This window comes from Microcoleus sp. Pol11C2 (assembly GCF_036701505.1).
Lineage (GTDB): Bacteria > Cyanobacteriota > Cyanobacteriia > Cyanobacteriales > Microcoleaceae > Microcoleus.
This window is the reverse complement of the sequence record NZ_JAUBQX010000028.1, coordinates 1-87,000: the sequence shown is the minus strand read 5'-3', so window position 1 is coordinate 87,000 and position 87,000 is coordinate 1. Positions and strand designations below refer to the sequence as shown.

The 87,000-nt window shown below is 45.5% G+C and carries 65 protein-coding genes, 1 tRNA gene and 2 pseudogenes; 27 read left to right on the top strand and 41 right to left on the bottom strand.

Annotated elements, in window-relative coordinates; all coding sequences use genetic code 11:
- From QUA42_RS17160 to QUA42_RS17145, 4 genes are all read right to left on the bottom strand, one after another.
- A partial coding sequence (locus QUA42_RS17160) for an Hpt domain-containing protein (RefSeq protein ID WP_333138499.1) occupies positions 1-819 on the bottom strand: 819 nt, incomplete at its 3' end.
- Positions 820-1,019: 200 nt separating this feature from the next.
- Complete coding sequence (locus QUA42_RS17155) at positions 1,020-6,812, bottom strand: PAS domain S-box protein (protein WP_333138497.1); 5,793 nt, start codon at positions 6,810-6,812, stop codon at positions 1,020-1,022.
- A gap of 90 nt (positions 6,813-6,902) precedes the next feature.
- Positions 6,903-7,406, bottom strand: a complete 504-nt coding sequence (locus QUA42_RS17150; protein ID WP_333138495.1) for a chemotaxis protein CheW — start codon at positions 7,404-7,406, stop codon at positions 6,903-6,905.
- A gap of 254 nt (positions 7,407-7,660) precedes the next feature.
- Positions 7,661-8,026, bottom strand: a complete 366-nt coding sequence (locus tag QUA42_RS17145; protein WP_333138493.1) for a response regulator — start codon at positions 8,024-8,026, stop codon at positions 7,661-7,663.
- Positions 8,027-8,960: 934 nt separating this feature from the next.
- Here QUA42_RS17145 and QUA42_RS17140 point away from each other — a divergent pair.
- Both QUA42_RS17140 and QUA42_RS17135 read left to right on the top strand, forming a co-directional pair.
- Entirely contained in the window at positions 8,961-9,695 is a 735-nt protein-coding gene (locus QUA42_RS17140; RefSeq protein ID WP_333138492.1) for a phosphoadenylyl-sulfate reductase, read from the top strand.
- A 293-nt stretch (positions 9,696-9,988) separates the two neighbouring features.
- Positions 9,989-10,966 (top strand): class II fructose-bisphosphate aldolase, encoded by a 978-nt coding sequence (locus tag QUA42_RS17135; protein ID WP_333138490.1) that lies wholly within the window; start codon positions 9,989-9,991, stop codon positions 10,964-10,966.
- A 54-nt stretch (positions 10,967-11,020) separates the two neighbouring features.
- On the opposite strand, the gene QUA42_RS17130 is transcribed toward QUA42_RS17135, so the two are convergent.
- Together QUA42_RS17130 and QUA42_RS17125 are read right to left on the bottom strand one after the other, a co-directional pair.
- Positions 11,021-11,467, bottom strand: coding sequence for a Uma2 family endonuclease (locus tag QUA42_RS17130; RefSeq protein ID WP_333138488.1), 447 nt, complete (start codon positions 11,465-11,467; stop codon positions 11,021-11,023).
- A gap of 36 nt (positions 11,468-11,503) precedes the next feature.
- Entirely contained in the window at positions 11,504-11,881 is a 378-nt protein-coding gene (locus QUA42_RS17125; RefSeq protein WP_333138486.1) for a Uma2 family endonuclease, read from the bottom strand.
- A 162-nt stretch (positions 11,882-12,043) separates the two neighbouring features.
- Between QUA42_RS17125 and QUA42_RS17120 the strand changes: the two genes are divergently transcribed.
- Positions 12,044-14,254 carry a Tex family protein gene (locus QUA42_RS17120; protein WP_333138484.1) on the top strand — a complete coding sequence of 737 codons (2,211 nt, stop codon included), beginning with the start codon at positions 12,044-12,046 and terminating at the stop codon, positions 14,252-14,254.
- 527 nt (positions 14,255-14,781) lie between these two features.
- On the opposite strand, the gene QUA42_RS17115 is transcribed toward QUA42_RS17120, so the two are convergent.
- On the bottom strand, positions 14,782-16,260 hold the full coding sequence (locus tag QUA42_RS17115; RefSeq protein ID WP_333138482.1) for an amidase: 1,479 nt from the start codon (positions 16,258-16,260) through the stop codon (positions 14,782-14,784).
- A 346-nt stretch (positions 16,261-16,606) separates the two neighbouring features.
- Here QUA42_RS17115 and QUA42_RS17110 point away from each other — a divergent pair, with 346 nt between their 5' ends.
- Entirely contained in the window at positions 16,607-17,860 is a 1,254-nt protein-coding gene (locus tag QUA42_RS17110; protein ID WP_333138480.1) for an S-layer homology domain-containing protein, read from the top strand.
- A 128-nt stretch (positions 17,861-17,988) separates the two neighbouring features.
- Here the strand turns inward: QUA42_RS17110 and QUA42_RS17105 are convergent, their stop codons facing one another.
- From QUA42_RS17105 to QUA42_RS17075, 7 genes are all read right to left on the bottom strand, one after another.
- Entirely contained in the window at positions 17,989-18,498 is a 510-nt protein-coding gene (locus QUA42_RS17105) for a pentapeptide repeat-containing protein (RefSeq protein WP_333138478.1), read from the bottom strand.
- Between the two features lie 78 nt (positions 18,499-18,576).
- On the bottom strand, positions 18,577-19,839 hold the full coding sequence (locus tag QUA42_RS17100) for an LCP family protein (RefSeq protein WP_333138476.1): 1,263 nt from the start codon (positions 19,837-19,839) through the stop codon (positions 18,577-18,579).
- Between the two features lie 101 nt (positions 19,840-19,940).
- A complete protein-coding gene (locus QUA42_RS17095) occupies positions 19,941-20,288 on the bottom strand; it encodes a DUF6717 family protein (RefSeq protein WP_015175132.1) in 348 nt (115 codons plus the stop codon).
- Between the two features lie 429 nt (positions 20,289-20,717).
- The gene (locus QUA42_RS17090) at positions 20,718-21,893 is read right to left on the bottom strand and encodes an aminotransferase class V-fold PLP-dependent enzyme (protein WP_333138475.1); all 1,176 of its coding nucleotides are present in this window, start codon (positions 21,891-21,893) and stop codon (positions 20,718-20,720) included.
- A 45-nt stretch (positions 21,894-21,938) separates the two neighbouring features.
- Positions 21,939-22,544, bottom strand: a complete 606-nt coding sequence (locus tag QUA42_RS17085) for a molybdenum cofactor guanylyltransferase (protein ID WP_333138473.1) — start codon at positions 22,542-22,544, stop codon at positions 21,939-21,941.
- Between the two features lie 138 nt (positions 22,545-22,682).
- Positions 22,683-23,747, bottom strand: coding sequence for an anthranilate phosphoribosyltransferase family protein (locus QUA42_RS17080; RefSeq protein WP_333138471.1), 1,065 nt, complete (start codon positions 23,745-23,747; stop codon positions 22,683-22,685).
- A 129-nt stretch (positions 23,748-23,876) separates the two neighbouring features.
- On the bottom strand, positions 23,877-24,851 hold the full coding sequence (locus QUA42_RS17075) for a LysR family transcriptional regulator (RefSeq protein ID WP_333138469.1): 975 nt from the start codon (positions 24,849-24,851) through the stop codon (positions 23,877-23,879).
- Positions 24,852-25,442: 591 nt separating this feature from the next.
- On the opposite strand from QUA42_RS17075, the gene QUA42_RS17070 reads away from it, so the two are divergent.
- On the top strand, positions 25,443-28,856 hold the full coding sequence (locus QUA42_RS17070) for a PAS domain S-box protein (RefSeq protein ID WP_333138467.1): 3,414 nt from the start codon (positions 25,443-25,445) through the stop codon (positions 28,854-28,856).
- Positions 28,857-28,891: 35 nt separating this feature from the next.
- Here the strand turns inward: QUA42_RS17070 and QUA42_RS17065 are convergent, their stop codons facing one another.
- Complete coding sequence (locus tag QUA42_RS17065) at positions 28,892-31,105, bottom strand: polysaccharide biosynthesis tyrosine autokinase (protein WP_333138465.1); 2,214 nt, start codon at positions 31,103-31,105, stop codon at positions 28,892-28,894.
- 433 nt (positions 31,106-31,538) lie between these two features.
- On the opposite strand from QUA42_RS17065, the gene QUA42_RS17060 reads away from it, so the two are divergent.
- The 14 genes from QUA42_RS17060 (at position 31,539) to QUA42_RS16995 (ending at position 47,255) form a co-directional block, all read left to right on the top strand.
- Positions 31,539-34,316 carry a polysaccharide biosynthesis protein gene (locus tag QUA42_RS17060; protein WP_333138463.1) on the top strand — a complete coding sequence of 926 codons (2,778 nt, stop codon included), beginning with the start codon at positions 31,539-31,541 and terminating at the stop codon, positions 34,314-34,316.
- An 80-nt stretch (positions 34,317-34,396) separates the two neighbouring features.
- Positions 34,397-35,731, top strand: coding sequence for a hypothetical protein (locus QUA42_RS17055; RefSeq protein ID WP_333138461.1), 1,335 nt, complete (start codon positions 34,397-34,399; stop codon positions 35,729-35,731).
- Positions 35,679-36,875 carry a glycosyltransferase family 1 protein gene (locus tag QUA42_RS17050; protein ID WP_333138459.1) on the top strand — a complete coding sequence of 399 codons (1,197 nt, stop codon included), beginning with the start codon at positions 35,679-35,681 and terminating at the stop codon, positions 36,873-36,875. The genes QUA42_RS17055 and QUA42_RS17050 overlap by 53 nt, the downstream gene beginning before the upstream one ends.
- Before the next feature lie 45 nt (positions 36,876-36,920).
- Positions 36,921-38,105: an O-antigen ligase family protein gene (locus QUA42_RS17045; protein WP_333138458.1), complete on the top strand. Its 1,185-nt coding sequence runs from the start codon at positions 36,921-36,923 to the stop codon at positions 38,103-38,105.
- Positions 38,106-38,188: 83 nt separating this feature from the next.
- On the top strand, positions 38,189-39,412 hold the full coding sequence (locus QUA42_RS17040) for a hypothetical protein (protein ID WP_333138456.1): 1,224 nt from the start codon (positions 38,189-38,191) through the stop codon (positions 39,410-39,412).
- A gap of 113 nt (positions 39,413-39,525) precedes the next feature.
- A complete protein-coding gene (locus QUA42_RS17035) occupies positions 39,526-40,722 on the top strand; it encodes a glycosyltransferase family 4 protein (RefSeq protein WP_333138454.1) in 1,197 nt (398 codons plus the stop codon).
- A gap of 80 nt (positions 40,723-40,802) precedes the next feature.
- Positions 40,803-41,963 (top strand): glycosyltransferase, encoded by a 1,161-nt coding sequence (locus QUA42_RS17030; RefSeq protein WP_333138452.1) that lies wholly within the window; start codon positions 40,803-40,805, stop codon positions 41,961-41,963.
- 62 nt (positions 41,964-42,025) lie between these two features.
- Complete coding sequence (locus QUA42_RS17025; RefSeq protein ID WP_333138450.1) at positions 42,026-43,012, top strand: ATP-grasp domain-containing protein; 987 nt, start codon at positions 42,026-42,028, stop codon at positions 43,010-43,012.
- 451 nt (positions 43,013-43,463) lie between these two features.
- Positions 43,464-43,655 carry a hypothetical protein gene (locus QUA42_RS17020; protein ID WP_333138448.1) on the top strand — a complete coding sequence of 64 codons (192 nt, stop codon included), beginning with the start codon at positions 43,464-43,466 and terminating at the stop codon, positions 43,653-43,655.
- Between the two features lie 165 nt (positions 43,656-43,820).
- Complete coding sequence (locus QUA42_RS17015) at positions 43,821-44,492, top strand: sugar transferase (RefSeq protein WP_333138446.1); 672 nt, start codon at positions 43,821-43,823, stop codon at positions 44,490-44,492.
- A 173-nt stretch (positions 44,493-44,665) separates the two neighbouring features.
- Entirely contained in the window at positions 44,666-44,911 is a 246-nt protein-coding gene (locus tag QUA42_RS17010) for a hypothetical protein (protein WP_333138444.1), read from the top strand.
- A gap of 100 nt (positions 44,912-45,011) precedes the next feature.
- The gene (locus QUA42_RS17005) at positions 45,012-45,314 is read left to right on the top strand and encodes a sugar transferase (protein WP_333138441.1); all 303 of its coding nucleotides are present in this window, start codon (positions 45,012-45,014) and stop codon (positions 45,312-45,314) included.
- A gap of 12 nt (positions 45,315-45,326) precedes the next feature.
- On the top strand, positions 45,327-45,965 hold the full coding sequence (locus QUA42_RS17000) for an acetyltransferase (protein WP_333138439.1): 639 nt from the start codon (positions 45,327-45,329) through the stop codon (positions 45,963-45,965).
- A 153-nt stretch (positions 45,966-46,118) separates the two neighbouring features.
- The gene (locus QUA42_RS16995; protein WP_333138437.1) at positions 46,119-47,255 is read left to right on the top strand and encodes a DegT/DnrJ/EryC1/StrS family aminotransferase; all 1,137 of its coding nucleotides are present in this window, start codon (positions 46,119-46,121) and stop codon (positions 47,253-47,255) included.
- 130 nt (positions 47,256-47,385) lie between these two features.
- On the opposite strand, the gene QUA42_RS16990 is transcribed toward QUA42_RS16995, so the two are convergent.
- Positions 47,386-48,684 (bottom strand): HEAT repeat domain-containing protein, encoded by a 1,299-nt coding sequence (locus tag QUA42_RS16990; RefSeq protein ID WP_333138435.1) that lies wholly within the window; start codon positions 48,682-48,684, stop codon positions 47,386-47,388.
- A gap of 228 nt (positions 48,685-48,912) precedes the next feature.
- On the opposite strand from QUA42_RS16990, the gene QUA42_RS16985 reads away from it, so the two are divergent.
- Entirely contained in the window at positions 48,913-49,782 is an 870-nt protein-coding gene (locus QUA42_RS16985; RefSeq protein ID WP_333138434.1) for a lipid kinase, read from the top strand.
- 91 nt (positions 49,783-49,873) lie between these two features.
- Here the strand turns inward: QUA42_RS16985 and QUA42_RS16980 are convergent, their stop codons facing one another.
- The 4 genes from QUA42_RS16980 to hemW all read right to left on the bottom strand — a co-directional run bounded on the left by QUA42_RS16980 (position 49,874) and on the right by hemW (position 53,943).
- Complete coding sequence (locus QUA42_RS16980) at positions 49,874-51,439, bottom strand: FAD-dependent oxidoreductase (RefSeq protein ID WP_333138432.1); 1,566 nt, start codon at positions 51,437-51,439, stop codon at positions 49,874-49,876.
- 263 nt (positions 51,440-51,702) lie between these two features.
- Positions 51,703-51,975: a DUF1830 domain-containing protein gene (locus QUA42_RS16975; RefSeq protein WP_333070296.1), complete on the bottom strand. Its 273-nt coding sequence runs from the start codon at positions 51,973-51,975 to the stop codon at positions 51,703-51,705.
- Between the two features lie 155 nt (positions 51,976-52,130).
- Positions 52,131-52,349 carry a hypothetical protein gene (locus QUA42_RS16970; RefSeq protein WP_333138430.1) on the bottom strand — a complete coding sequence of 73 codons (219 nt, stop codon included), beginning with the start codon at positions 52,347-52,349 and terminating at the stop codon, positions 52,131-52,133.
- A gap of 226 nt (positions 52,350-52,575) precedes the next feature.
- Complete coding sequence (gene hemW / locus QUA42_RS16965; protein ID WP_333138427.1) at positions 52,576-53,943, bottom strand: radical SAM family heme chaperone HemW; 1,368 nt, start codon at positions 53,941-53,943, stop codon at positions 52,576-52,578.
- 375 nt (positions 53,944-54,318) lie between these two features.
- Between hemW and QUA42_RS16960 the strand changes: the two genes are divergently transcribed.
- Positions 54,319-55,398 carry a PIN/TRAM domain-containing protein gene (locus QUA42_RS16960; RefSeq protein WP_333138425.1) on the top strand — a complete coding sequence of 360 codons (1,080 nt, stop codon included), beginning with the start codon at positions 54,319-54,321 and terminating at the stop codon, positions 55,396-55,398.
- Between the two features lie 1,238 nt (positions 55,399-56,636).
- On the opposite strand, the pseudogene tnpC reads toward QUA42_RS16960, so the two are convergent.
- Both tnpC and QUA42_RS16950 read right to left on the bottom strand, forming a co-directional pair.
- A pseudogene (tnpC, locus tag QUA42_RS16955) lies at positions 56,637-58,087 on the bottom strand (IS66 family transposase).
- Positions 58,088-58,143: 56 nt separating this feature from the next.
- On the bottom strand, positions 58,144-58,836 hold the full coding sequence (locus QUA42_RS16950) for a GDSL-type esterase/lipase family protein (RefSeq protein ID WP_333138423.1): 693 nt from the start codon (positions 58,834-58,836) through the stop codon (positions 58,144-58,146).
- Between the two features lie 80 nt (positions 58,837-58,916).
- On the opposite strand from QUA42_RS16950, the gene QUA42_RS16945 reads away from it, so the two are divergent.
- The 4 genes from QUA42_RS16945 (at position 58,917) to QUA42_RS16930 (ending at position 60,901) form a co-directional block, all read left to right on the top strand.
- On the top strand, positions 58,917-59,147 hold the full coding sequence (locus QUA42_RS16945; protein ID WP_015175138.1) for a DNA-directed RNA polymerase subunit omega: 231 nt from the start codon (positions 58,917-58,919) through the stop codon (positions 59,145-59,147).
- Positions 59,148-59,401: 254 nt separating this feature from the next.
- On the top strand, positions 59,402-60,049 hold the full coding sequence (locus tag QUA42_RS16940; protein ID WP_333138421.1) for a hypothetical protein: 648 nt from the start codon (positions 59,402-59,404) through the stop codon (positions 60,047-60,049).
- A 372-nt stretch (positions 60,050-60,421) separates the two neighbouring features.
- Complete coding sequence (locus QUA42_RS16935) at positions 60,422-60,790, top strand: DUF1818 family protein (RefSeq protein WP_333138501.1); 369 nt, start codon at positions 60,422-60,424, stop codon at positions 60,788-60,790.
- A 37-nt stretch (positions 60,791-60,827) separates the two neighbouring features.
- Positions 60,828-60,901 (top strand) — tRNA-Pro (locus QUA42_RS16930).
- A gap of 285 nt (positions 60,902-61,186) precedes the next feature.
- Here the strand turns inward: QUA42_RS16930 and QUA42_RS27835 are convergent.
- The 11 genes and pseudogenes from QUA42_RS27835 to QUA42_RS16880 form a co-directional block, all read right to left on the bottom strand.
- Positions 61,187-61,372, bottom strand: a complete 186-nt coding sequence (locus tag QUA42_RS27835) for an HNH endonuclease (protein WP_445301328.1) — start codon at positions 61,370-61,372, stop codon at positions 61,187-61,189.
- Positions 61,373-61,777, bottom strand: coding sequence for a group II intron maturase-specific domain-containing protein (locus tag QUA42_RS27830; RefSeq protein WP_445301329.1), 405 nt, complete (start codon positions 61,775-61,777; stop codon positions 61,373-61,375). It lies immediately after the preceding gene.
- A gap of 22 nt (positions 61,778-61,799) precedes the next feature.
- Positions 61,800-62,195 (bottom strand): annotated as a pseudogene (locus tag QUA42_RS16920) (IS1 family transposase).
- 17 nt (positions 62,196-62,212) lie between these two features.
- Complete coding sequence (locus tag QUA42_RS16915) at positions 62,213-62,509, bottom strand: IS1/IS1595 family N-terminal zinc-binding domain-containing protein (protein WP_333138420.1); 297 nt, start codon at positions 62,507-62,509, stop codon at positions 62,213-62,215.
- A 425-nt stretch (positions 62,510-62,934) separates the two neighbouring features.
- Positions 62,935-63,168 (bottom strand): hypothetical protein, encoded by a 234-nt coding sequence (locus tag QUA42_RS16910; RefSeq protein WP_333138418.1) that lies wholly within the window; start codon positions 63,166-63,168, stop codon positions 62,935-62,937.
- A gap of 581 nt (positions 63,169-63,749) precedes the next feature.
- The gene (locus QUA42_RS16905) at positions 63,750-65,249 is read right to left on the bottom strand and encodes a response regulator (RefSeq protein ID WP_333138416.1); all 1,500 of its coding nucleotides are present in this window, start codon (positions 65,247-65,249) and stop codon (positions 63,750-63,752) included.
- A 9-nt stretch (positions 65,250-65,258) separates the two neighbouring features.
- A complete protein-coding gene (locus QUA42_RS16900) occupies positions 65,259-71,303 on the bottom strand; it encodes an AAA family ATPase (RefSeq protein ID WP_333138414.1) in 6,045 nt (2,014 codons plus the stop codon).
- 567 nt (positions 71,304-71,870) lie between these two features.
- Positions 71,871-72,113, bottom strand: coding sequence for a hypothetical protein (locus QUA42_RS16895; protein WP_333138412.1), 243 nt, complete (start codon positions 72,111-72,113; stop codon positions 71,871-71,873).
- Between the two features lie 20 nt (positions 72,114-72,133).
- Positions 72,134-72,526 carry a transposase gene (locus QUA42_RS16890; RefSeq protein WP_333138410.1) on the bottom strand — a complete coding sequence of 131 codons (393 nt, stop codon included), beginning with the start codon at positions 72,524-72,526 and terminating at the stop codon, positions 72,134-72,136.
- Between the two features lie 111 nt (positions 72,527-72,637).
- The gene (locus QUA42_RS16885) at positions 72,638-74,314 is read right to left on the bottom strand and encodes a mechanosensitive ion channel (protein ID WP_333138408.1); all 1,677 of its coding nucleotides are present in this window, start codon (positions 74,312-74,314) and stop codon (positions 72,638-72,640) included.
- 272 nt (positions 74,315-74,586) lie between these two features.
- A complete protein-coding gene (locus QUA42_RS16880; RefSeq protein WP_333138406.1) occupies positions 74,587-75,615 on the bottom strand; it encodes a transposase in 1,029 nt (342 codons plus the stop codon).
- Between the two features lie 147 nt (positions 75,616-75,762).
- Here QUA42_RS16880 and QUA42_RS16875 point away from each other — a divergent pair, with 147 nt between their 5' ends.
- Positions 75,763-76,227 (top strand): SRPBCC family protein, encoded by a 465-nt coding sequence (locus QUA42_RS16875; RefSeq protein WP_333138404.1) that lies wholly within the window; start codon positions 75,763-75,765, stop codon positions 76,225-76,227.
- A gap of 153 nt (positions 76,228-76,380) precedes the next feature.
- Here QUA42_RS16875 and QUA42_RS16870 read toward each other — a convergent pair whose 3' ends face one another.
- From QUA42_RS16870 to QUA42_RS16835, 8 genes are all read right to left on the bottom strand, one after another.
- On the bottom strand, positions 76,381-77,067 hold the full coding sequence (locus QUA42_RS16870; RefSeq protein WP_333138402.1) for an alpha/beta hydrolase: 687 nt from the start codon (positions 77,065-77,067) through the stop codon (positions 76,381-76,383).
- A gap of 307 nt (positions 77,068-77,374) precedes the next feature.
- Complete coding sequence (locus QUA42_RS16865; RefSeq protein WP_333138400.1) at positions 77,375-78,199, bottom strand: SirB1 family protein; 825 nt, start codon at positions 78,197-78,199, stop codon at positions 77,375-77,377.
- A gap of 321 nt (positions 78,200-78,520) precedes the next feature.
- Complete coding sequence (mutL, locus tag QUA42_RS16860) at positions 78,521-80,398, bottom strand: DNA mismatch repair endonuclease MutL (RefSeq protein WP_333138398.1); 1,878 nt, start codon at positions 80,396-80,398, stop codon at positions 78,521-78,523.
- Between the two features lie 182 nt (positions 80,399-80,580).
- Positions 80,581-81,690 carry an ATP-binding protein gene (locus tag QUA42_RS16855; protein ID WP_333138396.1) on the bottom strand — a complete coding sequence of 370 codons (1,110 nt, stop codon included), beginning with the start codon at positions 81,688-81,690 and terminating at the stop codon, positions 80,581-80,583.
- Positions 81,691-82,026: 336 nt separating this feature from the next.
- Positions 82,027-83,298, bottom strand: a complete 1,272-nt coding sequence (locus tag QUA42_RS16850; protein ID WP_333138394.1) for a beta-ketoacyl synthase N-terminal-like domain-containing protein — start codon at positions 83,296-83,298, stop codon at positions 82,027-82,029.
- Between the two features lie 218 nt (positions 83,299-83,516).
- The gene (locus tag QUA42_RS16845; protein ID WP_333138393.1) at positions 83,517-84,302 is read right to left on the bottom strand and encodes a peptidylprolyl isomerase; all 786 of its coding nucleotides are present in this window, start codon (positions 84,300-84,302) and stop codon (positions 83,517-83,519) included.
- 309 nt (positions 84,303-84,611) lie between these two features.
- A complete protein-coding gene (locus QUA42_RS16840) occupies positions 84,612-85,178 on the bottom strand; it encodes a photosystem I assembly protein Ycf4 (protein ID WP_333138391.1) in 567 nt (188 codons plus the stop codon).
- A gap of 122 nt (positions 85,179-85,300) precedes the next feature.
- Positions 85,301-86,626: a transposase gene (locus QUA42_RS16835; protein WP_333138389.1), complete on the bottom strand. Its 1,326-nt coding sequence runs from the start codon at positions 86,624-86,626 to the stop codon at positions 85,301-85,303.
- Positions 86,627-86,670: 44 nt separating this feature from the next.
- On the opposite strand from QUA42_RS16835, the gene QUA42_RS16830 reads away from it, so the two are divergent.
- The gene (locus QUA42_RS16830; RefSeq protein WP_190274341.1) at positions 86,671-86,838 is read left to right on the top strand and encodes a hypothetical protein; all 168 of its coding nucleotides are present in this window, start codon (positions 86,671-86,673) and stop codon (positions 86,836-86,838) included.
- Positions 86,839-87,000: the final 162 nt, after the last annotated feature.

Genomic DNA, 87,000 nt, shown 5'->3' with positions numbered 1-87,000 from the left:
TCGGGGGGAGTCGGGGGGAGTCGGGGAGGGGGAGATTTCGGGGATGTCGATCGCCCTTCCTTCCAATATTTGTTGGCGTGCGGTTTGCAAGTTTTGGGCGATCGCCCAACCCTCGGATTGCAACCGTTGTAGAGTCAAGTCGGGAGAGTCTATCAAAGCGCTGAGGGCTGCGGCGATTTTCCCAAAATCCGGCAATAGCAGCATTCCAGCCAAACCGGAGAGTTGGTAGTAAACCTGGTTGAGGGCGGTGACGCTTTTTGCCAAATCTCCCTCGGAAGCTTGGGAAAGCTCGGTTTCTAGGCGATTGAAGAGTGCCGGCACTTGGTGTTCAAAAATCAGTTTCAGAGTGTCGGGGGCGGGCGATTGGCTGGCTGCGGGGACTGGCGGCTGTTCTGACTTGCCGTACTTGGCCTGGAACTGGGCGAAAATTTGGGCGATCGCCTCCAAGTTTTCCGTTTGATCCGGAGTTGTGACATCGGAGTGTTGAACTGATTCGATCGTAATCTTTTTGAGAGCATCCACCCCCTGCAGCAAAACACTCACAGTAGTCGGTTCCAGAGCCGACAAGTCTGTGCGATCGCGCAAAATGACAAAACAGTCCTCCAGCGTGTGAGCCGCCGCCGATACGTTTTGAAAGCCCAACATCGAACCCGCACCTTTAATCGAGTGAGCCGCCCGAAACATTTCTTTAACTGCCACTTGTCGCTCTTTCAAACCCGCAGCTTCCATCGCCAGCAGATTCGTCTCCATTGACTGGAGAAACTCTTCGCATTCTGCGGTAAAAGCATCTATTAATTCGTTTAAATCGTCATCATTCATATTAGTCTGTTGTCTGTTGACTGTTAACTGTTGGCAGTTTTTTATATATGATGTCGTTATTTAACTGTAATTGTTGTCGGGGGGGTTCACGATTATCTATAACTTCGCATTAAGGATATTTGTCAACCCGCCCCGACAACAACGAGAGTTATTAGTGATTCGTATAACAGTCAACTGTCAACTGTCAACTGTCAACTGAACTAACTGCGGAAATTCGCCACAGACTTTTGCAATTGGCCCAAAGAACCAGACAGCTCGTCCAAAGATGCTTTGACATCCGCACCTTTTTGTGCAGTCGTATTCGCTATCTCGTTGACTTGCTGCATACTGTTAGCAATTCCCTCAGCCGAAACAGTTTGCTTGGCAGATGCGCTAGTAATATTCTGTACCAAAGCATTCATTTCTCGACTAACTTCGATGATGGCATTGAGGTGAGTTTTAGCTTCGCTTGCCAGCTTAGTGCCTTCCACTACCTCCAGCGTCCCGGATTCCATTGCCTTCATGACCCGGCTGATTTCTTCTTGAATTGTACCGACAATTTCGGAGATTTCCTCCGTAGCGCCGGCGGATCTTTCTGCTAATTTCCGCACTTCTTCGGCAACAACTGCAAAGCCTAAACCTTGTTCGCCGGCTCGCGCCGCCTCAATAGTAGCATTCAGAGCTAATAAATTAGTTTGCGAAGCAAGTTGAGAAATCGAAGTCACAATTTTGCCAATTTGCTGCGAAGATTCGCCCAAACGCTTCATCATTTTCGAGGTAGAGGCGATCGTCAACCGGAGCCCGTTAATGCCTTCGACAGCTCGATCGACCGCCATACCGCCGACTTCAGCCGTTTGAGAAGACTGCTGGGCCACTGTTTCTGCCCGCACCGAAACATCTCGCACGTCGCGGATCGAATTCACAATCCGCTCGATTTCGCGCATGATGGCAGATATTTTTGCTGCTTGAATTTCCGCCTGTTGGGTGAGTTGACTGGTATTGTTAATTGACTCGTCGGTGGCAGATGTTACCTGTTCGGCTAAAGTTTGAATTCCCGTTACCACTTTCCGCAGAGAACCGATTAAGAAGTTGAAAGAGTCGGCGACAGCACCTAAAACATCGTTAGTCACTTCCGCCCTGACTGTCAAGTCGCCTTGAGCCGCGCCTTTAATTTCTCCCAACAATTTAAGGACTTGCTGCGTCAGAGAATCAGCTTCAGCTTTACGTTCTGCTGCCAATTTTTCTAGTCGTTCTTCTGCTTCTTTGCGCTCGGTGATGTCAAAGCGAATGGCGATATATTTGACTATTGTGCCGCTGGTATCAAAAATGGGGGATATCGTCGAATATACCCAGTAAAACGAGCCATTTTTGCGTCGGTTTTTGATTTCCCCTTGCCATACCAAACCGCGAGAAATTGTCACCCACATTTCTTCAAAAAATGATTTGGGATGGTAGCCAGAATTGACGAGGCGGTGGTTGCGGTGCAGGAGTTCTCCTATGGTGTAACCGGAGATTTCAATGAATCTGTCGTTGACGTAGGTAATCATGCCTTGGACATCAGTTTCGCTGACGATCGCAGATTCGTCTAGAGCATTTTGCCGAGTTTTGAGTTCTTGCAGCAAGCGTTCCTGTGCCTGGGCCAACTGCTGCATCTGCTGCTGGGATGCTCTTTGTTCGGTGACGTTGCGGCAAACGACTACGCCGCCTTTAAGCGCCCCCGTTTCGTCTTTGAGCGGCCGGCCGTTAACTTTCACCCACAGACCGTCAGGCTTGCCTGCGTGGCGAGTGAAAACGTCTGCGTCGTCAAAGGCTTCTCCTCGAACCGTGCGCGCTAAAGGTATTTCGGCTGGGGGAAAGGGAGTTACGGTATCGGGCAAGAATAAACCGTATCTTGCCGACCACTCGTCGGGAACAGTATCTGTCGAACCCGTGCCAAAGATATCTTGGGCGGCGGGGTTGAACAACACAAAATTGTTATTTTCGTCGGCAGCAATTATGCCGTCGCCAATGCTATTTATTAGCAGTTGCAAGAGATTGGTTTGCTGCCGAAATTGCTCTTCGGAATGGGCTAATTGGGCTGTTGTTTTTTCCAGTTGCACCATCGCCTGTTTGGTGTCGCTAACGTCGCGAGCGACTGCATACATGAGCTTTAGTTCGGTTACAGGTCGCACTTTCCACGACAGCCACTTGTAGGAACCGTCTTTGCAGCGGTAGCGATTTTCATAAGACTTTAATTCGGCGCCACTGGCTACTTTTTCCGATTGTTCTATGGTTGATTTGCGATCGTCTGGATGGACTAAATCGATATATTCTTGGCCTTCGAGTTCAAGCGGCGGGTAGCCGAGCGTGTCTTCCCAAGCGGGATTGACGCGATTGAATTTGCCTTCAAAATCTATAATACAAACCAAGTCTAGGGAAAGGGTAAAAAATCGATCGCGCTCTACTTCTGCTTTTTTGCGATCGGAAATTTCGATCGCCACACCGCCGATACCCATCGGTTTGCCGTCCTCTCCGGCCAAAGGAAAGTAAGAAGCCAGCCAATCTCGGATAACGCCCGGTTGGTTGAGAGTTGTTCCCGACACCTCAACGTTTAAAAATGGTTTGTTGGTGGCGAGAACCTGCTGCAATATCGGCTCTAGGGTATCAACCATTTCGGGTATAACTTCCCTTACAGTCTTCCCGAGGTGTTCGGCAACTGATGGGCCGGTAGTTTGCGCGAATTTCTCGTTGACTTGCACGTAGCGCAACTGGTCGTCAAAGATAAACATGCAGGCCGGGGCGGCTGCAAAAAATGCGTCAAAGCGGGATTCACGCAAAACTAATTCTCGTTCTAGGGCTTTGCGATCGCTGATGTCGCGAGCTTCTGGAATCAGCAGCACGACTTTGCCACTATCGTCTACGATCGGCTTGAGCGAGAAGTCCACTGTCATCACAGCACCCCCAGCAACGAGCACGTCGGCTTCGTAGCGGACTACCTCGCCGGCGGCAGCTTTTGCGAGCGCAGCTTGCACTTTTTGCTTGGCTTCTGGGGAAATTTCCCACCACAAATTATCTACAAACTGTGTGCCTAGGAAGTCTTCGCGCTCCAGTCCGGCGACGGCGAGAGCTGTTTGGTTGACTTCCAAAACGGTTCCGTCTGGTTTGAGCAGCCCTATTAATTGGAACGATTGGTCAAAAATGGCTCGGAACAGTCTTTCGCGATCGCGCAGCATCTCTTCTGCGCGTTTGCGATCGCTGATGTCGCGAGTAACTGTTGCCAACCCAATAGGCTCGCCGGTTTCTGGGTTTTTGACGGTAAATATGGTGAAGTCAACCGGAAGGTTTTCGCCGGTTTGAAAGTTCCTCAAGCGGAATTCACCCTGCCAAAAACCGTCTCGCACAGTAGGCGGCAGGATTTCTTCTTGGAAAAACTTAACATCTTCTGCACAGAAGAACTCATAAACACTTTTATTTTTGACTTCTTCAAGATTTGGCAATCCTACTAATTTCATTCCAGCGGGATTCAGGTATGTTGCCTCTCCCTCCATCGTTGCCGTGCCGATAAAATCCGAGCTGCTTTCTACGATCGAAATCAATCTTTCCTTTTCGATTTCGGCTTGCTTGCGCTCCGTGATATCGTTGTTAGTTTCTAAAATTGCTTTGGGTTTTCCCTGTTCGTCTCGCTGCAAATTCCAGCGGCTGAACACGGTAATTTTGGTGTTAGAATTGGTGGTGTGAATTATTTCTCCTTCCCAATAATCCTGCTCTTCTAACTGTGCCGAGATAGCTGCTAAAGGCTGGGAAAAAATGCTGTGCAATAGAGTATGGGTGAGTTTCCCCAAGGCTTCTTTTTTTGTCCAGCCATACATCCGTTCGGCTCCCTGACTCCAATAATTAATCGTGCCGTCAATATCCCGAACGATCAAGGCGTCGCTGGCGAGGTCGAGCATTTGCAAGTTCTGCTGCAAGGCTTCTTCTGTGCGCTTGCTTTCTGTAATGTTGCGGGCGATAGTTGACAGAAATTCAATTTCTCCCTTCTCGGATTTGTGAGCAATAATTACTTGAGAAACTGGTATTTCTTTGCCGTCTAAAGTTCGCCACATCGCCTCGCCGCTCCACGCCCCCTCCCGGCAAGCTGCGGGGATGCCGACGTTGATAAGAGTGTCGATACTTTTGGGCGATGTCAGGTCGGAAATGCTGAATCCAGCTAAATCTGCGTGCTCGCCAACTCTTAACATTTCTCTGGCTGCGCGGTTGAGATAAATGGTGCGCTGTTGGGAGTCGGCGATGCCTACCCAGTCTGTTGTGGTTTCTAAAATTGCTTTGAACCGCAATAGTTCTTGTTCCGATTTGCGGCGCTGTGTGATGTCGCGTGCCAAGCCGAGCATTCCTAAAATGTTGCCTTCTGCGTCTTTGAGGGGCAATTTCAGGGTGTCAAAGCTGTGTACTTTGCCGTCGGCTAAGGTGGCGGAGTCGTTGGAGTTCGGGGCGAGATGGTTATCTGCCCGGAAGTTTTGGATTTGGTTCTGGGAGTCGGTTTGGGCATGGAAGCTGCCAAAGATTCGATCGACCGATATGCCTATTTCTGCGTCGTCTTTGCCGATAATTTCTGCTTGAGTTTTGCCCAAGGCGGTGGCGAAACCTGCATTGACTAGGGTATAGCGCGAGTTTCTATCTTTGACAAATATGCAGTCTGGCGTAGCGTCAATGACTGTCCGCAGCAAGTTTTGGGAGCTTTCTGCTTCTGCGAGTGTGTGCCGCAGTTGTTCTTCCATTTGCACGCGCTGGGTGATATCTCTAATCGCGCAAACGAGAAATTGTCTGGCGTCGGCATCTACAAAGGTAGATTTTTTTGCGGACACAAAGCGGGTGTTTCCTGCTGGGTCTGTGATAGTTTTTTGGATTTCGGTGCTGGTATTTGTCAAGAAAACTAATTCGTCTTTTTCTCGATATGTCTTTGCTTCCTCTTTGGGCAAAAACTGGTAGTAGGATTTGCCAATTAGTTCTTCTCTGCTATGACCTATGTATTGACAAAAGGCATCATTTAATATGATCCAACGGTGCTGTTGGTCTTTGACATAAATCGGGTCGGGGATGCTGTTGAGGATGTTGTTTAAGAATTGTTCTGAGGCTTTCAATTGCTCTTGGGCTGCGGTGCGATCGCGAATTTCCTGTTCCATTTGTGCGTTAGTTTGCAGGAGCTGCTCGGTTCTTTCATTCACTCGCTGCTCTAGTTCAGCAGTTAGCTGCTGCAATGCGGCTTCTGTCTGTTTGCGCTTGGTAATGTCGCGGCCTTCGGCGAGGATTTGAAATACTTCTCCTGTGGCATTTAACAGCGGCTTAAACGACATATCCATTACTGTCACATCGTTGTTGTGTCCGGTGATTTCGTATTCTTCTCGGACTAAATTGCCGATCGAGACTTGTTTAATGTTCGTTTTTAGGCGCTGCTGGTTGGCTGGAGATGATGCCCAACAAGGTGTCAGCCAAAATTTTATCCCCAGCACTTCTGATGCTTGCAAATCGTGCAATTTTAGCGCTGCCTGATTTGCTTCGATCAGAGTACCGTCTGGCTCCAATAATGCAAACATTTGAAAAGCTTGGTCGAAGATTGCGTGAAATCGCTGGTTAGTTTCGCTCAGTGCTTGTTCTGTTTCTTTTTTAGAGCTAAGGATTTGCTTGGAACCTACTAAGAATCCGTAGCGGTTGGACAAACTCAAAAAAACGAGCGCCGCCATTACAGTTATCCAATCCCACACTGTTTGTGCCACCGGAGAGTGCGGCAGCCCTAGGTATTCGGCGGCGTGGCCGCTGTGGCCCAAAGCGCAGCTCCAAAATATGGCTGCTGTGGCTGTGGCGAAGATGTCGAACCCGAATTGACGGTTTCGCCACAAACCTAAGCTGATTATCCAGGCTATGGCAAAATAACACACACAAATGATGCAATTAGCAGCTCCAGCTAGCACCGATTGGGACAAGTCAGGCAACGTCAGGGTTAAAGTCGTTGCGATCAAGGTATAGAGAATTTTGATCATAAAATTAAGGATGGGCAAATCGGATGCGGGCGCTCGTTAGTTAAAATTATTGATGGAAAGCAGTTGTAGACTTACCTGTATGGTTGCTTTTTACCAGCGTTCGGAATGGGCGATCGCTTCTACATCGACAATCATTAGCAAACGTCCTTCGGAATTGTACAGACCTTTTAAGAATGGAGCTAGGTCGGGACTCACATCTAGTGCTGAGACAATGCGATCGGGATTGAGAGGTAAAACTCCTTCGACGCGGGAGACGGCTAATCCCAGGCGCATTTTCGACAACAATCTCACGTCTCGTGGATCAGGCGCTTCTACCACTAAGATGCGGCTGTTTGGGTGGTAGGTGTCAACAGACTCAATACCGACAAACAGTCCGAAGTCTGCTGCTGCTAAGATTTCGCCCCGCAAGTTGGTTAATCCCAGCAAAAATGGCTGGGTATTGGGAACCAGGGAAATTGGTTGTTCCTTGAGGGAAAGGACTTCCCGCACAGCCTCTAATTCTATGCCGAACAGACTGCCTCCTTGACCGAACAGGAGAAATTGCTTTGTTGCACTTGTCTGATGCGCCCCAGCGGGGGGAGCCGTTATTTTCATGGCTTATTTTTAGTTTCTAGTGTAGCTTACCAATTAGAGTTTTGCGACCCTAAAGCCGATCGGCGATCGAGTTTTTCACCATCACTTTGGGTACCTCAAATGTTTCCGTTAAATAAATCGCGGCTGGGCAAATAAGCAGGTTTCTAGGATTAAACATAAATTTTTATGGAATTCAAAAACCCAGTAAATTTTAAAAAAACGGGGTTTGTCGGTATAATGTTTTTTGGGAAGTGGCCGATCACTTTATATTCGGTTTACGCTGAAAGCAAGCGCTGCACTATGTGAACGAGTTGCTGAGGTTCAAAGGGTTTGCTGACGTAAGCGTCTGCCCCTAAATCAGTTCCCCAAGCTTTATCGATCTCGGTGTTTTTATGAGTACAAAATACTACGGGCAATTTGGCAGTTGTGCGATCGCCCCGCAATTCTCTGATCACTTCAAACCCGTTCATTCGTGGCATCACTACATCTAAAACGACCAAAGCCGGAGGGGTTTTGCGGATCATGGCGATCGCTTCTTCGCCGTCGCCTGCCCGGATCACATCGAGTCCGGCATCTTGAAGAATGCGGCAGATGATTTCTAGTTCGGTCTTAACGTCGTCCACTACTAAAATTTTTGACATAATTCCACACTTCCTTGCTGTTGTTGACAGCGGACTACGTTTATTCAGAAGCTGGCGCGACCGGCGGCGATGGGACTATACCGCTTTGCGGACAAATTAATGTACTTCCAAATACAATATAGCCGATCGCATGGCTGAAGGTTAGCTGTCAGTGATTAAAAGCGATAAAAATTTACTTTGCTAACGGAATCGGTCTGAATAAATTAATCGGTAAGTGGTAATTGATTATTGGTAATTCGCTGTGTTGAAAGCAACAGTTCTTATGAGAAAGAGCGACTGGGGTACCAAAGCGATATTTTCTACGTATTTTTTTGATATTTGTTCCCTATTTTCTAGTTCACTGCATTGCCTAAGTCGTGCTGGCTAAGTTATTTCATTAGTCCAAATAACAGCCATTGAAAAATAGCTAGGTCGCAGTTAACACTGGTAATGATATCAAATTTTAACTAACTTAATATACAGCACTATATTGCTGATTTGTCGCTATTATTGAATTAATAATTAATGCCCAAATTGATGATAGTAACAAGGACATTTAAAGAATTTTATTGTCTGTAATTTATAATTTTGGGGGAAAATAAACTGACCGCGCGGGAGTCCCATTTTACCCAGTAGAGAAGTGTGGGTTTCACTAAAACTACTACCAGGAGGCGACCGCCATCCTTGAGCTTGATTGTGGGTTCAGCCGAAAAGACTGCTGCAAGATGCGGTCAATCGATTTTAGATTTTAGATTTTAGATTTTAGAATTGAAGAAGCGCTCCCACTGATCAATCCGGCGGCTGGTGATGAGCAGTCGGATATTTTTTTTCGCTTCACGGATGAATCCGGGGACCCCGGACGACATTGCTTGATTGTCAAATTAGTCGGTGAGAGAGACACGGCGATCGGCTATAATAAAGGGCTAGAGGAAAAGAACACCGAAAACCCGAAAATATGGTTGCCATCCAAAGAAATCTCAACATTGCCGCGCTAGAAGCAGAATACAGTCAAAAAACACCGCGAGACATTCTCAAATTTGCCCTAGAAAATTTTGACAATATCTCAATTTCTTTCAGCGGGGCTGAAGATGTAGTTCTGATCGATCTTGCCTCAAAAATCACCAAAAATTTCCGCGTTTTCACCCTAGATACCGGACGATTGCACTCGGAAACTTATCAGTTTTTGGATCAAGTCAGAAAACATTACGGCATTAAATTAGAAGTAATGTTTCCCGATGCAGCAGAAGTACAAGCCCTAGTAGAAGAAAAGGGATTGTTTAGTTTTTATCAAGACGGTCACAAAGAATGCTGTGGCGTGCGAAAAGTCAAGCCGCTGCGCCGCAAACTGAATACTCTCGATGCTTGGATTACTGGTCAGCGGAAAGACCAAAGTCCCAGTACCCGCAATGGTATTCCGGTCATTGAAGTTGACACTGCATTCTCAACTCCTGACCATGAATTAATTAAATTTAACCCCTTAGCAAACTGGTCTTCAGCAGAGGTTTGGGAATACATTCGCGCTTTGGATGTGCCTTACAACAAGTTGCACGAACGGGGTTTTGTAAGTATTGGTTGCGAACCTTGTACGAAGCCGGTATTACCGAACCAACACGAACGCGAAGGTCGCTGGTGGTGGGAAGAAGCGACCGTAAAAGAATGCGGTTTGCACGCTGGTAACGCACAAGCATAGTAAATCAGTTAGTTGTAAGGTGCGCTAGGCTCACCAAACAAATAGTAGGGTGCGCTAGGCGCACCTTACCCAAGAATAAATGCACTTCACATAAATCGTAGCCGAAGAATTCGCAATTAAAATAAACACAAATTAAGCTGAGCTTGCCCTTAAACTTTGATATAATGATCGACATTCAGAATAAATGCTAGCCGAAAAATTCGCAATTAAAATAAACACAAATTAAGCTGAGCTTGCCCTTGAAATTTGATAGAATGATCAACATTCAGAAAAGTTTTTAAAGCAGGTACTATATGCTCGCCTCAACTAGCGAATTGCTGAACACGGCCTTGAGAAATGGTTATGCGATCGGCGCTTTTAACGTCTACAACCTCGAAGGAGTAAAAGCCGTCATCAATGCGGCCGAAGCGCTGCACAGCCCTGCTATACTGCAACTTCACCCCAGCGCCCTCCAATACGGACAATCGCCTTTAGTCGCGCTGTGCATCAAAGCGGCCCGCAAATCTTTAGTACCGATCGCAGTACACTTAGATCACAGCACCTCAGAAAAAGACATTCACCTCGCCCTAGCCGCTGGCATCAAATCAACTATGGCAGACGGTTCTTTTTTGCCATACGAACAAAACTTAATATTTAGCCGGGAAATGACTAAATTATGCCACGCTAACGGTGCGACAGTTGAAGCAGAAATCGGCAGAATTAGTGGCAGGGAAGAAGGTTTGACAATCGATGAGAAAGCCGCAAGGATGACCGATCCCGTAGCAGCAGTAGAGTTTATCAAAGAAACTAAGGTGGATTTTTTGGCCGTAACAATTGGTAACGTTCACGGCAAATATCTAAGCGAACCGAAACTCGATTTTCCGCGTCTGGCAAAAATCCGGGCTGCTGTTTCAGTGCCGTTAGTGATGCACGGTGCTAGCGGTTTACCGGACTCAATGATTCATCAATGTATTAAATTCGGAGTATCTAAATTTAATGTGAATACGGAAGTTCGCGAAGCTTATATGGAGGTGTTAAAAAGTAGCATTTCTGAGGCACATCCGGATTTGTTGGAAATAATGGAAAAAGCTATCGATGCCATGCGATGGGTGATTTCTGACAAACTGCAACTTTTCGGTTCTGTCGGTAAAGCTTATTTGCATCATTCTCCCTACAGGGATGACTTGACCCCAAACAGTACAAGCAACAAACAAACAAGCGACAACCAATCACTTTTTGATCAAATGTTACAGCCTGTGTATAGTGAGGCCTTGAGTCTGATGTTGAAGTAAAACCAACTATAGTCCTGACTGCGAACCAGTTTTTAGTCAGGACTTCAGTCCTCTCTAACCCTTTAAAAATTGATCGGGATCGATGCCAGATTCCCGCAGCCGCAGAATTAAAGACTGCAATTGAGCTTCCGTTTGTTGAGCCCTACATTCTGCTGACTCGGCCCGCTGCCGTTGCTGTTCCGCTTCAGTCAGAATCCAATTGCCATCAACATCATACCAGCGCAACCACACTCGATCGATTCCCTGAAACTCCCCTTGCCACAAACCCAAGCCCAAACTTAGGTCAGGAATCCACACTCGCGAGTCGGGCAGTTCTAATTCTTGATAGTGTCCGCCCTTCAATTCAAACACTCGCAACCTGTTAGTATAGCGACTGAAAACTGCATAAATAGGAACCAGCAAAATTTGCTTGTAAACCTCCCATTTTCTGGGCCTTTCCTCCTTCGTATCGGCCTCCAAAACTTGCCCGTTACCTGCAGTGTTTCCCGACTGAAGTGGCAACTTTTCTTCATCGGTATTGTCGCCTAAATCTTCTTTTTATGTCCCCGGCGAAAGCAGTTCTACAATTACAAAAGGATTCACCCCTTCCTGCCAAGTAACATAACTCATCCCCAGTTCGGATTGATCGTAAAGTCGGGGAACTCCCACAACTCCAAACCAAGCCGGCCGCTTGTGCCACAGAGTGTGATGCACGTAATAATAAAGGTTCATGTCGGTGCCGCTAAATATCTCAGAAGCCGGATAATTCCGAGGTCGAAACGTCAGGCTCAACAACTGCGGCTGCAAATCGTGAAATTCGTCAGGCCAACCAGGTTCCTCCGGGTCTTCGCTGGGTAAATCATACATTGTCGGCAGCGTTTCTCTGGGCGATCGCGGCGGATCGGTTTGCGGCACAGGATATTTAAAAGGCAACATATAATATTGAGAAATGACTGCATTTATGCTAACATCATTTTAATACTTGCAGGACGAGCGCCAACACCCTGTAAAACGCTTATTTCAAAGTTTTCTTCCTCTATTTGGTGAAGTAAATCTTACCTCTCAAATCTCAAATCGACTGATCTGAAATTCTGCACTATGATCGACATTCCTCAACTGATTGCTCAAGAACTTTCCATTAATCTGTCTCAAGTCAATAATGCTCTGGAACTTTTCGCCGAGGGAGCAACTATTCCGTTTATTGCCCGCTACCGCAAAGAACGCACGGATTTGCTGAATGAAATTCAGTTGCGGGACATCTCCGATCGCTTCACCTATCTGACGGAAATTGAAGAGCGCAAAAAGTCGATTTTAGATACGATTAGCTCTCAGGGGAAACTCACTGAAGAACTGCAAGCTAAAATCGAATCGTGTTTGCAAAAAAACGAACTAGAAGACCTTTATCTGCCTTACAAACCCAAGCGGCGGACGCGAGCGACAATTGCTAGGGAAAAAGGTTTGGAACCGCTGGCAAATTTTATCAAAAGTCTGAACTTTCCGACGGCTAAACCAGCAGACTTTGAGGCGGAAGCAGCTAAATACATTTCGGAAGAAAAGGGAGTGAAGACAGCAGAAGAAGCTCTAAAAGGTGCTGCGGATATTTTGGCGGAAGCGGTTTCGGAAAAAGCCGAATTGCGCGCTTATTTACGGGACTTTTTGATGAAAACAGGAGTTTTTGTCTCGAAAATTAAAGATGATTTCCCTGAAGGAAGCACTAAATTTGAAATGTACCGCAATTACCAAGTTGCAGCGAGAAGCGTTCAATCGCACAATATGTTAGCGCTGTTTCGGGGGGAAACGGAAGGGGTTTTAGATTTGGAACTGGCTTTTGATGAATCCGCAGTGATGGCTTATTTGGAAGCTCAGGAAATTAGAACTAGGATACCGGAAGTTAAAGAGTTTTATCGATCGACTTTGAAGGATGCCTTTAACCGACTGATGAAGACTTCGTTAATTACAGAAGTACGATCGCACAACAAAGCCGTCGCTGATATCGAGTCCATTGCCACTTTTGAAACCAACCTCCGCGAGTTGCTGCTGTCGGCGCCGGCGGGCATGAAACCGACACTGGCGATCGATCCGGGATTTCGCACGGGGTGTAAAGTTTCCGCCCTCGATGAAACCGGGCAATTTTTAGAATATCAAGCAATTTTCCCCCACCAAGCGGCCGCTCAGCGACAGCAAGCTGGTAAAATTGTCAAGCATTTAATTGAAAAGTATAAAATTGAATTAATCGCGATCGGCAACGGTACAGCTTCCCGGGAAACAGACGAATTTGTTTCGGAAGTTTTGGCAGAAATGGACAGGAAACCGATTAAAGTCATGGTGAATGAATCCGGTGCATCTATTTATTCCGCAAGCGAGGTGGCGATCGCCGAATTTCCCGACCTCGACATCACCGTCCGCGGCGCAGTCAGCATCGGACGGCGCTTGCAAGACCCCCTCGCCGAACTCGTGAAAATCGACCCGAAATCAATAGGAGTCGGTCAATACCAGCACGACGTTGACCAAAAATTGCTCAAAAAGAAACTCGACGAAACAGTCGAAAGCTGCGTTAATTATGTCGGAGTTGACTTAAACACAGCTTCCAAAGAACTGCTGACATTTGTGTCAGGAATGACGGCAACAGTTGCCAAAAATATCGTCCATTACCGCAACGAAAACGGCGCCTTTAAAAATCGCCGTCAACTCCTGAAAGTTCCCAAACTCGGGCCAAAAGCTTTTGAACAAGCAGCCGGGTTTCTCCGCATTCGCGGCGGCGAAAACCCCCTGGACAATACAGCAGTTCATCCCGAAAGTTATCCTGTCGTGCAAGCGATCGCCAAGGATTTAGACTTGCCGCTGACAGGAATAACACAAATATCGGAAAAAATCAAGACTGTAAATATTAAGAAATATGTCACTGAAAAAGTGGGTGAACCAACACTTCGAGACATTATTTCCGAACTAGAAAAACCGGGAAGAGACCCGCGCGCCGAGTTTAAATATGCCACTTTCCAAGCAGGAATCAAAGAAATCTCCGACTTGCAAGTTGGGATGGAATTAGAAGGCATAATCACGAATGTAGCTAACTTTGGAGCCTTTGTTGATGTGGGAGTGCACCAAGATGGTTTGGTTCACGTTTCTCAATTAGCCGATCGCTTTGTAGATGACCCCAAACAGATTGTTAAAGTCGGACAAGTTGTGAAAGTGCGGGTTTTGGAGGTGAATGAGAAGTTAAAGCGGGTTAGTTTGACAATGAAGCTGCAAGAAAAACCGCAACCGCAAAATGGCAATAGCGCGAGGCTTCCGGCCCCGCGCCGACGTTGAAACTTTGGGGGAAAGGTGAAAAAGGACGATCGAACCGCGAAGACGCGTTCGGCGAAGCCGTTCCCGTAGGGTAGGACGCGAAGGAAGAGAACAGAAGAAGAAGCTGGTAATTGCTATTTTTTCTTGCTGGTTTTCCAAGTGCCGCCGTAGAAGTACAAAGGATTGTTTGCACTTACCGATTCCCAACATTTAAGAGATAAAAATACGAACTTGCTCAAAATGTTGGGTGCGATCGATCTCTCTAGGTAAAGTCAAGTTAAAAAAACAGAGACAGTTCTTCTCAAACCGCTTTGTCCGTAAATCCTGTTAATGGCAGATACAAGGTAGTCATTACACATCAGTAACAATCAATTAGGGTGCGTCAGCTAGGATTATTTTGATTACCAACTAATAATCTAAAAACTGACGCACGCCCGCAAAAAACTGTGCGTTAAATTCATACTTTAGGTGCAAATTAAAAATCTCAAACCTGACCCACACTACCACAAGAGTAAACATTGACCATCAAGTGAAACTTGATAAAATGCTCAGTAACCAGGTGGGTGTTGCAAGCTACCAACCACTTTGTCAATCTCCGTCGCGATCGCCAACAACTCCATTTCACGCCACCGCTTACCAACAATTTGCATTCCAATCGGTAAACCATTTTGAGTTTGTCCAATTGGAATTACCACCGCAGGATGTCCACTAAGATTAGAAGGCATGGTGTAAGCCCCGTTTGCCACTGAATGAGGATAGGATCTACCATTAACCTCAACGGCACTCCAAGCGGGACGGTGAGTAAACGCAGCGGTTGCCGCAACTGGACAAAGCCATACATCCCACGGTTCTAATGCCTCATCTATCTGGGCAGTGAAGCGATCGCGCTGTGTGAGTGCCTCGAAATATCCTTTCAAACTTGGATTCAATATCTCAGGTAGGAATCTGCTGAAATCTCCCAATTTTCTGAGTTCCTTGTCGCCTTGCGTTGCGGTGCGGAAGATTAACTCTAAACTACGACGCACATTATATCTATCCTGCGGTTGAGCGTAGATAGTAAGGTACATTGACATCCGTCCGTAGAGATTCAATATTTTGGAAAGGTCAAAGTCTTTGGGAAGCCAGCGTTCGATTTGCACCCCTGCGTGAGAGAGTGTCTGCACGATCGACTCCATAGCTGCTCGAATTTCAGAAGCAACGGGAACTTCGGCCCATTCAGCGCTCCAAGCGATTTTGAGATGCTGCAAAGGCTTGCCAGAGGGTGTATCGAGCGGGATCGGCGGGACATCAGGGCGTCGCAGATCCGCGCCTGCAATTAACGAAAAACACAGCCGGATATCTTCCAGCGATCGGGCAAAACACCCAACAGTCATCATTTGCCGAATAGACAGTGGCATTCCCGGCACTTCAGGAATCTGCCCTGCCGTAGAAATACGGCGATCTGTCGGCTTTAAACCATATATGCCGCAGAAATGAGCGGGTTGACGCACCGAACCTCCGAAATCGTTGCCCAAATCTAAGGGTGAAAGTCCGGCGGCGACAGCAGCGGCACTGCCCCCGGAACTGCCCCCAGGTGTGTAGTGAAGATGCCAAGGATTATTCACCCGTGGAAACAGAGAATTTGTGCTTTGATAATCGGCAGCCAGTTCCGCCATGTTGGTTTTTCCCATGATGACAGCACCTGCTGCCCGCAATCTCGCAACAGCAGTTGCATCCTGTTGAGGCACATAATCTTTGAGGGGAATATAGCCTGCTGTGGTGCGGAGTCCGGCTGTTTCAAAAATATCTTTAATCGTGATGGGAACCCCATGTAAAGCACCCCAGTTTTCTCCTCTGGCTAGGGCTTCATCCGCAACTTTTGCTCTAGTACGGGCATTGTCTTCATCCAGCGTACAAATGGCGTTTAATTGCGAGTTGTGTTTGGCGATTTGAGTAAGGTAAGCGTCGAGAACTTCGACTGCAGAGACTTCGCGATCGCGAATCATTCGCGCTAGCTGATGGGCAGAGGCAAACGTCAGGCTACTCATAAGCAACAAACAGGTATTTCTCTATCGAGTCAATTATATTCACTTTTAGTTAATATAATTGACTAATATCAAACGGCTTTGTCCCTAAATCCTGTTAATTGCCGACACAAGGTAGATAAGGGAGATAAGCAACATAAGGATGTTAAGGAATTTAAGCATTTTAAAATTCCACAGTCCGAATAAAAATATTTATTTTAAAAGACCGTATCTTCCCCGCAAGAAAAATAAAAAAATTCAACAATGATTATATAAGTGAGGGAAAGAGCAAGTTCGGGCAGAATCAATCAGCCTATTAAAAGCTTAGTTCTCCTCAATAAAAAAATTGTGTAAATTGGAGAATCAAAAAATGTCTGTATTACATCGCATCAAATCCGGTACATCTGTTTTATTAACATTGGGAACAGTTGCCGGAACCGCAGCGCCGATGCTAGCTCCCGCGCCTTCTTTTGCTCAGACAGCTTTTTCGGATGTTAATAATAACTACTGGGCAAAAGATTTTATTCAAGATTTGTCAGAAAGAGGAATTATCAAAGGATTTCCCGATGGCAGTTTTCGCCCGGATGCACTGGTAACGCGGGCTGAATTCGCGGCAATGATCCGTTCTGTGAAAAAGGCAAAAACCCGCGCTGCTGTTAGGTTTGCCGATGTTCCGTCTAATTTTTGGGCAAGCGGGGCGATCGCAGAAGCTTACGAAATGGGATGGATGTCTGGCTATCCCGGCAATGTTTTCAGGCCGGCACAGCAGATTCCTCGCGTTCAAGTTGTAGTCGCTTTAAATAACGGCATGGGCTATGAGCCTACCTGCGATTTTCAAGATGTTCTCAGTTACTATAGCGATGCGGGTGAGATTCAAAGTTATGCTGTCAAAAGCGTTGCTGCTGCTACTGAAAAACAGTTGGTTGTCAGCTATCCCAATCCTAAATCTCTCAAACCGAACAAGTCAGCAACGCGAGCTGAAGTAGCTGCTTTTATCTATCAAACATTAGTGAGTACCAATCAAGCAAGAGCAATTAATTCTCCTTACATTGCTAAGATTGATGTTAGCGAATCTGTTGCTGTGAAAATTCCCAGTGGGGTGACTATCCCCATTGAGTACACAAAAGGCAAGATTTTGCTCGGCCCCAATGACAAGTCTCCGATTACGCTGACTGTAGCTTCGGATATCACGGGCGATAATGGCCAAGTGCTGATACCCGAAGGCTCGAAAATTAGCGGCGAATTGCGATCGACTGCTTCGGGCGTTCAGTTTGTGGCTCAAGAATTAAGTATACTCAACGGCAGCAGAGTGCCTCTCAATGCCACTTCCCAACTGATTACTAGGAAAGAAACTGTTACCAAGGGCGTTAATGTTGGCAATCTGGTTAAGAATACGGCGTTGGGTGCAGCAGCAGCGGCGGCGATTGCAGGTGTTACGGGCGATCGGGCGATCGCGACTGAAGAGGTGCTCGGCGGTGCCGGAATCGGGACTTTGATCGGGGTGTTTTTGGGTAGAGATAAAGTCGATTTGTATGCGGTTAATCCTGACACCGATTTAGATTTGCTTTTGAATTCCGATTTGGTAGTTGGTACTGCCAGCACAGACATTTGTAGCGCTCGATAAAGCCGATACTTGGAAATTTCCTCAAACCCCTCGCCTTGCAGGAGAGGGGCTTTAATTTGTGTATTTTACCTCGCTAAAGGTGCATCTAATCAAATAATTAGCCAGGGATTTTCTTTAAGTGTGAATTCCTACGGACATCCCAAACTTTCGCGGGTAGAAACTCCCGTCACGGGATTGACACCATCTGCTTTCTCACACAGGATACTCACTTGATAAGCGTCGATAATCGCGTCAGTAAAATCTGCGCCGGAAATTGCAGCATCAAAAAACCGAGTTCGAGTCATAATTGCCTCGGAAAAATTAGCATTCATCAAATTAGCGCCGTCGAATGTAACTCTATCTGCCAAAGCACCGGAGAGGTTGGCACCTGACAAGTTGGCATTCAGCAAAACTCCCTTAGTCAAAATCGCATTAGTTAAATCAGCACCTTGAAAATTTGTTCCCCGCATTTCGGCTGCGACAAATGTTCCCCCCGCTAAATCCGAGTTGGAAAAATCGCGATCGGACAAATTAATATTTGTGTAATTAATATTTGTTTTCGGCAGGGCAAATGCCGGAGTAGCACTCAGCAGCACCCACGCACAAGCCAACACTAAACTTAAAACCAGGCTCAGAACAATTCGGAAAACACTTTTCATGATGAGGGGAATGGGGGATTGGACATAGTTGAGTGTTGACTGTTAACTGTTGACGGTTAACTGCTGACTAATGACTAATTAAAATCGCTTTACCCAATCTTCGCCGACGCGAAGCGTCAAGTCAGAATTGATTTCACCCGTAGAAGATGCTTCAATTTTACCGCCGCCTAACTCTTTTTGCAGTAGATTCGCTGCCTCTAAATCGCCTTGCTGAACAATAATTTGACTTTGCCGCTGCTTCTCTGGCGAATCCTGCACTACAGATACATTAAAAAAGCCCTTTTTTGTGAGAAAGTCAGCAACATTTTTTGCGGTGGTCGGTTTGTTAGAAGCGTTTTGGACAGCTATTTTGAGGTTTCTGGGCAAAACAGACTCGGTTGGGTTGCGAAATCGTCCTTGGGCAAAATCCGGCACGCCCGGGTTTAAATATTGTGTCATAATGCGATCGAGACCGATCGCATCTACAATCCAATAACTCCTCAAATCGGTTTGTTCTGAACTAGAACTTCCGGGCAACATTACCATTTTAAAATTCTCTCGCTCCAATTGCAAACCAAAATTTGCCAGCGTCAATATTTCCTCATAATTTAGGTTTGTATCTACATATTTTTGCATCAATCGCACAATTTGTGGCAAGCGCACCAATACTGATGGACTTGCGAGGCGGTTCCGAATAGCTTGAATTAAAGATTGCTGCCGCTGAATGCGACCAATATCTCCTAAACCATCGTTGCGAAATCTAGCAAATTGTTCTGCTTGTTCTCCGTTGAGAGTTTGCCATCCCTTGGCTAAGTTTATTTTTAACTTTTGGGCGCTATCTGTATACGACATGGCGCGAGGTACAAATACCTCAACTCCGCCCACTAAATCGACTAATTCCCGAAACGCATTGCTGCTGACTCGCACGTATCGTTCTATTTTCGTATTGTTCAGCATACTGCTAACCAATCGCGTCGCCAAAGCTGCTCCTCCCCTGGCATTGGCTTCGCTAATTTTGCTGAAGGGAATTCCGGGAACTTCGACTTTAGTATCTCGCGGGACTGAAAGCAAACTAATAGATTTATCTCTAGGATCGAGGTGCAATAAGAGTATTGTATCGCTGCGACCGTTAAATATCTTAGGGCCATTGGCGGCAGCTTCCGGCACGCGGTCAATTCCCAATATCAAGATATTAACGGGCCGCGATAGGCGGTATCCAGAGCGGTTCGAGGATAGATAGTCAAAGCCAGTAGCCTCTAATACTCTATTGATAATTGGCGGTTCCACGGGAGCTAACAGAGCGGTAATTGCCCCCATTGTGGCGGAAATTGCCGCTGTGAAAACTAGGAAAAATAGTCCCACGATATACACAAAGAATTTAGGCTTTTTTCGAGATGTTTGATCGACTGGTTGAACAAAGTTTCTTTTAAAAATTGACAAGTTTTTCATTTACTTGCTGTTGGTTATTGCAGTTTTTCAGCTTTGCAGTAAAACTTGGGCGGTGCTTCTGGAAAGTATTTGAACATAGCCGGACACAGCCAGCCTTCGAGATTTTTCGATTCCCACCGATACCAGTTACCCCCATATTCTGCTTTCAACCACAGCATTTCTGCTTGATATCCGGGAAATGGATTGGCTGAAAATAAAAGTCGGAAACCTTGAGCGGCATTCGGAATGTCTGCGACAAGCGCGTTAATCATTTCGGGGACGCCCTGAACAAATGGTTCTCGGACAAGTCCGACTCGCTCGTCGTCAAAAACCCAGGTGTACTGTTCGCGATAGGGGTAAATTACCATCATGGCATTGGACATGGTATTTGCCTCTTTTCCTTTCCTTTTTTTTGTCTGCAAAAATGCAAGTGTGGATACATTATATTCGGTTGCGCGGAAGTTGTGCGCTATCCGCTTTGACAACCCTGTTTTAACTTAGGAATTTTTTTGGGTTATTTAAAAATTTTATTCGGTTTGGGCGGAGGGGCGAAGTTGAGGGCGATGGGGTTTTAGAGCAATTTTTTTTTGACTTTTTTATTTGAGGTAAATAGTAGCAAAATTCAAGAGGAATAAAGGTGATTTTTGGCAGGCTTTTTCCTCTTATTCTGCCTATTTGTATACCCTTACTACGTTTATAGTAAGGGTATACAAATAGTCTGTCTTCTCCCAAACTATGAGAACCGACACCCTAACTACAAACCTATAACTGTTTGTAGCTGCGTGTGATGTTTCTTTTGGGGAAGCTCCAGCTCAAATTCTCGTCAGCTCAACCAGCGCCTTAGCTAAATATTGATACTGCGGCAAAGTATTGTATAACTGAGCCGAAATCCTCACCAACTGCTTACTAGCAGTCGGCCAAGGAATCACCGGAACTTCTATTTTAAAAATCTCCCACAGCGCCTCTTGCAAAGGTGGAATTCCTCCCTTTGCAACCTCATCAGACTGGCCGTCTGCCAGAGGCACAACAGCCATCGAACCCACCATTTCATCAGGACAAGGCAGCGGCAAATCTAATTTGTCCGCCAATATTTTTCTCCCCGCCAATGCTAAAGCATGATTCTTTGCCCTCAATTCCGGCCAGCCGCCGCTCAACAAAGAACCCATAAAATCAATAGCTACAGGTACGCACAAATAGGGGCTAGGATCGACTGTCCCCATCCAGTCAAATTCTAATTGAAAGCGCGATTTATCAGCGCGCGGCGAGTTAGCACCGTGACTGATCGTAGTTGGGCGAATTGCATCTTGCTTGTCGCGCCGCACGTATAAAAAGCCCGCACCTTTGGGCGCGCACAGCCATTTATGGCAATTTCCCGTATAGTAAGCCGCGCCAATTTCATCTAAATTCAGTGCTACCATTCCCGGCGCATGAGCTCCGTCTACCAATACATCCACGCCACGGTTAGCTAACGCGCCCACTAACTGTTTGATGGGAAAAATTAAACCTGTTTGGCTCACAACGTGGTCTAATAAAGCTAACTTTGTTTGCGGTGAAACGCACTTAATTATTGCTTCAATAATTTGGTCGGGTGATTCAATTGGAAAGGGGACTTCTGCTACTATTACTTTAGCGCCTGTACGCTCGGCTACAAAATTAAGTGTATTGCGGCAAGCGTTGTATTCCTGATTTGTAGTTAGCAATTCGTCGCCCGGAGAAAAACAGAGCGATCGCAAAACAGCATTTACTCCCGTCGTGGCATTCGGCACAAACACCAAGTCATCCTCAGCCGCACCGAGATATGCTGCTAACTGATTTCTCGCATTATCCAACAAGGGTTCAAATTCCCGCAGAAGGAAGCGCAATGGTTCTCTTTCCAGTTGTTCGCGAAAAATGGTTTGCGCTTCGAGTACGGGAATGGGACAGGCCCCAAAAGAGCCGTGATTGAGGAAAGTTATATTGCGATCAAGCAACCAATATTGGTTAATCATTAGTAATTAGTAATTAGTCATTAGTCAGTAGTCATTAGTCAACTGTCAACCGTTAACCATTTTACCTTTTAATTGCTCAAACTCTTCTAAGGTATTGCAATTGGATAACATTACTGCTTCTGGTTCCCCTACAGGTAGAGGTATTGAGGAGATTTGATTTAACCACACTTGAAAGGAACGTCCCCCTTTGTCAATAAAACTTTGCAAGCTGGGCAGAGATTGTTGGCGGTAGAAGCCACACAAAGGCTCCCAGCGCGAATTTTGATAAGGCACAACTGCTAAAGTTGATGGGGAAAATTCTGTTAACTGACTTGCCCAATTCTGAATAATCTGGGCATCCAACAAAGGCAAATCGCAAGCTAACAGTAAAATCCACTCGGCGGCAATTTCTGTCAATCCCTGAGTCAATGCAACCAAAGGCCCGGAACCCGGATTGTACTCTACCAGAAATTGGGATGTTTCGGTTAAGGTCGATCGATAGCGATCGGGCCAAGCAGTCAGAACATAAACTTTGGGGGTTACAACTGCGGCCACTTCCAACGCCCGCTGCAATAGGGATTTGCCCTCAATTTCCAGTAGAGCTTTATCCTTACCCATCCGCGAACTTTGACCGCCTGCAAGCACAATTACAGCAATTTTATGATTAGTCATTAGTCAGTAGTCAGTAGTCAGTAGTTAGTAGTCAGTAGTCATCGCAAGAATTACCTGTGTTGAACAGGCAAGATGCCTGTTCCATAATAATTATTGGAGATGTCTGGTAGTCAGTAGTCAACTGTCAACTGTCAACTGTCAACTCAAAACACTAACGGCTTGGCTAACTTCCTCAAGTTTTTGCACGACTTGACCGCTACTTAATAAAGTTTCGGCCTCAATCAAACCCGAGTTTATATCCAAACAAACTCCGCTGCGCCACAGATAAAATCCGCCGTTCCAGATAGCGGACTGCATCAATTCCGAGGGTTTTCCCAGCAACACTTCCTGCATTTGTTTGAATAACTCTGGGGCTGATTCAAAGGCAGGATTTGTGTTGCTAAAACCGTAATCTCCGTGAGCTAAAAGCACTCGTTCAAACTCAGCGTCCGGCTTAGCAATGCCGATAATCGCAGTACGATCGCGCGGCAAATCGCAGCTTCCCTCCAATCCCTTAACTGTGGTATAATTTTTGATTCCGCGCAGCTCAAAGGCTTTTTGAAACATACCTTCTGTCGGCGGGTGGACGTAGCCCGATATAACGTTAACGTCGCCGATACAGGGACACCACATCAACTCCATTGTCGAAAAAGGTGGCCGTTTACCAATTTCGCGGCGGTAGGGAACTAAAGCGGTGGCTTGAGGAAAATGCTTGGGAAGGTAAACAAAACCCACACCCGTATTGTCAAAAACTTGCTGGACTTTTTCTAAACTCAGTTTTCCCCAATTCACTCCCAAACCGCGCCAAATTTCAATCAGAGGAATGCCTTCTTTCGTTGGCATTGTATCCCCCCCGTGCATGAGAGTTGGGACGCCAGAGGCTGCTAAAATTAGGGCGGTTATTGGGCTAATTGGAGCCGTGCGTGATCGCCCGTCGTAAGCAACGCCAAACACGGCGACGGTAGAGACGGAAAACCCTTTTTCTCGGTTTGGGGGGGCAAGCATAGGCCCCAATTCTTCATAAGCATCGAGCATTCCGGCTAATTCTTCCCCAGTGGGCCGTTTAATGCGGTGGGAAATCATAAAAGCTCCGATTTGAGCCGGTGTTGCTTCCCCCAGCAGCATCATCCGCGTGGCTGCTGCTGCTTCGGAGCGAGTTAAGTTTTCTCCTGTGTGTACTCCGCTGCCAATTTTTCGCAGCAATTCTCTAAATGCGTCACTCATAACTTTTAAAGTTAGTAATGGGTAGTTGGTAGTGGGTAGTTAGTAATTGGTAATTGATAGTTAGTAATTTGGTAATATTTGAATCCGTTTCAATTTAAAATTCCCAAAATTCAATTCAAAATTATCGAATTAACTCCCTGATTTTTCTAGCTTGATTAAATCAAATGGCGGCACAAATTCGCGTACCAGATTCCAGAAATGGGCGATCGGCGGAATTTGCATTCGATCGTGAGTTGTCACCAACACCACTTCGCGAGTCCAAGTGGGATCTGCTGCCAATTGACCGATCGTCGAAACCTTGGAATTTGACCGCTCTTGGGCGATCGACCGAATAGCTAAAGTGCGATCGCCCTTCGCGTCCACCAAAGCTGAATGCGGCAGCAAAGCAATCAACTCTCCCTGTCGCACCACACCCCGAAAAGCATCAAGAGTGTTCAGTTCCAAAACAGCATGAAGTTTAGCACCGATGCGTCCAAATTGTTCTTGCACCATCCGCTGCATTCCGTACCCATCCTTAAACACCACTTGCGGGTAACAAATCAATTCCGGCCAAGGTACTCGCTCGTACTGGGCCAGGGGATGACCCGCCGCCATCAACACCTCGATCGGCTCATTGTAGAGCACCTCAACCAACATTTCCGGGGCTTGAGTAAAATGGCGGTTGTTCATCACCACCGCTATGTCCACCAAACCGTCTTTGAGAACTTTCAGGGCTCGATCGCTTCCGAGGGAAGTCACCCGCAACTGCACGTCTGGATAGTCGCGGCAAAACTTTTGCAGCACAGGCGGCAAATAAGCAGCGCAAACCGAGTGAATCGCAGCCACGCAAAGTTCCGGCTGCTTTCCCGCCCGTAAGTCTCCCAATTCTTCAGCAGCATTTTGCCAAGTCTGACAGATTTTGCGAGCGTGAGGTAGCAGGCATTCCCCTCCCACAGTCAGTTTCGCGTGGGCCGTGCGGTGAAACAGCGACAAACCCACTTCCGCTTCTAATCCCTGCACTTGGCGGCTAATAGTCGATTGGGTAACGCCACACTTCCGGGCCGCTTGCTGAAAGCTACCAGTTTCAGCAACTGAAAGAAATGCTTGAAGCTGCTCTAAGCGCATGGAGGTTTAATTCGAGATGGTTTCAGAAATTTGACTGGAAGATAATCTGTGACATTAACCGATTTAGTAGCAGAATTTAGTAGACTTTGATACAGGTACAGATTAGTTTTGATTCCGAGGCGAGAGGGGGGGATGGTTCGCTCCAAGTATGAATCTGCTCCGGCAGGATTTCTGAGCCTCCAAGTAGAGGTCGATTCTCCTATGTTGAAGGGATTTCTGAATCGGCAAATTTATCAAAAAATAGATTCAATAAAGATGAATTTATCGAATCTTGCCAGCTTCTAGTTAAACCGTTTCAATGAACGGCACTCTAGTAATCCCTTCATCAAGTGCGCTCAATTGCTCTGTTTTTCCGTAAGTTGTGACTTCAAAAGATAGCACTGAGTTTCGTACCTCCTTGGGAATTATAGTACCTCACTCTCCCTCAACCTCTCAATAAATGTACGAATATTGCAGGCAGGTTAAAGCCTGCTGTGAACTTTGCTCCCCGGACTAAAATCACTTTTGTTTTATGTTTTTTTGTGTATAAACTAGAAATTAGCGGGTCAGCAACACAAGTGCAACTAGGATCGATCGCACAGGAAAGCCGAAATGCTGCCATTTATTAAGATTATGTCATTTAACCACAATTTTATTCCCCAAGATGGCTGTTGCCAGTGGCAACCCCAGTTGATGGGACTGCACGCGGTCAGCGATTTGTTAATTGCCTTGGCTTATTATTCAATTCCAGCAATTCTGACATACTATGCCCGGAAGCAGCGGGACGTGCCTTTGAGCAAGGGTTTTCTCCTATTGGGAGCCTGGTTTTTCTGCGGCGGGACAACTCACTTGATGCAAGTTTGGATGCTGGTGCATCCCAGCTACTGGCTGTCAAGTTCGATCGCCGCCGTTACCGCTATCATCTGTTTGTGGGCTGTAGCGTCCCTGATCCCCTGGGTTCCTCAAGTGTTGGCTTTTGCTGGGGCGGCCTCTTTACCAGCAAATACGGCGCTGGAAACTGAAAAGGTCGATCGACTGCAAGCCAACTCTGCTATTACAAATTCCGTCCCCTCCCTCACAACCGAACTCCAGCAAATTAACCAGCAATTGCTTGCAGAAATAACACAGCGCGAGCGAGTCGAAGACCTCCTGCTTGACACTGTAGACAAGTTGCAAGAAAGCGAAGAACGCTTCCGCGTTTTTCAGGAATTATCTCTAGACGGATTTAACGTATTCCGCAGCATCCGCGACGAATCCACAATTGTGGATTTTGAATGGGAATACGTCAATCCCGCAGCGGCCAAAATGCAACACCGTACCCCTGAAGAATTAACGGGCAAGCGATTGCTGCAAGTGCTGCCGGGTCATAAAGATAACAATTTGTTCGACCGTTACGTGCAAGTTGTAGAAACAGGAATTCCCCTCGAGACCGAGATTTATTACAACAACGAAGGTATTGTCGCCTGGTTTCGGATTATGACCGTTAAATTGGGCGACGGCATTGCTATTTCTTTTAGCGATATTACTGGGCGTAAGCAAGTAGAAGCATCCCTGCGCGAGGCGCTACAAAAACTCACTTCTCATTTTGAAAATACGCCCCTAGCGGTGATTGAGTGGGATGAAAATTTTCGTCTCAGCGGGTGGTCGCCGGCGGCACAGAAGATTTTTGGCTGGGAAAAAATAGAAGTTTTAGGCAAGCATTTTAGCGAATGGAACTTTATTTCTAAGGGCGATTTGGAAGAGGTAGAATCGGCAATTTATAGTTTAAAAAAACCCGAAAATCGCTGCAATGTAGTTCGCAACAGCAATTATAATAAGTGGGGTTCGTTGGTACACTGCGAATGGTACAATTCGGCTTTTTACAGCGATTCGGGACAGTTGGTATCGGTGCTGTCTCTGGTTTTGGACGTGACGGAACGCTTTAAATTTCTGGAAGTGCTGCGACAGTCTGAAGAGCGGTTTCGGATTGCTGCAGAAAGTGCCAGCGATTTGATTTACGAATGGGATATCGAAACCGGGATCGTGCTGTGGTTCGGTCACGTAGACGAACATTTGGAGTACGCAAAAGGCGGATTTCCGAGGACAAGAGCAGCTTGGAACAGTATTTTGCACCCGATCGACCGCGATCGAGTTTTGGCCGCGGTCGATGGGTATTTGAGTGCGCCAGACAGTTCTGCCACCCCATTTTTTCAGGAATACCGCGTTCAGTGCCAGCGGGGCCGCTTGCTCCACTGGATCGATCGAGGCAAAGCAGTGCTTGACAAACAAGGTAATCCCTGTAAATGGATCGGGGTTATTAGCGACATCACCGCTCGCAAAGAGGCCGAAGAACAGCGGAATTGGGCATTGGCGCGGGAACAGGCCGCTCGTCGCGAAGCCGAAGCCAGCGAACAGTTGTACCGCGTCCTCGCTGAAGCCATCCCACAAATAGTTTGGACTGCCAGAGCCGACGGCTGGCTCGACTACTACAACCAGCGCTGGTTTGAATATACTGGCTTGACACTGGAGGAAACTCAAGGCTGGGGGTGGCAGCTAGCCCTGCATCCCGATGACTTGGAAGATTCCGTAGAAAGCTGGAAGACCTCGGTGGAGACAGGGAAGACTTACGAGGTGGAATACCGCTTTAAACGGGCATCTGACGGGGCTTACCGCTGGCATTTGGGCAGGGCATTGCCCGTGCGGGACACTGAGGGGAAAATTCTCAAATGGTTCGGGACTTGTACTGATATTGACGATCGCCAGCGATCGGCCCAAACAGCCTATTTTAACGCTCAAGCTTTGGCTTTGCTGTCGTCGGCTTCCCTGGATTACGAGAAGGCGCTGCAAGGTTTGGCAGATTTAACAGTACCGGGGCTCGGGGATTGGTGCTGCGTGCATTTGCTTGATGCAGACGGCTCAATCCGCTTGCAAGCAGTTGCTCACTCAGATCCGAGCAAAGTCGCTCTGCTGCGGCAAATTGATCGGCGTATGCCACTAGACCCCCAGGGACGGCACGGAGTAGCAAAGGTGCTGCGGACTGGTGAGTCGAAGCTCTACCCAGAAATACCGGAATGGGTGATCGAAGCGGTTGTGCCGGACAAGGAACTGCAGTTGGTGCTGCGATCCCAATCCCAGGTGCTGTCGGCAATCTGCGTGCCGCTGATCGCTCGCGGGCGGACGCTGGGAGCGATTTCGTTGCTGTGCGGGGAGTCGGGCCGTCGCTGCGGGCAGGAGGATTTGGTTTTGCTGGAGGATTTGGCGCGGGATGCGGCGGTGGCGATCGACAATGCGCGACTGTACCGGGAAGCAGCGGAGGCCAACCGGATTAAAGACCAGTTTTTGGGAACGCTTTCTCACGAGTTGCGGACGCCTCTGAACGCGATTTTGGGCTGGGCCCAGATGCTGCGGCAGCGCCAGATGAGTCCGGAAAAAACGGCTGTGGGTTTGGAGACTATTGAGCGAAACGCGCGGTTGCAGACTCAGATGATTGAGGATTTGCTCGACGTTTCCCGGATTGTGAGCGGCAAAGTGTGTTTGAAGCTGTTCCCGGTGGATTTGGTGCGGATTGTAGAAACGGCGGTGAAGGCGCTGACCCCTGATGCTGAAGCTAGGGGAATTGAATTGGTGAGTTTTTGTGCCGAAGGGGTGAGCTTGGTGAGGGGCGATGCTACTCGTTTGCAGCAGGTAGTGTGGAATTTGCTCTCGAATGCTATTAAGTTTACGCCCCCGTCGGGTCGCGTGGAAATCACGCTCTCAGAGGATGGGGAAGCGGGAGCAGGGGGTGGCGCCATGTTGTCTGGGCTGTCTCCGGTTCACTCTGTTTCGATCGTTGTCAGCGATACGGGAATTGGCATCAGCAAGGAGTTTTTGCCCTTTGTGTTCGATCGCTTCCGCCAAGCTGACAGCACTTCTACGCGCAATTACGGCGGCCTGGGACTGGGATTGGCGATCGTCCGCCATCTCGTGGAACTCCACGGCGGCAGTGTCTGGGCCGAAAGTCCTGGGGAAGGACTCGGCTCGACTTTCGGAGTGCGGCTGCCAATTTAGTCAGTTGTCCGTTAACAGTTAACTGTTGTTATTGGTTACTGGTTATTTGTTTTTTTAATACCAGGACTCTGCTCTTGAGTGTAAGATTCGTTGGTAAAATAGTAATGGCTGTGCGGTTCGTTTTTAGGACTTACTCCATTCACCACTAAGCCCAGAACGTGCTGATTTGATTTCTTCAATAGCTCCTTCGCAAAAGCCACAGTACCAGAGTGAAGAACTCCAGGTCGCACTACCAATAAAATCCCATCGGCTTTATTCCCGAGAATCAGAGCATCAGCAGCAACATTCAAAGCAGGAGTATCAACGATCACGGCATCATAACTAGCCGAAAATTGCTTAATTAATAAAGTGAGCCGCTGCGAGTCCAGCAGAGCCATTGGATTAGGCGGAATTACACCGCAAGTCAGCACATCTAAATTATCCATAACTTGTGCGATCGCATCCCCAAATCCAGCTTGTCCGACTATCACGTTGCTTAAGCCTACTTGATTGGGAAGTTCCCAAATCCGATGTTGAACAGGACAGTGCATATCGGCATCTACCAGCAAAACCTTCCGTCCTAATTGAGCTATAGCTACAGCCAAATTAGCGGATACAGTAGACTTGCCTTCTTGCGGTAGCGAACTACTGACAACAATCACTTTCAGCTCTTTATCAGAACTCAGGAACCTCAGATTTGCCTGAAGCATTCGGTAAGCAGCACTGCTCGAAGTATGAGGACTATCTCTAACAACAATCTGTCGAGGAGATAGCTCTAAATCCTGCGCAGCAGACTTAAGTCGCCAGGAATTGCGCCGAGGATTTTTTTCAGCCTTTCTATGAAAAGGAATCACCCCCAACAAAGTAAACCCAAATAATTCCCTCGCCTCTTCAATAGTTTTGACAGACTTATCTTGAGATTCTAAAAGCAGCGCCGCACCTATAGCAAGCAGAGTTCCCAAAAAACCGCCCGATACCAGCAATAAAGACTTGCGAGAACGCGCTGGTTCCTCCGGAACACTCGGCTTTTGGATAATCCGAGCATTCCCCACTTGCTGATTTTCTGTAATCCGAATTTCCTGGAGTTTTTTTTGCAATTCCTGATAATCCGCTTCCGCTTCTTGAAGTTTTCTTTCTAGTTCCCGCTGTTCCTTCTCTACCTTCGGCAAAACTTTTACCCGCTGCTTGTAGGCAGCTAGAGCATTGGAGAGAATAGTAACTCGCTCTGCCAAACCCTGGCGCTCTACATCTACCTTAATAAATTCTTCGATCAGTTTTTGTTTCACCTCTCCTATTTGTAAACTTTGATTTGGCAACGGCTGTTGGCCACCTAAAACTTGTTGTATTTGTTGGTCGAGTAAAGCTTTTATGGTAGCTTTTTTAGTTTCTAACCTAGTTATTATAGGCGAATTATCCAGGTAGCGATTTTGCTCAGTTGCTAACTGACGCTCTATTTGTTTGTACTCTTTCAGAGCTTCCTGTACAGTGCTAGATTGGCTGAGAGTGCTGGCAGCCAATGCTTGCTGGGGATTCATTTGTAATTCGTCTTCAAATGCTTTGGACTTAGCACTGGCATTGAGCAAATCCGACTTAGCTTGGTCGATTTTACTTTCTAGTTCCGCCATAACTGCTACTGCTGATTTAGCTTCTTCGTCAAGATTTACAACTTTATTATCCTCTTTAAATTTCCTCAATTGGGCCGCTGCTTTCCGCATAGCTTGGTCGGAGTTAGGCAGTTTCCTTTCAATAAACTGTCGAACAGACACAGCTTCTAAGCGATTCACTTTTTGATTGTTATCTATATAAAAATTCATCATAGTTTTTACGACATCTGCTGCTATTTTAGGGTTTTTGTCTTTGTATGAAACCGTTAGGATATCAGCGCCCTTAATAGTAGCTACGGTCAGCTTCTTAAAAAAATCTTTGGTTTTCAGGGGATTATTTTTTTCGTCTTTTAACTGAAGCCTATTTATAGTTTTTTGGATAATTTCGACAGAACGAATCAGTTCTATCTCGGTAGTCAGAGGGTTGCTTTGCTCCGCCGCAGGAGTCAACTCTCCGATTTCTTTGCCCAATTCTGTTAAAGCAGACCCCGGAGTCGTTTTCTTAAATAACAGCTTTCCTTCTGCTTCATAAACGGCTTTTTCCTGCAGCGTGCCGTAGGTGGTGAGTGCAACAACCGAGGCAAATACAGCTAAGGCTGGCAGCCACCGGCGCTTCAAAATCTGCCAGTATTCCTGAAATCCAATACCATTTTCAGTTGATTCCATTAGTTACTCCCGAAAAATGATTTTTTGTAAACAGTAACACTCTAGGCTCTTCAACTCGTTATTGAGGATATATATTGTATCACTTAATTCAAGCACTGTCCTGGTTTTTACAAATTTTGTGATCGACATCACAAAAAAAAATACTTTTGTTAAAAAGAAGTAAAGAATTATAAATTTACGAGCAATCAAACCAGTATGAGAATAAGATAGACACAGCATTAAGATAACAAAACTTAATACAATAAAAAAAATTAAAAATAGGAGGCGGGAAATATTCTTGGTAATCGCCTTAATGATATCACTTGAGTGATGCCCGAGTAAAAGAAAGGGTGATTAATTTCAGCGGTCAGGGTGGTCTAATAAAAATCCCTCAGCATTAGTAGGTAGTAGATAGAGTTTTAGTAAAGTTTTTGTGTAATAGAGTATGATAGATATGATCAGAAAAAAAATTAGCAAAGTGTTGGTGGGGTTAAGAACCCGTCATTTTTTGATAATCGATGCAATTTGTTTGGCGATCGCACCGTTATTGGCTCTGGAAATTCGTTTAGATGGCATATTGAATCTGGCTCCCTACTTACAGAGCCTAGCGGTAGTTACAGTATTATTTTTAGCAGTCAAGCTTACAGTATTTTATGGCGGCGGCTTGTACAAGCGTTACTGGCAGTATGCGGGTCTGGAAGAAATGGCACAAATAACGATGCTGATAGGTATATCCCTAGCAGTGGAAATTATTTTCTTCCAACAACTCTACCAGCTAAATAATTCGCCGATCGCAAATCTGCCACGCTCGCTGCCGCTACTAGACGCTATCATAAGCTTTTTGTTAGTTGCAGCCATTCGTTTCAGCATTCCAGCCCTCGAAAGATGGTACCAAAAACCGTGGAAAGTTCAGCAAGGCGATCGGATCCTGATAGTCGGTGCAGGCAGTGCAGGCACATCTATGATGCAAACGATGCAGAGGAGCCCGGAGGTAGGACTCGATCCAATCGCTTTCGTTGACGACGACCCAAAAAAAATCACCAAGCGGATTCGCAAACTAACTGTAGTCGGCAATCGTTATAGCATTCCCGAAGTAGTTCGATCGCTAAATATCGCCAAAGTAATAATTGCCATCCCCTCAGCTCCGGGAAAAGAGATTAGGGAAATCGTAGAAATTTGTCAGTCAATTGGAATTCCCACCAGCACCCTCCCCGGCCTCAATGAAATCATCCAAGGTGGTGTCAGTTTAGGTAGCCTCAGAGAAGTACAGATTGAGGACTTGCTCCGCCGCGAACCCATTCAAACCGATGTTGAGAAAGTCTTGGGATTGATTGGAGGCAAGAAAGTTCTCATTACTGGTGCGGGCGGCTCCATCGGCAGCGAACTTTGTCGGCAAATATTAAAGTGCGCTCCTACGGAAATCATCATCGTCGGACACGGAGAAAATTCTGTATTCAACATTCAACAAGAATTAGGAAAAGTCCTGTCTGAACTCAAAAAAAACAGCCAAACCCAAACACATATTACTCGCGTGACAGCCTTTATGGCCGATATTCGCTTTCGCGATCGCTTAGAGTACCTTTTTATAACAATAAGACCAGACATCATTTTTCATGCGGCAGCTCACAAACACGTACCCATGATGGAATTAAACCCGCCGGAAGCGATTACTAACAATGTGCGGGGCACGAAAAATCTGCTGGATCTGGCATTGAAATACAATGTGGAACAATTTGTGATGATTTCCACCGACAAAGCGGTGAATCCAACTAGCATTATGGGAGCTAGCAAAAGAGTTGCCGAAATGCTGGTGTTGCAAGCAGCCAAAAAAAGTAAAAACCCGTTTGTAGTGGTTCGTTTCGGTAATGTTCTTGGCAGCAGGGGTAGTGTCGTACCTACTTTCCAGCGACAAATTGCTGAGGGCGGGCCGATCACAATTACCCATCCAGATATCACTCGCTATTTCATGACAATTCCCGAGGCTGTTCAACTGGTTTTGCAGGCGGCAGTCATCGGCAGTGGCGGGGAAGTATTCATGCTTGAGATGGGGGAACCAGTTAGAATTTTTGATTTAGCAAAAGATTTGATTCAGCTCTCAGGATATGAAGTGGGCAAAGACATAGAAATCGCGTTTACAGGGCTGCGGCCGGGAGAAAAATTGTTTGAAGAGCTGTTTATTCCGGGCGAGAAATACAACCGCACTAAACACGAAAAAATTCTCAGTCTTGGCAATGCCAGCCGCCTAGTCAAAGAAAATATTGACCAGGAAGTAGAAGCCCTTTGTCAAGCGAGCGATCGCAATGATGAAAATTTAATTGTTTCAATGCTACAACATTTAGTGCCTGAATATGTACAAGGGTATTCAACTACCAATTTGCACGTCAATAAAGCCCAAAAAACAACCGCTGTGGCAAAGATTAGCAGTGCAGGAGCTGTTCAGTTAGAGAATGATTTACGGATGGCTCTTGCCAATGAGGAGTTTCGGATGCACTATCAGCCGATCGTCTGCCTGGAAACCTCTCAAATTAGTGGTTTTGAAGCGCTGTTGCGCTGGCAGCACCCGAATCGAGGTTTGCTTTGGCCAGACGAATTCCTACCAGCTGCAGAAGAAACTGGCTTGATTGTTCCTATTGGCGAGTGGGTGCTGCGGCAAGCTTGCAGCCAGATGCGGGTTTGGCAGTCGCAATTTCGTCTTGACTCTCCTTTAACAGTCAGCGTGAATCTGGCTAGCCAACAGTTTTTCCACGCTGACTTAATCGAGACGATTTCCAAAATATTGAAGGAAACACATCTCGATGCTCCGAGTTTGAGGTTAGAAATTTCTGAAGATGTTGTGACGGAAAATTCCGAGTTGGCTGGAGCTGTTTTTTTCAAACTTAAAACTTTAGGGTTGCAAGTACAAATAGACCACTGCGGTCTTAGTGATGTATCCTTAACTCACCTTTACCAATTGACGCGGCTGAAGTATGGGAAATTCGACAGTTTGAAGCTAGATTGCTCTCTAGTCAGCGGGCTGGATGCTAGCAACCCCAACTTAGAAGTTCTTCATAAAATTGTTGCAATCACTCAAGAGTTAGGTATGGACATGATTGCCACAGGAGTAGAAACGAAGTGGCAAATAGCTCAGCTAAAATCCCTGGATTGCGTCTACGGACAGGGATACTTTTTCTCGGAGCCTGTGGAAGGTGCGGCGGTAGGGAAATTGATTAGGGCTAAGGTTGCTCAAAATTAATGGGGCATTTGTGAATAACTTTGCAATGGGAAATACACGATAGGAAATCCACCACTTAGCAAGCAGGTAATTAGCTAGTAATGCAACAGTTGAAACCACTAACATTACGCCGAAATTTTTCATGGACTTTCACTGGACACCTCGTTTATGCGGCTTCCCAGTGGGGGATGTTGGTGTTGCTTGCTAAATTGGGCAGTCCTGAAATGGTGGGTCAATTTACCTTGGGTCTGGCGGTGACAGCGCCTGTGATCATGTTTAGCAATCTCCAATTGCGTCAGCTCCAAGCAACAGATGCCAAAGGGGAGTATGTTTTTAGCGATTATCTGGGTCTGAGGTTAATTGCAACCGCGCTAGCACTCTTGATAATTGCCGGAATTACGCTCAAAGCTGGATATCGGTGGGAGACTTCGCAGGTGATATTGGCGATCGCCCTGGCAAAGGCTTTTGAGTCGATCAGCGATGTATTTTACGGCTTGATTCAACAACACGAACGGATGGATCGAATTGCGATCGCCTTGATTATTAAAGGGCCTTTGTCGTTATTACTTTTAGGCATCGGAGTTTCTCTGACTGGGAGTGTTGTAGGGGGAGCGATCGGATTAGCAGTTGCGTGGGGTTTAGTCCTATTCGGCTGGGATCTTCGCAATGGTAGATTAATTTTAAAGAATTCTTCGCAGGGGAGAGATCGAGAAGATTTATTAGTGGTCGATGCTGAACCTGCAAACAGCCAAAATCCCTTGTACCCCCGCTGGGAGGGAAAAACTTTGGCCAAGTTAGTTTGGCTGGCTTTACCTCTGGGTTTGGTGATGATGTTAATTTCCCTGAATACTAACATTCCTCGATACTTTCTCGAGCGGTATTTGGGCGAACGCGAACTGGGGATTTTCTCTGCAATATCTTACCTGATGGTAGCAGGGAACATGGTAGTCAGTGCCCTAGCGCAGTCTGCTAGTCCGCGGCTGGCAAAATATTATGCAGCGGGAAATAGCACTGCTTTTCGCACACTTTTGTTTAAGCTGGTGGGGGTTGGCTTGATGTTAGGTGCGGGAGGCGTTTTTGTCGCTGTTGTTGCCGGCAGGCAAATCCTAACTTTACTCTATAAACCGGAGTATGGCGAGCGAGCTGATTTGTTCGCCTGGCTAATGGTGGTTGCAGGTATTAGCTATGTGTCATCCTTCTTGGGTTACGGGATGACGGCAGCTAGGTACTTTCAAGTGCAAATGCCTTTGTTTGCTTTAGTGACAGGGGCTTCTGGGCTCGCTTGTCTTTGGTTAATTCCGACGATGGGAGTGCAAGGGGCCGTAATCGCGCTGATCGTTGGGGCGATCGTTCAAGCAGTTTTTAGTTTTGCAGTGATTGCTTATGCAGTATACAGACTCGACAGATATCAAGGAACAAAATCAAATATTGACTAAGCAGCGTCCCATCCGTATTCTTCATGTCGTCGGCGGAATGAATCGGGGCGGAGTAGAAACTTGGCTGATGCACGTTTTGAGACATATCGATCGCGATCGCTTCCAGATGGACTTTCTAGTTCACACTGAGAAACCCTGTCCTTACGATGACGAAGCTTGTGCTCTTGGTAGCAAGATTATCCCGTGCCTCTCTCCGTCAAAACCTTGGCTTTACGGTCGCAACTTTAAACGAATTCTACGCGAATACGGGCCCTATGACATTGTTCACAGTCATGTCCACCACTTTAGCGGTTACGTTCTCTATTTGGCGAAACAAGCAGGAGTACCTGTCCGCATTGCCCACAGCCATAACGATACCTCTGCAATTGATGCCAAAGCAGGATTAAATCGGCAGTTGTATCTAAGTTTAACCAAATGGTCGATTTCCTGGTGCTCAACAGTTGGTCTGGGATGCAGTTGTAATGCTGTAGCGGATCTATTCGGTGCAGCTTGGAAAACTGACACCCGCTGGCAGGTGCTTGACTACGGCGTTGAGCTGAAACCGTTCTACGATCAGGTAGATTCGATCAGCGTTCGCGCTGAATTCGGCATTCCTGCCGATGCTTTTGTGATCGGTCATATCGGCAGATTTGAAACACAAAAAAATCATCTGTTCCTGCTAGAAATTGCAGCAGAAGTTGCGAAACAAGAAGTGAAAATGCACCTGTTGCTGATCGGAGACGGTTCACTGCGTTCGGATATCGAACAGAAAGTTGTGCAAATGGGTTTGAGCGATTGCGTCACCTTTGTCGGCAATAGGTCTGACGTACCCCGACTAATGTTAAAGGCTGTAGATGTATTTCTATTTCCATCCCTCCACGAAGGTTTGGGCTTAGTATTAATCGAGGCACAAGCAGCCGGACTACCCTGCATTTTCTCAGATGTTGTTCCTGAAGAAGCTGATTTAGTCAGACCTCTGCTGCAACGAATTTCCCTGTCGAAACCCGCATCAATTTGGGCAGAAGCGGTTATGTCAGCAAGAAGCGACGCATCCGCAATTAGCCAAAGAGATGCCTTAGCTGTCGTTGAAAACAGCCATTTCAATATACTAACCAGCGTCAAAAAGCTGACAGAGGTTTACGAGGCTAATCTCTCCAACTCCTGAGATCAATCCCATCGGATAGCTCGTCTTAAATCACTTATTCAATTTATGCTAATACAAGTCATTATAGTTATCGCGCTATCTGTGCTATTTGGTGGTACATCTCTGATTAGCTTGGGCAGTTATAATATTCCCCTCGATCCAGCCGTCCTCAAATTGCGCTATCTGTTAGTTGCCTCAAGTTTACTAATCCTCATCCTCATGTCCCCCTTTAAACAGTGGGGTTTCCACCGTCAAGCTCGACCTCTCCTCTTGCTGTGGATTCTATTCGGCTGCGGATTACTCATATCGGGACTTGCTAACAATGACACAACTATTTTTAGGGACGGATTGTGGCAAATGATTGCTGTACCGTTAATTCTGTTTAATGCTGTCCCAAAGGCGATGAAAGAAAATGCCAACTTGCTAATGGGACTGGGACTTTTCATCGGCCACATTCCCTATATTGTTACGTCTCTTGTGTCGCATCCTCCGGGGAATGGTACGCTGTATCGTGGGGTATTTGCCAACTCGAATCAAATGGGATTTACCTGTGCCACAATGTCTGCTGGTTTATTTATTTTGTTGATTGGTGCTTGGTCTGCAAAAAAAGATGCGCGGTATTTATTGCCGATATCTGCTGCTCTGTTGAGCCTTTTTGTGCTGATAATTTTAGCCAACTCTAGGACTTCAATGATAGTATGTTTTATCATGTTTTCTATGTTTTTTAGCCAGTTTGTAAAAAATCCCAAAGCAGTAAAAAGAATGATAGCGCTCGCCACTGTGGCTGTGACGGCAGTCTTGCTATTTGGAGGTGAACAAATTGAGGCTATGAATAAGAGTCTCAACAACAACTTTGAAGCTAAGGAAGGTTTGAGCGGAAGAGATCGCATCTGGGGACAGACATTAGATGAATCAGATTTACTGGGTCACGGCAGCAAATACTTTCAGTTAAACTTTGGACTGGGAGGACACAATACAATTATTGAAGTCATTGGACAAAATGGCATTATAGCAGCAAATTTGCTAGTCGCTTTTGCGATCGCCAGTTTTTTCTATACTTACGCCTATTTCAAAACTTATGCCAAAGAGGATTGTGCTGCGATCGCTCCCTTCCTGATTACAGTATGCTTCTGGTTTTTGTCTATGGCTGAAGGGATGTTTGGCTCATTAGGTAATGCCATGACACTTGCCTATATGCTGTCTATAGGTATTGTGATATCAAGGCCGCTCACCGGGAAAATGCAGCAGTAGGAAGGCAGAAGGTATCATTAAAAAAAAATATACTTCTGATTTGAATGATTTGTGACAATCAGCCCTGAATGAAAAACGCCGACATGAATCACAGAAACCCTAAAAATAATAAATTGCGAGGATTAACGCTATTCGCATCTTTCTTAATATCGGGAATTATTTTGGCTTTAGCTTATTCTCAGATTTTAAAGGTTGGCTCATCATGTCCTGCTGCTGTTGCCGCACCTATCACTCAAACTCCCAAAAACCAGCGAATAGTAGAAACTAGGGTTGACGGAACTACGGTGATTGACAACAAACCATTTTTTCCCTTCGGTTTCTATCATGTTTCCTGGGAATCGACCGCCCAAGAGCGCAAGTCGGCACTCCGCGACATCGCTGCTGCTGGATTTAACACAATTCACGCTTCGGCTACCAACCTAGATGATTATGGAGAATTTTTAGACGAAGCAGAGCGGCTGGGAGTATATGTTTTAACAGAGCAAAATTCCATCGGACTCCTGAATTTAATCAACGCCTTTAAGCAAAAACCAGCAGTACTCGGCTGGAGTATAGCTGACGATGTTGACAACGGCAAATGGAGTGTAGACAATCTGTTGAAATCTCACGAGCAAGCGAAGACAGCAGATCCCAACCACATCACTTATGTTAGCGGCTACTCAAATAAACTCCAGCAGTTTGCCAATTGTTCTGATGTCATTGCTAGGCAATCTTATCCGATTAAATGGAGGAAACCAAAAGAATTGCCTGCCACTTATTCTGACATATCAAATGCACGGGCAGCCGCTGCAAAATTCAATCGCTCCACTTATGCTAATTTACAAACATATAACTGGGACTTGCACCCTTCTAAAAAATACGAGGGTTCTCAAGCCCCTACATTTCAAGAAGTGCGAAATATGACCTATCAAGCTTTGCTTGCAGGGACAAAAGGGATTCTCTTTTACACTTATCACGATGAGGTTTGGCATTTGCCAGACAACCGGGATTTGTGGGAGGGAGTTAAATCTTTAGTGCCTGAATTGAAATCTATTAGTCCGCTATTGCTTGATGGAGAGTTCCAAAAAATTGATACCAAGATGTCGAATATAGTAGCGGGGGTATGGAGGCGCGAAAACCAAGCTGTCGCTGTTGTCGTCAACAGCAATTACGGGAAACCAATAGAAGTAGCACTTGAACTTCCGATCGCAGTTAGCGAAGCGCGCTCGATGTTTCAAAATCGACCTGCGGGTATGGCAGTCAAGGAAGGTAAACTTTTTGGGTCGATCGACCCTTTAGACGTTCACGTTTACAGACTTATTCTGTGACGATACCAGAGTGCCATGACCGATCGATGCGATCGCTATTGGCACAATGAATGACAGCAAACCACTTATGAATCCAATGTAGAAATGTTTTTGTTAAAGGAGTTATCGATTGTATGAGAGTAGTTGTAGCTGTTGAACACCGCTTTGTTCGCACGCCCGACGGGGCAGTGTGGACGCAGACAATGTTCGCCCATTCCTACTGGCAGCGTTACTTTGAGGTATTTGACGAGATCCTGGCAGTAGCCCGCGTGCGCGACGTACCTGAAGTGCCTTCTGACTGGAAGCGAGCTGACGGGGAAAGAGTTTCCTTTGCAGCAATACCTTACTATATAGGCCCGTGGCAGTACCTCTTGAAGGCCAGGCAAGTTCAGCAGGCTGCCAGAAAAGCTGTCCGCACAGAGGATGCTGTGATTTTTTATCTTTCTTCTCAAATTTCGTCCTGTATCGAACCGATGTTGCGCCGGAGGGGCCATCCCTACGGCATTTATGTCATCGCCGACCCTTACGACGTATTCGCTCCCGGCTCCGTCAAAAGCCCTCTGCGCCCGTTCTTCCGCTGGTTGTCGCCGCGTCGGCTTAGAGATCAGTGCGCGAACGCTAGCGCGGCTGCTTACATTACAGAAAAGGCTCTCCAGCGCCGATATCCGCCCGCTCCAGGGGTTTTTACCGCTCACTATTCGATGACGGAATTGCCGGATTCAGCATTTGTGGCAACACCGCGCTCGGGCTTTCAGGAAAAGCAGTCGCTGACCTTGATTACACTGGCGAGTTTGGCTCAACTTTACAAAGCTCCCGATGTACTCATCGATGCCGTTGCTGTTTGCGTCGCGGAAGGACTAGATATCAAGTTGGTTCTAGTTGGAGACGGCCAGTATCGTCAAAAACTGGAAGCGCGAGCTCAAGGACACGGTTTGGGCGATCGGGTTTGTTTCAAAGGTCAGTTGACTGCAGGTGATGCGGTGCGAAATCAGTTGGATCTAGCTGACATTTTCGTTCTTCCTTCCCATCAAGAAGGTTTACCTAGAGCAATGGTGGAAGCAATGGCGCGCGCATTACCCTGCATCGGTTCAACAGTGGGCGGCATCCCAGAACTGCTCCCCCCGGAAGATTTAGTACCCCCCGGTGATGTAGCAGCTTTGGCGAGCAAAATCCGAGAGGTGACGACTAACCCGGAACGCATGGCTCGGATGTCGGCCCGCAATTTGCAAAAATCCATAGAGTACCGCGATGAAGCCCTCCGCGAGCAGCGAAATGAATTTTACCGCTACGTGCGAGAGATGACTGAAGCTTGGTTGGAGCAAAAAAACTAGGATTGTCTCAATTTTGGTCAGATTTAATAAGCGATTAATTTTATGCCGACTAGCGTTTACGAGGAAATTGAGGAGCCATCATGAAGAGCCTGCTAATTATCACCACTATTCCATCTACTCTTAAATTTTTCCTGCCTCTAACCGAGCACCTACGCAGTCAAGGCTGGCAGGTGGATGCAATGGCAAAAGAACTTTCTACTAGCGAGGAATATGCACATTTTTTCGATCGCGTTTGGGATATTGAGTGGTCGCGCAACCCCCTAGATCCCAAAAACTTGCTCGCGGCTCCCCAACAAATTCGTCAGGTTTTTGCTCAGCAACAATACAATTTAGTAAATGTTTCCACGCCAGTAGCTGCTTTTGTTGCCCGCTATGCTCTTAACAATTGGAGAAAGCAGGGAAAATTCAAGGTAATCTACACTGCTCAAGGTTTTCACTTCTACCAGGGAGGCGCACCCCATAAAAATGCTATATTCTTGGGACTAGAAAAGATTGCTGGGCCTTGGACAGACTATTTAGTAGTAGTGAATCGGGAAGATGAGTACGCAGCAAAGCGCTATAAACTCATTTCTCCCGATCGAGTTCGTTATATCCCCGGAACAGGTTTAAATCTCGATCGCTTTAATCCCCATGCTATTTCCGAAGCTGAAATAATGGGAGTACGTCAAGAGTTGGGATTAGCCCCGGAAAACTCTTTGTTTTTGTCGGTAGCTGAATTTATTCCCCGCAAACGTCCTGGGGATATTTTAAAGGCATTTGCCCAACTCGGTCGGCCTCAAGTACATTTAGCCTTCGCCGGAAATGGACGAATTTTCCAGGAAATGCAGCAACTCGCAGCCAAGTTAGAAATTCAAAACCAAGTGCATTTTTTGGGGCGACGGAGGGATATCCCAGTTTTAATGCGTGCGTCTGTAGCTACTTTGATTGCTTCTGCACACGAAGGACTTCCCAATTGCGTGATGGAATCTTTGTGCATGGAAACCCCTGTCATTGGTACAGAAATTCGCGGCACTCGCGATTTATTAGTAGACGGAAATGGGCGGCTGGTAAAAGTGGGAGATATCAACGGAATGGCTGAAGCAATGGCATGGATTTTAGATCGTCCAGACGAAGCTCAAAAGATGGGGAAGCGCGGACGAAAGGATATGGTTAATTATGACGCGCCACAAATCATAAAGCTGTACGAAAGTTTGTATAGCGAGGCTTTGTCTGAGAACGCATCAAGTTCTACACGCTGGTAAAATCTTTGCGAATACGCAAAAAAGCCAGAATTTTTACCGAAAAATCAACAAGGTTAGAACTTATGGATGCTTTCAACATTCTTTTCACCAGTGCAGGCAGAAGGGTAGCACTAATTCAATTGTTCAAAAAAGTTTTGAGCAATCTAGGAGTTCCTGGCATTATTGTCACGACAGATTCTCAGAAGAATGCTCCTGCTGCTTTCGCGGCTGATGTTTCAGAACTTGTGCCCCGCATTACTGATGCCAATTACATCAATATCTTGCTAGGAATTTGTCAAAAGCATCAAATTAAGCTGCTGATTTCGCTGATAGACCCGGAACTGTATTTGCTCTCGCTTCACCGACAAAAATTTGAATCGAAAGGCGTTACCCTACTCGTCTGTTCTCCTGAAACCAATGAGATTTGTTATGACAAACGTAATACTTTTAACTTTTTCAAAGAGATTGGTGTTCCCACCCCTGAATTGTTAGACGGAGACAAGATTCTGGCCGATCCTAACGCTTGTTATCCTTTTCTGATTAAACCTGCGAACGGCAGTTGCAGTGTGGGAGTAAATAAGGTCACAAATGCTAAAGAGTTGGAATTTTTTAGAGGGTACATTGCTAATGCGATTATTCAGGGATTTCTCATAGGTGAAGAATACACATTAGATATTTTAGTGGATTTTCAAGGAAAGGTGCGATCGGTGGTTCCCCGGCTCCGCATTGAAACCAGAGCTGGGGAAATTAGTAAGGGGATAACCGTTAAAAATCTCGCCTTGATGGAGGCTGGAAAAAAGGTGGCTGAGTCATTGCCCGGTGCCATAGGCTGCATTACGGTGCAATGTTTTTTGCTCGCCAGCGGTGAGATTAAATTTATTGAAATTAATCCACGATTTGGCGGAGGATTTCCTCTCGCATTTGAAGCCGGAGCTAATTTCCCTCTCTGGATTATCGAAATGGTTTTGGGGAAGAACCTTGAAATTAAAATTGACGATTGGCAGGATGGAGTTGTCATGCTGCGGTACGACGAGGCAATTTTTGTAACAAAGGAAATGATCGCAGGATAAAAGTTACCGTCTTTGATGTAGATGATCCTCTGTTCCCCGAACGCGAATTTTTGCGGAGCGGATTTCAAGCAGTCGGGGAGTGGATACTAAATAAATATGCGGTTGCGGGCTTTTTTGAAATCGCTTGGAAGTTTTTTGTACCAGGAAACCGAGGCTAAATTTTTAATTTAGCTTTAGCAGAAATTAGCATTGAGAATGACCCTCCCATAATTCAGGAGAGCATCCCACTTTATCGACAACGTAAGCCGCAAATATCTCTGTATAGCGAGGCTCGGCGCTCAACTATTTTAAAGGTAACAAGAAACTAGGCGCGATCACAAATGGCTACCTAACAACTCAACGCAATAAAGTAGAAGCATTGCACATAGCAAAGAGTTGTGATACTATCATTGACAGCGATTAATACGGTATAAAAAACTGGAATTGCCGCCCAGTACCCTACTACTTAAAAGTGAGGAAATTCAGGGGGTTTCAAGGCTTAAAATGCGTCGATGTAGGAGATAGTCCTCACCAATATTTCGTCACGGCCAAGAAAGTGAGTTTGCTGACTGTTCAAATCGCTCGTCAAGATGAGAGTATGGCAAGACTCCACCAGCACCGGGCTATGAAGCCGATCGCACAATTCTTTCCTTGGCTGAACTAGAGACAATTTTATGATCGATTCATGAACTTTGTCTTGAGTGTGGTAATAATGCCGGTTCTGAATTTGGGGGCGATCGCGAATTAGAGTTCGTCTTTTAAGAACCTAAAGTTTAAAAATGTTCGTGAAGGAATTGACAGATTTTTTAAGCTCAAAAGGATGGTGATCATGAATTCAGAAGTTGCTTCTACCAAGAGTTTCAGTAAATACAGCAGACTGCTAAAGGCAATATTAGATAGATTAGTGGCTGCGATCGCGCTGGCAGTTTTCTCTCCCGTAATGTTAATGGTTGCGATCGCCATTTACATCCGCATGGGCAGGCCAATCTTTTTCTGCCAACCCCGTCCCGGTAAAAACGGTCGCGTTTTCAATTTCTACAAGTTTCGCACTATGACAAGCGATTGCGATGCTGATGGTAATTTGCTGCCTACCGAACAGCGTCTCATACCCCTAGGTCAATTTTTTCGCAAAACAAGTCTGGACGAACTGCCTCAACTCGGGAACGTTCTTAAAGGTGATATGAGCTTTGTTGGCCCTCGTCCTTTACTCGTAAAATACCTCGATCGCTATACTCCAGAACAAGCACGTCGCCACGAAGCTATGCCGGGAATTACGGGTTGGGCTCAAGTCAATGGTCGCAATGCTATTAGCTGGGATGCTAAATTTAAACTTGATGTTTGGTATGTCGATAATTGGACTCTGTGGTTAGACTTGAAAATTATGTTTCTGACAGTATTGAAAGTCTTGAAAAGAGACGGAATTAACCGAGAAGGCTATGCTACAGCCCCTGAATTCACAGGTCTTCTTGATGAGGGCAAAACTAGCAGTGATATTCGGTAGGGGTTCGTTTATTTAAGTCCGATACTGGGCAAAAGAACGGGCTAATGAAATTTTTCCGGAATTAAGGGGTCTAAACCCCTGTCCTTCTATGACGGCTTTTAATTTATCAATAAAGTTTGTAGCAATTCCCAAAAACCTCTTCCAGGTAGTATCCTATAAGATAGGAGGTAAAAATGCTTTTTTTTGACTTCAAAACCTTAGAAAAATTAAATCAGTTTGCAGCCGTAGACGAAGCAATTCGTACCGATCAATTTGTCCGAAATAGCTGCATTAGGCTGTGGATGGATACCAAGGGTATAGGTAAAAGCGACCTGCAAAAACACTGTGCTGTACTCGCTCGTGATTTTCCGTTTGGCGGCGAACTTTTCCAATTCTACAAGTTTCGCACTTCGGAGGAGCGATCGCGACGCCGATGGTAATCTTCTCCCCGACGTACAGCGAATCACCGCCATCAGTAAATTTCTGCGCTAAACCAGTTTAGACGAACTTCCCCAACTCTGGAACGTTCTTAAAGGTGATATGAGCTTTGTTGGCCCTCGCCCTTTGCTGCTAGAATACTTGGAGCGTTATAGCCCGCAACAAGCACGCCGTCATGAAGCTAAACCAGGTATTAGGGGTTGGGCGCAGATTAACGGTCGCAATGTTATTAGTAGGGAAGAGAAATTTAACCTAGATGTTTGGTATTTCGCTCACGGGAGTTTGTTGCTTGACTTCAAAATTCTCTTGTTAACTCCCATAGAAGTCATAAAACATAGAGGTATCTCCCATCCCAACCAAGCAAGTATGAATGAATTTTCAGGAAACAGGAAGTCAAACGAGTAGAGGTGAGGCTATATGAATACCTATTTGTATGGTTGCGGCGGACACGCCAAAGTTATTATAGATATTTTATCTCGCCAGCAACAAGTAATTACCGCAATTGTTGATGATAACCCACCGCGAGGAATTACAGAAATTTATGGTACTCCAATCTACTTAGCAGCAGAAAAATTGATAAAAATCAATACTGAAAACAGTCAATGGATTGCTGCTATCGGTAATAATCGTACCCGTCAGTATATAACTCAGAAAATCACCAATCTGGGATATTCTTTCACAACGGCAATTCACCCTTCGGCACAAATTGCATTAGTAGGAGTTGAAATTGCTTCGGGTACCGTCATTATGGCTAATACTGCTATCAACAGTGAAACCAAAATTAACCATCACGTTATTATTAATACTGGTACAACTATTGACCACGATTGTATTATTGATGATTACTGCCACATCGCTCCTGGCTGTTCTCTTGCTGGTCAAGTTCGTTTGGGTAGAGGTGTTTTATTAGGTGTTGGTACTAAAGTTTGTCCAGGCGTAGAAATTGGAGACGGAACAACCTGTGGAGCCGGTTCAGTAGTTATTCACTCTCTGCCTTCCCATTGCTTAGCCTACGGTTGCCCAGCCAAAATTGTCGATCGTAATTACTTCCCGTAATATTTATTTACATCATAAATGTTACTTTACTTGCGTTATTTATATTTATGGGAACCATTTTATTGTGGCTGCTGTAGTGCTATAAAATTGATCGAGGGAAAATAATTTAAGAAATTAGCATTTTCAATAATTCATTATCAACTTAGCTGAAAAATGACAAAACAAATCCTCCTCTCAACACCTCACATGGGTTCCCTCGAACAAGAGTTCGTCAAAGAAGCCTTTGATACCAACTGGATCGCCCCCGTCGGCCCCCATGTGGATGCTTTCGAGCAAGAATTCTGCGAGGTAGTTGGCGCCAAACACGCAGCGGCTGTTAGTTCCGGTACCGCAGCTTTGCATTTGGCTTTACAATTAATTGGTGTCGGTTCGGGAGATGAGGTTTTTTGCTCTACTCTGACCTTTATTGCAACTGCTAGCCCGATTACTTATCTTGGCGCAAAACCTGTTTTTATTGATAGCGATCGCACTTCTTGGAATCTCAACCCCGATTTGTTCCGAGAAGCACTTGACAAACGAGCAAAAATTGGTAAATTACCCAAAGCTGTTGTAATCGTACACCTCTACGGTCAAAGTTGTGATATCGACCCAATTCTGGCAGCTTGTAATGCTTATGAAATTCCCCTAATAGAAGATGCGGCAGAATCTCTAGGGGCTACCTATAAAAACCGATCGCCTGGAAGCTTTGGTAAAATCGGCATTTTCTCATTCAACGGCAATAAAATAATCACCACTTCCGGCGGAGGAATGTTAGTTTCAGATGACCAAAAACTGGTAGAAAAAGCTCGTTTTTTGGCAACACAAGCCCGTGATACCGCTCCTCATTACCAACATTCAGCAATTGGCTACAATTATCGTCTCAGCAATGTTTTGGCGGGAATTGGTCGCGGTCAATTACGGGTTTTGGAGGAGCGAGTGGAAGCTAGACGACGCAATTTTGACTTTTACAAACAAGCTTTAGGAAACTTGCCGGGAATTGAATTTATGCCAGAAGCTGCTTTTGGCACAGCTACTCGCTGGCTGACTTGTTTAACGATCGCTCCGGCCGCTTTCGGTGCAGATAGAGAACAAGTTCGCCTAGCGCTTGCTCAAGAGAAAATAGAAGCGCGTCCGGTTTGGAAACCTTTACACTTACAGCCCGTATTTGCTGATTGCGAATGTTTGGGCGGTGCGGTGGCTGAAGAGTTATTTGAGTACGGGCTTTGTTTGCCTTCTGGCTCTAATTTAACTGATGAAGATTTAGAGCGGGTGACAAGTGCGATCGCCAAAATTCACAAAAAAAATCGATGATCTAGCCGCAGGAAGTTCGGCAACAGATTCTCTAACGGATGTAACGGAGGTCAGGAAGAAGAAAGATGCGATCGCTATTAGATCCCCGACTTTTTCAAGAAGTTGGGGAGTTGGGTTTTCTATATTGTGATTAATTTTCTTGCCATTCTTGCAGGGCGATCGCAATTCCCTGTTTCAATCTTGGTTCGAGATTGTCTTGCTTAACTAAGCTTTCTAATTTCTGCCTGACCTCGGCAGCACCTAGCTGTTTGATCGCTGCCATGCAGTGCAGCCTGACGCTGCTGTCTGCGTCGCCCAACATTGGAATCAGAGCATCTAGCCCTCTCATATCTCCTAATTTTCCTAAACCTAAAGCTAAAGATTTTTTGGTAACTGCCTCCTGCACGGCCGGATGACCGGTTTTCAGCAAATCAATCAGAATTTCAGCAGCAGCAGCTTTTAATTCATGCTTTTCTACTCGCCCTAAAACAGTGACTATCTCTTGATAAACAGTAGAATTTATGTTAGTAAATTGCGCCATTAAGGTTTGCTGCAAATATTCTAAAGCGACTGCGGTTTCGCTCCAGCTTAGGGCGCGCACAGTTTCGATTTGCAATTCAACCGGAGTTGTGGGTGAGCGCAGCAATTCAAATAAAGCAGCCGCTGCAGCATCGGTTTTCACTCGCCCGATCGCGATCGCCGCTTGCTGACAAACTTCTAATCGAATGTCCGAAAGCAACGGTTTTAGCAAGTTAACTAAATCTAATTCTGCGTCTAAATAGGCGCGCACCCCGAGAGCTCGCACGGCTTCTTTTCTGACTGCTGTCGCCGGATCTTTGAGTGCTGCTACCAGTACCGGCGGGATGCGGGAGTCGTGAAAGCTGCTCAGGGCCTCGATTGCGTGCGCGCGTACCGCAATTTGAGAGTCTCCGACTACGCTCAACAGCGGTGGGATGGTTTCGGTGCGCCGAATTTGGGCGAGTGCTGCTGTGGCAAACTGTCGCGAGTCTTCTTGGAGTAGGAGAGTTGCGAGGGATTCTATGGCTGTCGGGCCGAAATTCCCTAGGGTTTCGGCGGCAATTTGGCTCAATTCTTCGTCGGAATTTTTGACCAATTCTACTAAAGCTTGAATCACTTCCGGGCGATCGAACTTTCCGAGAATGCGGGCGGCGAACCACCGGGGTTCGGTGTCTGCGTCTTCGTCTTCGAGTACGGCAATTAAAGGTGCGATCGCGCCATTTCCCAGATTTGGCAATACTTTAGCAATTTCCCAGCGGTCTTGAAAATCTCCCCATTCTAAGGCTTCTATTGCTAAACTGACAGCTTGCTCTAAAATGTCTTGTTCCTGCGGCTTGCCGCCCTTGGCTGTCACTTGCTGCAAGCATTCGACTAACCCAGGCCAGTTTTGGTGATCGGCAGCGACTTGCGCTTTTTGTAAAAAATTATACATAATTTTAAATTAAGTTTGATCGAGAAGCGAGATTTTTTGCTGCTAGGTCAGAGCGCGAGAAAGCTACTTTTTACGAATCTTTTGCTACAATTATCCATTTTTTAACATTTTTGTCAATCCATCATAACTGGTAAAATGGAAGTAAAGCATTAATTTCATGCAGTTAAGGCATCAAGCTCTACTTTTTGTAATTTAAAATACGCAATCTTCCTAATTAAAAATCAACAAATGAAGAAAGCTCTACTTCTAGTAAACCAGCACTCCCGAAAAGGGCAAAAGCTATTATCTCAAGCCACTGTAGAATTAGAAGCACTGGGTTTTGAGTTAATGGTAGAATCTACCGACCACGCCCACCAACTTTCCGACACTATTCGTCGCTACCCAAATCGAGTCGAATTAGTAATAATTGGGGGTGGCGACGGCACTCTCAACGCTGCCATAGAAGGTTTGATAGACACCAAGTTACCCTTGGGTATTTTGCCGATGGGAACAGCTAACGACCTAGCCCGCACTCTGGGAATTCCTACAGATTTATCAGCAGCTTGTCAAGTAATTGCTAGCGGTAAAGTTCGGCTAATAGACTTGGGTTGGGTAAACGGCCAACATTTTTTTAATGTTGCGAGTTTGGGATTGAGCGTGCAAATTACCCAGCGGCTGACTAAAAATGCCAAGCAGCGCTGGGGAGTTTTAGCTTATGCTTTTACTGCTTTGCAGACAATTTTGTCAGCGCGACCGTTTCGAGCCGAAATTAAGGTAAACAACCAATTTTTTTATGTTAAAACTATTCAAATTGCCATTGGCAACGGCCGCTATTACGGCGGCGGCATGACAGTTGCCGAGGATGCCACAATCGACGACAGGCGACTGGATTTGTACAGTTTGGAAACAAAAAACTGGTGGGAAATCATTGCTTTGCTGCCGGCTATGAAGCAAGGCAATCATACAAGTCGGCCTAACGTTCGCACGTTGCAAGCTCAAGAATTTGAGGTTAATACTAGCAAACGCCGTCCGATTAATACTGACGGTGAAATCACAACTTACACCCCTGCCAAATTCCGAGTGATTCCCCAAGCTTTAGCAGTTATAGCTCCTTCATGACTCACAACTAATATAATTATGTTGTCGAACAAGCCGGGAAGCCTTTTCATATATTAGCTACGGGCAAGAGGCAGGTGCCACACTTAATCAGTTAATAATCGCCTCCAGCGCCATATTGCCACGCTTCAACTAATCGGTGAAAATAGTATTGCTGCTCCGGCGATAATTTTTTGACCTGCGGTTCTACTGCTTTCCCCAAAGGCTGCAATCCCGTATAAACCCCTAAATTTACATAATGAATCATCCAATCAAGCAAGTTGGCTATTCCTACCTGCGGGATAATTTTCATAACTAATGCGGGATGGCTTATTGCTGTTTTAAACAGGGTTTGGGACAAAGCCGGAAACAGCACGATATCTTGAAGAAACGGTTTGAGTACCGGTTCTCCCAACTCTTCCATTACCTGAAATACGGCAGCCAAAAGTTGATTGATTTGATTGGGGTCTATTTTTTGATTCATCGCAGCACTCATCGAACGCTGAAACAACCAGGTAACTGATAGATTCGGCTGGTAGGGTTGCAAAAGTGCCAGGGAATTTTTGTCGAGACTGTCGCTTGTCAAAGCTTCCTCAATTCCTAGAGTCAAGCGTTTGAGGTGGCGCACCATTGCGCCGAAACCGCCAAAGCTGAGGGGAGATTGGCTACCGCTGCTGTCTCCAACTGGGAGTATGCGATTCCAAGGCGTTTTTAGAGGACTTTGGCGATAGCAGGGGAAGAATCCGTAGAGTGCTCTTTGGAATTTCAACTGTTCGAGTTCGATGTTTTGATATTGGGGAAGTAAGCGCAAATACTCTTCAAATAATGTTTCTAAACTGAATCTTTCTGTGTCGGCGTCTATGTAGGTAAATAAGTAGGTGGTGCGGCCGTCTCTGGCTGGAAATGCTTCCCAAAAATATTGACACTGATTTTGCATTGGGGTGAAGGATGCAAATATGTCGCCGGTGTCGTTTTTGGGAAATCCTTGAGCGCAACTGCCGACTACTAAACATACGGCGTCGGGTTTTTTGCCTTGTCTTGCTTGGCGGACAATGGGGGAAAAATGTCCCATTGCGTCTAAAAATAATCGCGTTTTAAATATTTTTGTAGCAGGTTGTGTATCGGTATTTGGCGATTCTACCAAGACTCCATCCGGGTGAATGGTTGCTGTTTTAAATGGTGTATTTTCAAATAGCTTTCCTCCAGCTTGGAGGAATCGCTGCTTGAGGGTTTCGAGGAGGTAAACTGGGTCTACTCCGATGTTGAGTACGCCCGAAACCCAGATGTCTGGGGTGTTGGCAAAGCTGATGCGGGCTGGGTTATATTCGGTGGCTATCGCCTTTTCTATCTCTTCAACAGAGAGCAAATTTAGGTCTAAGAATGCGTCTAATTCTTTGCGAGAAATGTTCCATTCTTGCTCGCGTCCTCGCAGGGTGCCGCGTTCGAGCAGGGCTACCCGCCAACCCCGCACGGCTAAGGCTGTACCGATTAATATTCCTAAGGTTCCACCGCCGATAACTATGTCGAAGTCGAGGATTTCCAGCGGTTGTTGGCTGTGTTTGACTGCTTGGGGTGCTGGTGCGGTGTTTTGTTTGAGGTTTTCCCAGAGTCGATCGACTTTTCTCAGGCCTCCGAGGGCGTCTCCTGGCAGTTGGGAGAGGATTTGTTCGGTGAGGGACATCGGGTTTTAGGATTGAAGAGTGGTGGATTTTTTATAATTTAGCTTAAATTAACATTTGCGACAGTTTCAGGGCTGAGGCATGAGGGTTATAAACCCGCTTTCTACGATTTTTGCGACGAGGAACCAGAAGTATACGAATAAACGAGGTTTTTGAGGTCGCGAGTGCGTAAGCCAACTAAGTTTTTATAATCATACAGAGAAACCCGGTTTCTGAAAAAAAAACCGGGTTTCTAGCCCTCGTTGGTAAGTCTAAGGAATTATCTTTAATCAGCCGTGCTTAATTCTTCAACTCGCAGCCGATCGCACAAAATTCGCTCGCACACAATCGCACCCGTCTCCGCACTCCTGCAAACTTCTAACTGAGCTTCCGGCAGTGCTTCAAACAAAAAACGTTCCCCCGGAAACACTGTCCGCTCAAAATACCAATTAGGAATATTTGTAATGCGAGCGATTTGCACTTTGCTAGTATTATTAAGATACCAACACAAAATGCGCGTATGACCTTCGGAAATTACCTGATTTAGTGTCAAATTCATTTTTTTAACTTGTTTGTGCAATTGTGCGAGCGAGCTGCGACATTCGTAAATTTAGTATAGCATATTCCAAGTTAAAACACAATTTTTTATACATTTTTTTTACATTGTTTGGGTTAATTAATAAATTTCACCGGGGAAACATCAGCGCCTTCCCCCTATTCCCAAGAAGGTGCAAAAGCCGGCATTGCTAAAGTGCAAGATTTCCATCCTCCTCTAACAGGTGCGTTCAACAATTGACAGTGACCGACTGAACCTCTTGCCTGTTGGTAGTGACCGCAAAAATTACACTTGGAAGCCGGATTGCAAGCGCGCTCGCTAATCACAAGGCAGGCCTGGTTTTGGGTTTGGTTGCGCTCGATAGTTAAAGTGTTCATTAAATTACTTTTTAAATGTTCACTATTAAGTATGACGGCTGGAGTGCAGTCGTTGCCTCTATCTCAAGGCTTAGTTCGCCTTTAAGATTTGTTTAGGGATCGATAGAAAATATATTATTTTTGAGATAATCAAGCTAGGGAGCAATTAAATTTCCTTCCGAGCGCATTGGCGGCCCCAGCTTTAATGTCTATCGCGCTTGCTGGGGATCTACTTCCTCAGACAGAGCTAATTATCCTCGCCTAACTTGCTGAACAAATCGGCTAAAATTGTATTAGAAAATAAAAAACCTTCGGGATCGCTCAACCTCAAATGGCCCGAAAGTGGCAGTTTCGCGCCCTCGCCTAAAGTTGCGTGAAGCGGATCTATCCCGTAGGGAATCGCCCCATCCGCAGTTATAATTTCCACCCATCCTTGCCGCCAGTAGGGCTGCAAACAACGCCAAATTTTATCAACCGTTTGCTGAGTAAACTTTTGAGTCAGCGCCGACAGGCTAACTCCTTCTGCTAAACGCAAACCTAGCATCAGCGTTTCTAACAAAACGTCATTTTCTGAGACTTGAAAATTTTGCTCAATTGCTGGGTAAATATCTGGCTGGGTTTCTCCCCCAATTCGAGGAGTTGCTGGGGAATTGAGGCCAGAGAGCGATCGCACCCACTGATAATATTCTTGAGTTTTGCGAGGCCTTGTCAACCTCCGGCCTTCCACGTAACTCGCCGCCCCCATTCCCAAGCCGTAATAAGGGCGATTTTCCCAATAAACGCGGTTGTGGCGGCACTGATAGCCATCGCGAGCGTAATTAGAAATTTCGTAATGTTCGTAGCCAGCACCAGTCAGAATTTCCCGCGCTAAACGATACATTCCAGCAGCGGTTTCATCTGCTGGTAGCGGCTGCGCGCCTGCTTCAAAGTAGCGCCCGAAAGCAGTTCCCTGCTCAACAATTAAGTCGTAACTAGACAGATGAGTTGGGCTAATTTCTACTGCCGATTTTAGGGAAGCTTCCCAGTTTTCTAAAGTTTGGTGAGGCAGTCCCGAAATTAGGTCTAAACTGAAATTGACAATACCAGCCGATCGCACTATTTCCACAGCATCAAAAATATCAGCGACTGAGTGCGATCGTCCGCAAGCTTGCAGCAATTCATCCTGAAAAGCTTGCACTCCCAAACTGACTCGATTTACTCCCGCCGCGGCATATCCCCGCAACTGCTCTAAAGTAAACGTACCCGGGTCTATTTCTATAGAAATTTCCGCCCCAGCAGCAATCCCAAATTTGCCGTCGAGAGTCTCTAAAATATTGCTCAACTGACTGACAGAAAGCAGCGAAGGCGTCCCGCCCCCAAAAAAAACTGTTTTCAGAGATGCGCCTAAATTTTTAGTTTCTTGAATTTCTTGACACAGTACAGCAAGATATTGGACTATGGTGCCGGAATTCTCGCCATTTTTGCGATCGCCCACCACAAAAACCGGAAAATCGCAGTAGTAACAGCGGCGGCGACAAAAAGGTATGTGCAGGTAAGCCGAACTAGGAACCCCGGAATTTGCCGCTTGCACACTTTTTTTTAATTTAAATGTTAAATAATCTGTGGTAGGGTTCATTACATTTCAAGCCGAAAGCGCAACTTCAAATCTAAATTTTTAATTAAACAATCATGAATAATTATGTATATTATGACATTTTCTTACCAAAAAAGCGCTGCGAACGATCGGCTCTTTTAATTTAAACTCGTACCGGTTTTGATCGACCCCAATTCCCGAACAGCCCGGAGCGCGGTCTATTCGCACCTCGTGCCTGCTTGCGGCGGCGCGTAGTAAATTCCGAGCGGCTCCCTGGCACATCCCCTAAAGGGTACAACCGCGAAATATAAATTTATGAAAGTCCCTGAGTAAATAGGGCGATATCCGACCCAAGCATGAAAACAAGTATCAGCACTAGAAAGATATAATAGGAATAAATTCATTAACCTAGAACTAATGCTAGACGCAATCATAATAATCTCATTCATAATCGCAGGCGGAGGCATCGGCTATTACGGAGTCGAACTCCTGCCGAGCAATCTGCTGCAGCAAGTTACAAATATACAAGGCTTAAGTTCTGTACTAGGTTCCTTTGGAGCATTAATCGGCTTCGTGATGGGATTAGTGGCTCAAACAACCTACCGCCGGGTGGAAAAACAAGTCCGCGATATGCCGGTGGAGATGCTGCTGACGCGGGCGATCGGCTTAATCATCGGACTGCTAGTAGCAAACTTAATGCTGGCTCCGCTATTCCTGCTGCCAATACCCCGCGAGTTCGGCTTCATCAAACCTTTAGTCGCAGTCTTGGGTAGCGTCATGTTCGGCTTCACAGGCGTCAGTTTGACAGACACCCACGGCCGCGCTTTCTTGCGACTGATCAACCCCAAAAGCTTTGACACGGTGTTGCTAACCGAAGGTACTTTCAAACCAGCAACTGCCAAAGTTGTCGATACTAGCTGCATTATTGACGGCAGAATTGAAAACTTGCTAGAAACAGGTTTCCTCGAAGGTCAAATTATCGTGCCGCAATTCGTGCTCCAAGAACTGCAACTGGTAGCTGATTCCGCCAACGATCAAAAGCGAGTGCGCGGACGCCGCGGCTTAGATGTACTCAACCGCATCAAAGAAACATATCCAGAACGGATTCAAATTCACTCGGCGGACTACGAAGATATTGCCACAGTCGATGCGAAATTAGTCCGCTTCGCTTTGGATATCGACGGTATTTTGCTCACCAACGATTACAACTTATCGAAAGTAGCGACCGTCCAAAAACTGCCGGTTTTGAATATCAACGATTTGACTCATGCGGTGCGCCCGACTTATTTGCCGGGAGATACGATCGAACTAAAAATCCGCAAAGAAGGCAAAGAACCCTCTCAGGGAATCGGTTACTTGGATGACGGCACAATGGTTGTCGTGGAAGCAGGAAGCAGCTATGTCGGCGGCGAAGCCCGAGTCGTAGTCACCAGCGCCCTGCAAACAAGCGCCGGCCGCATGATTTTCGCCCGCCCTCAAGAGTCCGTTATTGTTTGAAACAGAGTAACAATGGCCAGGGCAATCAAAATCAAATATTGCGATCGTTGTTCCCAATCTGCCCCGACTCTCTACCGCGCCCGGTATGACCAGTCGGGGCAGTGGTTTTTTTGTGTCTTAAATGTTGGGTGTGATCGCCATTTAAAAAATATCCCCTTTCAGGTGGTAGGTGAGGTATAGAAAAAGGCTCTTCAATCCTTAAATTGAGAGAATCAGGTGCAGCTCATCAGGCGCGCTCGCTGCTATAATTGTTCAGAGGCAGGGGAAGAATAGATGTTAAATAGTTATGAGTGGGTCAGGTCAAACAGTCGCATTTCTGATGATATATGCCAATTTAGGTAGCTCAAAAGCTTGTGTAATTCGATCGCGAATATAGTGGTAAAAATTCACTCCTTTTTTGCGACAAGTATCAACTAAATACAAAAAAAATTCCCACGCACAGGTTCCTTCTGCGGTCACGGTAAACGCATCTAAATTAATTTGACAAAAACGTGAATTTGTGCATTATTAAATAACTAAAAAACTTTCTTAAAATTCTTAATTTTAACCCGACTTGAGCAGATTAAATCACAACCTTAAGATTTTCTGAACTTCTTAAAGCCGGATAATTTTCCTTCTTAGATTGCTATTATATTTCGAGTATTAACTGGCAGAGTTTAAAATTTTCACTAAATAATTATTGTCCATTGCTACTGGATACCCTTTCATTTTTAGACTTACTTTTGAAGTTTTCTCTTGTTTCAGTAAGTTTATAGCACTCGCGACGTAGAAGTGCAAAATTTTCGGGAGAGTTCTGTTTCCGAATTCTGCTTTCATCTTCACAAAATGTAACGTCTAGCGTCCAATGTAAGCTATTTTTCATGCCCCAATCACTGCGGATCGCCCCAGCAATTGTCTCAGCATTACTGCTTAAACTACTAAGCGTAAAAATGAGCTTCAGTCGTGGTTTTATTCCACACCCGTCGTTCACTAACTATCATGACAACTGTTTTTAATCCCGTCCATAATTCTTGATTATGCAGAGGTGGTAACTCGGATACATCAACAGTCCAGACTTTTCTTTTTTCGTAAGGATTCAGGTCTAAACTTGAGGGATTAAAGATGGGGTCTGCACAGCCGAATTAACCATTGCTTTTAGGCGTTGCTGAATACAGGTATGAATTCAAGATTTCCCAATTGCTCGAAGCCAAGTTGGGTGAGTTTTGTAACTTCAATCGAAAAGGTGATTCATACCCTGATTAAGCAACGCCTGCTTTTATAGCCTGGTCAAAAAACTCAATTACAGAAGGTTTTTGACGACGACAAGTTTGTATAACTGTCAATAAATTGGCAGTATTTTGGAACCGCTCCATCGAGCGGGAACCTTCACTAACTTTTCTTTTTGTTACTGCTCTCACGTAACGTTCGTTAGGCTAAATTATTATAGGGTGGCAGCTCCGGGTGGTCTAAAAAATACCACCACTGATCGCATTTATTTTGCAAATAGCGTAAAAGTTTACCAGCTTCCCCTCCGGCTTGCTCCATCCATGAATAGAAGTTTCAACTTTTAGTTTAAACCCGGATGTCCAACTCAATAATTCATCACTATTTTGGTTTTGTTGGAATAAAGCGTAGTTTTTAAAGGCTTCATCGACCAGACTGATAAACAAGGCCCCAATCTCTTGGTTATTTAATTCGGGAAGTTTGATCAGCTTCTTGAAATGACGGCGTAAATGCGCCAGACATTTCTGTTGAGCTTTCACCGGATAACCATTATAAGCGCTATAATCATCAGAACTCAGTACCCCTGAGTAGCTCGAACCCAGGATGGCTTCTACCTCGGCGCGAGAACGAGTATCAGCCGCATGAAATAGACCGAAGTCGGTATTGGCAAAAATCCATAACCATTCTTTTACTCCTTTGACTAACCAAGGTGTTTCATCAACATGGATATTTGGCTGGGTTTGGTTGCGCCACTCTTTAAGCAGGTCAATACTTGGATTTACTGCACCGTCTATTCGTTCATTTGTGGCTACTAATGTTCCCACCCCCATTTCTATTTTTCCTAATTCCCATAATAGTTCTTGTTGTTTTTCGTATGATAAATGCCCGTAATGATTGAGCCATCCTAAAAAAGCTTGCAGTCTGATTCCGATATCTTGTCCTGGTACTATCTCGGCTGACCAGTCTGTTGAAGAGTGTTTCCCCACACTGGCTGCAAATACAGGTATATTTTTGATATTCTACAATTTCAATTGGCCGCTTCACTAACTGTGCTACTTGCTGTGTTTCTATTTTTATTGGTTTGCCAATGAATTCCTGTTGACCACAGCATCTACACACTTGCGGTCGTAATATCTCCTCTCTATCTACTCGGTCAAACCCTTTTCTGGTTTTTCTCGGATGTCCTGGTTGCCCTCCTGGTTTGCGTTTTGGTGTTTGCCTCTTGGATGGTTGATCTTCTGGTTTCTTCTCTGCTTTTTTGAGGAGGTCGAGCGATGGAGGTTTTGATGATATTGTACTGTCTAAATCTCTGCTGAATTTTAGTTACTGTATTTTTTTATAGTTCTACTACTCTCGATTTTAATTGCTCTATAGCCTTGGCCTGCTCCATAATTATCTCTACCAGTTGCGAGGGAGCCAACTGGTTCAATATTTCACTGTCTAGTTTGAGAGGCTGCTCTTTTTTCCTAATTTTAATAATCTCCATCCAGAATCATTTTTGTCAATGCCCCCTGACATGAATCCTTACCTAATGACTAATGACTAATGACTAATGCTGGCGAGTGGCTCCCAACTTGTCACATCTTCAAATAAAGATTGATACCCCGCTGCATTGGGATGAAGCCCGTCTGCAATCAGACGCGATCGCGACCACTCACTGCCCCGATTTATCCATTTATCAAAAATATCTAAATAGGGAATTCCCCGCAACTCACAAGCTAATTTCGTTGCTTCTTTATACCGATATTGGTCAGCATGACTGTAATACAAACAATCTTGAAAAGGCATTTTACTTTCATCTACCGGCACCATCCCCACAAATATCACCGGACAAAGTTGTTGGGACAGGTTTAACAAATGATCCAAAACAGTTTTAAAATGTTCAAAATCAGTGTAGCTGCGCCCGGTAGGCGACTGTACTCTCGCCGAATCGTTGAGACCTACTGAAAGAATAATCGCATCCGGGACACGGTTTCTGAGCTCGCCACGGTGGCGAAACTCGTTTTCCAGGCGCTGGGAGACTTGATAAGCCCGATCGCCCCGAACGCCCAAATTGTATAAAACGTGTCCTGCACTCTCCGGTAACATCCACTGGCGCCGCAATCTTTCCACCCAGCCACCGCCTACACCGTCGCCGAAACCGTAGATTAAGCTGTCGCCGAAAGCAACCAATTTGAGGGGATGAGAATTTACCCGATGCAAGTTACCAAAGAAATAGGCTGTTGCTGCCTGCATAAGCAATGATACTCAGTTAATAAATTATGAATCTTGACATACTAAACTAGAATGTAACATTACCTAAAGTAGGGAGTCTCATGGTTAAGCGTCCAACTTTCGATTCAACTCAGCTAACCCGTCGGGCGGAAGAGTTGATTAACGGTGCATCCAACCGCTATCGGATTACGGTGCAGGTGGCGAACCGCGCAAAACGCCGTCGCTATGAAGATTTTGACAATATGGACGACCATCAAATGAAACCTGTAATGCGGGCGATATTTGAGATGTCGGACGAACTGACTCAGCCGGAAATTATCGGAGACATCTAGACTTCAGGAGTTTTGGGTTTTGAGTGGTGAATTGCCAGCAATTTTTGTCAACTCAAAACTCACAACTTTTTCAAACTAGACTTGGGCGCGCGGGACGAGAAACGCGGTTTATTCCTAGCTGCCTCGTTAAAAAACCTCTGATTGTTTTACTAATAAACCGGGTGGATGAGCGTAAATCCTAAAAGTATAAACTAGGACATCTCCTAGGGCTAAGTGTAGGAAACTCTTCTATTTTTCAAATTGTTGTCAAAACCGTGAATAGATTAAAGCAGGGCTTAAGTTTTCTGTTTGTTACTTTGAGTGTAGCGATTTTCACGCTTTTGAGTTGGGTCTTAGAATCCGGGGAACTGAGTATGTCCGCTTTGGAACCTTCGCTGCTGCGGAGTTCTGAGTCTGCCTCAGTGCAGCGGGTGGCTCAACAATCTGCGCCGCCGCAAGTTAGGGTGCAAGATGCGTGGAAATTGGTGTACGAAAAATTGCCGGATTTCCCGATCGAAAATAACTACATTTCTAAGGAAACAGGAAAAGTCGATCCTACCAATACTTTAGTCGGGCGGTTGATTCGATATCACGTATTTGTCAAAGGACGGCCGCCCAATTACCGCTTTGATTGGAAGTTGAGTTTAGCTGACTATTTGGGGGCCACTCCTGATTATTTGGTGGAAAGCGTTTATCCGGGAAAGGACGTTTTGCGCTCAAATCCAATCGAACAGGATCGGGCTGCTATTCAAAGGTTAAATAGAGCACAGCGAGATGCTTTGGTTCAAGCTTTGGTTGATGTTTTTACGGAGAATTCCGGGGGTGGGCGCACACCTGCGACGGGGGAAAAACCACAAGGGCGATCGAATTCCCCGGAGATACCGCAGCCGCAGCCGGGAGATGCGAAGTTGCTGGCACCTTAATACTCAGGAATGCAGAAACCGGGGTTTTTGCGAAAATATTGCATCCCGGCCTTTGAAAATGATAAAAAACCCAGTTTCTTTCGTATTTATTGGTAATATCAAATCTGTGAGCATCGAAATTATTCCTATCTCTATTCTCGACAAGCGCGTGAATCCGCGTCAATCCCTTGTCATCTGCGCTTGCTGAAATTATCTTTTTTTGACCGCAGATGAGGGCAGATAAACACAGATTAACGCAGATGAACTCTATCAATTCCGGTTGCACCATCGGGAATTGTTGACAGTTGACTGGATTTGACTATTCCGATGCAACCGGAATTGAGATAAGTCCTACTAATCTAAAATCCAAAATCTAAGATCTAAAATCGCTTGATGGTGGAACGTGTAATTAAAACGGGTGTTGGGTGGCGTTTGGGATGGAACCCGGAGGCGGAGGAGTTTAAGGGTTTGGTGGCTGGCGACGGTTGGGCGATCGAACTCACAGAGGCTGAGTTAAACGATTTTTGCAGATTGTTGGAGCAATTAGCCTGCACAATGAGTCACATGGCCTCTGAGTTAATGGACGAGGAAAAAATAGCCATTGAAGCCGAAAGCGACTTGCTGTGGGTGCAGGTGGAAGGCTATCCCGAAGCTTACAGCGTGCAATTGATCTTGAATGCTGGCAGGAGGTGCGAGGGTTGTTGGCCGGCGGCTGTGGTTCCGACTTTGGTGCAGGCTGCAAAAGTTTTTAAAGTTTTTTGACTTTTTCGGGAATTCTATGCTAAGCTGTTAAAGCTGTCGGGGCGTAGCGCAGCTTGGTAGCGCACTACTTTGGGGTAGTAGGGGTCGTGGGTTCAAATCCCGCCGCTCCGATAGATGGAATCCTTATACACTAAGGATTCCATTATTTTTGGTAGATTTCGCAGCATATTGTCATTCTCAGTAAGGGGTGACAAGATCTGACATACTCAAACATAAAGTGCGATAAATCTGCGATATGCCAAAAGGCTCCGTAAACATTGAAGTTTTCAAGGATCGGCTACGGTTGGCGTGGTCATGGCAAGGGTTAAACTAAGCGATTCCCTCACGAGAACCGCTCGTCTCCAAAACCGTGCTTGATAGTTTCCCATCACACGGCTGCTCAGTAATAAGGCTCTTTTAATGAGTACCTCTCTTACCCGATTTGACGGGCTTAGGCTTGGCGCTATTACAGCCAGATTTGTTGCCAAGACTTCCATCGTTGGCTGTCTTTTCATCGTGGCAATGTCGGTGAAGTAGTTGTAGATTTTTGTACTCATCCTTACCACCTTTCGATTTAGGGATGATATGGTCAACTTCTAGCACCTATTCTTCTGTGAAATATAGTCCGCAGTGGGCGCATTTGCCTTTCTGTTGCTTCAGTAGTGTTGCCACATTCTTAGGAACTTCAGGGTTTTTACCCATTCTTGAACTCCAGTAAACCAGGTTGCCATCATAAGGACTGGCGTTGCCTTTGACTTTCACATAGCGGATAATTGGAGTCTCATCATGTTTTAGTAACCGCAGTGGGCTTTTTCCTGCCTGCTTGGTTGCAAATACCCAGTTATCTCCGCCTATGGTTTGCCAGTGTTTTTTGGCTATCCACTGTCCCGTTTTATCGGGGTGGCGTCTTTGTGCCCAGCTTTTTAGCTTTAGGTACATCTTCATGGTTAGTTCTGAGAATGTCTCTTTACTAATCCCTGTGCTGTAATAGTTAGCCCACCCTCTGATGGGTAGTCATGCATAGTAATGATCAAAGTTTTAATGAGTCATTGTAGTGATGAACAAAATCCCAGACAGCGCCAATATGATTGCTTAACTTTTTGGAAAACGATAACGTTTGACGGACTAAACGCCCGACGCGTTGCCGCACTGTATTGTTGAAGCGTTCAATATAGCTGGTGTGACCTGTTTATGAGCCGACGGCCTTACGGCCGTTTGCTGGGTATCACCTGCTCATAGGCTTGCCAAAAGTCGGTATAACAAACGGCACATTGGCGGTAAACAGGTGGCAACGACTGCCAAGCCGCGCTTTCGCACTCGCCCGACTCCGGTCGCCGATGAACACGCCCACAATCTCCTGGGTTGTCGCATCTAGGGCCAACCAAATCCACTGTTTGTTTGTTTTGTTAGCGACAAAAGACCACATTTCGTCACATTGCAACGTCAACTTACCGACTTTTTTGGAGTTACGGTCACCGGATGCTGCAGGGCATAATATTTTTGATTCACATACATTTGCAACCACCGTTGTGATACCCCCGTGACCCGAGATATCGCCACAAGTGCCAGTCGTTCTTTCAGGAGTTTCTCAACCAGTTCTCGTGTGGCTTGGTTAATGGGTTGACGGCTAGGCGCTTCGACAAACTGACGCTTACAGTCCTGACAGCGAAAACGTTGTTTGCCATAGTGAGTCCGTCCATATTTGACAATTTGCGCCCAATTGCACTTGGGACATTGCATAACTCATACCCGAATAACTGCCTACCTGTCTAGCTTACAGCTTTATCATTACTATGCAGCACTACCCCTGAGTCTAGTAGATGGGGCTTTCACCCATATCAGACCGAGAGTTCAACCTTTTCTTATTATTAAGTTGGGTTGGTGAGGTTATTTACGGACTGTTTACCGTGATTCACTCACAACGAATCGCACTATAGGCTCAATTTCACCATTGGAATTCCCCTCTCTTCCCCAGTGTCATCCCACATTAGATGTCTGATTGCGCCCTGTTCCCAGCTTCACTCTCCAAGAATCGAGCTTGGTCGGTGTGGGCAGATAGGGAGTCATACCTGAGTCTGGCAGAAGGGGCTTGCACTCTTATCAGACCGAGAGTTCAGCCTTGTGGCTGGATGAGTTATGTACGGAGTTTCACCGTGATTCACTCTTCAACGAATCGCACCCCAACTGCTAATACGTTCATATCTCAAGGGCAGGGCCCAAATCCCGCTCATCCAAGGTATTAGTGCGATCGTACTAATACCTTGACCGATACCAACAGGTATGGCGTGAGGTAAGGCTGTGGGTTGATGTTCATAGGTACGTTCTTTGAGGGTAGGTGCATGGGGTCTTAACCATGCTGTATGATCGATCGGTAATACTGGACGTTCTACTTGTGACATCTGCTGGATGTATAGTTGCATCAATTGGTCAAGGGGCGAGTCTACAATCTTGCAGCGCTTCGTAGACGCTCTTACACTCACGCCGAAATAAAGGATTTAGGGCTAAATTTCGTAAACATGAGACGTGGCGCGTCGTCATTATCGCGTCTGCTAGTTCAAAGGTGGCATATGCAGGCATTGCCGAGACATTCATAAGCAAGTTGACGAAATTCCCGTAATTGTTCAAACTTCATGGCAGGTAGATTTGAGATTTTTTGCTGAATTCTCAATTTTCTACCCTTACACGGTCTGTTGAAACTATCGCAGACAGTTTTTTGTGAGGTTGTCAGCCGAAGAGTTTGAAATCTAACCGCGCTTTAAGACGTGCTTAGTCTAAACTCCAATTTGTTAAAAATCCAGATTATTTACAGGTGGATTTTTTTGAGGGCTATCGCACCCGAATACTTCATTCTGTAGGTGAGAAATCACTGGTGGGTTAGAGAGTAACATCGAAGCGCGATAGCCCCTAGGTTTTTTAACTTGCTATCCTGAAATTGTCCTAAAAAATCAACCCCATAGATTCACTAACTTTTTGCAGAACATCAAGCTGACAGCGACAAGACAGGAGACTCCTGCCGAATCGGAATCTCAATAATAAACTCTGTTCCCCCGCCTGGTGCAGAAATACACCCCAAGCTTCCCCGGTGTTTTTCCACTACAATTTGCCAGCTAATCGATAGCCCAATACCTGTGCCCTTACCGGGGGGTTTTGTCGTAAAAAACGGGTTAAATACGTGGCGACGAACCTCTTCCGATATCCCTGGCCCATTGTCCACTATTCGGACAGCTACGTAATTGTTGCTGGTTATTTCTGTGCTAATCCGAATCACGCTAGGATTCGCTTTAATTTCTTCTAGCGCTCTCTGCGTGTTCCACTCGTCAATAGCATCGATCGCATTTGCAAGTACATTCATAAATACCTGATTCATTTCTCCCCCATAACAGTCCACTTCAGGCAGGTTTGGGCAATAGTCCCGCACCACTTCAATCGAGGGGCGGTCTGACTTAAATTTTAGTCGGCTCTGTAAAATCATTAGCGTGCTGTCAATGCCTTCGTGAAGGTTGACCGCTCTCATTTCATATCCTTCTTGCCGTGCGAAGAGGCGCAAAGATAAAACGATTTCGCGGATGCGATCGGCTCCTAAGTACATCGATTTGAACATTTTAGGCAAGTCGTCTTTGAGATAATTTAGCTCGCTTGCCACGATTTCTGCTTGTATATCTGGAGCCGGATTAGGATAGTGCTTTTCGTAGAGGTCAATGATAGTGACCAAAGTTTTTGAATATTCCAGAGCATAGGAAAGATTTCCATAAATAAAATTAATTGGATTATTGATTTCATGGGCTACGCCAGCTACGAGCTGGCCTAGCCCGGACATTTTTTCGCTCTGAATGAGCTGGCTTTGCACCTGCTTGAGTTCGTGCAGGGAATTTTCGAGCTCTAGGGCTTTGTGCCGCTCTCGCGTTTCCGATGCTTGCAAAGCTGCTTGTGCAAGCTTGCGTTCAGCAGCCTCCTGCTTGAGGCGTTCATTCGTTTGGGAAAGTTCAGCGGTGCGCTCTTCTACTCGCCTCTCTAGCTCTTGTGTCAAAACTTGTAGATCGGCTTGCGCTCGCTCGCGTTCGGCAATTTGCGCCTGAAGCTTTTTAGTTAGATTTCGCAGATTCAGGTGCGTGATAGCCCGAGCTAAAACTTCTTCCTGTTGAAGGGGCTTAGTGATATAATCCACTCCCCCCACATTAAAGCCTTTGACTTTGCTTTCTGTATCGTCCAGCGCGGTCATAAAAATAACTGGGATATCTTTAGTTAAGTCATTTGCTTTTAGATGTTCACAGGTTTTAAATCCGTCCATATCTGGCATCAGAACATCCAACAAAATTAAATCAGGCTGGCAATATTGCACTTTTTTGAGAGCGTTAGACCCACTGCGCGCTACCCAAACAGTGAAGCCAGATGTACTCAAAAAATCCAATACTGAACCCAGATTAGTGGGCGTATCATCCACAATTAAAATAGTTCCTCTGTCTAAAGATTCGCTAGTCATTTTTAGTCCTCATCTAAACTGTTGAACAAATTCAACTAATTTGTCTTCTTCAAAGTTTTTGGTTAATTCAAGCAACTGATTGGCAAAAGGTGCATAACGCATATCTATTGCCTTCAGCTTGCGGGCTCGCTGCTCAATACTGAGGAGTTCACCTTTCATGGCTAAATCGAACAGGACTGCAACTTCTTCCGAAGGGGGAGCAATCAGTTGTTGGTCTTGGATTTGGGAAGGGGGATCGGTGAAGATACCTTCTGAACTGAAAGTTGTTCGCTCTTCATAAACCCATTCTAAACCTAAATGGTTGCCCAAGCATTCTAATAACTTTTCTGCCCGAATTGGTTTGAGGAGAAAAGCGTTGCAACCAGCCTGGAAAATGCTGTGGGGCTCGCCGGATAAAATGCTAGCAGAAGTTCCGATCGCGATTACATCCTTCAATAGAGGAATTTTTCTGATCCGCCTCACCGCTTCAAAGCCGTCCATCACTGGCATTACTAAGTCAATTATAATACAGTCAGGTTGAAATAACAGCGCTTTATTCACGCAGTCTTGACCGTCCGTTGCCTCCATTAATTCAAACCCAATAGGACCTAAAAGATTAACTAGGACAGAACGATTTTCCCAGCGATCGTCAACGACTAAAATTTTCCGCCGCTCGCCTGAGAAACCCCTGATAATTTTTTCAGGTTCTTTTTGACACCCTTCCCAGCGTTCGGTAATAGGCAACTCTAACTCAAACCAGAAAATACTGCCTTTACCTAAAGAGCTTTGTACTTTCAGTTCGCCACCCATCATTTCCACTAATTGGCGACTAATTGGCAGCCCTAATCCTGTTCCCTCTATCTGGCGAACTGAACCGCTGGCTTGCTCGAAGGGCAAAAATATTTTTGAGAGTTCATCCGGCGCGATGCCAATGCCTGTATCTTCTACTTGGAAAATAAATTTCGCTGTTAGGGATGGGGAATTGGCGATCGGTGATGACAAAGATTGCTGAGTCTCCAGTCTGTCTACTTTGAAAGTAACGCCTCCTTTTTCGGTGAATTTTATGGCATTGCCGAGTAAGTTGATGAGAATTTGCCGCAACCTTTTTTCATCGGCTTGGACGCAAGTGGGAAGTGGAGTTAGCGGTTCGTAAATCAAAGAGATTCCCTTCTGTTGGGCGCGAATCTGGCAGATTTCAGTAATGCCTTGGAGAAAGTCTGACAAGTGAAACTCGGTGAGATAGAGTTCCATTTTTCCGGCTTCGATTTTGGAGAGGTCTAGAACGTCATTGATCAGAGTTAGGAGGTGTTCGCCACACTGATGAATGATGTTAATACCAGAATTTTGCTGACTGGTTAAACCTGTGTCTCGTTTGAGGATTTGGGTATAACCTAAAATGCCGTTGAGCGGTGTGCGAAGTTCGTGGCTCATGTTGGCGAGAAATTGGCTTTTGGCGCGGTTTGCGGCTTCGGCCGCTTGCTCGGCTCGCTGTCGCTCTTTAATTTCCACTTCTAGGCTCGTATTTTTTGCTTTTAATTCCTCGGTTCGTTCATCTACTTTGACTTCTAAAGTGTGATAGAGGTTGGCATTTTCTAAGGCGATTGCAGCTTGTCCCGATAGCATCCGCAACACTTCTACCCGCTTCTGTGTAAAAGCGCCAGCAAGCACGTTGTTTTCTAGGTACAAAATGGCACTTAACTTACCTTGATATAGGATAGGCGCACACAAAATTGATTTTGGTTTGTGTTGGGTAATGTAGGGGTCGGCGTTAAAGATTTCCTCGCGACTGGAATCATGTAAAACCACATCTTTCTGAGTTCTGGTGACGTAATTAAGTACCGAGATAGGCACTAGCCCAGAAGTTGATACTGGTAAAGATTCCAGCACTCGGACTCGATCTTTAGTCCCCGCCGCTTCTATAACAAGTTGACCATCTTTTGAGAGAATAAGCGCTCCAGTTTCAGCGCCTGCGTTTTCTATCAAAATTTTCATTAACTTGGTGAGCAAGTTAGGTAGAACAATTTCACTAGAAATGGCAAGAGATGCTTTCATTACAGTTGCCAAGTCTAGCAACTCTGTTTGAGCGCCTGTAATGGTCAAAGGATCAATTGTCCTCGTATGGTCGAAAGGGGTTTCGGTGACAACAGGCGATCGCGCTATTAATTGGGGGTATTTTTCTTCTAGATGTTTGACTTTAGCTACAGCCCCCCAGCGCATATAGGCATAATAAGCATCGGTCATGTAGGTGCGGGCAATCTTTTCTTTACCCCAGTAAAAATAAAATTTAGCAGCGAGTTCGTGAGCTAGTCCTTCTTCGTTGATATACTCGTTTTCTTTAGCAAGAGCGATCGCTTTGTCGTACATCTCGATCGCTTCTACTGTTTCGCCTAAAACACGATTTTTTTCAGCCTCTACTAAATAGAATTTATGTAGATGATTCATTGGAGCATAATGCGCCCATTTTTGCAATTTTTCTTGATTAGCTTGTACTCGGTTAAGAATGTCCTGTTGGTCGGACTGCGAAGTTTCAGAATACACAGCTAGCCGTACTAGAGAATCGTAGAAATAGAAGATAACAACAGTTAGCTGCCCTGTAGATGATCCGAAAGAACTTTCTACTTGAGGGATATTTTTTAAAGCTTCCGCGTAATTTTCAAACACATAACAAAGCGCAAGTTTGTGCAAGTATAAGTAATGAATTGCCAGTTGGTTGTTGGTTTGCTGATATAGCAGCAGCATTTTATCTTCGTCGTAGACTTCCCCCTTTAAATAGCCTATATTTTCGCTTTTTTCCATCATGTTTAAGACGGCTTGCCAACAGATTTTTGTATTATTTAGTGCTGTTTCTTGGCTAATTTTATGAAGGGCATCTGTATAAGTTGCTATCTCTCGTTCAAGCTGCATTAGTTGCTTGCCAACAAAAAACGAGTAATGACTCCACACCATGACGGCATAGCCAGCATATTCTAAATCTCCAGTTTCCAGCCCAGTAGAGAAAGCTGCCAGGAAAGGTTCTAAGGTATTTCGGACGTGTTCTTTCCAATGTTGAACGGCAGCATACACTAAATGGCAAGTCTTGACTTCGATTTCTTTGGCATTTAACTTTGACACTAGACGTAAAGCTAATTGACCGAACTCATAACCCTGCTCAATATCTCCTACCGCCCCGCAAAGAAGAAGACTGTATACCGCATACGCAAAGGGAGACACAGAAGCATTGCCATATTGAACGGATAAATCGACCTGTTTGCACACTGTTAAAGGCACCAGTACGGGCATTCCAGAATAGCAAGCAGAAAATATACTTGACAAAATCCTGATCGCTGCTAATTGATAACGATCGGTCATTTCAGGGAGATCGATTAAGTCCTCAATTCGAGTTCCGCTCAAAATTGCCGCAGTTTCCCCCAGCGCCTGCCCAATATCAGATGGGTTTGGCGAGTCGGGAAACTCTACCTCCAACTGCTTTAAGACTTGCAACCCCGTATTCAATGCTTCGAGCAGCTTGTTCTGCGCCATATAAGCTTGAATCTGGACTTCGTACACTTTTACTATGTCCAATAGCGTTTTGGCGCAGTTTTGTACTATCTCAACGAATCTCTGCATTCGGTCAAAATCACCACTCAAATATGCTGACTCTGCTGCTTCCTCATGCAGCCTTAATGCGAGTTCATACCGATTGTCCCAACTATCTACCGCTAGCAGAGATAAACCCACTTGCAAATATTTGACGGCGGAATCGTGGGCTGTAGCAGCTTTGGCTTTCTGACCTGCAATCAGATTCAATTGGGCTAGTTCATATTTTTGGGACTCAGTGGTAAGTAAGTCAGTACCATAATTGAGTTGGTTAACTAAAGCGAAAATATTTTCTTTTCGGTCTTCTGGCGTGGTACTTTGCAGCAGCAGTTGACCGATTTTTAAGTGAGCCTCTTTTTTATTCTCATCTGGAATCAAAGAATAGGCAGCTTGCTGCACTCGGTCATGTAAAAACTTGTAGTCAACCTTCACATCAGTTAAGGTAAAACCACCCGATTCTTCCTGACTAAATACGAGGGGAATTTTGTATTCATTGCTCAAAGGTAAAATCAACCCAGCTTGAAGTGCTGCCCACAATTGCGCTGCCGTCACTAAAGATGATTCCTGATTGACAATCCCCAAAACTTCTAAGTTAAAAGTGTTGCCAATACAAGCAGCAAATTTTAATACTTTTTGTGTATCTTCGGGCAATTTGCGTATGTTTCTAGCAATCAGTTCGACAACATTGTAATCGGTGATGCCAATCGCTTGAATTTGCTCGATGTTCCATTGCCAGACGCCAGAATATAAATCATAAGTCAACAAATCTTCTTGATAGAGAGTTTTGAGGAGTTGACTTAAGAAGAAAGGATTGCCCTGCGTTTTATTAAAAAGTAGAGACGCGAAATTTCGCGTCTTTACAGACAGGGATTCCGAACCCCCAGATTCATTTAAAGTATCCGCAATTAATTCTTCGACATGAACCAGGTGTAATGGTTGAAGGACAATATTATTCACCGTCGCACCAGTTTGGCGAATCTTGTCAATTGTTTGAATCGTCGGATGAGTTGGAGAAACTTCGTTATCTCGATATGCCCCAATCAGCAATAAATACTTGCTATCAGAATCCGTTATTAGCAATTCTATTAATTTCAACGATGCCGAATCCGCCCACTGCAAGTCATCGAGGAAGATAACTAAGGGATGGTCAATAGTCGTAAATACGCCAATGAATTGTTTAAAGACACGACTGAAACGGTTTTGAGCTTCAGTTGCCCCTAGCTCAGGTACGGGTGGCTGTTTGCCAATAATTAATTCGACTTCAGGGATAACATCAATGATGACTTGTCCGTTATCGCCTAAAGCGGATAAGAGTTTTTCTTTCCAAGTTTGGATTTCTACTTCACCTTCGGTTAGAAGTTGCTGAGTTAAGGATTGGAATGCTTGAATCAGGGAAGCATAAGGAATATTGCGCTTGAACTGGTCAAATTTACCTGCAATAAAATAGCCTCGTTGCCGCACAATGGGTTTGTGAACTTCATTGACCAAAACTGTTTTGCCTATCCCGGAATAACCGGAAACCAGCATTAATTCGCTGGTGCCACTGGCAACGCGATCGAAAGTTTCTAGAATTTTTTCAATTTCTTGGTCCCGACCGTAGAGCTTTTGCGGTATATTTAATTGCCCTGCTTTATCCGCACTTCCAACAACAAAGTTGGAAATATATCCGCTAGCCTGTAGTTTGAGCAAGCAAGTTTCTAAGTCAAATTTTAGTCCTTCAGTGCTTTGGTAGCGGTCTTCAGCATTTTTAGCTAATAACTTCATCGCGATAGCTGAAATTTGTGGTGGGATTTCAGGATTTAGCTGCTGAGGGGGAATGGGAGTTTTGGCAATATGGCTGTGTACCAATTCCAGCGGGTCTGTGGAATTAAAGGGCAACTCGCCTGTGAGCATTTCATACAGGGTAACGCCTAGTGAATAAAAATCAGTGCGGTAGTCAATTGACCGATTCATCCGGCCAGTTTGTTCTGGCGACATATAGGCGAGTGTGCCTTCGAGCAAATCTGGATGGCTGAGCGTCGAATTTTCTCGCTCCAGGCGCGAAGCGATGCTGAAATCAATAAGTTTAACTTTTTCAGTGGCTGGGGTGATGATAATATTTTGTGGTTTTACATCTTTATGAATAATGTTATGTTTGTGGAGTTCTGCTAAGGCAGAGACAAGCTGGAGACCCAAAGAAAGAAATTGAAGAATTGTGAGTTTTTTACCCTTCATCCAATCGTTGAGAGACTCGGAGCCTGAATCTTCTAATATCAGTGCTAAACCGTTTTTATAGCTTTCTAAACTAATGGCTTTGATAATCGATTCTACGTTCAAGCTGTGCAGGATTTGATATTCGTGTCGCAAGCGGGTGATGTCAGAAAGAGTGGGATACTCAGCCTTTAGCCTTTTGACGATCACGCTGGAAAAGTCCGAATCCTTCCGAGCGCGATCGACTGAAGTTCTTATCCCGCTGTGGAGGGTTTCAACGAATTGATAGCCAGCTAAGTTGAGAGTCATTGTTATTCTACGGAGCGCAAGGAAATTGAGCGTGAGGTTAAGGCCGGTTTTAAAACTTAATTATTGTTAGAGCTGATTGTAACATAGTAGTTTACTCAACAAAAGTGAGCTCATGTTTCGCTTCTGGCTATCCTGACCTCATGAGATAGTGTTGTTAACTGTAGTGCCTCAATGCGCGTTTTGGGTGTTTGTTGGGGGATTAGTCGGCTGCACTTTCAGTTGGGGTGTCGAGCGAGTGTTTTCCCGTTGCTGATAATTACGGCGTATTCCAGATTTATGAAGTACAGTGTCAGCAGCTTGTAAACCATTTTTTGAAGTGCTTGGTATTGACAAAATCAAGCGCCGTAGCAATTATTACGTCAACCATCTTGGTAGTTTTTGGTGAGAACGGATGTAAAAAAAAATCAGTTGTGACCACCATAATTTTATCTGATTAAAATCCGGAGAATAGGGTGATAAATTCAGGACATTGGCACCAGCCGCTGGAATCTATGGTTCAATTACCGCCAACTTATGAGTTGGTATATTATCAATTCACTTCGACTGTACTATCCCCTAAGTTGGGGACTAAAAAGTGTTGAATAAATACACTTCAAAAGCCTGACCATCCATTGACCCATTTATGGTTCTTAATCCTAGTAATTGTTTTAAGCTGATGGCTCCGACTACTGTAACTTTTGCACCCAGATAAAAGGGTTTTAAATCGTAGACTCTATGGCCACATTTTGAAGGTGCATGGGTTCGTATCAACCCCAAGAAAACGCCAATTTTATCCAAAAAAACCAAGTTGTCAGGGTCAAAATTTTTCACTTTTTCCCAATATTTACACCTCAGAAGGTGCTCTCTTGCAGTGGCAGACTGACTACTGCGTATGGTCTTTTTTTTCGCGTCAAATTTTGTTTTTGTAGTTCACGACACATCATGCTAGGACTGACAGCTTCCTTGTAGTTCAAACGCCAATATTCACAATATTCTGACAACGTGCTATCCGGATATTTTTCTACCATCTGGGTCAATTCCGTCCGGCGCGAGTTTAAAACACTTTTGGCGCTTCCACCCGGTTTTCTGGGTTGAACATGACCAGTCGTTTGTTTTTGTTTTAAAATTTTTTGAACAAACCCTTTACTCACATCAAATCTGGCGGCTATTTTCCTAATTGATGTATCACCTTGTTCATAGATTTTAACTATTTTCTCACGCAACTCGATCGAATAGGGTTTCATTTCTTTCGCTTATGTACTAAATACACTGTATCATATATACGTGGAATCTGCTGTATTTAATCAAAAGTATAAAAAATGGCGTTTGTACTTAACAAACGCCATTTTATAGAATTACAAACGTGGCGTCTTATCTTGTTTAAACGACGCTAACAATTCGCGAATTTGGTCGGCCGCAATCTCGCGCCCGCCCAAACCAAAAGCTAGAGCAATGCCAACTGCGATCGCCCCAAGCAGCAGCCCGAAAGCCAAATTCACAATATCGCTGCCAATGCCCATCTGTTGCAGCGCCAAGGCCGAAACAAAGGCAATAATCGCGATCCGAGCCGTTTGGCCCAAAAGCCGCGCTTGGCGAGTTCCAGAACTAGCAATCAAACTAAACGCCAGATTCGCCAAATACAAGCCGATCGCAAATACCACCAAACCAGCCAGCACCCGACCTGCAACCAGTACAATACCGCTAACAATCGCCGTCAGCGCTGGAATCCGCAGCACATCGGTAGCCGCCACCACAGCAAACAGCATGATGCCCACCTGCACCACGATGCCGACAAACTCAGAAGGAGTGCGGGCTGGAAGTTCCGGTTCCTGAAGAATCGTTGCCTCCGGATCGATCGAACTCGGCGGTAGCCGCAGTCGCTGTTTCGGCTGTTGCACTCCCAACCAAGAAAAGACATTGTTAAAGCCAATTCCCGTCAGGATATTAGTCACCAAATCGCTGATCCAGCGACCCAAAAAGTAAGCAACCCCCAGAATTAGCGCTGCTGTAAAAATGTTGGGAAGCGCGCCCAGAACTGTGTTGAGCATCGCGATTGCCGGCTGCGAAATCGCCTGAATGTCCAAAGCGTTCAGAGCTGCGATCGCCGTTGGAATCAAAATCAAAACATAAACGATCGTCCCGACAATCCACGACAGCGATTGTCCGCCCGAAGTCCGCGAAATTCCAAACCGAGCGCCCAAACCGTCCGCCCCAGTAGCGGCCAACAGATTCGTGACAATCCGCCGCACCACCATAGCCAGTAGCCAGCCCACAAACCCAATCAGCACAGCTTCCAGAATTTTCGGAATTGCCGCCAGAATTTGGTTGAGTAAATTATTAACCGGCAGCAGAGCCTGCTGCATTTCCAGTGAGTCGAGAATCAGCGGCAAAAACAGCAGAAAAATGAACCAGTACAGCGCATTGGCCACAGTATCGCTCAGCAGCAAAGGGCGCTCAGTGGGCGCTGCGCCCACCTCCTGATTCAAGCGCTCGTCCACGCTAAAAGCCCGCATCGCCCGCGATACGGCCATTTTGGCGACAGTTGCCAACACCCAAGCAATCCCCAACCAAATTAGCGCGCCGGCTAACTTCGGCAAGAAACCGGTAATTTGATTGAGAAAAGTATTGAGGGGTTGCGAGACAGCCGTTAGATTCAGGCGGTTGAAAAAGGCAATTAGGAAAAAGATAAAAATGATCCAGAACACCGCTGCGGAAATCCATTTTTCCACTTGCGGGGTTCCAGCTCCTTCCGGTCGGCCGGTAATCCAAGCAGCCAGCCGATTGTCGATCGTAGTCTTCTTGAGCAATCCCCCCACTACCGATGACACGAGGGCTGATACTATCAAGCCAATTAGCAGGATACCGACGGCCCAGAGGAGATTTTCAATGTTTGAGCCCTGAAGGAAATTGTTAATTCCGCGTTCGGCATCTGTCAGCGGATTCCCGGGCTGGGCCTGGGCCAAAATGCGATCGGACAAAGCCGCTATGGGGCCCGATATCGGTTGAGTTATTTCTTGCCAAGTTTCATTCATTTTTTTCTCAGGTTAACGTCACATTTGACAAGGAGAAGACGAAACTTTAATAATAGTTCCAAAAAATCTAGACATCGCCTAAATTTAATATTTGTACACTTTTAATGTACTGGGTTAACTACAAAACCCTCTATCGAATTTGGGATCAACCCGTCTCCTACTGCTTTTGGGCCAATATTCAAAAAACCGTTTACATCGGCATTTATGAAGCGTCCAGTTTGGGTTCTGAACAATCCTCTTTTTACCCTACTGCCAAGGTAGTCGGAATGTTGTTAAATTGGTTCCAAGTCCAAAGCTGAACATTTGGAGGTGTAACTCTCCTCACCTAACCCAACTTGAATTCCCGCAAGTTGTCCTTTGTACTGCAACATTTGCACAAACCGGCAATGGGGAATACAGGGAAAATTTTGATTATTAACTTTACCAGTATTAATCCCATCTTTAAAATCATCGTTCCCGCCTATAGCCAGCAACCCCATTTGATGATTAACCAGTCCTTTAATAATTGCGGAACTCGTCGTGTAGAAGTAGTAATCCACTTTACAGTTACGCTTGTGCCACAATTGGGTGACTTTTTTACGGTTTTTTTGCGCTACGGGCAGCAATGATTTCAATGCCGATGAAACTTGATTGCAGTATTGGTTTCTTGACTTAACACCCTGTCCCTCGTAGATTGTCGGTACTAACCCAGGAACATTGTAGGTTAATGTTGCCAGATTGTTTAATCCTAAACCTATAGCAGCTACTCTCTGATTAACTTGTAAAGGCTGTTCTAAATTTTCAGAGAACACCTCGACAACATAACAACCTACTTTGGGAACAATCCGGATTTCCAGAAGCGAGATGACTTTTGAGGGAAACCAAATATTAGTCCCAGAGGAACGATAATATCCTTTTTTTAAGGCTTTTTTGCTGACAGCTTGACAATTAAATACAACAACATAGCGCCCCTCCTCTCTTGTTCGCTCTCTTGAACCTTTATAATGAGGAAATTTCGGGGCGGTTTTAAATTTAGTGGTGTTTTCCTGATAGTTTCGCACCCCCAGATAGTAGCTAGTCCATGCTTTGAGCATTAAGCTGAGGGTGCCTTGTGCTACCTTTGCGGGCAGTGATTTGTAATCAGGACTTGTTTTGAGCGCGTGATAAACAGCCAGAGCGTTTGTTTGTTGGCGAGCGAAAATTTTTTGACGGTAGATGTAATTAGCGCTATTGTAAATATTTTTGCAAAGCAAAGAAAGTCTATCGGCTTCTCGATAAAACCTATGATCTGGTTTAATGATGTGCCTTTCGACTAACTCCATAATCAGTATATATACTTTATTTCAAGATGATACACTGTATTTATGAGTGTGTCAATCTTTTAATTTCTGGGAAAATTGACGTTACAAGTAAATAAAGGACTATCAAGTAAGCAAAGTTTTGTAATACCCTCCTTGTTGCAGGTTCTCATGTCAATTCGTCAAGTTTTCGAGCAATCCATTGAAATTCGCGCTGCTGCTACTCTGGTGGAGCAATGTATAGTCGATCGCACTTTAATGCACAAGTGGCTCAATCCCCTGCTACGCTGCGATCCCCAGGGCGAATGGGATACTACCGTAGGAAGTCGCAGCTTATTTATCATAAAAATTCCGGTTTTGCAACCCTCTTTAGAGAGTGTTGTGTTGGAGCGACAACCCGGTTTAATTGTTTGGGGGTTTGACGGATTTTTCAAAGGATGCGATCGCTGGGAATGCCAGCCGCAAATCCAAGGAACTCTCTTGATTAACCGCTTTGAATTTCAAATTCCCAATCGTTTAATTAGATTTGGTTTCAATCGCTTTGCCGCCCCTTGGACAGAAAAAGATATGAAAGACCAACTCCGCCGACTCAAGCGGGTAGCCGAGCAACTATCTCACAGAATGGGTAAGGGGTAATGGATAATGGGTAATTGGGAACTTTTACCTTCGTATAGCCGAAAAATTGGTAATGGGTGATGAGTAATTGCTAATAGCTGAAAGCTAGAGCTAATAGGAAAAAAAGCACCAATTCCCAATTCCCAATTCCCCATTCCCTCCAACTTCAGTTATTTATTTCGCACTTCCCGATGGAGTGGGCTGACAAATCATTTCTCTCGCCGAATTCACGGCTTGGTTAGCCGTATTTTGCAAAGCCGGGGAATTCTGATACAAAGCTTGCAAATCTTGCACATCTTTAATCACTCGTTCGTAAATAACCATCGCTTGATTGCCGTCAACTTCTAAAGCAGCAGGGCTGTAATTTTGCATCAATTCAATCAGCGATATTTTGCCATCTTTGGAAGCGGCGACTAAAGCATCGCGCAGTGCGGGCACGCTTTGAAGCCGAGCACTCGGCGCATAAGCAACCTCGCCCAATTGTTTAAAAACAATTTCCCCAAAATAAGTGCTTGCTAGCCGCGCTACTAATTGGGAATCTAAAGGCACTTCTCGCGTTAATATTTCGCGCATCGACTCGGGAGTTTGTTTCGCAAGACTCAGAACGCTTTGCAGTTGAGATGATGCTTGGCCGGTTTGTGCAAAGCTTTGCAAGTCGCTCATCGGTAATGTTACGTCAACAGCACCGTATTTTACGGTAACATTATCTAATGCAAAGGCTTTGCCGCTGCTTAGGAATACTGCACTTGTTCCCAGCACAAGCGCCAAACCTAATGATAAAGACTTTGACATTCTTTTGGTTAAATGGGCTGACAGCGGTTGCATTCCGTTGAGATAACCTTGTTGAAACTGAAAGTTCATGAGTTTGTGCCTCTTTACGTCAAAATACTTTTTCGATCGGTCGTCTGTGCAGGTATCTGTGCGGGTATCAGTCGGAAAAGTGGACTCGGGATTTCCGTAAATGACCTATAATTTTACAGTCATGTCCAGCAAATTCCACCTATCAAAAGATAGGTGTTAATTGACAATTAATATGTTATGATTACCCGTTTGACAATCTTAGATACCGTTGCAAAAATTATAAAAGCGAAATTGGGTCGTCGGGCAGCAGTTTATTGAGTGTCGCTTGAATAGGTCTTATAGTGTGCGATCGATACCGAATTTAAGTTCACATATCCCGATCGAGCCGATCGACCAATTGGCGAATTCTAGCAGCATCAGGAGCATTCGGAGCATTTCTCAGATATAGTTCCAAATCGTGGCGCGCTTCGACCAAGCGTCCCAGTTGATAATAGAGAATTCCGCGATCGCGCCGTTCACCCACCGCATCGGGAAAAAGCAGCAAAATCCGTTCTATCGCCAAGAGTATCCTCACAGCATCTCCCTGTTGCAAGTAAATTGCCTTCAGATTTCCCAGCATTCGCCCCAAAAAATGTCGGCGACTTACGGGGGCGAGAAAAGTCGGCTGCAACTCCATAGGTTGTCCGTAAATTTGAGAAAGTCTGGCTTGACAATCTTCAGGAAACAATATCTCGCCACCGTTAAACGCATCAACAAAAATACCAGCATCTTCAAAATCCGGTCTAATTAAAAAATGTCCCGGCATCCCAATTCCCACCATCGGAAAATCAATGCGCTTAGCCACCTCCAAATAAACCAAAGATAAAGAGATCGGAATGCCAGTACGCCGATCGATCACTTCATTCAAAAAGCTATTGCGGGGGTCGTAATAATCAACATCATTGCCCGCAAACTGCAATTCCCCGTATAAATAGCCGTTAATAGTTTGAATAATCCGCAGCGGATAATTCTCTGCCGGCAGGCGTGAGCGCACTTCATCTGCGATCGTGTCGAGAGCGTTGAGATACTCCTCTGGCTCTAAATTTGGGTATTCTTCCAAAGCCATATAAAGAGCAGCTTTCGCCAGGTCGATCGAGCCATCAGGCTGATTTATTTCTCGATAAAAGAGTTGTCGGGCGATCGGAAAATCCATATTTATTATTGATTTATTTTTAATTTACTTTTTTTACCAAAATCATGAACAGCCAAGATACCTGTTCCACAACAAAGATTATTCTGATAAACAGGCATTTTTTGTAGTATGATTAACCTTTTTTATTGTAAAACAGGTACTTCTTATGGTGAAACAGCAATCTGGTCTGTTCCCCACAAGATATTAAAAACAGTGAATTATTTAAATTTTAATATATTCTAATTTTTTTCATCTAAATCAGCCCCTATTTTTAATAAAGCTTCACGATTTTTTTCAATCGAGCCAGATTGAGGTGAACGCCCTCGGATGTCAAATCAACTTTCAAATCCCGTGACTTTTACCAATCACCCAACTGCGGCGAAAAATCCGAGCCAGAGTCGATTCTTCCAAAGCAAAATAGATAGGGCGGCCGTGAGGACAAGTGCGCGGATTACGAGTTTGCTGCCATTCATCCAACAAATTTTGCATTTGGGGAAGACTCAAAGGAGTACCGTTTCGTATAGCACTACGGCAAGCAGTCGCAACTTGAGCCGCTTGTAAATCTGCGACTTTACTGAGTTCAAAAAGCGCATCCGCACAGTCATCTCGATCTGCTAACAATTCAGGAACTTCGCGGGCAGCCCATAGCTGTTCGCCAAAACTTTCTACTTCCAAACCCAAGCGGGATAAATTCTCTATTTGCAGTGCAGATAATTGACTGAGAATTACTGGTTTTTCTAGACATTTTAGCTGCCAAGCAGCGCACAATTGCTCGTATAAAACGCGCTCGTGAGCGATGTGCTGTTCTATCAACCACATTCCGCTGGAATGTTCCGCAACAATGTAAGTATTGTGAACTTGAGCGATCGCCCTCAATTCCATCAATCCTATTTTATTAGCTTTTTCCTGTTCGCCACCTGCATCATTCTGCCTAGCAGAAATCCCGACACTGTAAGCACTTTTTTGTTCGGATGCCTTCAGCAATTTTCCCACTCGATCCGGAATTGGGGCAGGCGGCAAAACTTCATCGTTCAAATGCAAAGCACGAGCAATTGCTGCGCTAACTTGTGCTTGCCAAAAACTCGGATCGTGCAGATAAATTTCAACCTTAGCCGGGTGGCGGTTCCAGTCTATTTCCGAAGGGGAGATTTGCAGGTGAACAAAACACACGGGATAGCGATCGCGCGGACAAGTGCGGGTAAAGGCGCTGAGAATAGTTTGCTCTAATTCGGGCGATCGCACAACTCGCCGATTTACCCCAACTTTCACCCAATCCGGTCGCCTGCGGTGGCACCGATCTGGCAAACCAATTACTAACTCCAAACGCTGGGAATTGGGCGTTTGGAAATGGGAAGTCGCAACTGGTAATTGGTAATTAGGCTTAACTGTAGCTCCAACAAGTTGAGTTTCTATCAATAAATTTGCTGCTTTCTGATTTTGAGGACTCGCCGGCAAATCTAACTTTAAATACTGCAAATCGCTCGCTCGCAAACCGCGCACGAATTGAGGTAAAAGTTGTTCCGCTGTCCTACCTGGAGTTACGTGCAAACAAGGCGTATTTCCTTGACGCAACTGCCAATTAACGTGCGGGTGACAAATAGCAATTTGCTGCAGCGTTAATTGGATCGATCGCATTTGCTGTGCCGGCGACAAAAAACTGCGGCGCACAGGCCAATTGCCAAACAAATTATCAACAGTCACCACCGTACCCGGAGCGATCGCCGCTGTTTCCACCTCCACAGCAACGCCCGCGTTGTTGTAAAGCACCCGCCAGCCCGATCGAGCATTTTCAACTCCCCCCTTGTTAAAGGAAGATTTGGCGGGGGTTTGCGCCGACTCTCGATTTTCCGAAAAATCCCCCAATCCCAAATCATTCGATCGGCTCAAAACCTCCAAACAGCCCAACTGAGCTAAACTGTGCAAAGCTTCCCCACGAAATCCCAAAGTATCAATTTTGTAAAGGTCAGCTTCAGTGGTAATTTTGCTCGTACTGTGAGGCGAAGCCGCCTGCTGCAAATTTTCCAGATCCATTCCGGTACCATTATCTGCAACTTGCACCCGCCACTGTTCCGGCCAGACAGAAACAACGATGCGAGTTGCGCCAGCATCCAGAGAATTTTCAACTAATTCTCGTACCGCTGCGGCGATCGAGTCAATCACTTCGCCTGCGGCAATTAAATTGATAACTTCTGTGGGTAAGGTTTGAATAGTAACTGGCATCAGATTTTTAGCAGTTCGTTAATTCAATTCTACTTGATTCTGTAAGTAGCTACACAGTATTAGGACTTACGATCTTCAACCCGGTTTATTAAAAAAATATTGTTTAATAACAAGATATCTATTCATCAACCAAGTCTCTAAGGCTTAGTGAGAAAGTTCTAAGTATATATCTTTTTACGTAATTAATTTTGAGCTGCTAAAGCCATGCTTTTCGGCAAGCGGATGTAAAAAGTTGTGCCTTTTCCGTCCTCTGACTCATAAGTAATTTTCCCTTTGTGAGCCTCAACGATCGACTTAACAATCGCCGTTCCCAACCCAGTACCAGTCCGCTTTCCATAAGTCACAAACGGTTCAAATAACTTTTCCTTAATTGTCGGTGGAATGCCGGGACCGTTATCGTAAATGCTAATTTCGGCCCACTCCTCACTTTGTGTCACCGCAATCTCCACCCGACCCCCTCTTCCGCTAAAAGCCTCAACAGCATTCCCAACTAAATTTTGTAAAACGCGCAAAATCTTATTTTCATCCGCTTCCACTATTACTTCTGTTACCCGTACTGCTAAATCTACTTTGGCTGCTTCACAATAAACTCTGTTCAACTTTTCAAACTGCTGCAACGTCTGAATTAGATTAACTGGTTTTTTATTTAATACAGAATTACCTCGCGAAAATTCTAATACTTCTTCAGCCATCCCTAACATTCGATGAACCTGCAATTGAATAAGTTCACACCACTCCTGAGTTTCCTCATCTGGGTGCATTTCTTTGAGCATTTCTGTGGAGAGTTTAATTCCGGTAAAAGGACTTTTGAAATCGTGAATAATTGTGCTCACCATTTCTCCTACCAATACCATTTTTTGTTTGTGTACCAACTGGCTAACATATTGATCCGTGGTATCCCGTAAATTTTTAGTAATGAAACTAAACATTTGCATTACTGAACTGCCTTTAGCAAACTGGAGAGTTGTTATTAGTTCTTCACGGGCTATTTTGGCCAAAGTCGAGCCTGCAACTGCCACAGCTCTAGCACTGCGTGGCTCTCCGTCTAAAACTCCGAGTTCGCCAAAATAATCGTCTGGCTTAGCCACAGCAACAGTTTGATATTTATTGTTTTCAAGCCGCTTGCTAAACTCGACTTTACCTTCTAAAACTAGATAGAAAAAATCCGCTGTTTCTCCTTCTTCAAAAATCAGCGTTTCTTCATCAAAACTCTCCAAAACAGCTATTTGGCAAAGGTGAGCAGCTTGCTCGGGTTCAAAATAAGACATAAATCGATGAGAGGCCAGATCCATGTGAAAATACCTGAGGCTTAATTTAAACAGTTTCTTTTTTCTATTTTCGCCGATCGCCATCGGTGCGTTAATAAAATACAATACTGCTTTAATCTGGCTCTCTTTTCGAGCCTCCTCGGCTTTGACGCAAGAATCAGCGTCGGGATGCAGAGCCAGACTAGCATAGCAGCACCAGCAATCTCACCAAAATTCTCAGTTAATTGACTAAAATACATAAGTATTGTACTATTTTTGAGATTTAAATTAGATGTGCGGGGGGTTCTCCGGCCACCTCAGAAGATTTTAACTGTAGAGAGATCGTGTAATTTAAATGTCGATCGACCGAGTTTACAAAAATTAACGCTCGCCCGATAAAACGATCGCAGCATTCTGCCCGCCAAAGCCAAAACTTAAACAAACCGCATTTCTGACAATAGCCGATCGCGCACAGCGAACAAAATCTAATTCAAACCCCGGTTTTGTCATTCCAACGCAAGCCGGCAACATCTGATATTTAATGCTCATCAAACAAAAAGCCGCGCCCAAAGCTCCCGAAGCTCCCAAAGTATGACCCGTAGCCCCCTTAGTCGAACTAACAGCAACTCCTCGGTGAAATAACTTCTCAATTAACAGTGCTTCGTGTCGGTCATTTAACTCAGTTGCAGTACCATGAGCGTGAATAAAATCTATATCAATCGCCGCTAAATTGCTCCGTTTCAAACATTGATTTACCGCCGCGATCGCACTTTCCCCCCCCAGCTCCGGCGCGTTAGCATGGCAAGCATCATTTGTCAAGCCAAAACCGGAAACTCGACCGTAAATTTTAGCACCACGATGCCTTGCCAACTCGGCAGATTCTAATACAAATAAAGCCCCGCCTTCACCGAGAACAAAGCCTTCCCGATTTTCATCAAAGGGATAGCAGCCATTGTTTGCCAAAGCACCCATCCGGCTAAATCCAGCCAGAGTCAGCGGTGTGATAGGCGCTTCGACAGCACCTGCGATCGCCCGCTGACACTCACCGGTGCGGATTAAATCAACAGCGCGGGCGATAGACCAAATACCCGTCGCACAAGCAGCCATCGGCGCCAATACCTGCCCCGTCGAACCAATTGCCCTCGCCGCTGCGATCGCCCCCATGTGAGGCAAAAAATTCACAAATTGAGAATTGGTAATCGGTAATTGGGAATTGGGAATTGGGAATTGGGAATCGGTAATTGGGAATTCCCTTGCTTCTTGCGACTTCCCTCTTCCGAATTCCCTCAGACTTCTTCCAACTTCCGTCTTTCTTCCATCCGTTACATCCGTTACACAATCGGTTGCCGAACTTCCTTCGCTTGCCAACATTTCCAAATATGCCTGGAAGCCTCGGCTAGAACCGATCACAATTCCGCAATCGGGCAAAGGCAAAGTCAAATTAGCATCTTGCACAGCATCTATTAAAACCTGTCTAATTAAAGTTATTAAATCGACAGGTTTTGTGCCAATTAAAGCCAAAGGTCGCCGTTCAAGTTCTATAAAAGGTTGATGTTGCCGAATTCCTGATTCCCCAGACAACAATCTTTTCCAGCTACCATCCAGAGTGCCTAAAGCAGAAACCAAGCCAATTCCCGTAACAACAACATCCACATCTGCCCTCAGATTCCCAAATTTTTAGTCATTAGTCATTAGTCATTAGTCATTAGTTATTTATGATTGGAACTAATTATTAACTACTAACCAACGACCAACGACTGATATCGTTTCCGGTTGCATCGGAATAATAAAATCGAGTCAACCGTCAACGGTCAACAATCATCTCGATCGTGCAACCGGAATTGATATGACGAGTGACGACTGACTACTGACTACTGAACAGGCTTAAAATTTTCCAAACCCTGAGTAACAGTAGCCTTCTCAATGCGATCGCCCGCTTCAATCTTATCAATCACATCCATGCCTTGTTTCACGTACCCAAAAACCGCATAGCTGCCGTCCAAAAACGGTACATCGGTCAAAGTAAAGTAAAACTGAGAAGAAGCCGAATCAGGACTCTGCGATCGAGCCATAGCAACAGCCCCGCGACTGTGCACCAACACGGGTTTCTCCTTAACCCCAGCTTCTTCTAGCGTTTGGCTGTAAGTCGGTTTGGCAGCACCTTTAGCTTTAATTTCCAGAGGAATCCTGCGTTCAGCAGTAGTTTTTGGGTCAATAAAACCGCCAGTTCCCAGTCGCCCTGTAGGGAATTTAGGGTCTTTACCCTGAGGGTCGCCGCCCTGAACTACAAAAGGCTGAGGTTCCCGCACGACTCGGTGAAATACCAGCCCGTCGTACACTCCTTTCTGAACCAAATCGACAAAATTGCCCGCAGTAATTGGCGCATTTGTGCCGTCGAGTTCGATCGTAATTGGAGCACCTTTAACCGTCATCACCACCGTTGCTTTTCCTTCCAATCGTGGCAAATTGCTAAATTGTGAACTCGCCGCTACAGCAGCAGGAGAAGGAGACGGAGACAAAGAAATATTTTCACCCGACGCCGGATTCGATGTCGGAGTCGAGTTTGCCACAGGGGAACTACTGCATCCTGCGACAAACAACGTGCCAATTATTAAAAGTGAGAACAACCACCGCTGAATTTTGATTTGCATTTGCATTTGTATTTTCACTTTGAGTCAATTACGGACTTTGCAACTAAAGATTTTAATTCAGTAGTCCGAACTGTTTTTAGTTCGCAGTCTGAAACCCGCGATTTTGCTTTGGTAGCGAACTTGCCTTGGAGCCTTGAAACCCTTATTCTACGGTAGGCAATCAAAAACTATCCGAAGTATTGTTAATTGATAGATTCAAAAATTGGTAACGGGCTTACTCGCAGTTCGATCTTTTTCACTTACCAGGTAGGTAAGGTGCGAGATCTGACGCACCCTACGAGACATTACCAATCTAAAATCTAAAATCGAAAATCCCTAAAGTCCTTCTAGGGGAACTTGCAAAAATCGAGCCAATTCGGCTGCTTGATTTTCCACTTCCGACAAAGCAATCGGCTGTCCGACTCTAGTCAGGGGAAACTGACGGCGGTCTTTGAGCTTAAGATAAATACTGCGGCGGGGACTGAGACCTTCTTTAATGTCTACCCGCACAGATTGCACGTCCGATGTCTTGCAATTAAAATCAACTTTGCGGTTTTTGCCGGGAAAACCCCAGCGAAAGATCCGAATGTTACCAGTTTGCCGATCGAACTCGCTGTAACCGCCACCGACATCCCAGAGAATAGTCAGCCACAGGTAGAGCGCCAACAGCACGCCACAGACACCGTAGAAACCCATCGCAATGCCTTGGGGGATGAAAACAAGCTGAGTCGGGTCAGCAAAAGGCAGCAGGTTAACGTGCAAGTAGCTGGAAATGCCCGACAGCAGGAAACCAGTCCCTCCAATGCTGACCACCGTCGCCCACCAGTAATTGCTGAAGCGGCGGGAGCCCAAAACCGGGTAGCGCAGGACAGAATCGATCGAGGTCGTTGTTTTTGCAGTCATAAAATTAAACAGCCTTAAAGCCAAATCTTAATTCAATTAGTCCACCGAGCGTCACGCTTCGCTGACGCGATCGCGATCGGGCGGGTGGGGATTGTGTATCAACTCCTGCTAATTATGGTCAACTACCCGCCATCAAGCGGAGTACCGCTATGATGGGGGCTTGTATCTGAACTCCACCTCAATTCCGAAAACCTCGAAAGGATTTCAGCTTTGGCTTCACGGCTCGATACATGAGGGAGTGCTGACAAGACCCCGGTACTCATCCAGGCTTGCCGGACGAGCAACGTTCTAAGTGCGATATTTCGCGCCCCAACCAGATCTGCATGAAGTTGATGCCCACAGCATTCACAGCGGAAAATCAGCCCCTTGTTCGGTCGATTAGCCTTTGAGGTATGCCCACATTTAGGGCAACTTTGCGAGGTGTAATGTGCCGGAACTTTAGTAGCTAACGAGCCAACCAGCACAGCCTTGTAATCGATATAGCCATGCAATTCGGCAAACGACCATTGAGCCACGCTCCTGTTAGCTTTCCGTTGTTTCTTGCTTGCCCGTTTGCCCGATTTAGATTTAGTTCGATCGCGTATTCCGGTCAGATCTTCTAGTCCAATCAGGCTGTTAGGCTTGGCGATTTTACTCGCAATCTGGTGGTTCACATCAGCGATAAACCGTCTCTCCCGTCCCGACAAAGCGATTAATCTTCGCTTCGCCGAACGGGTGTCTTTTCGCTGTAGAGATTGTCTGGATTTTTGATAACGGTTGGCTCGATGTCTAGCCACCTTGCCCGAATAGAAACTCGACTTATTAGCTAAGTCTGTTTCGACTGCGAGGTATCTCATTCCCACATCTATACCAGAAATTATAGTGATGTTCAGTGGGTCGAGAGTAGGCGTTTCCACCTCCAAGCTCACCATTAGATAGTAAGTCTTCGAGGATTTCTGGTAGACAATTTTAGCAGCACCGATCTTCTTGGACGCTCGCATCAGATCGATGTGCTTGTTGTAGCCATCAAACGGAACAACAATTCGACCATCCAGGGTGTTAATACTGACCCGTCGATCCTTTTTAAAGGAGTAGTCGCGCTGGTAATTTAGCGTACAAGTCCGCGAGGTGTATTTGGGAGCTCGATCGAGTCCCTTGTACCGTCGCTTGGTATACCCAGCTTTAACCGCCTCGCTATTCTGCTTGGCTTTAGTCCACAGCGTCTTAAAAGTCGCAGCAACTTGTCTTGGCACGTTACACGCCATCTGGGAACCAAGCCCAAATAAGGCCCGTAGCTCCGAGTAGACCAACTTTTGTAGTTTAGCTCCGTTGCCAGATTTACCGTTATCAAATGCCACTTGGGATGCGTAGTTCAGCGCATCCCGATAGGCCAAAGAAACTTGAGCTACCGAGATTTTTTGCTCGGCAGTCAGGTTTAATTTGAGTTTTGCGGTAATTACTTGGCTCACAACTTCTTCAACAGATAAGAGGATAATCTTACCCTGTGAAGGATTTGAGTGCAAGCGCAGAGTGTTTGTTCGTCTCCTCAACCACCGCCAACTCGCCGCTTGGCGACGAAGGGTCAGTTGGATTGTTGCTGAGCATCGTCAACCAAGATGGCATTCCTCTCAACCACGCTTTCATCGAGTACGCCTCTAGTGGGGGAACCCTGCTGTTCTAGTTGAAATTTATGAACTTCTAATATATAGTTATGTTAACTTTAATTAGAAACCTGGGTCTTTTAACAAGCAAAAGGATTTTACCGCAATGACAATCGCAGTCGGACGCGCCCAGACCGAAAGAGGCATCTTTGATGTCCTCGACGACTGGCTCAAACGCGATC

Coding starts and splice junctions, on each gene's coding strand:
- QUA42_RS17155 (WP_333138497.1), bottom strand. CDS start 6,812: ATGATCAAAATTCTCTATACCTTGATCGCAACGACTTTAACCCTGACG.
- QUA42_RS17150 (WP_333138495.1), bottom strand. CDS start 7,406: ATGAAAATAACGGCTCCCCCCGCTGGGGCGCATCAGACAAGTGCAACA.
- QUA42_RS17145 (WP_333138493.1), bottom strand. CDS start 8,026: ATGTCAAAAATTTTAGTAGTGGACGACGTTAAGACCGAACTAGAAATC.
- QUA42_RS17140 (WP_333138492.1), top strand. CDS start 8,961: ATGGTTGCCATCCAAAGAAATCTCAACATTGCCGCGCTAGAAGCAGAA.
- QUA42_RS17135 (WP_333138490.1), top strand. CDS start 9,989: ATGCTCGCCTCAACTAGCGAATTGCTGAACACGGCCTTGAGAAATGGT.
- QUA42_RS17125 (WP_333138486.1), bottom strand. CDS start 11,881: ATGTTGCCTTTTAAATATCCTGTGCCGCAAACCGATCCGCCGCGATCG.
- QUA42_RS17120 (WP_333138484.1), top strand. CDS start 12,044: ATGATCGACATTCCTCAACTGATTGCTCAAGAACTTTCCATTAATCTG.
- QUA42_RS17115 (WP_333138482.1), bottom strand. CDS start 16,260: ATGAGTAGCCTGACGTTTGCCTCTGCCCATCAGCTAGCGCGAATGATT.
- QUA42_RS17110 (WP_333138480.1), top strand. CDS start 16,607: ATGTCTGTATTACATCGCATCAAATCCGGTACATCTGTTTTATTAACA.
- QUA42_RS17105 (WP_333138478.1), bottom strand. CDS start 18,498: ATGAAAAGTGTTTTCCGAATTGTTCTGAGCCTGGTTTTAAGTTTAGTG.
- QUA42_RS17095 (WP_015175132.1), bottom strand. CDS start 20,288: ATGTCCAATGCCATGATGGTAATTTACCCCTATCGCGAACAGTACACC.
- QUA42_RS17090 (WP_333138475.1), bottom strand. CDS start 21,893: ATGATTAACCAATATTGGTTGCTTGATCGCAATATAACTTTCCTCAAT.
- QUA42_RS17085 (WP_333138473.1), bottom strand. CDS start 22,544: ATGACTAATCATAAAATTGCTGTAATTGTGCTTGCAGGCGGTCAAAGT.
- QUA42_RS17080 (WP_333138471.1), bottom strand. CDS start 23,747: ATGAGTGACGCATTTAGAGAATTGCTGCGAAAAATTGGCAGCGGAGTA.
- QUA42_RS17075 (WP_333138469.1), bottom strand. CDS start 24,851: ATGCGCTTAGAGCAGCTTCAAGCATTTCTTTCAGTTGCTGAAACTGGT.
- QUA42_RS17070 (WP_333138467.1), top strand. CDS start 25,443: ATGCTGCCATTTATTAAGATTATGTCATTTAACCACAATTTTATTCCC.
- QUA42_RS17065 (WP_333138465.1), bottom strand. CDS start 31,105: ATGGAATCAACTGAAAATGGTATTGGATTTCAGGAATACTGGCAGATT.
- QUA42_RS17060 (WP_333138463.1), top strand. CDS start 31,539: ATGATCAGAAAAAAAATTAGCAAAGTGTTGGTGGGGTTAAGAACCCGT.
- QUA42_RS17055 (WP_333138461.1), top strand. CDS start 34,397: ATGCAACAGTTGAAACCACTAACATTACGCCGAAATTTTTCATGGACT.
- QUA42_RS17050 (WP_333138459.1), top strand. CDS start 35,679: ATGCAGTATACAGACTCGACAGATATCAAGGAACAAAATCAAATATTG.
- QUA42_RS17045 (WP_333138458.1), top strand. CDS start 36,921: ATGCTAATACAAGTCATTATAGTTATCGCGCTATCTGTGCTATTTGGT.
- QUA42_RS17040 (WP_333138456.1), top strand. CDS start 38,189: ATGAATCACAGAAACCCTAAAAATAATAAATTGCGAGGATTAACGCTA.
- QUA42_RS17035 (WP_333138454.1), top strand. CDS start 39,526: ATGAGAGTAGTTGTAGCTGTTGAACACCGCTTTGTTCGCACGCCCGAC.
- QUA42_RS17030 (WP_333138452.1), top strand. CDS start 40,803: ATGAAGAGCCTGCTAATTATCACCACTATTCCATCTACTCTTAAATTT.
- QUA42_RS17025 (WP_333138450.1), top strand. CDS start 42,026: ATGGATGCTTTCAACATTCTTTTCACCAGTGCAGGCAGAAGGGTAGCA.
- QUA42_RS17015 (WP_333138446.1), top strand. CDS start 43,821: ATGAATTCAGAAGTTGCTTCTACCAAGAGTTTCAGTAAATACAGCAGA.
- QUA42_RS17010 (WP_333138444.1), top strand. CDS start 44,666: ATGCTTTTTTTTGACTTCAAAACCTTAGAAAAATTAAATCAGTTTGCA.
- QUA42_RS17005 (WP_333138441.1), top strand. CDS start 45,012: ATGAGCTTTGTTGGCCCTCGCCCTTTGCTGCTAGAATACTTGGAGCGT.
- QUA42_RS17000 (WP_333138439.1), top strand. CDS start 45,327: ATGAATACCTATTTGTATGGTTGCGGCGGACACGCCAAAGTTATTATA.
- QUA42_RS16995 (WP_333138437.1), top strand. CDS start 46,119: ATGACAAAACAAATCCTCCTCTCAACACCTCACATGGGTTCCCTCGAA.
- QUA42_RS16990 (WP_333138435.1), bottom strand. CDS start 48,684: ATGTATAATTTTTTACAAAAAGCGCAAGTCGCTGCCGATCACCAAAAC.
- QUA42_RS16985 (WP_333138434.1), top strand. CDS start 48,913: ATGAAGAAAGCTCTACTTCTAGTAAACCAGCACTCCCGAAAAGGGCAA.
- QUA42_RS16980 (WP_333138432.1), bottom strand. CDS start 51,439: ATGTCCCTCACCGAACAAATCCTCTCCCAACTGCCAGGAGACGCCCTC.
- QUA42_RS16975 (WP_333070296.1), bottom strand. CDS start 51,975: ATGAATTTGACACTAAATCAGGTAATTTCCGAAGGTCATACGCGCATT.
- QUA42_RS16970 (WP_333138430.1), bottom strand. CDS start 52,349: ATGAACACTTTAACTATCGAGCGCAACCAAACCCAAAACCAGGCCTGC.
- hemW (WP_333138427.1), bottom strand. CDS start 53,943: ATGAACCCTACCACAGATTATTTAACATTTAAATTAAAAAAAAGTGTG.
- QUA42_RS16960 (WP_333138425.1), top strand. CDS start 54,319: ATGCTAGACGCAATCATAATAATCTCATTCATAATCGCAGGCGGAGGC.
- QUA42_RS16950 (WP_333138423.1), bottom strand. CDS start 58,836: ATGCAGGCAGCAACAGCCTATTTCTTTGGTAACTTGCATCGGGTAAAT.
- QUA42_RS16945 (WP_015175138.1), top strand. CDS start 58,917: ATGGTTAAGCGTCCAACTTTCGATTCAACTCAGCTAACCCGTCGGGCG.
- QUA42_RS16935 (WP_333138501.1), top strand. CDS start 60,422: ATGGTGGAACGTGTAATTAAAACGGGTGTTGGGTGGCGTTTGGGATGG.
- QUA42_RS16915 (WP_333138420.1), bottom strand. CDS start 62,509: ATGCAATGTCCCAAGTGCAATTGGGCGCAAATTGTCAAATATGGACGG.
- QUA42_RS16910 (WP_333138418.1), bottom strand. CDS start 63,168: ATGTCACAAGTAGAACGTCCAGTATTACCGATCGATCATACAGCATGG.
- QUA42_RS16905 (WP_333138416.1), bottom strand. CDS start 65,249: ATGACTAGCGAATCTTTAGACAGAGGAACTATTTTAATTGTGGATGAT.
- QUA42_RS16900 (WP_333138414.1), bottom strand. CDS start 71,303: ATGACTCTCAACTTAGCTGGCTATCAATTCGTTGAAACCCTCCACAGC.
- QUA42_RS16890 (WP_333138410.1), bottom strand. CDS start 72,526: ATGAAACCCTATTCGATCGAGTTGCGTGAGAAAATAGTTAAAATCTAT.
- QUA42_RS16885 (WP_333138408.1), bottom strand. CDS start 74,314: ATGAATGAAACTTGGCAAGAAATAACTCAACCGATATCGGGCCCCATA.
- QUA42_RS16880 (WP_333138406.1), bottom strand. CDS start 75,615: ATGGAGTTAGTCGAAAGGCACATCATTAAACCAGATCATAGGTTTTAT.
- QUA42_RS16875 (WP_333138404.1), top strand. CDS start 75,763: ATGTCAATTCGTCAAGTTTTCGAGCAATCCATTGAAATTCGCGCTGCT.
- QUA42_RS16870 (WP_333138402.1), bottom strand. CDS start 77,067: ATGAACTTTCAGTTTCAACAAGGTTATCTCAACGGAATGCAACCGCTG.
- QUA42_RS16865 (WP_333138400.1), bottom strand. CDS start 78,199: ATGGATTTTCCGATCGCCCGACAACTCTTTTATCGAGAAATAAATCAG.
- mutL (WP_333138398.1), bottom strand. CDS start 80,398: ATGCCAGTTACTATTCAAACCTTACCCACAGAAGTTATCAATTTAATT.
- QUA42_RS16855 (WP_333138396.1), bottom strand. CDS start 81,690: ATGGATCTGGCCTCTCATCGATTTATGTCTTATTTTGAACCCGAGCAA.
- QUA42_RS16845 (WP_333138393.1), bottom strand. CDS start 84,302: ATGCAAATGCAAATCAAAATTCAGCGGTGGTTGTTCTCACTTTTAATA.
- QUA42_RS16840 (WP_333138391.1), bottom strand. CDS start 85,178: ATGACTGCAAAAACAACGACCTCGATCGATTCTGTCCTGCGCTACCCG.